This is a genomic window from Pseudomonadales bacterium (genome assembly GCA_024234165.1).
Taxonomy (GTDB): Bacteria; Pseudomonadota; Gammaproteobacteria; order Pseudomonadales; family UBA5518; genus UBA5518.
Map to the genome: position 1 here is coordinate 576,716 of JACKOP010000002.1, position 115,343 is coordinate 692,058.

Below are 115,343 nucleotides of genomic sequence, written 5' to 3' on the forward strand. Positions count from 1 at the left end.
GAAGAAATCGTCGATGCGATCCGACACCCCGACCGAGGCATCGGCAAACAGCGAATCGAGCTGTTCGCTGTAGGAATTGAAGACCTGTGCACGCCGGGAAACCGACGTATCGCCGCGCAACTGGCCGATCACGAACTGGTCCGCCAGCCGCGACACCGTCTCGATATCGACTCCGTTGCCGAACACCAGTCCGCTCAGCTCACGTCCCGGCAGCGTCGCAAACTCGGCACGCTGGCGGCTGAAACCGTCGACACCTGCGTTGGCGATGTTGTGTCCGGTGGTGTTCAGCGCACCCTGGTAGGCGAGCAGCCCGGAACTCGCAATGCGCAGCAGATCCGTCATGCCTCAGTGCGCCTCCGCGATCGCGTCGTCACCCAACAGATCCAGTACCTTGCGCGCGTAGTCGGGATCGGTGGCATAGCCGGCCTGCACGAGCGAGCGCATGAAGCGTGCGGGATCGTCGGCATTGGCCAGCGCAGCGGCATAACGCGGCTGCGAGCGCAACAGGCCCACATAATCCGCAAAGCTCTCCGCCAGCGTGGGGTAGGCGCGGAAACGCGCACGCTGCGGTTGCGGCAGGCCCTGCACGAATTCGAGCGTGGTCACACCCACCGACGGACCCTGCCAGTAACTGCCTGCCTTGATGTTGAACAGGTTGTTGCTGCTGCGCCCGGTGTGATCGGCAAGGATCGACTGCCCCCAGCCGGTTTCCAGCGCCGACTGCGCGATCAGCACACGATGATCCACGCCGAGCGCCTGCGCCGCACGGCGAGCCTCCGGCAGCAGGGCGCGCACGAAGCTCTCCTTGCCGGCAAACAGGCCTTCCGCCACGCGTGCCCGCACCCGGCGCGCGATCGGCTCCAGCACGCGCAGCGCATTGCCGACCATCACCGGCAACGTCGGCGTGCGCACCGGCGACGCAGCCTTGTCGATACGCCGGGCCTGCAACCACGCTTCGTCAGACGACGGCGGCAACCCCGGTGCCGGTGCCGGTGTGCCGTACTGACGCTGCAACTGCCGCGCCAGCAGATCCGCAAGGCCGATTCCCCGGCCCTGCGTCAGCGACACCGACAACTGGCGATCCAGCAGTTCCTGGCGGAACTGCATTTCGTTGCTGTGCATCGGGTTGTCTGCAGCCAGAACCTCGTTGGCAGCGCGCATTCCCTGCAGCATCTGCGAGATGAAAAAGGACTCGAACTGGCGTGCTGCCGCCTGGAACCCGGCCGCACGATCGCTGCGCCCGAGCGTGCCGATCGCCTGCAGACCACCAAGATCGGTCCATGCGCCAGGCGCTGCCATCGCTGCACTCATCGAAGGTGTGCTCCTGCGCCGCTACCGGTTCAGATCACGATCAGCTCGGCACGCAACGCGCCGGCCTGTTTCAGTGCCTCCAGTATAGCCATCAGGTCACCGGGTGCGGCACCCACGCGATTCACTGCGGCGACGAGTTCATCGATCGTGGTGACCGCTCCGAGCTTCCACATCGGCTTGCCCTCCTGCTTCACCTCGAGCGTGGACTGCGGCACCACCACCGTTTCGCCACGCCCTCCGAAGGCTCCGGGCTGGCTCACTACCGGGCGCTCCGATACCACCACCGTCATGCTGCCATGCGTGATCGCCACCGGTTCCACCGTCACGTGATTGCCGACGACGATCGTTCCGGTACGCGAATTGATCACCACCCGCGCCGGCGCCTCGCCGGGATCGACCTCGAGATTCTCCAGCATCGATGCGAAGGAGACCCGCTGCGCGGAATCCTGCGGCGAACGCACCTGCACCGACGCCGCATCGACGGCGCTGGCGACCTGCGGCCCGAGCATCTGGTTGATACGCTCCGCGACTCGCCGCGCCGTCGTGAAGTCGGGCCGGATCAGGTTGAACACCAGATCACCGCCCTGCGTGAACGAGGTCTCGACCGCACGCTCGATGGATGCACCACCGGCAATGCGGCCCACGTTCAGCACATTGACCGAGATCCGCGAGCCGTCACGTCCCTCGGCCCCGAAGCCGCCGACGACCAGATCGCCTTGCGCGAGCGCGTAGATCTGCCCGTCGATGCCCTTCAGCGGCGTCAGCAGCAGGGTGCCACCGCGCAAACTCTTCGCGTTCGCCAGCGAGGACACCGTGATATCGATCGTCTGACCCGGCTTGGCAAACGGTGGCAGTTCGGCGTGCACGGCGACCGCGGCGACGTTCTTCAACTGCAACCGCACGCCTTCGGGCAGCGCGATGCCGAACTGACGCAGCATGCTGGTGAACGACTGCGAGGTGAACGGCGCCTGCGTGGTCTGGTCACCGGTGCCGTCCAGACCGACCACGAGGCCGTAACCGATCAGGTGGTTGCTGCGTACACCGTCGAGCTTCGCAATGTCCTTGATGCGCTCTGCATGCGCCGGCGCCGCCATGAGCAGCAGCGTCAGCAGTGCACAGGATCCGCTCAACGATCTGAGCCACGCGCTCACTGTCTGATTCATAGCGGGAACCATCCACTGTTGAAGAAGCGTGTCAGCCAGCCCATGCGATTCGATGCCGCGAGTTCGCCGGTGCCGCTGTAGCCGATGCGCGCATCGGCAAGGCGCGTCGAGGCGACCGAGTTGTCGGGGCCAAGGTCCTCCTGGCGCACCAGCCCGGTGAGTCGCACGTATTCGCTGCCACGGTTGAGCTGCAGCCATTTTTCACCACGCACACGCAGCAGTCCGTTCGGCAGCACTTCGGTAACGCTGACTGCAATGCTGCCGCTCAGGCTGTTGCTCTGCGAACTTTCGGCGCCTCCCTTGAAGTCGCGCTCGCCACCGAGACTGCTGCCGAGCGACAGCGAACCCAGCTTCGCATCCTTGCCGAGCACGGTGCCGTCGCCGATCTCGACCGTGCTGTCTTTCTGGATCTGCGTGTCGGCGTCCTTGCGCGCTGCCGTGCGTTCGACCAGCCGCACCGTGATGATGTCACCGACCTGCATCGCTCGCCGGTCCGAAAACAGCGAGGTACCGAAGCGCGCCTGGCGGATCGCACCGGTGGTGTGGAATTCGGCGGCCGCTTCGTTGGCGACGACCGGAGCGTACGCGGGGTCGTTCGGCATCTCGGGCAGCGCAGTGCTCATGCAGCCGGCGAGCAACAGCGCGAGCCCTGCCGCCACGACGAAGGATCCACCGGTACGCGTTCTCATCGGTTGCTCCGTCACAGGTTCTGCGAAATGAACTGCAACATCTGGTCGCTGGCGGCGATCACCTTCGCGTTCATCTCGTAGGCGCGCTGGGTGGTGATCATGTTCACCAGCTCCTCGACCACGTCGACGTTCGAGTTCTCGAGGCTGCCCTGCTCGATGGTCCCGAGTCCGTCCAGCCCCGGCGTGCCGTTGGTCGGGCTGCCGGAGGCCGTCGTCTCCAGAAACAGGTTGCCGCCGATCGCCTCGAGTCCGGCCGGGTTGATGAAATCGGTCAGCGTCAGCGAACCGATCTGCTGCGCCTGCGGGTCACCGGCCAGCACCACCGACACCACGCCGTCCTTGCCGATGGTGACCGTGCGCGCACCTTCGGGGATCGTGATCGCGGGCTGGATCACCAGCCCGTCGGCGTTGACCAGCTCGCCGTCGCGACTGAGGTGAAACTCGCCGTTGCGCGTATAGGCGGTGGTGCCGTCGGGCATCAGCACCTCGAGGAAGCCGCGCCCGTTGATCGCGACATCGAGCGAATTGCCGGTCACCTGCAGACTGCCTTCGGTGAACTCCTTCTGCGTGCCGACGATGCGCACGCCGGTGCCAATCTGCAGCCCGGATGGCAACTGGTTGTTTTCCGACGACTGCGCACCCGGTTGGCGGCGGATCTGGTACAGCAGGTCCTCGAAGACCACGCGATCGCGCTTGAATCCGACCGTCGAGACGTTGGCCAGGTTGTGCGAGACCGTCGCCAGTTGCGTGTCCTGTGCGCTGAGTCCGGTCTTGCTGACCCACAGTGCATTCATCATGTCCTTTTCCCTCCGGACTTCGTGGCGACGGTCAGGAGACCTGCAGCAGCCGTGCTGCAGCCTCGCTGTTCTGGTCGACGGTATGCATCAGCTTCACCTGCACCTCGTACTGGCGCGCCAGTCCGAGCATCTCGGTCATCGCCTCGACCGCATTGACGTTGCTGCCCTCGAGGAAACCCGAAGCCAGGCGCACCGTCGGATCGGCGGCGACGCGCATGCCTTCGCGCACGCGGACCAGCCCGTCTTCGCCCTTGTAGAGATCCTGCGCCGGTGGATTCACCAGACGGATACGTTCGACCTGCGCGAGTGCATCCGAACCCTGACCGAGTGCCCGCACCGTGATCGTCCCGTCGGTGCCGATCTCGACCTTGCTCGCCTGCGGCAGTGCGATCGGCCCGCCGTTGCCGAGCACGGGCAGCCCACTGCCGGTCAGCAGTTGACCGAGTGCCGTGATCTGCAGGTTGCCGTCACGCGTGTAGGCCTCGGATCCGTCCGGCGCACGCACCGCGATCCACCCCGCACCGCGCAGCGCGATATCCAGATCTCGCCCGGTCTCGCGCAGGGTACCGATCGTGAAATCGGTCGCGGGGCGTTCGGTCAGCGCATGGGCACGCGTCGACAGGCCATCACCGAACCACACCCCCATGCTGCGCGCGGCAACGTAGTCGCGACGAAAGCCGTCGGTCGCGACGTTCGCCAGATTGTTCGCATGCACCGCCTGCGCGAAGGTGTTGTGCTTCGCACCGGTCATGCTGGTGTAGAGCGCGCGGTCCATACGGGTATCAGCGCCTCATCAACTGCGGATGTTGATCACGGTCTGCGTGATCGCGTTGTTGGTCTCGATAGTCTTCGCGTTGGCCTGGAAATTGCGCTGCGCGATGATCAGACTGACCAGCTCCTCGGAAATGTCGACGTTCGACTCCTCGAGCGCACCGGCCTGCAGACTGCCCAACACCCCACTGGTCGCCACTCCGCGCGCAGGTTGCCCCGAGTCGAAGGATTCGGCCCACTCGGTGTTGCCGATCGGTGTCAGACCCTGCACATTCTGGAAATCGGCGAGCAGGATCTGTCCGAGAATCTGTGACTGCCCGTTCGTGTAGCGCGCGAACAGCACACCATTTTCCGAGATGGTGGTTCCAACCAGTTGTCCGGGAGCGAATCCGTTCTGGTTGACCGAAGCGACGTTGAACTCGTCGCCGTACTGGGTCGAGCCGGTAATATCGATGAGGAAGTCCGAGGTTCCCTCGTCGACGGTCCCGTTGTATGTCGGCGTGGCGGCGCCACCGAGCGGTCCGAGTGGCTCCGCGTTCGAACCGAACTGACTCTGGATCTGGCGTGCTGGTACCCAGTCGTCGATCACGAAGCGGTTGGTCGCGGGATCGAGCTTGCCGTTTACATCGAAGCGCACCGTGAATGCGCTGTGATCGCCGTTGGGGTCGAGCGGTGAAGCGGTGCTGTTGGCAGGATTGCCGCCATTGATCAGCGCACCGTCGATCGCGATCCACATGAACCAGTCGTTGTTGACGCCGGTCTCGATCGCAGAATCCGGCTGATCCTTGCGAAAATACGTGGTCGCGACATGCGGCACACCCTCGGAGTCGTACACGGTAGCCGAGGAAGCGTAGTTGAAGGTGTTCTGGTCGGCCGGATCGAAGGTTGGAAACCGCGCGCCGTCCACCGCCTGCGACGAAGCGTCGAGATTGAACGCCATGCGCAAACGCGAAGTCTGGTTCGCCTGGAGCTGGAAGTTCTGGATGCGCAGATCCACCTCGTTGCCAAGGTCGACCTGCCCGCTTGGCGTTGCAGCGTAGCCGACCAGATGACCACCCGAGTTGCTGACCACGTAGCCGTCCTTGTCGACCCCGAAGATGCCGGAACGCGTGTACGCACGTTCGCCGTCATGGTTCAGGATGAAGAAACCACGCCCGTCGATTGCGACGTCGAAATCACGCTGGGTCAGCGTGATGTTGCCCTGCGTGAACTGCTGAGCCACCTGCTGCAGTCGCACACCGCCGCCGATATTGATGCTGCCGCCACCGCCGGTAAGGCTCGTTGCAAAGACATCACCGAACTCGGCGCGCGACTGCTTGAAGCCGGTGGTGCTGGCGTTCGCAATATTGTTGCCGGTCACGTTGAGGTCCGAGGTCGCCGCCCGCAGACCGCTCAATCCGGTATTGAATGACATCGCGTTGCTCCTGTTGTGTCGATGATCGTGCGACTGCTGTCGCGAACTTCAGAGAATCTCCTTGACGGCGGCGATCTTCAGCGGACCGATGCCGTCGACGTTCAGCGTCATTTCCCCGCCGGCGCCGATCGTCACGCTGTTCACGTTCGCGCTGAGCGTGGTCGGGAGCGCAACGGTCTCGCCTTCGCGCAGGCCCAGCGCCTCGAAACGGTAGATTCCGGCAGGCAGCGATGCGCCATCGGCATCGCGTCCGTCCCACGCGAAGCGCATGTCGCCGGCTTCGCGCGCGCCGATGAGCTCCTGGCGAACCAGCACGCCGGCCTGGTTGTAAATGTTCAGCAGCGTGTCCTCGACCGGTTTGTCGACGCTCACGCTGCCCATGATCTGCCCGCCCGTGGGGAGTCGCGCACTCGACGCATCGACCAGCACCGTATGTCCGACCAGTGCCGACGCCTGGATCGCCTGGCTCGACTTCAGGCTGCCGTTCATCGAGACGAAGTTGCTGTTCAGGTTCTCGATGCCCTGCAGCGTACTGAACTGGGCCAGTTGGGCCACGAAGGCCGTGTTGTCCTGCGGCGACAGCGGATTCTGGTTCTCGAGCTGGGTGATCAGCAGCGTCAGGAAGTCCGACTGCCCCAGTGCCTTGTTTTCCGCCTTCGGCGCTTCCTTGCGAAACGACAGGGCTTCATAGGCACTGGAGCTGACCTTGAAACCATTGATCTCGTTCATGCTCTCTTCTCCCTGTCGTCAGGCGCTCACTGCCCGAGCGCCAGCACGCGTTGCGCCAGCGTCTTTGCCGCGTCGACGAGTTGCACGTTGATCTGGAACGAACGCGACGCGGAGATCATGTCTGCCATCTCCTCGACCACGTTCACGTTCGGGTAGTAGACGTAGCCACGCGCATCCGCGAGCGGGTGATCGGGCTCGTAGCGCGGTTGCAGCGGCGCATCGCTCTCGACGATGCCGAGCACCTGCACACCGGCCTGCGCCTCGTTCGCCACGCTGCCGGTGAGCTCGCGGTACAGCGGTGCGAACACCGGGTGGCGGGCACGATAGGTCTGCCCGGTGCTGGAGCTTGCGGTCTGCGCGTTGGCCAGGTTGCTGGCAACCGTGTTGAGGCGGATGCTCTGTGCGCTCATCGCCGAGCCGGCCACATCGAAGATCGCGTTGATCGACATCGTCATTCGCCCTTGAGTGCCTTGCTGATCCCGCGGAACTTGGCCTGCAGGAAGGTCAGGCTGGCCTGGAAATCGAGCGCATTGCGCGCAAACTGCGCCATCTCGATTTCCGCATCGACGCTGTTGTCGTCGAGCGTCGGTTGCGTCGGCGTCCGGTACAGGAGCTGACCGTCACCACCGATACCACCCGCGCCGATATGGTGCTCGCGCGTGGTCCGCAATCCATTGCCACCCTGCCCGGCTGCCGCCTCGAGCAGCGTCCGGAAGTCGAGGTCACGCGCCTTGTAGTGCGGCGTATCGGCGTTCGCGAGGTTGGCGGCCAGCACGCCGGCACGCCGCTCGCGCAGCAGCAGTGCGCCTTCGTGCAAGCCCAGAGCGTGATCGAAGCCGATTGCCATGCCAGTCTTCCCCGTTCGTTCGCACTGGCGTGCAGCAATGCTCGTGCCATCAAGCACAAGTTCTTGTTTCAAAAGAAGACCTGACGGCAGGTGAAGGCACGAACGGCACGCTGCGGCAATCCGCTTCCGCCCATGTGCGGCGAACCCGGCGACGATGCGGCAAATTGCTGCCGCCCACGGTCCGTACCGCCCGTCACCAGGCGACTTGCAGAATCGGCGCGGAATTTGCCTCACCACTTTCCATGCAATACGACGCCATGATTCCGTCAGCACCGAAACCGCCACTCCGCCGTGCGCTGCAGCGCTTGCATACGGCCGGCCTGGTCTTGCGTGCGGCGGGCCTGGCGGGGGCATTGTGCGTGCTGTCAACGACTTCTCATGCGGGCGACAGCGGCGAAGCAGCGACGCAGGTGGACGCCCGGCAGATCACGCGCCTGGTCGAACACGCACTGCTCGCGCAGTTGCAGCGCCAGCCAGCGGCGGCCGACGCCAGCCGCGTCGAGGTCAATGCCGGAGCGCTCGACTCGCGTCTCGCATTCACGGGGTGCGCCGAACCGATCAGGGTTGCAGCCGATCTGGACCACCTGCAGGCACGCGTGAACGCGCGTGTCAGTTGCGCCGCCCCGTCACCGTGGGCGATCTACGTACCGGTGGAGTTGCGGGTGTTCAGGCCGGTGCCGGTTGCCGTACGCGAGCTGCAACGCGGCGAAACCCTCACCGACGCAGATATCGGTGAGCAGGAACGCAATGTGCTGGCCGCCGGTGCCGCGACGCTGGTGCGTCGCGGCGAGGCAGTGGGCCAGAAGGTACGACGCACGATCCCAGCCGGCAGCGTGCTGCTGGCGACGCTGCTGGAACAGCCGGTGCTGGTACGCCGTGGCGACCGCATCAACGTCGATACGGTGCCGGGAACGATTTCGGTACGGATCAGCGCGGAGGCCCTCGGAACCGCACGTCGCGGCGAACGGGTACGCGTGCGCAACCTGCAGTCGGGAAGGGTCATCGACGCGATAGTGACCGGCGACGGCAGCGCACAGGCACTCTGAGGTTCCGCGCACGGAGGTTCCGCGCACGGCTGGCAGGAAAAGAGGCTAAAGATTTAGAATCGTGGGCCGATATCGTGCATGACGGCCCACACGGGGTGGGCAATTCAGGCAAAACGGCTGTTCGACATGGTTTCCGACATCAAGGGTCTCGATCCACGCCAGGTTTCCCGCGCCCGCACGGGCGAAACGGGAACCGTGCGCGGCGAGGCGCATACCGGCGCTGCTGCCAGAACCGGGGCAGGCACGAGCGACGACACCGTGAAGTTGAGCGGTGTGGCCGAACTCGCGCGGGTTGTCGCCCGCCAACTGGCGAGCGGAGCCCCGGTAGACGAGGCCAGGGTGCAGGAAATCAGGCAAGCCATCGCCGACGGGAGCTACACGGTGGATCCCGCCAGAATCGCCCGCAAGCTGATCGACGCCGACGCACAACTCTGAAAGGAAGTGTCGGCTCACGACGAGGGCAATCCAGCATGCTGGCGGCAAGCGATGCGGGCGTCGTACGCGCCATTCTCGATACCGACATGAAAGCCGTGCATGAACTGCGCGCGCTGTTGCTGGAGGAACGTGCAGCGCTTGCTGCGCGCGAGCCCGATGCACTCGACCGCGTGGTGCAACGCAAGCTGGAATGCCTGCAATGCCTGCAGCGCAACGATCAGGCACGCCAGCGCATGCTGGCACGGTACCGCGGTATCGAATGGACCACGCTGCTGCATGCCATCGACCCCACGCTCACGGACTCCTGGCAGGCATTGCGGCAATTGCTCGAAGAGGTAGCCGACCTCGGGCGCACCAACGAGCGCATCGTGGCGCGCATGCAGCACGCCTCTTCCCGTCTGCTCGCCCTGCTGCGCGGCCAGAATGGAACGATCGGCGTCTACGACCGCAAGGGCCAGACGCACGCCTGCGATGATCCGCACCGCGTGACGCGCGCCTGAGACGAACTCCAGCCCGAACACGCTCGGCAAGCCCTTTGTGCTGGCCGAGTGCTGCCCGAGTCTCTAGAATGGCGCCCCTGCCGCAAGCGCCTGCGGCCCCATAGTTCAATGGATAGAACGGGGTCCTCCTAAGACTCAGATGCAGGTTCGATTCCTGCTGGGGCCACCATAAGCATCACGAACATCCCCGGCAGCAGAAATTGCGTTACCATGCCCCCATGATTCGCCGACTGTGCCTGCTGCTGATCGTCGCGGTGCTCTGCATGAGCGTCGACGCGGCGATCGATATCGTGCAGAGCGGGCATCCGCACGACGACGTCGCATCACAACGGGATGCACCGTTCGATCAATCCGGCGCACTCGCCAAGGCCAGGCAACACACCGGTGACCGCTCGGGCAGCGGGCATTGCGATCACTGCTGTCACGGTCATACGCCCGCAGTGGCGGATGGCTCACTCGAACTGCCGACCGGTTGCGCCACGGCGCATCCGTACACCTACGCACCAGTTTCCATCGCGAATTTCACCCAGGCACCGCCCACCCCTCCTCCGAACGCATAAGCCGGTCATTCCACTCTTCGACGACGTACTGCCTCGTGTGTGCTCCGTCGGTCCTTATCGTGTCCAGGAATACTGCTCATGCCCATACGACGCTTCGGGGCCGCCCTGCTGGCGGCAACCCTGACTCTCGCGACCGGACCCCTGCGGGCCGGTGATTCGCAGGCGCTCACCACGGATCGAGCCAACCCCGAACTGCAGCACTTCGTGCGCGCAGTCGTGGCGGCCAATCCGGAAGTACAGGCTGCACGCGCTGCACTCGATGCGAGTGCGGCGCTGCGCGACGCCGCTGCGCGACCGCTGTACAACCCCGAGCTCGACGCCGAGGTCGAGCGCTCCGCCGACGATGCACGCACGCTCGGGATCAGCCAGACGCTCGACTGGAGCGGCAAGCGTGCGGCGCGCACCGACGCCGCCGAACGCGAACGCCTGCTCGCTGCCGCCCGTTACGCGCTGTCCGTGTGGACCCTCGGCAACGAGCTGCTGACAGGGTTGTCGCGCCACCAGACCGCAGCGGCACGCCAGGAACTGGCGCTGCGCGGCGAACACGCGATGGCAGAGTTCGCAGAACTCGCCGAACGACGTTTCCGCGCGGGGGATCTGGATCAGGCCGAGCTGAGTCTTGCCAGACTCTCGCTGACCGATGCCCGCATCCAGCGCGCGACGCGAAGCGGCGAAGCGGCGGCAGCGCAGCAGGAGTTGCGTGCGCTGGCCGTCGATTCGCCGACCACGGAATGGCCAGCGCTGGATGGTCCGCCGTCACTCGCAAACCCGCTTTCCGTCGCCGATCGCACCACACTGCTGCAAGGGCTGCCCGAAATCATCGCGGCCGAACGACAGGTGGACCTGGCCGAGGCGAATATCACGCTGCGCCGCAAGGAACAGCGACCCGACCCCACGCTCAGCCTGCGCGGTGGCGAGCAGGCCAACGAGTCGGTGGTCGGACTCGGCGTCTCGATCCCGTTGTTCGTTCGCAACCGCTTCGACGGCGAGGTGCGCGCCGCACTGTCCGGTCGCGACGAAGCCCGCTTCAGTGCCGACGCTGCACGGCGACGTGCGCAGGCACGCCTGCAAAGCGCCTCGGAACGCTACGCGCTGCTCCATGCCGCCTGGGCAGAATGGGAGCGGACCGGGCAACCCAGCCTCGAGATGCAGGCCGAGCAGTTGCGGCGACTGTGGCAGGCCGGTGAGCTCGGGACGACGGAATACCTGTTCCAGATCCGGCAGACCTTCGAGGTGCAGGACAACGCGCTGCAGTTGCGGCTCGCACTCTGGGAGGGCTGGTTCGAATGGTTGCGGGCGTCCGGTCGCATCAACGGCTGGCTCGCGCTCGACACGGCCGCAAACGAACAAGGAGGAAACCGCTGATGAAGATATCGACCATCGTGAACGCAGGGATTCTTCTCGCGCTCGCACTCGCGTCCACGGCCTCGGCGAGCGAGCACGCCGAGGCCGCACACGAAGACGAAGGCAGCATCGTGATGAACGCCGCACAGCGCAGTGCGCAGGGAATCGACACGGCACGCGTTGCGAGCCGGGTGATCGCCGGCAGCATCACGGCACCAGGTGAAGTGCGGCTGAACGGCTATCTCACGGCGCAGGTGACGACGCGCATCCCGGCGCAGGTTGTCGCGCGCCACGTGCAGCTCGGCGAGCACGTGGCGGCAGGCGATGCGCTGCTGACGCTGTCCAGCGTCGAGATGGCAACCGCGCAGGGCGCACTGATCGAAGCGGACCGGGAGTGGAGCCGCGTGCACAAGCTCGGACGCGGCGTCATCGCGGATACCCGCTACGTGGCGGCCGAGGTCGCGCGTCAGCGCGCGTACGCCACGGTGCGTGCCTACGGGCTGACGGAGACGCAGATCCAGCGCCTGCTCGCGGGCGGTGACGCTTTGCGGGCAACCGGCGAGTTCGACCTGCTGAGCCCGCGCGACGGCACGGTGATCCGCGACCCGTTCGTCATCGGCGAACTGGTCGAACCCGGACGTGTCCTCTACGAAATCAGCGACGAGTCGCTGCCGTGGGTCGAGGCACAACTGCGTCCGGACCAGGCCGGCGAGGTCACGGTCGGCGCCACGGCGCGCATCAGCCGTGACGGCAACCACTGGCTCGAAGGCCGCGTGATCCAGTTCCGGCACGAGCTGGACGAGACCACCCGCACGCGCGGTGTACGCGTCGAAGTGCCGAATCCGGACCACGTACTGCACGCCGGTGACTACGTCGATGTGACGCTCGAAACCCGCGGCGCCGTGGCACGCGCTGCGGTTCCGGAGCGGGCCGTGCTGCTGATGGACGGCGTTCCCAGCGTATTCCGGGTCGAGGGTGATCGGATCCATCCGCAGGCAGTGGAGCCTGGCATGACGCGTGGTGGCTGGACCGAGATCGTCGCCGGCCTGGCGGAAGGCGACGAGGTCGTGACCCGGGGGGCATTCCTGCTGAAGTCACTGTCACTCAAGTCGCGCATGGGCGAAGGCCACGCACACTAGGAGCGCTGCGACATGTTGAATCGTCTGGTCGAAGCGTCGTTACGCTACAAATTCCTCGTCATCGTGGCCTTCCTGGTGATCGGCTTTCTCGGCCTGCGGGCCGTGCATACCGTGCCGATCGACGCATTCCCTGACGTCACGCCGGTACAGGTCAACATCTACACCGAATCGCCGGGGCTCGCGGCCGAAGACGTCGAGCAACTGCTTACCTTCCAGGTGGAATCCGGCATGGCGGGCCTGCCGGGGGTGGAGCAGATCCGCTCGGTTTCACTGTTCGGGCTGTCCTTCGTTTCGGTCTACTTCGACGACGCGATGGACGTCTACTTCGCGCGTCGCCTGGTGATGGAACGCCTGCAGGAAGTCGCCGACCGCATCCCGCAAGGCTACGGCACACCCGAGATGGGGCCGAATTCCTCGGGGCTCGGGCAGGTCTTCTGGTACACCGTCGAGCGCAACGACGAAGCGCTGGCCGCAGGGATCAGCGACATGGACCTGCGCACCGTGCAGGACTGGTCGGTACGACTGATCCTGCGTACCGCTGCGGGCGTGGACGACGTACTGTCATGGGGCGGCCAGGAACGCCAGTTCCAGGTCGTGATCGACCCGTTGCGGCTGATCAAGTACGGGATCGGCTTTCGCGACGTGATCGAGGTCATCGAGACCAACAACCGCCAGGTGGGCGGGCAGTACGTCGACCTCGGCCCGGAGCAGTACCTGGTGCGCGGCCTCGGCCTGGTACGCAACGAAGCCGATATCGGCAGCATCGTGCTCAAGGTGAGCGACGGCACACCGGTCTACCTGCGTGATGTCGCAGACATCCGCCAGGCCCCGGCACTGCGTTTCGGCGCCGTGACCCGTGACGGCAAGGAAGTGGTGCTGGGCATGGCACTGTCGCGCCTCGGCAGCAACGCAGCCGAAGTGGTCGAGGCAATCCGCCAGAAGGCCGCCATCGTCAGGGATGCCCTGCCCGACGGCATCACGCTCAAGCCGGTCTACGAGCGCACCGATCTGGTCGAAAAGGCAGTCGCCACCGTCGAACGTGCACTGGTCGAAGGGGCGATCCTGGTCGCCGTGGTGCTGTTCCTGTTCCTCGGCGAGCTGCGCTCCGGGGTGGTCGTGATCGCGGCACTGCCGCTGTCGATACTGATTGCGTTCATCTGCATGGAGCACGTCGGCATGTCGGCGAACCTGATGTCGCTCGCCGGACTGGCGATCGGCATCGGCATGATGGTCGACGGTGCCGTCGTGATGACCGAGAACGCGTTCCGGATCATGGCCGAACGCCGCAAACACGGGATGGCGGTCGATCGCAGCGCGGCCGTGCTTGCCGCCGCCCACGAGGTCGCGAACCCGATCACTTTCGCGATCCTGATCATCGTCGTCGTGTTCCTGCCGCTGTTTTCGCTCGAGGGACTCGAAGCCAAGCTGTTCAAGCCGATGGCGTTCAACATCACGTTCGCCATGGCGGGATCGCTGCTGCTCTCGCTGACGCTGATCCCGGTGCTGGCGGCGCTGATCCTGAAGCCCGGCATCGAGCGCGACACGTGGCTGATGCGATGGATCAAGCGCCACTACCTGCCGCTGCTCGCGTGGTCGCAGCAGAACAAGCGCACGGTCGTCGTTGCAGCCTGCGTGGCACTGTTGCTGAGCCTCCTGCTGTTCCCGTTTCTCGGCAGGGAGTTCATGCCGCAATTGCAGGAAGGCTCGATCATGTGGCGCGTCACCTCGATCCCTTCGACCTCGCTTGCCGAATCGATCGAAATATCGAAGCGCATCGAACGGGCGCTGGCCGAATATCCGGAAGTCGAAACGACGCTCGCGATGATCGGGCGTGCCGAACGAGGGGAAACAGCCGATGTGAACTACATGGAGATCTACACCGGCCTGAAGCCGGCGAGCGAGCGCAAGCGTTCAGTACAGGAGCTGACCGAGGCGATGCGTGAAACACTGGAGCAGACGGTGCCGACTGCGGTGATCGCGTTCACGCAGCCAATCCAGATGCGTGTCGAGGAAATGGTTTCGGGCGTGCAGGCAACACTGGCACTCAAGCTCTACGGCGAAGACCTCGGCGAACTCGATCGCCTCAGCGCGAAGATCAAGGACGTCATCGCGAAAGTGCCCGGTGTCGCCGAGCTGTCGCTTGAGGCCAACCTCGGCAAGCCGCAGATCCGGATCCGCGTGAACCGCGATGCGCTGGCCCGCTACGGCATGAACGCCGACGACGTGCTCACCGTGGTGCGTACGGGAATCGGCAACGAGCCGGTTTCGACACTGATCGACGGCGTGCGCCGCTTCGAGATCACGGCACGCCTCGACGACGGTTCGAAGCAATCCGTGCAGGCGATCCGCGACATTCCGCTGCAGACTGCAGGGGGTGCGATCGTTCCGCTGTCGCGCGTCGCCGACGTCAGCACTGCCGAAGGCTATTCCTTCGTGCGCCGCGAACAACTGCAGCGCTACGCCGTGATCCAGATGGACGTGCAGGGACGCGATGTGGACGGCTTCGTGCGCGAGGCCAACGCAGCAATCGCGGCAGGGATGAAACTGCCAGCCGGCTACTGGATCGAATGGGGCGGCACCTTCGAGAACCAGCAGCGTGCGCTCGCACGCCTGTCGCTGATCGTGCCGTTGACGATCTTCTTCATCTTCGTGCTGCTCTATACCGCATTCAACTCGATCCGGTACGCGGCGCTGATCATCGCCAACGTGCCTTTCGCAACGATCGGCGGCGTGGTCGCGCTGTGGATTTCCGGCCAGTACCTGTCGGTACCGTCCGCGATCGGCTTCATCGCCGTGTTCGGCGTCGCGATGCTGAACGGAATCGTGCTGGTGAGCTTCATCAACGAGCTGCGTGCCGAGGGGCTGAGCGTCGCGACAGCCGTGCGTCGGGGCTGCGAATTGAGACTGCGACCGGTGCTGATGACCGCATCGGTCGCAATCCTCGGCCTGGTGCCGATGCTGCTTTCACACGGTATCGGAGCCGAGACGCAACGCCCGCTCGCCACCGTGGTCGTGGGCGGGCTCATCACCTCGACGCTGCTGACGCTGGTGCTGTTGCCGATCGTGTATGAATGGCTCGAATCGCGTGCGGAGCATTGATGCGCACACGCCACGTGCAGGATAGCCCGGTATCAGACGGCTTCCTGCACGATCACATCGCCTGCGACCGGTTGCGGGTGCATCGGCACCCACACCGGTGCGCCGTGCGGCCAGACCACTCCGGAGCATGAGCCCGGGAGATCGAGCCGTCGGTAGAAGCTGCCGTTCAACTGCTGCGCCTGATCACGTAGTTGCGGAAACGCCGGAACAGCTCGGAATCGATGCTCATGTCCGGTGCATCGACCCAGAAACGCTCCAGGCTACCGGTATAGGTGAGCCCTGGCATGTCATGGATTGGACCACCCATGTGGATCAGTCCCACCCCGGTCTTGCTGCGGATGTTGCCGAGCGCATCGTAGCTGACCGTGGTGCTCTGCAGCTGCCCGTGTCAGCTGCCCGTTGCCGTGGGTCTCGTCGACGGCTATGCTCGACGCTCCCATCCCGCCGATGTCGACCCCATGGCCGTCACCGACAAAAACGGCAAGCGCGGACCGGCCCCACGGTTCCAGCAGCAGATCGAGCGCCTGAGCGCGCTCCCTCAGGCCCAGCAGCGCCTCGTGATGCAGATGCTCGATGGCGTCATCGCCCAGGCTGGACGATAGGAGTCTCGCCATGCATGCCCAGACGCCCAAGCAGGACGCCCTACACGCCATCGAGCGGCTCCCCGACGACGTGCCCCTCGATGAGATCGTTTACCAGCTCTACGTGCTCAGCAAGGTCCAGCAGGGCGTCAAGGACATCGACGCCGGCCGCACCATCTCCACCGACGAGCTCGCCCGCGAGATCGAAGCCTGGTGAGTGCGCCTCGCTGGTCGCAGCGGGCGCGGGCGGATTTGAAGGCGATCCACGACTACATCGCCGCGGACTCACCCGCCAACGCCAAGGCCGTCGTACGCGACATTCTCGCCCGCACCGCCGCCCTGCCCGACACTCCGCGCATCGGCCGGCGCGTGCCCGAACTCGATGACCCCGACATCCGCGAAGTCCCCGCGCACTCCTCCCAACTTCAGCACTTCAGATTGCAAAACGGCCATTTCGGCAGGGTGGCAGGCACTACAAATCAATCAGTTATGGGTGGATCTCCTCATTTTCCCAGGAGATCATGTAGTCACACGTGTTTTTGTTTCACCCATTGATTAATGGATACGATACGTATAACGTAGTTGCATGTTCACGCGCATCTCACGATCTGGCGGCCGAGCCTACCTGCAACTGGTCGAGTCCTACCGCAACGAGGAAGGCCAGCCACGTCAGCGTGTCATCGCCAATTTCGGGCGACTCGACAAACTCTCTTCCAAAGACCTCGACCCACTGATCGATGGGCTGCAACGCGCTCTCGGACGATTCACCTCCACGCCTCGGGTGGCCTTCGACACAGCCAGCCCAACTTCAGCACTTCAGATTGCAAAACGGCCATTTCGGCAGGGTGGCAGGCACTACAAGTCAATCAGTTATGGGTGGATTTCCTCATTTTCCTGTGAGATCATGTAGTCACACGTGTTTTTGTTTCACCCATTGATTAATGGATACGATACGTATAACGTAGTTGCATGTTCACGCGCATCTCACGATCTGGCGGCCGAGCCTACCTGCAACTGGTCGAGTCCTACCGCAACGAGGAAGGCCAGCCACGTCAGCGTGTCATCGCCAATTTCGGGCGACTCGACAAACTCTCTTCCAAAGACCTTGATCCGCTGATCGATGGGCTGCAACGCGCTCTCGGACGATCCACCTCCACGCCTCGGGTGGCCTTCGAAACAGCCAGGGCCTTTGGCGATCTGTTTGCCCTGCATGGCCTGTGGCAGGAACTGGGATTGGATCGCGCATTGCGTCGTGCGCTACGTTCCACGCGTCGCCGGTTCGACGCGCCCGCGCTGGTGCGCGCGATGGTCTTCAACCGCCTGTGCGAGCCCACCTCGAAGCTCGGCGTCCTGCGCTGGCTGGAGACGGTCAGCCTGCCCGATGCGCCGGAGACGGTCACGCACGACCAGCTGCTGCGGGCGATGGATGCGTTGATGGAGCATATCGATGCGGTCGAGGCCGTCGTTGCGGGAGCAGCTGCGCCCGCTGCTCGATCAATCGCTGTCGGTGGTGTTCTACGACCTCACCACGGTGCGCATCCAGGGGGACGGCACGGTGGCAGACGATGTGCGTGCCTTCGGGCTCAACAAGGACACCGGGGGCATTGCCCGCCAGTTCGTGCTCGGTGTGATCCAGACCGCCGAGGGGCTGCCGATCGCGCATGAAGTCCATGCGGGCAATGTCGGCGAAGTGTCCACGTTGCTGCCCGCCATCGAGAAGGCCATTGCGCGCTATCGGATCGAGCGGGTGGTGCTGGTGGCGGATCGTGGCCTGCTGAGCCTCGACAACCTGGACGCGGTAGAGGCGCTACGTACCGCGACTGGCGACTGGCCGTGCGGTGGAGTACATTCTCGCCGTGCCGGCACGGCGTTACGCGGACTTTGGCGAGTTGGCGACCAACATGCCACTCGATGCGGGTGTCGGCGAGTCCACGTGGCAGGGGCGGCGCCTGGTCGTCGCGCACGACTCCGGTCGCGCGGCGGAGCAAAGCGCCCGGCGCCGCGCCCTGATCGCGTCCATCGAGGCCGAAGGCGAGCGCATGGCGAGGCGCCTCGACGAGGCGGACGCAGGCCAGCCGCTGCGCGGGCGCAAGTCCACCGACCGCAGGGCGTATCTGCGTTTCTGCGAGGCAGTCAGCGAAGCAGGGCTCAGCCGTATCCTCAAGGCAGACCTGGCGGCGGAGCGCTTCAGTTTCCACCGCGACGAGGCCGCGCTGGCCAACGCCGAGCGCCTCGATGGCAAGCTGCTGCTGGTCACCAACACCGCACTCGCCGCCGATGAGGTCATCGCCCGCTACAAGGCACTGGCCGACATCGAACGTGGCTTTCGGGTACTCAAGAGCGACATCGAAATCGCTCCCGTACATCACCGCCTGCCCGAGCGTATCCGCGCCCATGCGCTGATCTGCTTCCTGGCCCTGGTGATTCATCGGATCATGCGGCAAAAGCTCAAGGCGGCGGGACATCCGCTTTCACCTCGCAGGTCCCTCGCCCTGCTGCGCCAGATCCAGCAACATCGCATCCAGATCGATGGCAAATCCGTCACAGGTATCGGGCGCCTGCAACCCCAGCAGATCGAACTGTTCGAAGCACTCAAGCTCCCACTGCCCGTCGCCGACAACGCCGTGTAGTGGCATTTTTGCCCCATTCGTATCAATACAATCAACAGCTTACAAATCCAACTGCGGAACTTGGGACTCCTGGCGCGTCATCTATCAGCTGCGTGGCAACACCGTGTTCATCGTCACGCTCGTCCATCGCCGCCGCGCCCCAGTGCCCGAGGATCTACGCGCCTGATCCCGCGCGCCCCCGTTGGGCCACAACGCTTAGCCGCAGGCCATCCTGCATCGCTCAGAGAACGACACCGATCGTGGTCAAGGCATCCCACCGAGTGAAGCAAGCAATCCTCTCAGGGATTTTTCCACAACGGCCCGTATGCGCTCGCGATAGTTCGCTGCTTCGACATCTTTCGCCTTCAAGGCATCCGCAGCCCAATGCTTCCGTTCGGGACCAATCGGAAGATCGTCGACTTCCGAGGCCACACCGATAAACGTATTCATAATGTCGTCGGCAACTCCCGGCAGCCGCGGGCGAAGTCGGGCTAGATCACGGCATGCAAGCAGCGGGTCGTAGCCGTCGCTGAGCACACGGCGAGCAATTTCCTTCGCGCGCTCCATCGGTGGTACGCCGTCCTCAAGGTCCCGCGTCATGGAACGATGCTCTTGAGTTCTACGACTTCGCCGGTCACGACGTTGCGGTAGGCATGCGTCTGCAGGTGTCCCGGAGCCGTGCTGGTCACCTTGGCCCAGTCGCCAGCCTTTCCGCCGTATTGGCTGACAAGCCTGCCGAGTTGCCGGCTTAGCCTCCCAACATTCGCCACATTCTGCACTCCCGCCCTTACGGCATTTGCTCAGGGAAGATCAAGCTGTCATGTTCCTTCGTCTTCTTTAGAAGTATTAACACCTACCGACCCCTTCACAGCATTTACTATCCGAACCACCCCGAATCCGATAGCCGCGCCCTTCACCCCATCGGCGAACTTCCCGCCCTGCGCTTTGGCGGTCATCCCGCCCAGGAACATGCTGATGCCCGCCTGTGATCCCAAGGAATCGCCGAACACCCGCGTCAGCCCGTCTCCGATCTGCCCCGCAATCAGCCCGATCGCAGCCCCCTGAAGGAGCTGCCCGATCGTGCCTCCGTTGGCCGCCGTGATCGCCGTACTCAATGCCAGCATTCCTTTCTGTATCGCCAGGCAAGCGGCCGGCATCATGGCGCACCCCATCGCTCCGATCGCCGCCGCCAGCCCGGGGACCTCCCCGAACACCCGCCCGATCTTCTGCAGCACCACCTTGATGGCATGGCCCACGCCGTCAAGTACCTTCCCGATCGCTCTGCCGATCCCCTTGACCAGTTTCTTCAGGAAGTACCCGCTCGGGTCGGTGTAGCTCAGCGGGTTGTTCTGCACGTAGCTGTAGCGGTTCAGGGCCTGCAGGTCCGCCATGTCCCCCACGAACGGATCGGCACTGAGGAAGCGCCCGATCTCCGCGTCATACACCCGCCCGCCCATGTGGATCAGCCCCACCCCGTCGAGCTGGCGGTGCCCGGTGAAGCCGCGTTCGGTGAGCACGCTGCTCAGCGCCAGCGCCGGGATCGTCAGGTTGCCCTTCTGGTAGGCGTTGAGCGTACCCCAGGCTCCCAGCATGCCCTCGAGCTGCGCCAGCGTCGGCGCCCGGCGCTTGCCCCACGCATCGAAGCTGAACGCCTCCACCTCGTCACCCACCTCGTCGGTGATCGCGGTGACGCTGCCCAGGTGATCCCGCAGCAGGTAGCGCGTCTTCACCGTCCCCGCTCCGCCCGCCGTGCGCCCGGTGTAGGTCACCAGGGTGTTGCCGCCCACCGTGTGGCGTTCTTCCACGGCCCCACCCGGCAGGGTGACCTTCTCGTACAGGCCACCGACGTACACCGTCTCGGTGACCTGGCCGTTGGCGTTGTCGCTTCTCGTCAGCAACTGGCGCTCCGGCCCGTAGCTCAGGGTGGCGCTGTGCGTGCCCTGGCTGACGCTCAGCGGCTTGTTGAACGCGCTCCAGGCAATGGTGCGGCCATCACCCGCCGTCATGTTGCCGTTGGCATCGTAGCCGTAGCTCGCGGTCTTCGTCCCGACGCTGTCCGCGCTGATCTGGCAGACCGCGTGCAGCCGGTTGCCCGCCCCGCACTGGCTGCCGTACTGGTAGGTGCCCACCCCGGTCTTGCTGCGGATGTTGCCGAGCGCATCGTAGCTGACCGTGGTGCTCTGCAGCTGCCCGTTGCCGAAGTTGGCGCTGGTGCCCGTCAGGCGGTTCAGGGTGTCGTAGCTGAAGGTCTCGCTGAAACCGCGCAGCGTGTCGCTGCGCGCGCTGAGGTTGCCCAGCTTGTCGAAGGTAAAGGCCAGGTGCTGGCGGTCGTTCTTCAGCGGACTGGCAACGGTGCCGGTGCGCAGCTCCGTCAGATAACCAGTGGCGGCCTGGTAGACCTTGATGGTGCTGAGCCCGTTGCCGTGGGTCTCGTCGACGGCGTTGCCGCGTGCGTCCTTCTGGTTGACCTGGTAGTACAGCGCGTTGCTCGCGTGGTTGCGCAGCGCGCTCAGATGCCCTTGGGCGTTGTAGACGTGCTTCACCGCCAGGCGGTTGCTCGGACCGGGGTAGGTCAGACTGGTCTTGCGGCCCAGCTCGCGCTGGTGCTGTTGCCAATCGTGTATGAATGGCTCGAATCGCGTGCGGAGCATTGATGCGCACACGCCACGTGCAGGACAGCCCGGTATCAGACGGCTTCCTGCACGATCACATCGCCTGCGACCGGTTGCGGGCGCATCGGCACCCGCACCGGTGCGCCGTGCGGCCAGACCACCCCGGAGCATGAACCCGGGAGATCGAGCCGCCGGTAGAAGCTGCCGTTCAACTGCGTGCGTCTGATCACGTAGTTGCGGAAACGCCGGAACAGCTCGAAATCGATGCGCATGTCCGGCGCATCGATCCAGAAACGCTCCAGGCTACCGGTATAGGTGAGCCCCGGCATGTCGTAGATTGCCGCACCGCATACCTTCAGCGGCGTACCGTGGAACAGCGCCGACATGCCGACCGTGCTGTTCACGAGCACGCAGCCACGGGCGTGGCGCAACAGCGTGGGCAGGTGCAGGTCGTGGACGTAGTGCAGTCGCCCCTCCAGACCGAAATCGCGTTCGTGCTGGCGGATCAATCGGCCATAGTCGTGATAGCCGCGATCCATCGGGTGGTGCTTGATCACGAGATGGGTGTCGGGGGGTGCAGCGGCTGCAAACGAACGCACCACGTGAGCGATGAACTTCTCGACCGAGTCGAAATCCGAATGCGCGTGAATCTGCGCGTCGTTGTGCACCTGCAACGGCACCAGAAAGAAGCGTCCCGACAGCTCTCCGGCAAAGCGCGGCTGCTTCCGGCGTTCGCGCCACGCACACCACCGTTTGCGCCAGGAACTGCGCAGCCATGGCAGCGCTTCGAGCAGACTCAGCCGACGATGGTGGCGATAACGCCTGAACCAAGGCCAGAGCAGGGCACTTGCCATGTAGTACAGCGTCGCCCATAGGGCGGCGTTCACGAACGTGCCATCCACCCGCTGCGACGGGGGAGGATCCCCGACGTCACGGTTGCGGTAAAACAATGGTGAGCGCGGCAGTTGCGAGTGTCCGTTGACGCCGAAGCGCTCGAACGTGATGTAATTCGGCCGGATGTAGCCTTCCTCGAATACCCCGATCTCGATGCCACGAACGCTGGCGAGCGCGCGCGCGACACGATGAATCGGTCGGCAATCACCGAACATCAGTACCACGTCGATCCTGCGTTCGTCGATCAGGCGATCAAGGAACCCGGACCATTCGCGCAGCTCACCGCGGAAGTTGACTGCCCCGGACGGGTAGAACAGCAGGTCACCGCCGTTGAAATTGACCTTGCAGACCTGCGCACCGGCCCAGTGCAAGTCCTGTGCCAGACGGCGGAAGAAGGGACCGACGGGAGACTGCAGCAGCAACACCCGCTTGCCACGCAGGGCATCCAATCCGCCTGCAATCATTGCGCCTCCTGTTCCTTGGCCTATCAGAGGCCTATGTCCCGGGTTCATGACACCCCGACACATCATCCAGAAGGCGCCGATTCTACTCGCGACCCACCCCGGAACCGCAAGCATTGACTGCGTGCACAACTCACAGTCCGAGCAGCCGGGCGCGCAGGCGCAGCAGCGGGCGCAACCAACCCACACGGGGTGCATGGTCAACGCGCTCACGCCACGCGATCAGCTCGTCCAGCGCCCGCTCGGCGGTCGTGAAACGCCCGCTGCGCCGGCTGACGTAGCTCGGATAGAGCAGCAACACTCCCGCCACCAGTTCGTCCAGAACGAGCCGGCGGCTACGGCGAGCCAGCGGGACCAGATCCTGCGTCAATCCCCATCCGGCATAGAACGGCTGTCCATGGCAGACCACCGGGCACCGGCGCAACAACGCCTCGAAACCTGCCAGCGAACTCAGCACGTGTACCTCGTCCACCGCCTCCAGCAACGCCGCGATCGCGCAGTCCACGACGATCTCGTTGCACAGCGGCAACAACTGCCTTGCCGCGGCCCCACCACCGCGCAACCCGGCCACCACGTCAGGGTGCGGCTTGTAGACGATCCAGGCATCGGGGCGCATCGTCCGTACCGCACGCAGCAGCTCGAGGTTGCTGCGAATTCCCGGGGCACCCAGCGCGACGGCTGCATCGGTCTCCACCTGCCCCGGCACCAGGACCACCTGCTTGCTGGCGGGTGGCCGCTGCCAGCCACCGCCACCGAGGTTGTACTTGCTGAGACGCGCGGCCACGATACGCTCGCGAAGCGCTGCGGCACGCGCACACAAGGCTGCGTCGAACTCACCGTGCTGCAGCAGTTTTTCCAGATCGCTGCTGCAGCCGGCGTCGTAGTAGAGCCCGCTGCGATCCATCACCCACGACAGCGGTGTGACCAGATCGGCACCGAGCCCGACCGAACGCAGGAACCCATCCTCGAGCCGCACGACCTCGCTGCCCGCCGCTGGCGCAGGATCGGCTCTACCCCAGACCAGCAGTTGCGCGCCCTGCGGTGCAGCGTCCGCGCTGCGCACGAAATGCAGTGCGGTCCCCTGGGCAAAACGTCGGACCAGCGGGCGCTTCCACGGCGAGAAGCCTGCCGCGTAGGCCTGCGGTGCAAAGCGTGCACGCATGCGTCGCTGCAGTCCGAGGTGCTCGAGCACCGTCTCGACTTCGCACGCCGCACCGCCTTCAGGGTCGCGATAGCGCGGATACGCAACCAGCGCTGCGTGTACCAGTTGCGCCAACGTCACCGGCTGGCGCCACGCCGGTGCCGGCAAGGCATCGCGGGTCAACCCACGCCCGGCGTAGAAGGGCATGCCGAAGGTGTGCACCGGTACGCCGTGCAGCAGTGCCTCGAAGCCGAGCTGCGAGCTGACCACGTAAACCGCCTCGGCACGCTCGAGCAACGCTGCAGGGTGCACGTCCTGCGCCAGCACCAGCACACGCGGGTCGAGCGCGGCCGTATCGATCCAGCCACGAGCCTTGCCGGCAAACACATCGGGATGGGTCTTCATCACGACCGTGCATTCCGGGTTTTCATCGAGCGCCGCCCGCAGCATGCGCGTGAAACTCTGCCGGTCGGCAAGCCCGCCAACGACCGAGGCATCACCATAGGTCTGGTCCACCGCGAGCACGAAACGCTCGGGCAACACGCCGTCTTCCGGGTCGCGCTGGTGGTTGTATTTCGAGACGCGTTCGCGCCGCCACGTCGCAACGAGCTCCAGTGCACGTTCCACCTGTCCGGCATCCAGCGTGACCGCAAGCAGACGATCCAGCCGCGACGGATTTCGTGCGTCGTAATGGATCCCTTCATCGTCGATCAGCAACGACAGTGGCGGATCGTCACGCCCCAGCCCGAGCGAGCGCAGGAAGCCGTCTTCCAGTGCGACGAACGGCAGCCCATGACGCTTTGCAAATGCACGCGAGCGTCGTGTGGAACGCCGTTGCCCCCAGCCCAGCACCGCACTGGCACGGCGCGGCGCGCGCAGTCCGGTGCAGAACTCCAGATCGGCGCCCAGCAGTTCGTGCAGCCATGGGATACGCCAAATGCCCGGCGAGAGCACCGCGTAGCAGGCATGGTACTGCATCATGAAAATCCGGAATCCGGTTTGGTGCGGCGCGTGGCAAGCTCGAGTGCCACATCACGGTGCGGCGTGACGCCGGAGCCTGCCATCACAATGCAGGGAACACACCACGCTCGTGGCGACACGCATGCAGTGCGCGCGTGTGCACGGCACGACACTCCTGCGGATCGTACAGCGCACGAACGATAATCTGCACCCAGTCCTGCTGCCGGTTCGGGCACAGCCAACCGGTTTCGCCGTTGCGGATCCGCCGCGCGTACGGTTCGGTATCGGAATAGATGCCGGCCGCACCGAACCGCGTGATGTCGAACAGTTTCACGTGTGAACGCGCCCGGTTGAACGGCGTGTCGAGGCATGGAGCGAGACCGAGCTGGTGACGAACCGTCGAAGAATAAGCGAGATATTCCGGCCACGTCATCGGCGCGCGTACGCTCACGCGCGGGATGTCACGGTACAGGCGGCGCACACGCCGGTCGCCGAAGAGTTCAAAGCGGGCCTCGGGACACGCAGCCTGTACCTCACGCACCACCGGCAGCAACCATTCGATCTCGCGCCGGTGGGCACGCGTACCGTGGTAGCAGTAGCTGGCCGCTGCCGGACGCTCCGTTTCGCTGCCTTGCATTTCCAGCGGCGCCGCTACGTCGCACGGCTCGCACAGTTCCGGCCGCGAGTCCGCATAGCGACGCGCCAGCTCGGGCGTCGACACCCAGACCGAATCACACAATTCTGCAAGCAGCTTCCTGCCCCGCAGGTAACGCCACCAGGTACGCAGGCGGTAGCCGAGCGGCAGCTCCGACGCGTGCAATACCGCCGGAATATCGTCGTCGAGCAGATACACCACACGCCCGCAACGCGCGCGCTCGGCCCGCAGCCAGCGCAACCACGCGAGCGGCGCGTAACGCACGATGAATACTGCCGCAGCCTGCGCCGGGAACGTGCGACCCGGGTCACTGCAGCGCGTATCCACCACCTGCAGTTCCCGCTGTGGGTACCGCACCGCAAGATTCTGCGTGAGATAGAAATCGGTCGTCGGTATCCGCCCCGGCGACAGCACCACCAGCGGCCCGGCACCAAGAGCTGGCAGCGCCTGAAGCCTCATGGGTGACGGCGGCAGCAAGGATTCAGCCCGGTGGCGATACATCGGCGTCGTCTGGCCCGGCCGGATCGAGCGCAGCAAGCCCGAGCCAACGCCGCCACCACGGGCGATCACGCTCGCACCGAAGGTCGTATTCCAACTCCTGGCAGCGTTTATCCAGCCGGTGCACGGCCTCGAGCGCCGCAGCTGCCAGCCGATCCACACTCTGCGGCACCGGTGGCTGCACCTGCCACGGGAATCGCTGGCGTTCCACCACCTGCGCGGCATCCCACCACGCAGGATTCGCCCGCATCCGTTCTTGCTGAACCGGGTCGAGCTGTTCGAGCAATTGCCGATTTCCGTCACGGCACGTATCGATCACGTCTTCGATCACGTCCGCCGGCATTACCCACGGCGTCCCCGCGTTCGGCAGTTCGATGTGACGCCCTATCGCAAACTCGATACCCGAATCGTGAGGGCCTGGACGCAGGCTCCGATGCCGCTGGAACACCCGCAGCACCGCGCCGGGCAGGCCGCGATTGACGATCACGTTGCCGGGCGAACCGACACCCAGTACGTCGCAGAAGTCGGTGACGATGGCCGGTGGCAACAACCGCACATGCACCTCGCGCACGCCCGGCACGCTGCGCCATGCATCAACCACACGATTCCACTGGATGCGCTCGCGCTGGATTTCGATCCAGGCCGGCAGATCGAGGCCGGTCCACGCGCCCCACTGCCACCAGGCGGCATTGCACCACTCGACCTGCGGTCGCACGTAGATCAGTACCGAACAGTCGAGGCCGAGGCGTTCAAGGAAGCGTCCCGCACGGAACTCCTCGTGCTCGTGAACCCAGCCCTCGTTCGACAGGATCAACCTGCCACCGTCGCGGCGCGCCGAGGAAAGCTCGCGGCGCAGCAACGCAACGCGTGCCAGACCCATCTTCGCCATGTCACTGGCACGCGCCGAGAGCGCATACCCGCTGGGAGCCCGCTGTGCGTAGGCAGTAATGCGCGCACCGGTCGCCAGTGTGCCGTTCTTCTGCAGCACCACGTAGCGCACCGGCGCCGCAGATGCACTGCGTCCGAGCTCGGGATTGAATGACAGCACGGCCTGCAGCGCGCTGCTGCCGCACTTCGACATGCCGACGTGAAGCACCGTATTTCCAGCCAACGCAGCAGTTTCTGCCGGCAGGCCAGCGCCTGGCGCTGTGCTCATCAGGCGGTCTCCAACCAGTGCAGCAAGCGAGGCAACAGGCTCGGATCGTCATTCGGCACGCTCACGGCGTCCCACTCCGCATCCAGTACCGGCTCCGGCTCCAGGAACAGGCGACCGTCGTCTCGCTGCAGGAATTCGTGTGCGATCCATGCATAGTCCGCGCGGTTCTCCTCCAGCAGTTCACAGCGCAGCGCCGGCGGCAGAATCCGGGTGTCGGCAGCAGGGATCGCGGTATCCACCAACCGGCGCCGCAGGCGCCGCTGCGTGCGCGCGTCCAGTCCGGCACGCTGCACGATCTCGAGCAGCGCGAGCGTACCGGCATCGAGCGAAACGTTGACACGATCGACCGCCGTGCTCGCCTGCACTGCCAGCTCAGGCACTCCGATCGTCTGCAGGAAGTCCGCCACCACGCCGTCGGGGTTCTGCATCGGCTCGTACGGTCGCACGACGATGTTTTCCCTGCCGAAAACGCTGCACCAGCGTTCGAGCAGCGGTCGGTAGCGCCGCTGACCGGGGTGGCGTTCCTGCGACCACGCAATGTATGCCTCCGGACCCATGCCCCAGGGAGGATGCGCCACCGTCTTCAATGCCTGGCCGTACGCCGACGCCCACCAATGGTCATGACGGCGCAGGTAGACGACGATCCGGCAGTCGAATGCGGCAAGGAACTCGCGCACCGGCCGCGGATCGAGCGGACGCACGAACTGCTCCGAGCTGAGCACGACCCGTGCTGCCGGACGGCGGCGAGCCTCGGTCTCGAGCCGTACGCGCAAGCGTTCAATCGTGCGGGCAGAAGCGATTTCGGCAACGTCGTGACTCTTCTCCGCAGGGCCGAAACCGAGCACACGACTCAGCAGATAATGCGCGTTTTCGTGCCGGCCGGCACGCGGATACAGCACGCCATGGCGGAGCAACATGCGGGCGTTTTCCGCCAGAAAACGCTGGATCGCGCTGGAACCCGTCTTGTTGATTCCGATGTGCAGGAACAGTAACGGCGCAGCGCGGCTCACATCAACCTCATCGCTTCGAGCGTGCGCCAGCCGGCCCGGAACTCGAGAAAGCGTGCGTTGATCGTGCCCGGGTCGTCCTGCAGCACCAGCGGCATCAGATTGTCGCCGCGCCCCACGTCGCGCAGCCGACGCGCGATCGCGCCGATATCGAAGGCAAACACCGGGTACCCGGTTTCGAGTGCAAGCGACAGCGTATAGCTGTACGTTTCAGGCCATATCGAGGGCAGCCAGACCGCGTGCGGCTCCAGTGCGGCAAGTTTCTGTGCCGCCTCGGACTCGAGGTAGCGGCCGCTCAGCGCCACGCCTGCATTCATCAGCGGCGTGTCGTTCATGCTGTACCCGAGCACACTGAAGCTGAGCGGCAGTCGCCGCCTGGCAGCGTCGCGCGCACAGGCGAGCAGCACCTCGTAACCCTTGATCTTGCCGAGCGCACCGATCACGACGATACGCAGCGGTGCATTGACTCCCTCGAATGGCGTCAATGGGCGCAACGGTGCAATGTCCAGTGCTTCGTGCGGATCGACCGAGAACCCGACTCCGGGGAAGTACCGTTGCAGACGCTCCGCGACGTCCGAATCCGGCACCCAGACGGCATCCGCGGCACGCACCAGTTGCTCCCGCCCGGCGCGCCATCCCACGATGTCGCGCGCGCCGAAATCGTTGGCGACACCGGCCAGACACGTGTTGCACCCCTCGACTCCCGGCTCCCCGCAATAACGCCCGCTGCCGTTGACGAGGTTGATCCGCGGACAGATCAGCTCGTAATCGTGCACGTCGACCTCGATCCGTGCCCCGATGGCCTGAGCGAGTTCGAGCAGCCGTTGCGGCATATCGACAGGGAAATCCACCGTCCCGTGATCGTGGATCACGTCTATCCGCAACTCGCGCAACACCGCGGCGAGTTCGGCCGTATCGGCGAGTGCGAAATCACCCAGGTTCGGCAACTGCATCCCCGCGGGTGCCGCGAGGTGCACGTGCCCCGGCGCCGCCGGTACCGGGCGCAGGTAGAACACCCCACGTCCCTCCTTGCGCAGGCGGACGGCCTCCTCGACCACATGGCGCTCGGCGCCACCCCCTCGGGCATGGCAGACGATCAGCGCACTGCTCGCGCCGGCACGCGCGATCATGCGCGCCCGGTCCAGGGCGCGGCGCGCCGGCCGCAGCGGATCCGCATCGATGAAGCGGCGTACGCTGGGCTGGTAGTCCGGATGACGCGCATCCATCACGCGCATCGCCTCGTCGACACGCCGCGCACGCTCACCCTTGAAGGACACGCTGCCGAGATGGTGCACAAAAACATCGGCAGCGATCACGTTGCGCCAACCACGGGCCAGCGCTCGCTGGCACAGATCGTTTTCCTCACCGTAGCCACGCCCGAAGGCCTCTTCATCGAACAGCCCGGTGTCAGCCAGACAGTCGCGGCGCAGGTACATGCAGAAACCGACCCCGGTAGGTGCCTCGACCTCCACGCCCGCATTGGCCTGCGCGGCCAGGCAATCGAGCGTCTCGTAACCGATCTCGAGCGGATAGGGGTTATCGCGCAACGTGAGTGGATAGCTCGCGATCGTCGCGTTGTTCGACAGTGGCGTCACCGTTCCGGTGCGCGGATGCCGCAACGCGGCAGTACGCAGACGATCGAGCCAGTCACCGAAGACCTCGGTGTCCGCGTTCAGGAGCAGCACGTCGCGCTCGGGGTGCAACTGCAGGCCGCGGTTCGCCGAGCGCACGAAGCCACGATTCGACTCGTTGCGCAGCAGCGTGAACAATCCCCGCTCTGCGTGGCGCGTCAGGGCACTCGCAAGTTCGACATCGGGACTGGCATCGTCGATCACGATCAGCTCGAAGCGGGTCGTCACCGGCGCCAGCAGTACGCTGCGCAGGCAGTGCAGGGTTTCGTTGCGACCGCTGTATACGGGCACGACGATATCCACACACGGTCCGTCACCCGGCACCATCAGCGGAATATCGCTCCAGTCATCAGGCGGTGGCGGACGTGGCACGCCGGGCTGTCCCTGTACCTCGTCCTCGGCAAGAGTCGCAAGCACCGCACGGCCTTCGATGCGACCGGTTTCGAGGTAGTGCAGCAACGGGTTCGTGCCAGCCAACGCCACGTCCGGGTTGCTTCGCAGGTAGTAATCGGCATCGAACTGCCGGCACGGAGAACGCCCGCTGGCACCTCCTTCACGCAGGTAGTGACGCAGCGGCTCCTCGCCCGAGCGTGCCACGTCCCGGTTCTGCTTCAGATAGTACGCAACGTCGAACCACACGCTCGGCGAAATGCGCCGGAAGCGACCGAGGTATACATAGTGCAGCAGCGCATTCACGCGCAGCGGTCGTTTGCCGGCGTGCGAGCGGTAGAACTGCGGGTCGAACAGCGCCATCGGCTGGCGCCCTTCACGGTCACCATGGCGCACGTAGTGGTCCAGGGGGTCGATGCCGGAACGCAACACGTCCTGGTTCCGGCGCAGGTACCAGTCGGCGTCGAACAGGCCGCTCGCACGCACCAGTGCGTGCAGATGGCGCCGATGCAGCCGTCTCAGCCCCAGCACGCGTGCCAGCCAGGTTTCCACGCCGAGCAGCCACACGCGCAGCCAGCCTGCAACGATGCGTGCGCGTCGCGTGAACGCGCGCGGCATCACATGCGCACCACCACGCGGGCGCTGACTGCGATCTGGTACAGGATCTGGGTCATGTCCTTCCAGATCTGGCGCGACTTCACATCGATCTTCGGCAACACCAGAATCTCGTCACCCGCCACCACATCGACAGGCTTTTCGCGCGCAAACAGCTTCTTGCGGTTCGTGTATTCGTCGAAACTGCCGTCGCGGTGCGCAATCACGATCCGCGTCGCATCGGCATTCTGCGTATAACCGCCAGCCTGCTGCACGTAATCAGCCAGACCGAGCGCCGTGTCGTACGCGATCGCGTTCGGAAACAACACCTCGCCGCTGACCAGAACCAGCCCGTCTCGTGTGGGCACACGCAGCACGTCACCGTTCTCCAGCAGCAGCGCATCGCGCTGCTCGGCACCCGCGATCAGCACCTGACCGAGCGGCATCACCTTGCGCGCACGCTCCACCCAGGTGAGCAGCAGTTCGGCTTCTTCCTTGCGCAACCGTGCCTCGTCGCTGGTACCGGAGCGCGCCGTCAGCGCGGCTGCCTCGAGGCTCTTCAAGGAGGTATCCAGCATTTCCTTCTGCCTTGCACGCACGCTTTCACGGAACAGTTGCAGGCTGGCTGCGTCGGAGCGTTCCGAGAATTCGATGCGCGGCAGCAGATCACCGAGCCGCGCGCCGTACGGCAACACGTACTCCTGCGCGCTCTGGTGTTCGCCCTCGACCCGCACCGTGATCGTGCCCGGCTTCTTGTCCGCGGTGAACACGAGTTCATCGCCATTGCCCAACGGGACTTCAGCTCCCTCTGCGAGCGGGTAGTACTCGACGTTGCGGATGTTGCCGGTGTTGCGCACCACGCGCACGTGCGTCGCCTGCGCCAGCGGCTTGGCGAAACGCATCAGCCCGGCGACCGTGAGCGTGCCCTCCCGAAACTCGAAACGCTTCGCGTTCTGCACCAGCCCGCTCACCATCACGGTGCTGTAACGCGGCGGCACGAAGATCACGTCGCCGTCGGCGAGCTGCACCAGCGGCATGCGGCCATCGAGCAGAAAATCGTAGAGGTTCACCTGCGCGCGCACCGTATCGCCGCGCTTGACCTGCACGTCGAGGAAGCTGCCACGCTCGGCATCGATACCACCGGCCTGATCCAGGTAATGCAGCAGGCTGTCCATGCTGGTGCCGTTGTAAAGCCCCGGCCGGTTCACGTTGCCACCGACGAACACGCGCACCGGTTGTGCCGCCGCCAGCGTCGCGTAGCTGTAGACGTTGGCCCGGAACACCCGCGCCACGGCCGACTCGACGATCCGCTGCAGGTCCTCGTTACGCACACCGAGCACCGGCACCGGCCCCACGTGTGGCAGGAACAGGTTGCCCTTCGGGTCGACTTCGAGCAGTGCGTCGTACTCGAAACCGCCCCAGAAACGCACCTGGATACGATCACCCACCGCAACCGCATAATCCGGGTTGAAGCGGGTCGCACCGGCACGCGCAAAGCTGCCGGTGAACAATTGCGCACCGAACACATTGCTCTTCAGGTTCACCGAATAGTCGAAGGACGGTGCCTGGTTAGAAAGCGCTTCAGCCGCAGCCGGAAGCGCAGCCTCGGGAATTTCCAGCTTCTTGCGCGGTACCGCCTCGGCGCTCTTGACACCCAGCGTCGCGGCGATATCGGTGAACGGGTCGTTTGCAGCATGCAGCGGCGCCAGCGACAGCGCACAAAGCAACAGGAGGATCAGACGCGCCATGTAATCAGTCCCTGTGATCGCGGATGATGACGACGATAAGCTTGATGACGCCGGCGAGGACCAGACTCAGCAACAGAAAGACGATGCTGTTGTAGATCCGTTGTGGCTGCAGCGGGGACTGCGGCCGGGTCGGAGACTGCAGGACCGAGACCTTCTTCAGCGCCCGCGTCGCCTCGATGCGCCCCTTTTCCAGTGCGACCAGCGCGGTCTTGTAGACGTCCTGCGTGAAGTGGGCCAGCATTTCGAGGCGCTGGAATTCCTCGACCGTCCGGTTCAGCGTATCGCCGTCGGGTGCGGCGATACGGCTCTGTTCGCGTTCGATCTGTTGACGCGTCGCAGCGATCTGCAGATCGAGCTCGACCACGTCAGGACTCTTGGGCATCAGGTAGCCCAGCATCGCATTGCGTCGCGTCTGCAGTTCGGTAAGCTGCGCCTCCAGCTTGCCGATGATTGCCTCCAGCGCCTCTGCCGCTCCCTGCGGTGAAGCCAACCCCTTTTCGTTCTGGAAGGCGATCACCGCCTGGCGTGCCGCCATGGCTCGTTCGTTCATCTGCTCCACCTGCCGCTCCAGGAACTCGACCTGGCCACGCGCGAGCTCGTGCGCAATCGCGTTCATGTGTCGCTCGCCCTCCGTGACGAGCATCGTGACGATCGCATACGCCGTATCCGGGTCATAGGCCTGCGCCTTGATCACCAGCACACCGGTGTATTCGTCGAACTCCACGCTCACCCGCTTCAACCAGTACTCGTGGAACTCTTCCAGTGGTTCATCGCCCGACCACATCCGGGACAACGGATCGCGGTGCCAGTCGCTGTAGTGCTCACGCAGCCCGAGCTTCGCATCGAGCGCGAGCAGCATGTCGGTGGAAAGCAGGTGGTCACGCAGCAGCAACTGGTCCGATGCCACGCCTCCGACGTTGCCGAGCAGGCCCGAGAAATCCACCGTCTGACCGCCGCTCATATCGGTACGCTGGATGATCACATGCGCCACCGACACGTAGCGGTCCGAAGCAATCAGCAGCCAGTACACCGCCGCCAGCAGCGACAACAGCAGGGCCGCAGGAAAGACACTCTGCCGCACCCGATCGAGCGTCAGCCACCCACGCACCGGAACTACGTATCTCGCAACGGCATTCGACAGACGTGTTCTCTGCAGATTCCGGTACACGTTCATGCCTGCAAGCTTTCCTTGTACGCTGCGAGAGCGTCTCCGATACGATCGAACCACTGCGCGTGTCCGCCGTGAAGCAGGATGCCTGCCGTGCAGAACTGCTTCAGCATCTCCTCACCGTGCGCCACCATGATCAGGCCGGCCCTGCCGACCAGGTCGGCGAATGCCTTCTGGGCCTTGCCCCGAAACGCGGCATCGCCCGCTGCAGTCACCTCGTCCGAGATGTACACATCGAACTCGACTGCCAGCGACAACGCGAACTGCAAGCGCGATCTCATGCCCGAGGAGTAGGTCTTGACCGGTTCATCGAACATCTTGCCCAGATCCGCAAATTCGCGGATCTGCTCGATTTTCTCGTGCAGATCATGATCATGCCCGTGTACACGACACACGAACTTGGCGTTCTGGCGCCCCGTGAGCATGTTCTGCAGGCCACCGCTGCTACCCATCGGCCATGATACCCGACAATGGCGTTCGACCTGTCCACGGTTCGGACGGTCGATGCCGCCGATCAGTTGCAGCAAGGTCGTCTTTCCGGCGCCATTGCGCCCGACCAGCCCCACATTGGTCCGTGGCGGAATCACCAGGTTGATTCCCTGCAACACCCACGGGCCGGGACCATGATCGGTCTGATAGCGCTTGTACACGTCGCGCACAATGATCACTGGGCAACGATCCTGCGCGCCAGCGCCACATGCAATATCAACCCGAGCAGCAGGAACACGATCGCACACTCGTAGAGATAGGCAATGCTGAGACCGGAAACTTCGTGATAGTACGGAGCGAAGCCGAGACGCACGGCATCAAGCCCGTGCACCAGCGGGTTCACCGCCAGCCAGTCACGGTACGGCAGCGGAACCGCTGCGATAGGGAACATCACTCCCGAGATCATATACAGCGGTCGCATCATCATCAGCCACAGTTTGCCGCCTTCCGGTGACAGCTCCGCAACCACCGACGAGCACAGTCCAAGGCCCAGTCCGAACAGCCACAAACCCAGCATCGCTGTCAGCACCAGTAACGGATCCGCAGGCAACACCTGTAGTCCGAGCAAGCCCCCACCGGCCAGCATCGCCAGCGACACCACCACCATCAGAGTACCCTCGAGCGCAACACGCACCAGTACCGCATCTACCGGCAATACCTGCCTGTAAACGAACAGCGCCCGGTTGAACTGGATCGCCATCATTCCCTGACGCTGTGCGTGTTCGAACATGAAGTACGCCAGCAGACCCAGCATCAACCACAACGGCGTGGCGATCCCGCCCACATGCCGGATCCGGATCACGGTAAAGAGCAGCATCAGGTAGGCGACATGAAAGATCGGCTCGAACAGCAGCCAGAACCAGGCGGCGCGCCGGCCGAACAGACGCGACAGGGCTTCACGCAGCAGCAGCGCGTTCCATACGGCAAACGTGACCGTCAGCGGGTTACGCGGGGGTCGTCCTGACATGAAAATTCACGCTGTTCCGCAATGGCGAGGATCTCTCTGGACTCCCGGCATCCGACCAGCCATCCCGATATGCAACACGAGCCGCCGGCGGTCGGAGCCAAGGCGGCCCATAGTACTCAGGAGGAGGGTTGGATGAAACATCCTATGCCACAAAATGCCGACACTGACACATGCGAAATATGAACACGGCTCGCTGAATGAAGCCTCTATGAATATTCTGCCTGGCCGTCACATCCTTCGTGGCAAAAGGCGCGACGAGACAGATCAAGCGTTCGCCCGTCCGGAGTCGGCCAGCTTTACAAGATAGGAATCCGGAACGAGTCCATTGCTCCGCAGGAACTCCACATAGTCTCGCGCTCGCGCACGGCGGTTGGCATCAAAGGCATCCGGGTCAAAGTCGAACAGTGTCGTAAGGTCGTCTCTCGTCATTCCCTGCAAGACCTGGGACGCCATGACAAACGGAACCTTCATCGTTTCGCAAAGCTCTCTGGTTCTGGAATCATGAGCCACACACAGGCCCGGAATTCCTGATTGCAACCCGAGCATCACCCCGTGAATCCGGGTTCCTACAACAAAATCAAAGCGCCGCAGGTATTCCATCCACGCTGCAGCTGAAAAGAAGGCTTGCGCATGTGAGGTTGCCCATGCCCTGAATTCATGCAGCGACATCTGGGGTGCGATATACGCTCGCAATGCTGCTTCAGTTCCCTCATCCAGTCCATCGAAGTCGCCACGCCCGAGCGTCACCATTTCGAGCGGGCTCTGGGTCACATAGGCTCCGCCGGATGCCATTGCAATCGCCGCGAGTGAAGCTTCGATCCGCTGCAAGTGATGCCACCGTTGATGACCGGCCGAGACCGCAACGCACCCGGTCCCGGTCGCAACGAACCGCGATGCAATCAATCCCCCGAGGTTCACGTCGGGATTGATAAACAATGTGGGGCATCCCGTTACCAGTGCGCGCTTCCCGAGCCCGTAGTGCTCCAGCACCGACAGGGAATAGTCTCCCCGTACACCGATGTTCGGCGCGCCGTGCAACGACCTGTCCTGTATCGCCCTGATCCAGTCAAGGGTGCCTTTCGGAACCTCCGGAACAACATCTGCGCTTCCAGCCTGAGCCCCCAACCCGATTCCAACCAGAGGCGACTGAATCGCACGAAATCCTTTCACGAGATAGGAATAATCGACATGCGCACCCAGTTGGTTGGCGAGCGTGATGACCCCGATACCTGCCTGCGCATCGATTACCGAGGCCGGCGTATGCCACAGGAAACTCGACAACCCCCCGCCAAGCTGCCTGTCGATCGCGTAACAGAACGCAAGATTCCCGGTGTTCTCTCCGACGGAACGAAACGCACCATCAGTCGACATGAACGGGCTCGAGTCGATGCACGGTGCAAATCCGAGCAAAAATGGCTTCATGGTGTCTGGAACTCTCTTGCTGCAAGCTCAATTCCCTGAAAAGGCGTCAAATTGCCCTCGCCTATCATGCCTTCCAGCCGGTCAAGCACATCCGCAACGTTCCGAGGATCCAGGGCCCGGACACCCATGATGTTGTAGCGCCACCATTCGAGCCGCAGGAGACGGTCGATCACCTCATTCGAAAAGCGAAATCGCTTGATTACGCCCGGCACCCCGGCCACGATGGCATACGGCGGGACGTCACGAACCACCACCGCGCCCGCCGCGACGATTGCTCCATTTCCGATCTTCACGCCCGATTTCACGATCGCATTCTTGCCAATCCAGACATCGTTCGCAATTTCGACCGGTGAGTTCGAGTTGAACGATACAACCGGTTCACAATAAGCCTCTCCTTGCGCCAACAGCCAGTCTCCCCACCCATGCACATTGGAAACGTACTGAATCATCGAAGTGGAGAACCAATCAGTCGGATGCTGGTCAGACGCGATGTCGACACCGGGGGCGATAGAACAGTACCGACCAATCGAGCAGTGACCGAGCCTGCCACCGTATATACCGGTAAACGCACCCACAGTGATCCGGTTCATCGGTGCCAGATCCGCCTGGATGACGCAAGGTAGTTCGAACCTGCTGGCGGGGTCCAGACGCGGAGGATTCCGGGCCAGAATAAGTCCCTTCTCTCTCAAACGGGCCAAGACATCCATCGCAGCATTCACAATGAATCCATTGAAGTCAGAGTTTCCCCATAGAGACGCAGATGTCGCTCTGTGACATCACCGATCCCGGAGTACTCCGGCAAGGTACCACGCAATCGCTCGAACAGATCCGGTTCCTCCACTACGCGCTGGATCACTCCCGCCAGCGACACACCGTCGCGCGCGCGGTAGTTGAGCCCGCCACAGCCGGGTCTGACCTTTTCTGCCATGCCGCCGATATCCGGCGTGATGATCGGCCGACCGTACTTGAATGCCTCCTGGATGACCAGCGGCGAGTTCTCCCACCAGATCGACCCCATCACCACCCAGTCGACCTCTTCCATCAAACGCGGCATTTCCTCGGGTTCGTAGGGACCGTGCAGGCGAACCGTGTCCTTGCACTCGCGAAGCAACGTATCGATCTTCTCCTGGAAAGGTGGAGGCTGATTGCCCAGCCCCGAGCCGAAGATATCCAGTGTGACCTGTTTGCGAATCCGTTTCGGCAGGCGTGAAAATGCCTCCAGGACCACATCGACGCCCTTGTACGGATTGATCTGGCCGAAGTAGCCGAAGCGGCCGCGCACTTCTCCTGAACGCAGCGAACGCAGTTCGATTCTTTCCCCCTCCGGCAGGCCATTCTCGATGACGACGATGCGCTCCGGAGCGATACCCCACGCCACATAACGGTCGCGCAGGAATTCGCTCGGCGAAATGAAAGTATCGACCAGCCGGAAGAAACTCTTGATGTACTGTTCGCGCAGAAAGAAATCCTCTGGCGAAACATGCGGAAAACACAGATGGCACTCGCGTGGACTGTAGCGATGACACAGCTTGCCATCGGTCTTTACCATCTGACCGTTGTTCATGCAGATCGCGATGTATTCATGCAGCGTCATGAATATCCGCGCACGCGGGCAGGCCTGCCTGACGACACGAATCATCTCGATGCCCAGATGCACATAGTGGTGGAAATGCACCACATCGGGCTGGATGCTCTTCAGCAACTCGGCGATATCGCTATCGGGATCGAGCGGCGTGGTTGCCACCAGCTCCGGAATTCCGGCATTGCCGGCAACCAGGTAGTCACGCTCTCCGATTGCCGCCAGCGTCGTGAACTTGTGCATGATTTCCGGCTGACCACGTCCGATGAACCACGCCTGATGTTCCGGATGTGAATCCAGACCCTGCCACAGATAGTAGGCCGCCAGTTCTCCACCGCCCTTGCTGAATACGGGATGCGCATGGCTGAATACAACGATTTTCATCCCGCAAGCTCCACGCCTCGAGGATCGGTCAATACACCCTTCCGGATTTTTTGCTGGTAGCGCCAGCCATTGAACAAGGTGATCAACTGCCGCTGACCGACTACATTGCCCAGATTCTGGGATTGCCGCTCCAGATGCCAGAGCCGCACCTCCGGCACCATCCACAGCCGCTTTCCGCGCTTGCGCAGCGCGAGGCAGAGGTCGGAATCCTCGAAATCACCGACCAGGTACCCCTCGTCGAAACCGCCGACCTCGTCGTAATCCTGCTTGCGCATTGCGATACATGCTGCGGTCAGCATCGGTGCTTCAAACGGCTGCGTATCGCCGTTCCACACGAATCCCATGCCTCTGTGGGTATTCAGGAGAAAGCCCGGGAGTGCCGCATCCATGCGAGGATACATGCCGGCGTGCTGTACGGATCCATCACCGAACAGCAACAGCGGCGCCACGATTCCCGCATCCGGGAGCGTGCGCAGCGCGTTCGTCAATGTGGAGATCCAGCCTGGCGCCTGCGGAATCACATCCGAATTCAGCAACACCACCGTCTCGCCGATCGCATGACGCACGCCGATATTGTTGGCGCCGGCAAAGCCCCGGTTCTCGCCATAGGAAAGAATCCGGAACGGTATCCCGAACAACGCCTGGTATCGCGCAGCCAATGCGATCGTTTCACTGACTATATTTGGATCATCGACGACATAGATCAGATCGACGCGTTTGAAATCGCTGTCATCGGCGAACTGCGCAAGCTGGTGACGGAGAAAATCAAAACGACCATACAGGGGCACGATGACGGATATATCCGCTGTCTCGTTGAATGCACCGAACTGACAGGTATCGACCGTGCCAGCAAAGACAGGCCGACCACGATTCACCGTATCCAGGGCAACGCCCAATCCATTTTCGAAGAGACGATGCAGTATGTGGCGCGATTGATCCACGGCAGGGATCATTCCAAGCATCTCTCGCATCAACTCGACTCCGTCGATATCACGCTTGCCGGTTGGAATCTTCAGATCGACACTACCCGTCGGCCCGAAATCGAATCGAAGAATACGTGCCTCACCCACGCTGGTCGGCATGGTCGCGTGGCACACAAAACCGCACCAGGCATCCATCCGCGGGTATTTGCTGCGGTACGCCTCGGCAACGTCCTTGCGCAAGGTATCGACAAATCGGTGACCAACCTCCACGGATCTCCCACTGCCATCGACCACCGAAACGGAAACCGGCTTGTCCCAAGGCACGATTCGCCAGCCGTACATCAGAAGCCCGTCATCACCGAGCGCGTAGGCGCGATCGACGTAAGCCTCAACCAGATCCGGCCGTTCGATTGCCGCCGACTGCGACTTGCGGTCGTCCGTCATACCAGCAAGCACTTGTGCCAGTGTGCTTTCCTTTCCAAGCTTGCTCTCCAGCAGGTGGAGCAATGCAGCACCGGAATGAGCCCAACAGCGATGCAGCATCGATTTCATTTCTTCGGGACTCCCGGACAACACGAGCGGCAGGCGGACGTAACGGCCATCCGACAATGCGAACGCAAGCTGATCATTCGGATTCACCGCACGCACGACGAGCACAAACCCGAAGTTGTCCTCTTGCACAGACAGTGCTTGGGCGACATCGGCACGCGGCACTCGTGCAACTGCACATGGATCACCATTCGGATCGAGAAGCGCCGCCGAGTATCTGTCCTTCTTGAGCAGACCGCCATCTTCCTTTCTGAGCAGCGCGAATCCCTTCACCTGCCGCTCCGGATCGGTGTACCACCCGATCACCGCCAGGCCGCCATCATCGGAAAGACACGCGAAATCGGCATGCCCTCTCAGCGGCGCGGCATCGGCCATCCGGATGATCTGACTTGAGGCGGCGGCTGCGCTGAAAGCCTGGGCCTCATGAGACGCTGTACGATCTTCTGCCACCCGCAGTTCTCCCTGTGCCTCGTGCAACGCCCTGGAAAACGCCCTGCTGCGCGGCGGCATGATGCCATCGTTGCAGCGCATTTTCAGCACATTTCATCGCGATCCCGGAGTCCCGGATCCGCGCTCCAGCCATGAACCGGTGCCTCGGAGCCATCGCAAACGGATGCCGCTGCCTGCGCATGCAAGCACGAACTGGACAAGACCTCTGCTCGGGTTCAGAGTAAAAAAAGTCGGACCACATGCAGATCCATCCACCAATCCATCTACCAATCTACCCACCAATACCTCAAGACTACCGAGGTCAACCCATGAACGGACGTCGCCTGGTCTACTGCCTCGTGATGCTGTGTTGTTGCCTCAGCGGTTACGCATCAGGAAATTCGCCCGCAGAAACATCCCATCGACCCGGACACCATGCGAGCTCCGAAATATCCGGGCCCGATACATCACCCGTGAATGCAAGTACACGGCATTCACCGGTGCTGCTGGCTTCTCGTGCATCGATACCCTTGCCGCCAGCGCCGAAAGCCGGGTTTCCGACCGTGCGTCCCATGGGCGTAAACCTTCCCAACCTGCTTCTGGGCTACCTGGGTTTGGCGCCTGGCGGTGCGCAAGCGATGCGCAAGTCCATGGATAGCGCGCGAGCGGCCGGCTTCACGCATGCTCGCTTCATCGCCAGCGGATACTGGCCCATGGACATGACCACCGGCAGCAGTTTCGTGAACAATCCGGGCGCATACATGGCTGCATTCGACGAACTGGTAATGGACGCAGAGGCACGGGGGCTTCGACTCGTTCCCAGCCTGTTATGGAATATCCACCTGTGGCCGGACATCAGCGGGGAACCCCTTTCTGCCCTTTTCACGCCAGGCTCCGAAACCCGTAGCCGAGCCGAGGCTTATGTTTCGACGGTCGTCCAGCGCTATGCAGGAAGGAACGTCATCCTCGCCTGGGAGATGGGCAACGAGTTCAACCTGGCCGCCGATATGGACGTCTCGCGTTGCAGCGTGTGTCCCGAAGATGGCGCGGCGAACGCATGCGGCAATCTGTCGCCGAACCGTGGTACGCCGTGCCGCAGAACAGCAGCAGACAACATTTTTTCCTGCAACGGTTGCCGAGGCGTCAATACGGTCGTGCAAGACCTCGGCACATTCACTGCATCCATGGCGGCACTGGTTCACACGCTGGACCCCGGAAAGCCGTTTTCATCCGGCAACGCACACCCCCGGCCTGCTGCGTGGCACCTCTCACGCCACCCGTGCCCTCATTGCGACATGACACCGGATTCACCGGCTCAATATGCAGAGGCCCTGATGCAGCTTCATCCTTCGGGAGTGGACTGGATCAGTGTGCACCATTACCCGGGAAAAGGCCGGTTTGGTGACACCGATACGACGGGTGAGCCGCTTCTCCATGTGGCACAGGCAGCGGCGCAGAAGGCGGGTCGCAAGCTCTTCGTAGGCGAATACGGTGAAGCACGTGCCGGAAGCGTAAGTTGCATCCAAAATGCCCCGTGCAACGGCGACCCCGCTTCGGTTTTCACGCGTCACGTCGTGACCACCATCGTCGACGAAAACGTACCATTCAGCGCTGTCTGGGCATGGGATTTTTTCCAGGCCTGCCCCGACGTTCCTACTTGCATGACCATCCTCCCGTCCGACCCTGTCGCCGACTGGCTGCAGCTATATCAGACTGCGGCCGGGTCGTGTGAGAACGCGGCGGAAGGCGCAGCGTGTCCGGTCGGACGTTGCCGTTCCGGACGCTGCAAATCCGTACCAGTTCTGGAAACATCCTTTGCCACGGGGATTCCCGACGGCTGGCGTCATTGGAGCGATTGCTCTGGGTGCACCCCGTCCACATTCTCTGCAGCACTGGCTGACGGAACTCAGGCGATGACCCTGGCCACACAAGACCTTCCCTGCAGCAGTGCTTCCGGCTGCGAACATCCAGGGGCTTATGTGATGTCTCCCGCGGCACCTGCAATGCCAGGCCGACTGATGGTGTACGGCGCCTTCCTTTCCACCACGCAGTCAACTGTCGATGTACTTGCACTCAACACCTCGGGCGTCGAGATCGCGGCACTGGCGGTGGAGATTCCTGTCTCCTCCAAGTGGACCACGCGCGGCGGCGTGGTAACGCTCCCTTCGGAAACCGTACAAATACGTCTACGACTGAAGCTTGCCGCGCCGCATGCCACGGTCACCCTGAATAGGCTGCGAGCAGACTGGAGACCATGAGTGCATGGCTTCCAACTGCACCCTGCACAATGATCACATGGAGCAGATGCCTGCCATTACAGTCTGAGTATGTTGGATTTTTCGATATCCCTTACCAGAAACTCCTTGGCGTTCTCTGCAACGAAATCCTCTTCGTCAGCGCTGAGCAGGTTTACCCTTTCTTTGTTCAGCTGCTCCGACCTGGCAATGACTGCATTGGCCCTCTCCCATCCGTCGGCATCGAGCACCAATCCCAGCGTCGAAAAAATCACGTTCAGTCTGTCATGGTTCAAGAATACACTTTCATAATCCACACATTTTATATTGTATCCCTTCCTGATGGCCTCTCTGGTCAAAAACAAGGAACGGTTCCACTCCATCACCGCAGCACGGAAGTTCTTGTCGGCCGGCCAATTATTCCTTTCAGTAACGCGTCCCTGATACGAAGAAGCAACTTCCCGGATATTCCGATATATGAAAAAAACAACCGCATCACGAAATATCTGAAAAATCTCGTCATAACACTCATACAACTCCGGCCTTTTATCACCAATGTAAATGCATGAATCGAATTTCTCCCTTATTTTCCTGTCATGGCGGTGGAATTCATCGAAATTCCCGTAGAACGTATCGCCATCCCGGACATCGAAAAATCTTTCCTTTTCAAAATGTTCCGGTGTCAAAGAAAAACTGCCCTTGCTTTCCAGGTGACCGAACCTTTCCATCCCCATGACGATGTCATCGCTCGCGGAGAGAAGCTGCGCCAGCGCACCGGTTCCCGATCTGGCGCAGCCGGCCACAAAAATGAATTTTTTCATGTATCGATAATCCCGATGATCAGTTTTTTGCAAACCCGAATCACATCGATCCATGCAATCGGTCGATGGCTCGCCTGACTCCTGTCATGCCGCTGGAATCTTCCGCAACGCGTCCAGTATCGGTTTTACCGCGGCCAGCGGCACGTGCACTTCATGGCTGTTGACCGGCTTGCCGTCGACGCCGAGCCGCATGAACTGCAGCCGCGCCACGCCATTGTGAATCGCGATGGCACTGACGCCGTCGACCAGAAAAGTGGGTTGCGCTCCCTGCATGATCAATTACCTCGCATATGCATATGAATCTGGTGGCCCACCCTGATCAGCGGCAGGCCAGCGTCCGATTGTCGGTGGTGGTGAATATCTCTGCTTCCTGCAGCGCCGCCTGCATGTCCGCGACGCCGCTCTTCATGTCGTAGTGTTGCGCTGCGAAACGATGGGCGCGCTGCGACATCGCCGCCCAGGCCGATGCGTCCTCGTGCAGGCGTCGGATCGCATCCACCCAGTCGGCAGGCGTACGCGCGACCACGGCCTCGACTCCGTCACCAAACGCGATCCCTTCCGCCGCCACCGGTGACAACACGCAAGGCACGCCCTGTGCCAGCGCACCGATCACCTTGCCCTTGATGCCCGCTCCGCTCTGCAGCGGTGCGATGAAGACACGACAGGTGGAATAGACCTCCGCGACGTCCGCAACCCAACCCTCGAGGACCACGTCGTCGTGCTCGGCGCTCAGCGTGCGCAGCGCCTTCGGGGCGTTGCTGCCGTAGAGCCGCAGCCGCACGCCCGGCAAGGCCGCGCGCAAGGCCGGCATCACTTCGCGCACGAACCATTCGACTGCCTCGAGGTTTGGCGCGTGGTTGTAGCCGCCAAGGAAAGCCACGTCGCGACGCGACGGAAAAGGCGCCACTGCCGCAACGGTTTCACACACCCAGGGACATTTCGCAACTTTCGTGGAGTCGAGGTTGTGCGACAGGATCACTGCCTTCTCGACATCGGTATACGACAGCACCAGATCGACCTTGCGCATCGTTTCAAGTTCGGAATCACGTGTTTCGACCGCACGTGCGATGGCTTCCGGGTTGCCGCTGTTCAGTGCGGCCCGGAGTTCACGCAGGAAATGCAGGTCTGCATTCATCAGCACGATCCGGGCATCGGGTGCGTGCCGGCGGATATGGTCGACGCATTCGCGGGCGACGTAATAGCGCGTGATATAGATGAGGTCGAACTCCGCTCCGCGGCGCTCGATGAGCTCGTTGACGCTGACGGCGAACGGCGCGTAGACAGTCTCGATACCCATGCGCTGCAGATCGTCCGTATAGCGCCCCATGTACGCCATGTTCTGGGCGACGAAGGTGCACTTGAAGCCCAACGCCTGCAGCATGCGCATTTCCTGGATCGCCGCATAGCTGCCGGCGTTCTGGTCGGGCATCGGTGTCTCGGCATCGATCACCAGCGCACGGAACTCGACGTTGCGGTCCTTGTGCAACTCGAGGTCCACACCCTCCTTGCCGTTGTTGCGGCACGCAGCGATCCAGCGGCTCTTGAACTTCGGCCGGTTGATTTCCTGGAAGCGCTTCATGCCGGAAGTCACGCTGGTTCCGCTGCTGACACCCTCGAAATGGATGATCTGCGCGTAAGGCACGTACACCGTCTTGTAACCGCGTTCACGCACCTGGAATGCGAGATCGGTATCCTCGAAATACGCGGGGACGTACGTCTCGCTGAAACCACCGATCTCGTTCCATAACGAGATCGGAAGCATCACGCACGCGCCCGACAGATAATCCGTCTGACGCGCATAGCAGAAGCGTGGATCGTGTGGATTGGCACGACGACCGTAGTTCCACGGGTTGCCGCTGCTCCAGACGATGCCTCCCGCTTCCTGCAGCGTGCCATCGGGGTACAGGAGTTTCGCTCCCGTCATGCCCACGCCGTCGAAGTGCTCGAAGGCCCACAACAGCTCGTCGAGCCAACCCGGCGTCACCTCGGTGTCGTTGTTCAACATCACGATATATTCGCCGCGCGCCTGCGATCCACCGCGGTTGCACGCGCGCACGAAGCCGACGGCATCCTCGTTGCGCAGGTACTGCACGCCCTGCACCAGTTCGGGAATGCGCGTGGTGTCGTCGCTCGATCCGTCATCGACGAGGATCAGCTCGAAACTCGCCTCGTTGGGCGCCACCAGCAGCGACAGCAGGCAGTGGTAGGTGACGTGAAACTTGTTGTGCATCGGGATCACGATCGAAACCCGTGGAGCCGCCTCGGGCGGAAACACCAGGGGATCGAAGTCACGGTCGGTTTCGCTGAAACCGCGTACCAGTTTTGCGTGCGCACGCTGCAGCTGCGCGATACGCAAACCGAGCTCGGCCTGGTCTGCGACGCGTGCAGGCAGCACCTCCAGCGAGCGGGTCAGCGCCTGGTAGCGAAAGCCGGCGGCCATCGCCAGCGTCGGCTTCATGCCCTCGCGCGCGTAACGCAGCAACGCCTCTTCCGGTGTCGCCTGGTACGGCATGATCAGCGCCGCCGTCCCCAGCGCGACCGGCTCGCCGACGAGCCGCACCAGGAACCCGTGCGGACGTCCATCGAAGACGCTGGCCGGAAGAGGCACATGGAAACGCACCCGACCTGCCTCGGCGCTGTCGTACCAGCCGGTACCGGTGGCCAGCGACTTGCCGTCCTCGAACACTTCCACGGTCGACACGTCGGTCGTCGCGTCGTCCAGCCTGGCGTAGCCGACCAGTGCCGTGCCGTCGAGCACAATCTCGCCACGCACCGCACGTACACCCTCGAACGTCACCGGTGAGCCGATCAACTGGTAACCCGTGTGGAGTTCCCGCACCTCGACCGATCGCGACTTGCCATCGAGCATCACTTCGGGAATCAGGATGCTGAAACTGTGCTTGCCGTCACCTATGCCTGCGTCGAGCAGATCCTTGCGAAACCGTTCGGCTACACCGCGTGCTGCCTGCACGCCATCGGCCAGCACTTCGAATTCGATGCGCGCCGCAGGGTTGTTGCGATCACACAGCCAGCCCGTGATCATCCGTGGTCCGCAACTGTCCAGAGCACCGCTGAACTGCGCCGCTGCGCCCTCGGCGGCATGGTCCTGCTCCTGGCCAGGTGCGTCGTGCCCTGCAGACGCCTTCACTGCAACCGGATCTGCCGGCTTCACGCTGGCACCAAGATTCACGGTCAAGACTTCTGGTTCGTTCATGGGCTCCCTGCACCTGCTGGCGTACTCATCACGAAGGGCCGCAAATGTCCTTTATTTATACGCGCTGCGTCAACCGTACCTCACGGCATGGCTCACGACCCTGCCATAACACCATTCCGGGCCGCCCGACTCATCCAGGACTATAATGCCGCCCGTCGCGGCAACCGGAGGCGCAACCCGCTCACGCCACATGAACGAAGCAGTCAAGGACGGCACCCTCGAGGTGCTCGATGGCAAGCCCGTGATCTTCTACGACGGGTACTGGATCCGCTACTACGCCCCACCCGAGAACTCGCTGCCCGAGAAGAAACGCCTGATCGACCAGATGACCAAGCGTGCCTTCCACCACACCGAAGACGGCATCAACACCCCCGGTCGCAAGCTGGCACGCGCGCGCGCCGCGTGGGAGACCGAAACCGACCCGACGCGCAAGCGCGTCAACGCAGCGATGCTGGCCGGTGCGCTGTTCAACCGCGCTACCGACGTGTTCACGACGATCGTCGAGCTCGCCGAGATGGGCGTGGAAATCAGCGTCGAGAACGAATTGATGAAGCAGTGCGGCGACTGCTTCAAGGAAGCGCTCGAACTCGGCCGCTTCGTGAAGCACTACAGCGGCGAAGAAGGCATCGACGAGCTGTGGGGAGAGCCGTTCAAGGCCTTTACGCTGCCGCTCGCGACCGTGTACGAAAGTCGCTACATGAAGATCGCACGCGCCATGCGCGACATCGACGGGCTTGCCGACAGGATGGAGCAGGTGTTCGCGCCGTTACCCGGTTTCGATGGCTTTGCGGAGCGCATCCACGAACTCGCCGCCGCTGCCAAGCTGGAGGCGGAGACGATGAAGAGCGATCCGGTGATCTTCCGCGTCTGGCCGCGCTTCGTCGCCGCGTGCGAGGCGGTGCTCGACTTCCGCCCGCAATTGCCCGCGCAGCCGACCGAACGCGATCTGCGCGATGCGGACGAAGCGGTACGCATCATCTGCGAAGGCAAGCAGGTGATCGAATACCTGGCCGGTGCGCGCGTGCCGATGCCGAAGACCACCGCGGCTTACCATCGCCGCTGCGAGGAGTTTCGCGACCGCATGCTCGGCTACGACAGCGACCCTGCGACTTGATGCTCATCCTCGCCTTCCATCGCTCGCTCTCATCCTCTCTTGCCAACTGGCTCCATCACGCCGGCCTGGACATGGGGCATTACCTGATGCCGCCGGCCGTCTCCAATCCCGAAGGCCACCATGAAGACATGCTGCTGGTCGACCTGCACGACCGGCTGCTGCGCATGAACGGTACCGACTGGCGCTTTCACGATTCTGCTCCGTTTGACCCAGCGATCCGGCAGGATCTGCTGCAACGCTACGTGGAACATCGCACCGCCACGACAGCCGGCCCGTGGGGCATGAAGGATCCGCGCACCTGCCTGTTCCTGCCCGCCTGGCGACAGGTTCTCGGTACGCAGGGACGCTACCTGGTGCTGCTGCGGCACTGGAGTGGCAGCGTGCAATCGCTTTACCGTCGCCATAGCCAGGCACTGGCAGTCGGGAGTGGCAACACCATGCTGCACGCCAGCTTCTGGCAGCAACCCGAGCAGGCCGCGCGGATGTGGCTTGCCTGCCAGCGCCGCGTGTTGGCGTTACTGGAACACGCCCGTGAGCAATGTCTCGTCGTGACCCAGCAGGCACTGCTCGCCGGGCTGCCGGTCATCGACAGCATCAACACACGATTCGGCCTGGCACTGAACCCGCAAACACCGTCCCCGATTCGCCACTCGCTGGCACACGACCGCATGGAAGAGAGCATCCGCGAACGGCTGTCGCCCGCATTGCTCGATCAGCTCGAAGCGCTGTGGCAACGGTTGCTGCAAGCCGCCGATCATCGCGCCGGGAACGAATCGCCCTGCTGGGTTCCAGACCGGAGCGAATCAGCGCAGGAACTCCTGCAGGTGGCCAGCACGCAATCCGCCACTGCGGCCCCGACGCTTCTCACGGGCAACCTGCAACGACGACTCAAGACGCTTGCCGATGATCCCGCACTGCCGCTCGACACCGCCCACTGGCAGCAGCGGATCGAGCATGAAGCACGCTTCGTCCCGGAATGCTGGGAGCTTCTCGGCCGTGCACAGCTCAGCCGTGGCGACGCATTGGGCGCCGAACGGCATCTGACCCGGGTGCTGCTCTGTGGCCGGTCGCCGGCCTATCTTTTCCACCTGCTCGGCACCTGTCGCGAAGCAGAACTGGATCACGAAGGAGCGGAACACTTCCATCGTCAGGCGATTGCACGCAACGACGGGAATCCTGCTTTCCATGTGCACCTGTGCCGGTTGTGGCTCACCGAAGGGCGCTACGAAGAGGCCGAACATCATTTGATCGAAGCGCTGCTGCGCCATCCTGGCAAACCGCCTCTGCTGCACGCACTCGCCACCTGCCTTGACCAACAGGGCCAGACATCGCGGGCAATCGCATTGCTGGAGCAGCAGCCGGCACTGCCCCTGTTGCTGAACCGCCAACTGCTCGCTCTGCGCATGAAACAGGATCCCGTGCGTGCCGAGGCGCTGCAGGCGCCGCTGGATCGGGCGTCCGCCGCCACTGCCGAAACACAGCGCGCCGTGATACAGGCGCTGGCGAGCATCGATGACACGGTCGCACGTCATGACCTGGCGCGACGCATCGCCCTCGTATGGAAGAGCCTCGACGTTGCCATGGACCCGTCTGCGACTCGGGGCTGCGGCGCACCGGCAAGCAGCGAGAATGATTGATTTTCCCGCGATATCCGGCCACACCGTCGCGTAAAATGCGCCCCCCTTTCCCTGCGAGGCCACCCATGAGCCAACCCAAAGTCGGATTCGTCAGCCTCGGCTGCCCGAAGGCACTGGTCGATTCCGAACGCATCCTCACCCAGTTGCGCCTCGATGGTTACGGCGTGGTGCCGACCTACGAGGACGCCGACATCGTCGTGGTCAATACTTGCGGCTTCATCGACAGCGCGAAGCAGGAGTCGCTGGACGCGATCGGCGAGGCGATCCGCGAGAACGGACGTGTGATCGTGACCGGCTGCATGGGCGCGATCGCCGAGGAAATCACGCGCGTGCACCCGCAGGTGCTGAGCGTCAGCGGGCCGCAGGCCTACGAGGTCGTGGTCAGCGCAGTGCACCAGCACGTGCCGGCGCCAGCGCGCGAGCACGACCCTTTCGTCGACCTGGTTCCGCCGCAGGGCGTGAAACTCACGCCGCGGCATTACGCGTACCTGAAGATCTCCGAAGGCTGCAACCATCGCTGCAGCTTCTGCATCATTCCGCAACTGCGCGGTGATCTGGTGAGCCGGCCGATCGGCGAGGTCATGGAGGAAGCCGAGCGGCTGGTCAAGGCGGGCGTGCGCGAGCTGCTGATCATCTCGCAGGACACCAGTGCCTACGGCGTGGACCTGAAATACCGCACCGGCTTCTGGCAGGGGCGGCCACTGAAGACGCGGATGCTGGAGCTGTGTCGCGCACTCAGTGAGCTCGGCGTCTGGGTACGCCTGCACTACGTCTACCCGTATCCGCACGTCGACGACATCGTGCCGCTGATGGCCGAAGGCAAGATCCTGCCGTACCTCGACATCCCGTTCCAGCACGCCAATCCGCGCATCCTGAAGCGGATGAAGCGCCCCGGAACCGCCGAAGGCATGCTGGAGCGCATCGCCGGGTGGCGTGCGATCTGCCCCGACCTGACGCTGCGCAGCACCTTCATCGTCGGCTTCCCGGGCGAGACCGAGGCCGAATTCGAGGAATTGCTGGATTTTCTCGACGACGCGGAGCTCGATCGCGTCGGCTGTTTCCGTTACTCGCCGGTCGACGGAGCGGCGGCGAACGCGCTTCCCGACCCGGTGCCCGAGGAAGTGAAGGAGGATCGCTGGCAGCGCCTGATGGAGCTGCAGGCCGAGATCAGTGCTGACCGGTTGCAGGCGAAGGTCGGCCGCGAAATCGACGTGATCGTCGACACCGTCGAGGATGACGGTGCCTGCGCACGTTCGAGTGCCGACGCTCCCGAAATCGACGGCATCGTGCACCTGCGCGAAGCCGACGGACTGAACGCCGGCGATATCGTGCGCGTGCGCATCGAAAGCGCCGACAACTACGACCTGTGGGCGGTGCCGGTGGCACGATGAACCTGCTGCTGCTCGCGCCCGATGAGCTGCGCGAGCCGGAGCTGGCGGCAGTTGCGCTGGCGCGCTACCCGCAACGCGCTGGCCTGTGGCCGCCTGCGCCAGGGAGGCGTCTGCGGGTCGGTCTGCGCAACGGTGCGCTCGGCGAGGGCGTGGTCGAGGCACTCGAAGAGGCTCGTGCACTGATCCGATTCCGACTCGACACCCCACCGCCGGCACCGTTGCCGCTGACGCTGGTACTGGCGCTGCCGCGTCCGAAGATGTTGCGCCGCGTGCTGCGCAGCGCCGCCGAGCTCGGCATCAAGCACATCTGGCTGGTCAACGCGTGGCGGGTCGACAAGAGCTACTGGCAGAGTCCGCTGCTGGCGCCGGCCGCCATCGACGGCTGGCTGCGCGACGGGCTCGAACAGGCGATCGACACCGTCGTGCCCGAAGTCGCGCTGCGCTCGCGGTTGAAGCCCTTCGTCGAGGACGAACTCCCGGCGATTGCCGCGAACACACGCGGCGTGATCGCGCATCCGGCGGCGGCCGCGCAGCTTGCTCCTGCGGGCAGCGAACCGGTGACGCTCGCCATCGGCCCTGAAGGCGGTTTCAGCGATTATGAGCTGCGTCTGTTCGATGGCGCGGGTTTCACATCCGCGTCGCTGGGATCGCGCGTGCTGCGGGTGGAAACCGCGCTGCCGGTGCTGGTCGCGAATCTGTTTCCCGCCTGTCGGTGATGCCAGCGCCCGTAGGTCGCCATTCATGGCGACGGGATTACCGTCGCCGTTCCTGTCGGGTTGAAATCCTGTCGGGTTGAAACCCGACCTACGTCATGTCGGGTTGAAACCCGACCCACAGCCTGCATTCGTAGGTCGCCATTCATGGCGACGGGAATGCCGTCGCCGTTCCTGTCGGGTTGAAATCCTGTCGGGTTGAAACCCGACCCACGTCATGTCGGGTTGAAACCCGACCTACGTCAGGCGGCGGAAGCCCGACCCACGTCTGGTGTTAGGATCTGCTTCGGGAAATGGACGGGGTAAACGGATGGTGAGCAACGACGACACGCGCCGCGTCTACAGCGTCTCGGAGCTGAACCGGCACAGCCGCGAACTGCTGGAAGCCGCGTTTCCATCGGTGTGGGTCGAGGGCGAGATCTCGAACTTCTCCGCTCCGAGTTCCGGCCACTGGTACTTCACGCTGAAGGACGAACAGGGGCAACTGCGCTGCGCGATGTTCCGCAACCGCAACGCGCGCACACGCCTGCGTCCGCGCCACGGCGAACGGGTGCTCGTGCGCGGCACGGTCAGTCTGTACACCGCACGCGGCGAGTACCAGATGATCGTCCAGGAAATCGAGGCTGCCGGCGCCGGCGCTCTGCAGCGTGCGCTCGAGGCACTGCGCGCGCGCCTGGCCGCCGAGGGCCTGTTCGCACTGGAGCGCAAGCGTGCGCTGCCGCGTTTTCCGACGCACCTCGGCGTGATCACCTCTGCAACCGGCGCCGCGCTGCACGATATCCTGACCGTGCTGCGCCGCCGCTACCCCTCACTGCTCGTCAGTGTGTTGCCGGTTGCGGTGCAGGGCGAAGGCGCCGGCGCGCAGATCGCCGCCGCGATTCTCAGCGCGAACCGCTGGGCAGCCACACTGGATCCACCACTCGACGTGCTGATCGTTGGCCGTGGCGGGGGGTCGCTCGAGGATCTGTGGGCGTTCAACGAGGAGATCGTCGCCCGCGCGATCCACGCCAGCGCGCTCCCCGTGATCAGCGCGGTCGGACATGAAACGGACTTCACGATAGCGGATCTGGTCGCCGACGTACGCGCGCCTACCCCGTCGGCCGCAGCCGAGCTGCTGGCGCCCGATCGGGCCCAGTTGCTGCGCACACTCACCGCCACCCGTCAGCGCCTGCTGCAACTGGCGCGGCGCGAACTCACTGCTCACACGCAACGACTCGAGTGGCTGAGCCGCCGCCTGCGTCACCCGGGCAGCCGGTTGCGCGAGCAGGCGCAACGGCTGGACGAACTGGAGCTGCGCCTGCGCACTGCGATCGGTCACCGGCTGGCACACGCGCAGGCACGGCTTGCACAGGTGCAGACCACCCTCACCGCACAGTCACCCGAACGCCGTCTCGATGTGCGCGAGCGCAGCGTCGAACACCTCGGCAGGCGCCTCAAGACCGGCATTCGCCACCAGCTCGCGGCACGCGAAGCACGTTTTGCCAGCCTCGCACACCTGCTCGCCTCGCTCAGCCCGCTGGCCACCCTCGCACGCGGCTACGCGATCGTCAGCGACAGCGCCGGCCACGTGTTGTGCGAGGCGCATGAGGTCACGGTGGGGCAGCGCGTACGGGCGCGCCTGGCACACGCGACGCTCGACTGCACGGTCGACGCGATCGAAACACAGGCCACAGGCCTGAGTGCCGCCACGAATGGCGACCTACGAATGCAGACCGTAGGTCAGGCTTCAGGCACCTGACGTAGGTCGGGCTTCAGCCCGACATAACGTAGGTCGGGTTTCAACCCGACAGGATTTCACCCCGACAGGAACGGGCGACGACATTCCCGTCGCCATGAATGGCGACCTACGAATACAGACCGTAGGGCGGGTTTCAGGCACCTGACGTAGGTCGGGCTTCAGCCCGACATGATGTAGGTCGGGTTTCAACCCGACAGGATTTCAACCCGACAGGAACGGGCGACGGCATTCCCGTCGCCATGAATGGCGACCTACGAATGCAGGCTGTGGGTCGGGTTTCAACCCGACATGACGTAGGTCGGGTTTCAACCCGACAGGATTTCAGCCCGACAGGAACGGCGACGGCAATCCCGTCGCCATGAATGGCGACCTACGAATACAGAGGTCGGCACGCAGCAGCCGCGTCGGCGTCGACGACAAACCAGAAGCGCCGATGCCGGATGCGCCAGCACTCGGGTGCGGCGAAGTGCCCGTCGCGCTCGACGCGCAGACGCACTGCGCCGTGCACGGACGTCTGCAACACGCGCGTGCCCGCGTCGCGGTAGCGCGCGAGCACCTGCGGATGCGGATGACCGAAGCGGTTGCCGTGACCGGCGGAGACCAGCGCGATGCCCGGACCAACCGCCGCGAGGAACGCCGCGCTGGAAGAACTGCGGCTGCCGTGGTGCGGCACCAGCAGCACATCGGCCTGAAGCAGTGCGGGGTCGTGCGTCAGCAACGACGATTCGGCTCGCGCCTCGATGTCGCCCGCGAGCAGGAACACATGACCGGATGTTTCGATGCGCAGCACGCAGGAGCCGTCGTTGTCGCTGGCGGCAAATCCCGACGGCGGATGCAGTACGCGAAATTCCACCCCGTCCCACGACCACGCTTCGCCACGCTCGCACGCACGGGCCTGCACGGACGCAGACAGCGGCGCACCGAGTACATCCGATGCCGGGTACGTCGCCAGCAAGCCGCTGGCACCACCGGCATGGTCGGTGTCGGCGTGGCTGAGCACCAGACGGTCGAGCGTGCGCACCCCGGCGGCGCGCAGCGCACCCGCGACGATCGCGCTGCCGGCATCGAAACGTTCGCTGAAGCGTGGCCCGGCGTCGTAGACCAGCGTATGCGCCGCAGTACGCACCAGCACCGAGGTACCCTGGCCGACGTCGAGCATCGTCAGTTCGAGTGCCGACGCGTTCTGACGCGCAGGCGCCAGCAAGGGCAGCAGCAGCGCCACTGCCGCAATACGGCCCGGAAAGCCGCGCGGCAGCACCAGCCATGCGCAGCCGAGCGCGGCCAGCGTCAGCCGCCAGCCATCGGTTGCCAGTGGGATGGCTGGCAGCGAACTTCCTGCGCGTGCGGCGAAGCGCAGCAGGACATCCAGCAGGTCCAGCCCGAGCAGCGCCAGTTTCAGTGGCAGCCACGCGACGGCATCACCCGCTGGCAGCACCAGGCAACCGAGCAGCGCGCTCGGCACGATCAGCAGGTCGGTGAGCGGGATCGCGACCGCATTCACCAGCGGTGCCAGCGGCGCCTGCGGCAGACCGAGGAACAGCAACGGGCACAGCAGCGCGAACGCGACCACCAGTTGCGGACGCCACAGCAACTCGATCCGCGAAGGCGCCGCGACGCGCCCGCCGTAGGCAAGCAGCAGCGCACCCACCGTGATGAAACTGAGCCAGAAGCCACTCTGCAGCGCCGCCAGCGGCTGCACCAGGAGCACCGCCAGCAGCGCGCTGGTGTAGGCGAGCCACGGCTGCAGCGTACGCTCGCGCAGCGCGTACAGGAATGCGATCGTGACCATCAGCAGCGCGCGCTGTACCGATACACCCATGCCGGCGAGCAGCGCATAGGCCAGCGTCGCCGGCAGCGCCGCCAGCACACCCCAACTGCGTGCGGGAAGGTACAGCAACAGCCTGGGGATGCGCCGCACCAGGCTGGTCGCAAGCGCGATCACCAGCATCGCGACCAGCGTGATATGCATCCCGCTGATCACCATCAGGTGCGTGGTGCCGGTGCGCGCGAACAGATCCCAGTCGGCGGGCGTGAAACGCGAGGCGTCGCCCAGCGTGACCGCCAGCAGCCGACCGAGTTGCGGCTCCTCACCGAAATGCCGTTCGAGCCGGGTGCGCAGGCCGTGCCGCCAACGGTCGGCTGCCACTTTGCAGTCGGTGTCGGCAAGCCGCCGGGGGGGCACCTTGGCGACGGCGTAGCCGGTGGCATCCACGCCCTGCCCCAGCAGCCACACCTGGTAATCGAGTCCGCCAGGGTTCACGAAGCCGCGCGGTGAACGCAGACGCAGGCGCATCGACCACACCTCGCCAGGGGCGAACTCGCCAACGCCGTACCAACTGAACTCGACACGGCGTCCCTGCCAGCGTGCAAATGGCCCTTGCGCCTGCGGCAACGGATCGAGAATGCGTGCGCGCAGCCGCCACTGCTCCCCACGCTCGCCGAGGCGCCGCTGCGGCAGGCCCTCGATGCACACCCGCACCGCCAGCTCGCTGCCGTCGAGCATCGGTGGCAGCGCGCGCGCCAGCGCCTCGTGCCCGCGCAGGCAGCCCCAGACCAGTCCGAGTCCCGCACAGCCGGCAATCCGCAGCCAGCGCTGCGGCGCACAGACCAGTGCGACGCTGCACGCCAGAACCGCCACCAGCACCCCGGCCTCCGGCAGTACGGGCAAACGGCTGACCACGACGATACCGGCCGCGCCGGCAAGCATCCCTGCGATCACGCGAGGTTCCCCTGTCCCTGGAGAAGTCGGCCGATCCACGCTCGCAAGCACCACCCCTACGGGCAGCGCAAGCGCGACTAACGGCAACGATGCCAGCGCCTGAGGGTCGCGCGATATGCGATGATTCGTCTCATGCCACGCCCTTTCATCCGCCGACTGTCGCCAGGACCGCCCGCAATCCCGATGCAGATGCCGATCGGCAGTGCGGGATTTGCGCTCGTCTGCAGCACGCCGGCCTGGGCGCTGGTGCGTGCACTGTGGTGTATCGGCGTGCAGCTCGAGTGGCAAGCGCGTCTGGCGTCACGGCGCCAGCCGTCGCAGCCCTCGCGGCAGGGCTGAGCAACACATGCCACGCCGGATGTTGCGTCGCATCCTGCCGCAGCCGCAGCACCTGGTCGCGCGACGCAGTCTGCGCCCGCTCGCCGCACTGCTGGATGACCCGGGGCTGTTCCATCTCAGCCGCCGCCCGGTTTCGCTGGCCATAGCCGTCGGCGTGTTTGTCGGGCTGCAACCGCTGCCGATGCACATGCTGATCGCGGCAGCGGCAGCACTGCGCCTGCGCTGCAACCTCACGCTGGCCGTGCTCACGGTGTGGATCTCCAACCCGCTGACGCTACCGCCGATCCTGTATGTCGAATACCTGCTGGGAACGAAGCTGCTCGGCCAGCCGGTTGGCCTGACGCTGGCGCATTTCGACGCGGATACGATTGCAGCCGAACTGTCTGCGATCTGGCAACCGCTGCTGCTCGGCAGCGTCATCAGCGGCATCACGCTCGCCACGGCGTGCTGGGCGCTGACCCGGCTCGCATGGCGCATCACGGTGCAGGCGCAATGGCGCGCGCGCCAACGCCGTCGCGCTCACTCGTAGCGCAACACCTCGGCAGGCTGCATACGCGCGGCGCGCCACGAGGGATAGAGTGTGGCGACGAAACTCATCGCGAGCGCCACACCGCAGACCTGGGCCACGTCCCGCCACGCCAGCGCAGACGGCAGATAGCTCACCGGATAGACCTCGGCCTTCAGGAACTGCACGCCAAGCACGCGCTCGAGCAACGCAACCGCATCGGTGACCCCGAGCGAGAGCAGCACACCGGCGAACCCACCGATCACGGCACCAGTCAGGCCGATCAAGGTGCCCTGGACGACGAACACCCCCATGATCGCGGCCGGACTCGCGCCGAGCGTGCGCAGGATCGCGATGTCGCCTTCCTTGTCCTTCACGATCAGGAACAGCGTCGAGACGACGTTGAACACCGCGACTGCGATGATCAGGAACAACAGGATGCCGACCATGTTGCGCGACAGGCGGATCGCCTCGTAGAGGTTGCCGTGGGTGCGCGTCCAGTCGAGTGCGTACACCTCGATGCCCAGCCCCTGCACCACCTCGTGCTGCACGCGCGGCGCGGCGAACAGATCCCGCACCTGGAAGCGGATGCCCTGTACCGTCTCCGGCGTACCGCGCAGGCGCATCGCCGTGTGCAGTCCGGTCAGCGCCAGCAGGTTGTCGACCTCGGTACCGGTGCGATAGATCCCGGCCAGCAGGACCCGACTGGTACGCGGCACCACCTGTCCCTGCGCATTCGTATCCGGCACCAGCAGCAGCAGGCTGTCGCCCACGGCGATCCCGAGCCGTTGCGCCTGCGATTCACTGACGATCACCCGGTCGGTCGAACCATCCAGCGCTTGCAGACTGCCCGACTGCAAATACGAACCGATCGTCGAGATACGCGCCTCCGCGCCCGGATCGGCGCCGTGCAGCAGCACCGGCATCACACGTCCGCGGTACATCAGCAGCGCCTGCAGATCGACGTACGGAGCCGCTGCGACCACGTCCGGATGGGCCTCGACCGCCGCAGCCAGGCCCTGCCAGTCGGTCAGTGGTGTCAGCGGCTGCAGCGACACGTGCGGCACCAGCGACAGGATGCGCTCGCGCAGCTCGCGATCGAAACCGTTCATCACCGACAGCACCACGATCAGCAAGGCCACGCCGAGCACCAGTCCGGTCGTGGAGACGCGGGAAATGAACGCGACCAGCGCACCGCGGTGCGAACTGCCCGCATAGCGCAGACCGATCCGCAACGCCAAACGCCACGCGGCACCCATTCAACGCCCCTCGTGCAGGCGGCCTTGCGCCAGCGTCAGCACGCGGTCCATGCGCCCCGCAAGCTGTGGGTCGTGCGTCACGATCACGAAGCTGGTACCCAGATCGCGGTTGAGTTCGTCCATCAGCGCGTGGATCTCGCCCGCGGTCGCCTGGTCGAGGTTACCGGTCGGTTCATCCATCAGTACGCAGCGCGGCGTGGTCACCAGCGCGCGTGCGATCGCGACGCGCTGGCGCTCGCCACCCGACAATTCGCCCGGCTTGTGCTGCAGGCGTTCCGCCAGCCCGACGCGCGCGAGCAGCTCGCCCGCCAGTGCGGCGGCCTTCACCGGTGCGTCGCCGCGGATCAGCAACGGCATTGCCACGTTCTCGAGCGCGTCGAACTCGCCGAGCAGGTGGTGGAACTGGTAGACGAAGCCTAGCGCCCGGTTGCGCAGCGTTCCCCGCTCACGCTCGCTGAGCGCGCTGATCACGCGCCCGTCGACCCGCACCTCGCCCGCATCCGGCAGGTCGAGCCCGCCGAGCATGTTCAGCAGCGTGCTCTTGCCAGAACCCGACTGCCCGACGATCGCAACCCGCTCGCCACGGCGCACCAGCAGATCGACACCATCCAGCACGCGCAGCAGACGCGGGCCCTCACGGTAGGATTTGCCGAGCCCCCGGCATTCGAGCACCGACGGACTGTTCTCGGCATCATTCATAACGCAGCGCCTCTGCAGGACCGATCCGCGCTGCACGGCGCGCCGGGTAGAGCGTGGCAAGTACCGCGAGGCACAGGCCACATGCCGTGATCAGCAGCACATCACCGGCCTGTACGTGCGAAGGGATGTAGCTGATGAAGTAGACGGTCGGGTCGAACAGACGAAAGCCGAACAATTGCTCGATCGCTGCCGTGACGGAACCGATGTACCAGGCAAGCGGCACACCCACGGCGAGCCCTGCGACCAGACCCGCCACGCCGATCAACGAGCCCTGCACACCGAACACCGCCATCACCTGCCCTGGCGAGGCACCCATCGTGCGCAGCACCGCGATCGCAGCGCGCTTCTCGGCCACGACCATTGTGAGGATCGACACGATATTGAATGCGGCGACCGCGACGATGACCATCAGCAGCAGCGTCACCATGCGCTTCTCCATGCGCACGGCGCTGAACAGGCTGCCTTGCGAAACGCTCCAGTCCTGCACGTCGAAGTCCGGACCAAGCCGGGCGGCGATGCGCTGGCGCACCTCGGGCGCACGTTCGGGATCGACCAGCGCAAGGCGGATACCCTGTACTCCACCGCCGGTGCGATAAAGACGTGCCGCATCGTCGAGATGGATCAGCGCGCTGGAAGCATCGACCTGGGCGCCTGCCGCGAAGATACCGACCACCTCGAAGCGGCGCATGCGCGGATACGCACCGGCCGGTGTCACGTTGAGTTCGGGCAGCAGCACCGTCAGGCTGTCACCGGTGCGCACCCCGAGCGAGCGCGCCAACAGATTGCCGATCACGATGCCGAAGCGCCCCGGACGCAGTGCCGCCAGCTCCCCCTCGCGCATGTAGCGCCCGACCGGCGAGACCTTCGCATCGCGTTCTGGCCGGATTCCGCTCAGCTCCACGCCGCGCACCACGCCCGGCGTGCTCAGCATCGCGGTACCACCGATGAACGGCGCGGCGGCGCTGACATCGGGGTCGTCTTCGAGCGTGCGGGCAAGTTGCTCCCAGTCCTGCAACGGCTGCGTCGCGTGCACCAGCACGTGCGGCACCAGCGAGAGGATGCGCAGGTGCAGCTCGCGGTCGAAGCCGTTCATCACCGACAGCACGACGACCAGCGCCATCACGCCGAGCGCAAAGCCACCGAGTGCCACCGCCGAGACCACGGAGATGAAGCGCGTGCGTCGCCGCGCGCGCACGTAGCGCAAGCCGATAAAGAGCGGGAGGGGACGAAACATCGCGGCATTTAAGCACAGATGCGCTGTCGGCATGAATGCCACGCCGACCTGCGAACATCCGTCGGCATGAATGCCGACCTACGTGTGGGTCGGGTTTCAATCCGGCATCCCCGTCGATGTGGGTCGGATTTCAATCCGGCATCCCCGTCGATGTGGGTCGGATTTCAATCCGACATCCCCGTCGATGTAGGTCGGATTTCAATCCGACATCCCCATCGATGTAGGTCGGATTTCAATCCGACATCCCCGTCGATGCAGGTCGGATTTCAATCCGGCATCCCCGTCGATGCAGGTCGGATTTCAATCCGACATCCCCGTCGATGCAGGTCGGATTTCAATCCGACCTTCCTGTCGGCATGAATGCCGACCTACACGGCTGGTGGCACGACGCCGTATACTGCGCCGGTCACGTTCTCGTCGAGGCGATGCAGCAACCGCCGTCATGCACAGCTCCACGAGCAACCAGCGCGATTTCTACCGCATCGACTGCCCGGTCGTGATCAGCCAGCACGCCGTCGGCGCACGTGTACCGCTGGGGCTGTCCGCAGACAGCCACTTCCCCGACAGTGAAGTGTTCGGCTTGCTGCGTGAGCTGCGGCGGCTGGATCATGAATCCAGCCATATGCTGCACGCAATCGGCGAAAAGGATCGCAACGTCGAGGCCTACCTCGGGCACCTGAACCGCAAGCTCGACCTGCTCGCGCGCCACCTGGTCTCGCTGACGCCGGGCGTCGCCGGCGGCAGCGAACAGACGGTCTCGCTCAGCGAGGGCGGCATCCTGTTCCATGCCGACCCGCCTCCTCCGCCCGGAACCGTACTGGCGATCCGCCTCACGCTGCTGCCGAACCGTGTCGGGCTCGCGGTCTACGGCAGCGTGGTGGCGGTCGGCAACGAGGAGCGCAACGTATCGGTACGCTTCGAGAGCCTGCAGGACGCCGACCGCCAGATCCTCGCGCGCCACGTGATGCAGGTACAGATGTCGCAGAAGCGTCGCAGTCGCGGCGGCTCGGTGGACCCGCAGGGTCGGGAGCGCTTTCCATGACCGCGAAGGTGCGGCTTCTGCCGCTGTTGCTGGCGCTGTGCGCATTCGGCGCGCATGCAGACGAACTGCGGATCCCGATCGGCAGCCAGGGGCATATCGAAGCATCCACGCTGCCGCCGCGCGGCACGTCGATGGAGCGGGTACGCACCGACTGGGGTGAACCGGAACTCCGGCACGACCCGGTTGGCCAGCCACCGATCACGCGCTGGGACTACCACGATTTCGCCGTCTATTTCGAATACCAGCACGTGGTCCGTGCGGTCGTGTTCCAGCGCCGCCAGGATCCACCGCAGACCACTCCGCCCGGGAACCCCTGAGATGTTGCTGATCCTGCACCCGAATATCGATGAATCCGGCGAGGAATACCGCAAGACGCACGAATACCTGCGCGCGCTGCCGAACATCGAGGTGCGCACGCACGTCGTGCAGGGGCAGCAGCAGCGCCTGACCGAAGTCTATCTGCTCGGCGATACCGTCGCACTCGACCGTGACGAGATCGCGGCCCTGCCGGCGGTCGAACGCGTGCTGCGCATTTCGGAGGAGTACCGGGTGCTCGGGCGCCACAAGGACGAAAGGCGTCTGGCCGGCTTCGATTACAACGGCGTGACCTTCTCCCAGGACAACCTGAACGTGATGGCCGGGCTGTGCGCGGTCGACAACCCCGCCAACGTGGAGACGATGCTGCGCGCACTGCGTGACCGCGGGCAGGTGTGCACGCGCATGGGAGCCTACAAGCCGCGCACGAACCCGTACTCGTTCCAGGGTCACGGTGCCGCCTGCCTGCCGTGGGTGTTCGAACTCGCGGGCAAGTACGGCATCCGCGTGATCGCGATGGAAGTCACGCACGAGAGCCATATCGAGGAAATCGACAACACCCTCGAGAGGCTCGGACGACCAACCGGCGTGATGCTGCAGATTGGCACCCGCAATACCCAGAACTTCGAGCTGCTGAAAGCGATCGGACGCCAGCACACCTACCCGGCGCTGCTGAAGCGCGGCTTCGGCATCTCGCTGAACGAATCGCTGAACGCGGCGGAATACCTGGCGACCGAAGGCAACACCCGGGTGATCTTCTGCCTGCGCGGCATGAAGACCGAAGCCGGGGCACCGCATCGCAACATGGTCGATTTCGCCCACGTCCCGGTGGTGAAGCGGCTGACGCGCATGCCGGTCTGCATCGACCCCTCGCACTCGGTCGGCTCGCGCGAGGCAGCGCCGGACCACATCCTCGACGTGGTGCACGCCACCGCGCAGGGCGTGGTCGCGGGAGCCAACCTGGTGCTGGTCGATTTCCACCCGCAGCCGCACCAGGCGCTGGTCGACGGTCCGCAGGCCCTGTTGCTCGAGGAACTGCCGCGTTTCCTCGACGACGTGGCGTTGTGCCGTGAAACCTACCTGCGCCGCCAGCGGCTCTGGGCAGCGCCTGCATGCTGATCTACGGCCACCGCGGCGCACGCGGTGAAGCCCCGGAGAACACCCTGGCGGGCTTCCGGCGCGCGATCGATGTCGGCGTCACCCGCGTGGAACTCGATCTGCGCCTGTCGCGCGACGGTGAACTGGTGGTGATCCACGACGAGAGTCTGAGCCGCACGACCGGCGCACGCGGGCTCGTCGAACACCTGTCGGTCGCGGAATTGATGCGCCTCGATGCGCGTCACGGCGGACCCGACTGGCCGGACCCGCAACCGGTGCCGACCATCGCTCGCGTGCTGGAGGAATTCCCGGAACTCGAACACCTGCAGCTCGAGATCAAGCCGGTTGCAGCGCCCGAGCGTACCCGGATGGTGGACCGCCTGGTCGCGCTGTTTCGCGACTTCGACCTCCAGCAGCGCGCCACCGTGACCTCCTTCGACCGCGAGTTGCTGCTTGCCCTGCGTGACAACGCACCGCAAGTCCCGATCGGGCTGGTCAGCGACCGCAGCCGACCCGAACCGCTCGGGCTGGCGCAGGCGCTGGGCGCCGGGCTGCTGGTCCTGCACTGGAAACTCTGCGTGGAAAAACGCCTGCGTGCGGCGCACGCACTCGGCATGCAGGTGTCGGCGTGGACGGTCAACGACGAAGCGCGTGTGCGCCAGTTGTACCAGCTCGGCGTGGACAGCGTCGTGACCGACTACCCGGCACGGATCGCCGCGTTCGTGCGTGCCTTGACGGAAGCGTCGGTTCAGCGCTCTTCGTGAGTCGCGTCGTAATACGCCGCAGCCGGCCCGGAGCGCCTGCCCTCCTCCTTGCTGCTGTCCTTGCTGTCGCATTTGCTGCTGTCGCCACCGCAAACAGGACAGTCGGCCCCGCTCATCGCACCGATGCCACCGCAACTGCCCTTGATCGGCTTGCGTCCAGCCATCACGCCGATCGCCATCGCCAGTGCCATCAGCAGGAAGAATCCGACCGAGAACAGGATCGTGCTCATCTGCGCTCTCCGGCATCGTGATCGACATAGGCCTCGAACGCCGTGCTGTGCCGCGCCGTGAAGCCACCGTTCGAGCGTACCACGAGGTACACGGCCAGGTGCTGCCGTTCGGCCAGCGCCAGCCCCTTGTCCGGACCGAGCACGTCGATGGCCGTCGCGAACGCATCGGCACTCATGCAGTCGTTCGCGATCACCGTCACCGACGCCAGTCCGTGCGTGATCGGCCGTGCCGTCGCCGGGTCGATGGTATGCGAGTAGCGCTTGCCGTCGATCTCGAAATAGTTGCGGTAGTCACCCGAGGTCGCCACCGACCCGTTTCGCAGCGCCACTGCCGCGATCGGCGCACCATGCTCCAGCGCCGGCGTCTCGATGCCTATGCGCCACGCCTGGCCTTGCGGGTTATGGCCCGCCGTGCGCACCTCGCCGCCCACCTCGACCAGGTAGTCCGTGACGCCTTGCCCCTGCAGCCACAGCGCCGCACGATCGACCCCATAGCCCTTCGCGATTGCAGACAGATCGATGCGGCGTTCGGCGTACTTGATCAGCGCCGGCTCGTCGAGTCGGACGCCGAGCTCCTTCGAGCCGATGTTGCGGGCAGCAGTCGCGAGTTCCTCGTCGCTCGGCACGCGCAGCTCTCCCCGGGAACCGGCGCCGAACCCCCACAAGTCGACCAACGGTCCGACCGTGACGTCGAAGGCCCCGTCGCTCAGCGCATGCACCTCGAGCGCCTTCGCAACCACTTCGGCGGTTGCGCCCGACACCGGCACCCACTCCCCGGGTGGCGCGCGGTTGAAGCGCGACAGTTCCGAATCGGCCCGGTAGGTCGACATCTGGCGGTCGACTTCGCCAAGTGCAGCCGCAACCCCGTCGGCCACTGCATGGCGATCGAGCGGGGCGGGCGGGGCCACGACGGTTACATGGAAGGTGGTCCCCATGACCGGACCTTCGAAGCGCCACACCTCGGGATCGGGGGTACAGGCGTGCAGCAGAAAAATGAACGGGAGCAGCCAGGCTGCTCCCGTTCGATACGATCGACGCCGGCGGCGCTCAGCCGCCGAAATCGTCCAGCAGGATGTTGTCGCGCTCGACACCGAGATCCTCCAGCATCCTGATCACGGCCGCGTTCATCATCGGCGGCCCGCACATGTAGTACTCGCAATCCTCCGGCGCCGGGTGATCCTTCAGGTACTCGTCGTAGAGCACCTGGTGGATGAAGCCCTTCAGCCCGGTCCAGTCGTCCTCGGGTTGCGGATCGGACAGCGCGACGTGCCAGCTGAAGTTCGGATTGCTCGCGGCGAGCCCGTCGAAATCCTCGACATAGAACATCTCGCGCAGGCTGCGCGCGCCGTACCAGAAGGAGATCTTGCGCTTGCTGTGCAGACGCTTCATCTGGTCGAAGATGTGCGAACGCATCGGCGCCATGCCGGCACCTCCGCCGATGAACACCATCTCGGCCTGCGTGTCCTTCGCGAAGAATTCGCCGAACGGACCGAACACGCGCATCCTGTCACCGGGCTTCAGGTTGAACACGTACGACGACATCTTGCCGGGGGCAATTCCCTTCGAGCCCGGGGGTGGCGTGGCGATGCGGATGTTGAACTTGAGCAGACCCTTCTCGTCCGGGTAGTTCGCCATCGAATAGGCACGGACCACGGTTTCCTCTACCGTCGAGCTCAGGTCGAAGAACTTGAAGCGCTCCCAGTCGCCACGGTATTCCGGGGCAATCGCGAAGTCCCGGTAGTGCGCCGTGTGCGCAGGCGCCTCGAGCTGCACATAACCACCGGCGCGGAAATCGACGCTCTCGCCTTCCGGCAGCTTCAGCACCAGCTCCTTGATGAACGTCGCGACGTTGTCGTTCGATACCACCTCGCAGTCCCACTGCTTCACGCCGAAGAATTCGGGCTCGACGTGGATCTTCAGGTTCTGCCTGACCGCGACCTGGCAGGCCAGACGCCAGCTGTCGCGCAACTGCCCGCGCGTGAGGTGATCGGCCTCGACCGGCAGGAAGCTTCCTCCCCCATCGACCACCTGGCAACGGCACTGGCCACAGGTTCCGCCGCCGCCGCAGGCCGAAGACAGGAAGATCCCGGAGTTGGCGAGCGTCTGCAGCAGCTTGCCGCCGGCCTCGACGGTCACTGCGCGCGAGGGATCGTCGTTGATTTCGATCGTGATGTCGTCGGTGCTCACCAGCTTCGAGCGTGCCAGCAGGATGAGCACGGCCAGTGCCATCACGATGGCCGTGAACATTCCCACGCCCCACAGAATCGTTCCCATGTCTACCATCATCGATGTTCCCGGTTTGCTGGCTTCAGAGCGAAATACCGCCGAACGACATGAACCCGAGCGACATCAGGCCCACCGTGATGAACGTGATGCCGAGCCCCTGGAGTCCTTCTGGCACGTCGCTGTACTTCAGCTTCTCACGCACTCCCGCCAGCGCGGTGATCGCCAGCGCCCAGCCGAGCCCCGAACCGAAACCGTAGACCACACTTTCGCCGAACATGTAATCGCGCTCGACCATGAACAGCGAGCCGGCCATGATCACGCAGTTCACCGTGATCAGCGGCAGGAACACCCCGAGTGCCTGGTACAGCGCGGGCATGTAGCGGTCGAGGAACATCTCGAGGATCTGCACGATCGCCGCGATCACGCCGATGTAGCTCAGGAACCCGAGAAAGCTCAGATCCAGTTCCGGGAAGCCTGCCCATGCCAGCGCGCCTTCACGCAGCAGGTAATGGAAGATCAGGTTGTTCGCCGGCACGGTGATCGCCTGCACCACCACCACCGCGACGCCGAGCTGGAACGCGGTTTCGACCTTCTTCGAGATTGCGATGAAGCTGCACATGCCGAGGAAGAACGCGAGTGCCATGTTCTCGATGAACACGGAGCGGATCAGCAAGGCCAGATAGTGTTCCATCACGCAATCTCCTGTGCCCGGGTCTGCGGGGCGATACGGTACGCGGGCGCCTCGACCTGGTGCCTCTTCCAGGTACGCAACAGCCAGATGAACATGCCGATGATGAAGAACGCACTCGGCGGCAGCAGCAGCAGACCGTTGGCCTGGTACCAGCCGCCGTTGTTGACCGTCTGCAGCACCGGAACCCCGAACAGCGACCCGCTGCCGAGCAACTCGCGCACCGTGCCCACTGCCATCAGCATCGCGCTGTAGCCAAGGCCATTACCGATGCCGTCGACGAAGCTCGGGATCGGCGGATTCTGCATCGCGAACGCTTCGGCACGCCCCATCACGATACAGTTGGTGATGATCAGGCCGACGAATACCGACAACTGCTTCGAGATCGAGTAGGCCACTGCCTGCAGGATCTGGTCGACCACGATCACCAGCGAGGAAATCACGATCATCTGCACGATCATGCGGATGCTCGACGGCGTGTGGTTGCGCAGCAACGAGATCAGCAGGTTGGAGAACGCAGTGACCAGCGTCAGCGCGATCGACATCACGAATGCCGTCTTCAGGCTGGAAGTCACCGCGAGCGCCGAGCAGATCCCGAGGATCTGCACCGCGATCGGGTTGTTGTTGAAGACCGGCGTTACCAGAATTTCCTTCAGCTTCGACATCAGGCCTGCCCTCCGCGAATCCTGCCCAGATACGGACCGAAACCGTGCTCACCGAGCCAGAAATGCAGCATGTTCTGCACGCCCTGGCTGGTCAGCGTGGCGCCCGAGAGACCATCGACCTTGTGCAGCGCGTCGGGAGCAGAGGTATCGACCGTGCCCTTGACCACCGAGATATCGACCTGCCCGTTCCCGTCGTAGACCTGCTTGCCCGGCCACAGCGCCTTCCATTTCGGGTTGTCCACCTCGCCGCCGAGGCCCGGGGTTTCCTTCTGATCGTAATAGCCGAGCCCGACCACCGTGCTCGCATCGCCCTCGAGCACCAGGAAGCCGTACAGCGTGCTCCACAGGCCGTAGCCGCGGATCGGCAACACGATCTTCTTCAGTTGCCCGTCCTCCTCGAGCAGGTAGACCTGGGCGAAATTCTCGCGGCGCTTGATGCTCGCGATGTCCTCGTCGGCCGGCAGCGCCTCGGAGAGCTTCGTGTCCTTGGCGGCTTTGATCTGGTCGTAGCGCTGCGGGTCGAGCTCGGGGCGTGCGGCGATCTCCTGCTCGTCGAGGTACTTGCCGCTGTCGAGATCGACCATGCGCACCTGGAAACGCTCGAACAGCGCATCGATCTCCGCAGCGCCGGCAACGCCGGCGGGCAGCATGCCCGCCGCCGACAGGATGTTCTTCTTGCGGTCGAGCTGCTTGTTTGCCGTCTGCACCGGCTTCAGCGAGACCGCAGAACCCGCGACGATCACCGAACAGATGATGCACAGCACGAAAGCGACCAGCAGGGTTCCGCCGATGGTTTCCTTCTTAGCCGTTGACATGGCGTGCCAGCCTCCGCTTGATGTTCGCGCGCATCACGATGTTGTCGATCAGCGGTGCAAAGATGTTGGCGAACAGGATCGCGAGCATCATCCCTTCCGGGTAGGCGGGGTTCACCACGCGGATCAGCATGACCATCACACCGATCAGGATGCCGAATGCAAGCTTGCCGGTATCGGTCATCGCGGCCGAGACCGGGTCGGTTGCCATGAACACGGTACCGAAGGCCCAGCCGCCGAGCACGAAGTGCCAGTAGAACGGAACGCTGAACATCGGGTTGGTGTCCGACCCGACCGCGTTGAAGAGCAACGCGAGCGCAACCGTGCCGACGGTGACGCCGAGCATGATCCGCCACGAGGCGATCCCGGTCCACAACAGGATCACGGCGCCGATCAGGATCGCCAGCGTCGAGACTTCGCCGATACTGCCGGCCTTCTGGCCGATGAAGGCCTGCAGCCACGTCATGTGTGCGGTGATCGCCTCGACGCCACCGGCTGCTCCCAGCGAGAGCGCCGTGGCTCCGCTGAAGCCGTCGACCGCAAGCGTGGTGGCACCGCTGGCAACCTCGACCGCGGACCAGTCGAACGCGGTCCACACGCTGTCGCCGGACATCTGCGCCGGGTAGGCAAAGAACAGGAATGCGCGTCCGGCCAGCGCAGGGTTCAGGAAGTTCTTGCCGGTACCGCCGAACACCTCCTTGCCGATCACGACGCCGAAGCTGATCCCGAGTGCAACCTGCCACAGCGGAATATCCGGTGGCAGGATCAGCGCGAACAGGATCGAGGTCACGAAGAAGCCCTCGTTGACCTCATGACCACGCACCGACGCAAACAGGATTTCCCACGCGATCCCGACGACGAAGGTCACGGCATAGATCGGCAGGAAATAGCAGGCCCCCTGCCACAGGCAGTCCCAGATGCTGTTCGGATCGTAACCGGCGGCCAGCCCGATCAGCCAACCGTGCCAGCCGGCCTTGTGTGCGATCCCCATGGCCTCCATTGCCATGTTGGCCTGGTAGCCGACGTTGTACATCCCGTAGAACATCGCCGGGAACGCGGCCAGCCAGACCGTGATCATGACCCGCTTGAGATCGATTCCGTCGCGCACGTGTGCATGCGCGCGCGTGACGCTGCCCGGCGAGAACAGGAAGGTGTCGATCGCTTCGTACAGCGGATAGAACGCGTGATAGCGCCCGTCCTCGCGGAAATACGGTTCGATGGAGTCGAGCATTCGTCGCAGCGCTTTCATTTCAGGCCTCCGCTTCGATGCGCGTCAGATTGTCCCGCAGGATGGGACCGAATTCGTACTTGCCCGGACACACGTAGCTGCACAGCGCAAGATCCTCCTCGTCGAGCTCGAGCGCGCCGAGCTTCGCCGAAGTTTCGACATCGCCGATCACCAGCGACTTCAGCAACGGCGTGGCCAGGATGTCGAGCGGCATGACCTTCTCGTAGGCTCCGATCGGCACGATCGCGCGCGGACTGCCGTTGGTCGAGGTGTCCATCGCGAAACGCCTGGAGCCGAACAGCCGCGACAGATAGATCCCCATCACCGAGTGCCGGTCGGTGCCGGGCGACAGCCAACCCATGAAACGGCGTTCGCGTCCTTCGGGAAGCACACTGACCTGGGTGTGGTAGCGGCCCAGGAAGGCCAGCGCCCCGCTGGCACGGCGCCCGCCGAGCACGCTGCCGCTGACGATACGCTGCTCGCCCGGCAACAATTGGCCTGCACACAGCTCGTCGGCGCTGGCCCCGAGCACGGTGCGCAGCAGTCGCGGCTGCTGCACTCCCGGTCCGGCGAGCGCGACCACCCGTTCGCTGCTCAGTCGACCCGTGGTGAACAGGCGCCCGATTGCTGCGACGTCCTGGCAGCCGATCGTCCATACCGTCTTCTGCTCGTGCACCGGATCGAGGAAATGGATGTGCGTGCCCGCAAGCCCAGCGGGATGTGGCCCGGCAAACTCCTCGTGCACCACGCGCGGCCCCTCTGCGCGCGGCGTGGCAGCTCCTGCACGGCCGACCACATAGACCTTGCCGTCGGTCAACGCCCCCAGCACCTGCACGCCGTAACCGAAGTCCTGCGCCTGCCCGCCAAGCGCCACCAGCGGATCGGCCGCCAGGGGATGCGTGTCGATCACGCTGACGAAGATCGCGTGCGGCACACTGGCCGGCGCGGGCACCTTGCTGTACGGGCGAGTTCGCAGCGCGGTCCATAGCCCGCTTGCGGTGAGGTTGTCACGCACCTGCTCGCGGCTCAGCGCACCGAGCCGCGCAGCCTCGTAACGGGTGAACTCGCGCTCCGCATCGCCGTCGACGTCGATCACCACCGACAGCAGCACGCGCTTCACGCCGCGGTTGATCGCCGTTACCGTCCCGGCCACCGGGGCCGTGAAGTGCACACCTTCGGTCTTGCGATCCGAGAACAGCACCTGCCCCTTGGCGACGCGATCACCGACCTGTACCGCCATGGTCGGCTTCAGCCCGTGGTAATCGGGACCGAGCAGCGCAACACTGCGCACCCGCGGCCCGTCGTGCACGCGCTGTTCCGGTTGCCCGCTGATAGGCAAATCGAGTCCTCGACGAATCGATATCATGCTTTTCCCGCCAGATCGTGATCAGGAAACAGCCCCCGCATCCCGGCGAGGGCGGAAGGGTCGGATCTCAGTCGTTGCGCGGCCAGTGCCACGCGACGCTCGCAGTCTCCGGATAGCTCGCGTAATGCACGCCGGCAACCTGCTCGAGTACCCGGTACACCTGGCAGGCGTAACCGAACTCGTTGTCGTACCACAGATACAGGATCGCGCTGTTGCCGTGCACGATCGTCGCCTCGGCGTCATGGATGCACGCGGCACGCGAGCCGACGAAGTCCGAGGAAACCACTTCGGGCGATGCCGTGAAGTCGATCTGGCGGCTCAGCGGTGAATGGAGCGACGCCCAGCGCATGAACTCGTTGACTTCCTCGACCGTGGTCGGGCGCGCCAGCGTGAGATGCAGGATCGCCATCGAGACGTTCGGCACCGGCACGCGGATCGCGTTGCCGGTGAGCTTGCCCGCCATCGACGGCAACACCTTTGCGACCGCGCTCGCGGCACCGGTTTCGGTGAGCACCATGTTCAGTGCGGCGCTGCGCCCGCGACGGTTCTTCTTGTGGAAGTTGTCGATCAGGTTCTGGTCGTTGGTGTACGCGTGGACGGTCTCCACGTGCCCGGAGACGACGCCGAACTGCTCGTCCATCGCCTTCAGCGCCGGCACGATCGCATTCGTCGTGCACGATGCAGCCGTGATGATGCGGTCTTCCGGGCTGATCTGGTCGTGGTTCACGCCGTAGACGATGTTCTTCAGCGCACCCTTGCCCGGCGCGGTCAGGATCACCTTCGCCACGCCCTTGGCCTGCAGATGACGTGACAGCGCCTCTTCGTCGCGCCACTTGCCGGTGTTGTCGATCACGATCGCGTCGTTGATGCCGTACGCGGTGTAATCCACGTTCTCCGGCGCGTCGGCGTAGATCAGCTTGATCTCGTTGCCGTTGGCAATGAACGAATTGCGGTCCTCATCGACGCGAATCGTCCCCTTGAACGAACCGTGGACCGAATCGCGCCGCAGCAGCGCCGCCCGCTTGACCAGATCGTCGTCGCTCGAACGGCGCACCACGACCGCGCGCAGGCGCAATACGTCGCCACCACCGGTCTTCTCGATCAGCAACCGTGCCATCAGGCGCCCGATGCGCCCGAAGCCATACAGCACGACGTCGCGCGGGCTATCGAGCGGCTTCACGGTACTGCCGATCAGCCCGTACAGTTCCTTGCGCAGGAACGCTTCGGCCGTGACTCCGGTCTCGCGCGGACCGGCCATGTACGCCATCGTGAGATGACCGACATCGACCTGGCCGGCGCCGAGTTTCAGCCTGCCGAGCGCTTCGATCAGCGGCCAGGTCTCGAACTCGGACAACTCGTTCTGCTCCACCTGGCGCGCGAAGCGGTGGATCTTCATGATCTCCAGCACCGACTTCGAAACCAGCGAACGTCCGTAGATGAAGACCTTGAGGCTGCGTTCGCGATAGAGCCTGCCGACGATCGGGATCATCGCTTCGGCGAGCGCCTCGCGTTGTTTCCAGTCGCTGAAATAATCTGCTGGTTTGGGTCGCTTGCGCGTGGTCATGCGAAGGCCTCGCTCTGTACAAACAAAAGACGGGGCCCCGACCTGTTGCCGGCCTTCTATACCCCTTTGATGACGGCGTATTATGGGCGGCCCTCGCAGGTGTCGCAACCGCAATGCCCGCGCCACCTTCTGTTTGATTGTCGCAGATCATCATGTCGTCATCGTTGCCGCTTCCCGCACTGCCCCGCACCGGCGAACGCCTGCGCTGGGGCGGACTCGTCCCCGGTGCGGACGCGCTCGCCCTGGGCGCACTCGCTCGCGCCCACAGCGGTACCGTGGTGGTGGTCAGCGCGAGCGGTGCCGCAGCCGAGCGGATTGCAGACGAGACTGGCTTCTTCCTCGGCGCGCACGCCCGTGAGGTGCTGCGCCTGCCCGACTGGGAAACCCTGCCCTACGACCGATTCTCACCGCATCAGGACCTGGTTTCGGACCGGTTGCGGACACTGTCACGCCTGGCGCGCGGTGAGCCGGTGCTGCTGATCGTGCCGGTGGCAACGTTGCTGCAGCGCATTGCACCGGTAGCGCACGTCAGCGCCGCGACGCTGGCGCTGGTGCCAGGTCAGCGCATGCTTATCGGGGCGCTGCGCGAGACGCTGCTCGCCGCCGGTTACAACCTGCGGGACAACGTGTACGAGCACGGCGAATTCGCCGTCCGCGGAGCGATCGTCGATCTGTTCCCGATGGGACAGGATGACCCGGTGCGGATCGAGTTCTTCGACGACGAGATCGAGACGCTGCGCAGCTTCGACCCCGACTCGCAACGCTCACTGGCTCCCTTGGAGCGCCTTGCGCTGCTGCCGGGGCGCGAGCACCCGTTCGATGCCGTCGCAATCGAGGATTTTCGCCGCCGCTGGCACACGCGCTTCGACAACGATCATCGCAACTGCCCCGATTACCAGGACGTGATACGCGGCGTCGCTCCCGGTGGCATCGAGTATTTTCTGCCCCTGTTCTTCGACGCCTGTGCAACGCTGTTCGACTACCTGCCGGCAGCCAGCCTGGTGTGTGTCGAGGAAGGCGTGCGCGAGGAGATCGAGCGTACCTGGCAGGCGATCGAGGAGCGCTACCACAGCCTGGCCGGCGATGTGACGCGCCCCCTGCTCGCACCGGCAGAGATCTGCCTGCGCCCGGACGAGGTGTTCGCCGGGTTGAAACCCTTCGCACGCATCGATTTCGGGCCTGCACCGCCACCCGAGCGCGCCGGGGCCCACGACTTCGGCACGCGCGAGCCACCGCCAGCCGACGAGCGGCGCGAGCGCGACGCCATCGCACGCATCGCGGCGCTCACGGCCACGGCGGGATATCGGAGACGGCTGTTCTGCGCCGAATCCGCCGGACGACGTGAAGTGCTGGGCGAACTGCTGACGCGCGCCGGAATCAAGGCGCCCGTCGTGTCCGGCTGGGACGAGTTTGCCGCCGACGAGATGCCGCTCGCGCTGACGATCGCGCCGCTTGCCGACAGCTTCGGGCTCGCGGAGCCGCCCTGGCTGCTGATTGCCGAATCGGCGCTGTTCGGCAGGCGCGTGATGCAACGACGCCGGCGCAATCGCAGCACCGAAGGCTGGGACAGCGCCATTCGCGATCTCTCCGAACTGGCACCCGGAGCGTCGGTGGTGCACCTCGAACACGGCGTCGGGCGCTACCTCGGGCTGCAGACGCTGGAGGTGGCAGGCGAGCGCGGCGAGTTCCTCTGCATCGAGTACGCCGAGCAGGCGAAGCTGTTCGTGCCGGTGACCTCTCTCGGGCTGGTAAGCCGCTACACGGGGATCGACAGCGAGACGGTACCGCTGCACCGTCTCGGCAGCGATCAGTGGGCTCGTGCACGCCGCAAGGCACAGGAAAGGATCCGCGACGTGGCCGCCGAGCTGCTCGAGATCCATGCACGGCGCGAGGCCCGTCCCGGCCACGCATTCCCGCATCCCGCAGCGGCTTACGAGGCGTTCGCCGCCACATTTCCGTTCGAGGAGACGCCCGACCAGCAGGCCGCGATCGAGGCAGTCATCGCCGACCTGTGCGCACCACGCGCGATGGATCGCCTGGTGTGCGGCGACGTCGGTTTCGGCAAGACGGAAGTCGCCATGCGCGCGGCCTTCGTCGCCGTGCACGCCGGTCGCCAGGTCGCGGTGCTGGTGCCGACCACCCTTCTCGCCCAGCAGCACTTCGATACTTTCAGCGACCGCTTCGCAGACATCCCGGTGACCATCGAATCGCTGTCGCGCTTTCGCTCGGCCAAGGAGCAGAAGGAGGTGCTTGCACGCGTCGCCGCAGGTCGCGTCGACATCCTGATCGGCACCCACACGCTGCTCGGCACCGACCTGCGCTACCACGACCTCGGGCTGCTGGTGATCGACGAGGAGCACCGCTTCGGCGTGCGCCAGAAGGACCAACTGAAGGCCCTGCGCGCCAGCGTCGACATCCTCACGCTGACCGCCACGCCGATCCCGCGCACACTGAACATGGCGATGGCCGGGCTGCGCGACCTCTCGATCATCGGCACGCCGCCGGCACGCCGGCTCGCCGTGAAGACCTTCGTGCAGCGCCACGACGATTCGCTGGTTCGCGATGCGCTGGAGCGCGAGCTGCGCCGCGGCGGCCAGGTATTCCTGTTGCACAACGACGTCAAGACGATCGAGCGGCGCGCCGGAGAAATCGCCCGGCTGATCCCCGGTGCCCGCGTCGCGGTCGCCCACGGACAGATGCGTGAACGCGACCTCGAACGCGTGATGTCGGATTTCTATCACAAGCGCTTCGATGTGCTGTGCTGCACCACGATCATCGAGACCGGCATCGATATCCCGAGCGCGAACACGATCGTGATCGAGCGGGCCGACCGCTTCGGACTCGCGCAGTTGCACCAGTTGCGCGGACGCGTGGGGCGCTCGCACCACCAGGCCTACGCATTCCTGCTCACGCCGGAGGAACGCGCGATGACCGCGGATGCGCTGAAGCGACTCGATGCGATCGCGGCCACCGATTCGCTCGGCGCCGGGTTCCAGCTCGCCACGCACGACCTCGAGATCCGCGGGGCCGGAGAACTGCTCGGCGAGGAGCAAAGCGGCCAGATCCAGGCGATCGGCTACTCGCTGTACATGGATTTGCTGGAGCGCGCCGTCGCGGCGATGCGCGCTGGGCGCGACGTGGAGCCGGAGCTCGCCGCGCGTCCTGCGCTCGAGATCAACCTGCGCGTGCCTGCATTGATTCCCGACGACTACCTTCCCGACGTGCACAATCGCCTGATCCTGTACAAGCGCATCGGATCGGCGACCGCCGAGGAAGAGCTGCACCGCCTGGAAGTCGAGATGATCGACCGCTTCGGCCTGATTCCTCCGCAGACGCGCACCTTGCTGCGCATCGCGCGTCTGCGCGTGATGGCCGAGCCGCTCGGCATCGCGCGCATCGAGGCCACCGCGAGCGGCGGGCTGCTCGAGTTCGGAAGCAGCACACGGGTCGATCCGTTGACGATCGTCGATCTGGTGCAGCACGATCCACGCCGGTACCGCCTCGACGGCGGCACGCGGCTGCGCTTCAACGAGCAGACCACCGACGCCGAGGCGCGCATCGTCTGCGTCGAACGACTGGTGGCGCGCCTCGCCAGCCCTGCCCCGCACGCGCCGGTGCAGGCTGCACAGGCCGCCAGGCATGCAAGGAGACCGACCCGGTGATAGCTCGACGAGTCCTGACACTGCTCGGCGCCCTGCTGCTCGCGACACTCGCCCCGACAGCAGGCGCGCAACCGCCTGCACCCGCCCCGGATATCACATCGTCGGCACCGGCACACAGCGAAGCCGTCGCGCTGCCCGCATGGATGCAGATCGAGGTGCTCGTCTTCCGCCAGCTCGACACCAGCAGCGCCGGCAACGAACGCTGGGCGGACGATCCCGCGCTTTCCTACCCTGAACCATTGCGCCGGCTGGACGACCCGGCAACGGCAACGCAACCCGGACTGCAACCGGTCGACCCATCGGCAGGCAGTGAACCGGTTGCGTTCCGCCAGCTCGATGCCTCGCAGCAGGTGCTGGCCGACGCGGCAGCACGCATCGCGGCCTCGGCGCAGTACCGCCTGCTGGCCCATCTGGCATGGCGCCAACCGGCAGCCGACGGATCAACCACGCACCTGCTCGTCACCGCAGGTGCGGTGCATGGCGATCATCACGAGCTCGAAGGCAGCATGACGATCAGGAATGCCGATGTGCCGGACGTATCGTTCAACCTGTGGCTGAACGATTTCACGACAGCGGCAACCGGCACGACGGCGGCGCATACCGGAGTCGCACTGCCCTCGATTCCGCAGACCATCCCCAGCGAAGAACCATCCGCCGAAGAAGCAACGCTACTGCCCGCAGAGCCGGAGCAGGAATCGGAACCGGAGCCGGAGCCGGAGCCGGAGCCGGAGCCCGAACCGGAGATCACGGTGGAGCCTGTGCGAGCCGCACGCAGCGTGGTGCTGCAGGCGACTCGCCGGCTCGTGCCGGAGCAACTGCACTACATCGACCATCCGTTGTTCGGCGTACTGATCACCGCCGTCCCGTTCGACCCTGCTGCCCCAGCAGCCACACCGGCGGAGCCCTCCGTTTCAGCAGGCGACGCCCAGTAGCGCGAGTTGCGCGAGCACGCGCATTGCCTGCTCCAGGCACAGCGCAGACTGTTCGCGCACACGCTCCATCGTGATCGGCTCGTCAGAGCATCCCGCCGCACGGTTCACCACCATCGCGAGCATCGCATAACCGAGTCCCAGCTCGCGGGCAAGCACGGCCTCGGGCATGGCGGTCATCCCGACCAGATCACAACCGTCGCGTCGCAGGCGTTCGATCTCCGCCGCCGTTTCCAGGCGAGGCCCCTGCGTACAGCCATAGACACCGCCCGGCTGCATGCACACGCCGGCTGCGCTGCCTGCTGCAAGCAGCAACTCGCGCATGGCGACATCGAACGGTTCACTGCACTCGACATGATCCAGCGGCAGCAGCACACCGTCGTGGAAGCTGCCTTCGCGACCCCAGGTGTAGTCGATGATCTGCTGCGGAATCCACAGCGTGCCGGGCCTGGCGGCAGCGGCAATTCCGCCGACCGTGTTCAGCGCGACCACATGCGTTGCACCCAGATCGGCGAGCGCACGCAGGTTCGCCCGATAGTTGATCCGGTGCGGTGCGATCGTGTGCGGTTCGCCGTGACGCGCGAGATACAGCGCCGGCATCCCGTGCAGTGCGCCGGCGTGTACAGGTGCCGACGGTTCACCCCACGGCGTATGCTGCATCCGCGACTCGCACACGGCGAAACCGTCGGGCAACGTGGCAGCACTGCCGCCGATGAATGCGACGCAGCGAATGCGGTGCATGTACGACCGTCCTCCTGCGCGCCACGAGGCACGCCTTTGCGAGGCTGGACAGCATAGTCGAAAGTGGTATGTTGGGCCTGCACGCAGACAACAACGAAGAGGCCTCTCATGAAGACGATAAAACCGGTCGTCGGCAACTGGTACCAGGATACCGGACAAGGCAGCATCTTCGAGGTCGTCGCGTACGACGAGGACGAACAGACCGTCGAGATCCAGCACCTCGACGGCGAAATCGAGGAATACGACCTCGACACCTGGGCTGAACTGACGATCACTGCAATCGCTCCGCCCGAGGACTGGCGCAGCGGTTTCGAACTGGCACAGGAAGACGCCGAGGATCCGGACGAACCCATGCATCCGGAGGACTGGTCCGGCGCGCTGAACCAGATCGAACCGGACGAAATCGGAGTCGAGGACGACTGGGTCGAATGATTGCCGGCGCAATGCCGTAGCGCCCGCTCGCAGATGAAGGTCGCCGACATGAAGGTCGCTTGCGGTTGCAGCCACCCGCACACTGTGCTTACATACAGTGAATTCATGCAGCCAGGACGCGACCATGCCCCAGTTGACCGATCGTCAACGCCAGGTCCTCGAGTTGATACGACGCTACATCGACGCTACGGGCTACCCGCCGACGCGTGCCGACATTGCACGCGAGCTTGGTTTCCGTTCAGCCAATGCCGCCGAGGAGCATCTGCGCGCGCTGGCACGCAAGGGTGCGATCGAAATGACGGCCGGCGCTTCGCGCGGCATTCGCCTCAGCGGGGAGAGCGGCATTCCGGTGGTCGGTCGCGTCGCGGCCGGCAGCCCGTTGCTGGCCGCCGAGCATATCGAACGCCATCTGCAGATTCCGCCTCGCACCTTTTCTCCGCCAGCCGACTACTTCCTGCGCGTCTGCGGCATGAGCATGCGTGATGCGGGAATCCTCGACGGCGACCTGCTCGCCGTTCACCGCAGCGCCGAGGCGCGCGACGGGCAGATCGTCGTTGCGCGCATCGACGACGAGGTCACCGTGAAACGACTGCGACGCACACGCGACCGCCATGTGGTGGAGCTGCTGCCGGAGAACCCCGACTTCGAACCGATTCGCGTCGATCTGAGCAATCGCGAATTCGCACTCGAAGGCATCGCTGTCGGCGTCCTGCGCGTATAGCCCGGTTTTCAGATGCCGTCGCAACAGTCCTTCGGGCATTGACATGACCGGCGCGTGACAACGCCTTCGCATCGGGGGGCTTGTGCCGCAGAGACCTCAATGCAGGATTCGGGCGGAGTCGTCGCGCGGCCCCACGAACTCGAAATCCGATTCGTCTCCGGAGAGTTCCGCTGCGGCACGCATGCCGGCCTCGACCATCGCCTTCGCAACGTGCAGGCCGGCTCCGCCCAGATACGCAGCCGATTCTGCAGAGAACCGGATATGCACCAACGGTTCTCCATCGCCGCCCGGTTGCCTGAGCACGAACTCGCCCTGCGCGACTTCGACGAACTCCAGAACGGCTGTCAACGGCATTCCCCGCACCCGCATTCCAGGTGACAGTCTAGCGCATCAATCATCCTTGCTGACGACCCATTTGCCGTCACGATGGTACGCGCGCCAGCCGGTCGGCTTGCCGTCGACCTCGCTCGTCACGTACTGGCGACGCATCTTGCGGCTGTAACGCACCTGCACCGGATTGCCCGCATCGTCGCGCGCCGGCGCATCGAGCAGGTAGGCGTGTTTCGGGTCGATCTGATCGCGCACCGAACGCAGCTCCTCGACCAGCGGCGCGCGTGTCTCGCGGTTCTTCGGAAAGCGGCTCGCTGCCAGGAACAGTCCCGAAGCACCGTCACGCAACACGTAGAAATCGTCGACCTTCGCGCACCTCAGGTGCGGCATCGGGACCGGCGGCATCCTCGGCGGTGCCGCCTGGCCGTTGCGCAGCAGCTTGCGCGTGTTGTTGCAGCCGCTCGCGGTGCAGCCGAAGTACTTGCCGAAGCGTCCCGTCTTCAACTGCATGTCCGCTCCGCACTTGTCGCACGGAATCACCGGGCCCTCGTAGCCCTTCAGCTTGAAACGCCCGCTCTCGATCTCGTAGCCCGGGCAGTCCGGATTGTTGCCGCACACGTGCAGCTTGCGCGTGGCATCGACGAGGTAACTGTCCATCGCCGTGCCGCAGCGCGCGCAGCGATGCCGCGTACGCAGTACGCGCGATTCGGCCTCCTCATCCTCATCCCCCTCGTCGTGGACCACTTCGTCGCCGTGCACCAGGTTGATCGTTTCCTTGCAACGCTCGGCAGGAGGCAGCGCATAGCCCGAACAGCCGAGAAACACCCCGGTGCTGCCGGTGCGGATCTGCATCGGACGACCGCATGCCGGGCAGGCAATCGAAGTCCCGACCGGCTCGTTGCCACGCATGCCACCAGCAGCGCCCTTGGCGGCTTCGATGCGAGTGGAAAAATCCGCGTAGAAATCGTCGAGCACCTTGATCCAGTCGCGTTCGCCCGAGGCAATCTGGTCGAGGAACTCTTCCATGTTGGCAGTGAAGCCGTAGTCCATCAGGTTGGTGAACTTCTCCGCCAGGCGGTCGGTGACGATGTCGCCGAGCTTCTCCGCGTAGAAGCGCCGGCTCTCGACCCGAGCGTATCCCCTCTCCTGGATCGTCGAGATGATCGACGCGTAGGTCGAAGGCCTGCCGATTCCGCGCTTCTCGAGTTCGCGTACCAGCGTGGCCTCCGTATAGCGCGCTGGCGCCTTCGTGAAGTGCTGGCTCGGCAACAGTTGCAGAAGACGCAGTTCTTCATCGACCTTGACGTCGGGCAGCTCCACGTCCTCGTCCTTGCGCCCCGCGAGCGGCAGCACGCGCAGGAAACCATCGAAGCGCAGGATCCGTCCGCGCGCACGCAGTTCGAAATCGCCTGCTGCCACATCGAGCGTGGTCCCCAGGAACTCTGCTGGCACCATCTGGCAGGCGACGAACTGTCGCCACACCAGCTCGTAGAGCCGCACCGCATCGCGCTCCATACCGCTCAGCGCATCCGGTTCGAGCCGTACGTCCGAAGGGCGGATTGCCTCGTGAGCCTCCTGCGCGCCGGATTTGCTCGCGTACACGTTCGGGCGCTCCGGCAGATAGCGCGGACCGTGTTCACCGACGATGAAATCACGGCACGCGGCGACTGCCTCGGCACTGAGGTTCGTCGAATCGGTACGCATGTACGTGATGAAGCCGGCTTCATAGAGCCGCTGCGCCAGCGTCATCGTCTTCTTCACGCTGAACCCGAGACGGGTGCTTGCGGCCTGCTGCAGCGTCGACGTGATGAATGGTGGCGAGGAGCGTGTGCGCGCCGGCTTGTCCTCGCGCGCCTTGACCACGTAGCGGGCCTGCTGCAATGCCGCAATCGCCCGCTCGGCCTGCGCACGATTGCCTGGACGGAAATTGTGCTCACCTTCGCGCCGCACCTCGAGACGCAGCGAGGCACCGGCAGCGGTGCTCGTCTCGGCGTGAACCTCCCAGTATTCCTCGGGCACGAAGGCACGGATCTCGCGCTCGCGATCGACCAGCAGGCGTACCGCCACCGATTGCACCCGTCCGGCCGACAGTCCGCGCGCGACCTTTTCCCACAGCAGCGGCGACAGCATGTAGCCGACGACCCGGTCCAGGAAGCGTCGTGCCTGCTGGGCATTCACACGATCGATGTCGATCTGCGCAGGACGCTCGAAGGCTTCCCGGATCGCAGAGCGCGTGATTTCGTTGAATACCACGCGGCGATACTTCTGCGGGTCGCCGCCGATCGCTTCGCGCAGATGCCACGCGATTGCTTCCCCCTCCCGGTCGAGGTCGGTAGCAAGGTAGATCGCGTCTGCGGCACTCGCAGCCTTGCGCAGCTCGGCAACGACCTTCTCCTTGCCGGGCAGGATCTGGTAATCGGCACGCCATCCCCCTGCAGGATCGACGCCCATGCGCTTCACGAGTTGCTCACGCGCCTTGTCTGCGCGGTGCTGCAGCTTTTCCTTCTCGGACATCTTGCGCGTGGCCGCGGCGCTGCGCGCACGCTGCGCGGCGTCGGCAGCAGACGCGGAACCGCTGACCGGCAAGTCGCGGATATGCCCGATGCTCGACTTCACGACGAAGTCGCGTCCCAGGTACTTGTTGATGGTCTTCGCCTTCGCAGGCGACTCCACGATGACCAGCGCCTTGCCCATGATCGTGTCGGATTTCCAGGGTATCTGATAGAGGGGGGTATCGAACGAGGCGCCATATATACGGGCTGCCCCCCGGCAGGGTCAAGCACCACCACGCCGGGGCGCTCAGGCTTCAGCCCTGCGTGCCAAGCGCCTCGCGCAGCCCTCGCAACGCGGTCCCGATACGCTCGACGTCGGCCTCGCAGCCCTTTTCGTCCCAGCGAACGAGCAGTCCATCCGCCCCGCTGCGCAAGGCGAAGGCACCTGCCGGCAAATCGTGCGGCAGGTGCCTTGCGAGCTCCTGCACACGGCAATCCACGGCCCCCCCGTGCCACCCGGCGCCTGCCGCTCGCTCCAGCACGAAGCTTCGCATGCGCACTTCACGCGCCTCGTCGAGGCGCCACGGCAACACATAGTCCGCATGACCCGCGCGCGCGCCGGCTGCATCCACCTGCACCCGCAAGCCCAGCGCCGTCGCACGCGCGCGCAATCGCGCCAGTTGCGCCTGTCTTGGCGATGGGCGCATCGCAACCACCGGTGCGATTGCGACCAGCAGGGTCAGGACGAGGATCGGCACGAAAAGCTTCACATGCATACACCCTGTGCAACGGCGTCGACGCCATTTGCGGCGCCGGCAAATTTTGGGCTATGGTAAATCAGGCTGTCCTGACCCGACCAATACCGGAGGATGAACGAGCGATGGGCGCGTACCGACACCTTCTTCTGGGGCTGGATCTCAGCAGTGAATCACACCAGGTCGTCGCACGTGCGGTGGCGATGCGTGATGCCTTCGGCTGCGAGCTCAGCGTGGTGCATGTCATCGAACCGCTCAGTTTTGCCTACGGCGGTGATATTCCGATGGACTTCTCCGGAATCCAGGAAGAGATCCACAAGCAGGCCCGCGTGCATCTCGCCCAGATCTGTGACCCGCTGAACATCCCGGAACGCAACCGTCACCTGGTGGTCGGGCGCGCAGAAACCGAAATCCATCACATCGCGGAAGAAGCCGGAGTCGACCTGATCGTGGTCGGCAGCCACGGTCGTCGCGGCCTCGCGCTGCTGATGGGTTCGACCGCCAACGGCGTGCTGCATGGTGCGAAGTGCGACGTGCTCGCGGTGCGTGTGAAGCCGACCGGGCGCTGACCTTGCAGCATCGATCGCGCGCAGTGGCAGTTCGCGCGATACGGCTCATCAGCTGGCTTCTCGCCGGTCTGTTGCTCGCGTCGACGTGGCGTGCAAGCGCCGCCGGGGAGACTTCGCTCGAGCGCCAGCGCGTCCTGTATCGCGACTCGCTGGCGGCGCTGCGTGCGGGCAATCGTCAGCCGTTCCTGCGCGCACGCCCCGACCTGCTCGATTACCCGCTTTACCCGTACCTCGAACTCGAGGATCTGCGCCGGCGCATTGCCTCATCGCCCACCACCGAAGTCGAAGCATTCCTGCAACGATACGCCGGCGAACTGCCTGCGCTGCGCCTGCGCGACGCCTGGTTGAGTGCGCTGGAGAGGCGCGGCGACTGGAACGGATTCCTGCGTCATTACGACGCCGGCAGTGCCGATCTGCCGCGGCGCTGCAACCACGCACTGGCGCTGCTGCGGACCGGGAACAGCGCTGCAGCCGACCAGGCTGCCGCCGCCTTGTGGGTAGCCCCACGATCACTGCCGGCCAACTGCGATCCCGTCTTTGCCGCGTGGATGCAGCGGGGCAACCCGCAGCCGGAACTGGCGTGGCAGCGCTTCGAGGCAGCAATGGCAGCCGGACAGATCCCGCTTGCACGCTACCTGCAGCGTTTTCTGCCGCCGTCTGCCCGCGCAGACGCAGAGCTTTTCCTGCAAGCTGCAGACAACCCTGCGCTTGCCACCGATGCGCGACGCTGGCGCCCACGCGAGACACGCCATGCGCAGATACTCGATTTCGCACTGACACGTCTCGCATCGCGCGACGTACGCACGGCACGCAGCACCCTGCAACAGGTGCTGCGCACCGACGGCGTCGACGCCACGCAGTTGCAGGGCGCTGCGAGCCGGGTCGCCAACGCACTGGCGGCAATCTCCGGGACCGAGGCACTGCACTGGATCATGGGACTGGACGCCGCTGCCCGCAGCGAGCGGCTGAGCGAGGATGCGGTGCGCTACGCGCTGCGCAGCGATGGCTGGGATTCGGTACTGGGCGCTCTCGATCTGCTGCCGGCCACGCTCGCGACGACGGAGCGCTGGCGGTACTGGGCAGCCCGCGCAGGCAGTGCACGCGGCGTGCAGACAGCACAGGCCGCGTGGCCGGCGCTGGCACAGACCCGCAGCTGGTACGGCTTTCTCGCCGCCGATCACCTCGGTCGCCCCTACGCGATGCAGCACCGCAGAGACGCCACCGATCAGACCCTGCTCGACGCCGTGCGCGCGCTTCCTGGCATCATGCGCGCACGGGAACTCTCGTACATCGGCGCCGGACTGGAATCACGCCGTGAATGGCTGCACACCACGCGCCGGCTCGACGCCCGGCAGCAGGTTGCCGCGGCGCACCTGGCTGCGCAGTGGGGCTGGCATCAGCTCGCCATCATGACGCTGGCAGCAGCACAGGAATGGAACGCGCTCGACCTGCGCTTTCCGATCGTGCACCGCAGCGATTTCGACGCTGCGGCGCGGCGCGAAAAGGTCGACGCAAGCTGGCTTTATGCGATCGCACGCCAGGAGAGTGCCCTCGACCCCGGTGTACGCTCGCCGGCGGGGGCGCTCGGCCTGATGCAGGTGATGCCTGCAACCGCGCAACTGACGGCACGGCAGGCGGGCATTCCCTATCGGGGCAGCAGCGATCTGCTCGACCCGGCACGCAATGTGCTGATCGGCAGCAGCTATATGCGCATGATGCTCGACCGCTTCGGACAGAACCGGGTCCTCGCTGCAGCCGCGTACAACGCCGGCCCGGGGCGGATCGGGCAATGGCTGCAGCGCCACCCCGCCGACGTCGAATACGATCGCTTCGTCGAAACCATTCCGTTTCGGGAAACGCGCCAGTACGTACAGAACGTGCTGAGCTTCGCCGTGATCTACGCGTACCTCGAAAATCGCCAGATACCGCTGGTACAGGCGCACGAGCGAGTGATCCACAACCCCTACGCCGGCGTCCGGCACTGAGCGTGCGCCAAACCGGCACGCGCAGCATGACTTCGTGCATGGAAATCGTACGTGAAGCATCGTGATAAGGCGCAACGCGAAGGCTACAATCACGCATCACCTACGGACCACAGTCGTGGAGACCACCCTTCATGGAGGCCAAGCCAATCCTGCTTGCCAGGCAGCCAATCTACGACGCCTCGCTGGAAGTGGTTGCCTTCGAATTGCTGTACCGCTCCACCTCACCGGATGCAGCCGCCGTCGAGGACGGTGACGAAGCATCCTCTCGCGTACTACTGACCACTTTCGGTGGCGAAAGCATCCTGGAAATCACCGACGGCAAACCGGTATTCATCAATTTCACCGGCCACCTGATCGTCAACCCGCCCCCGGTAGATCCACGGCATCTGGTCGTCGAAGTGCTCGAGGATGTCAGCGTGACTACCGAACTGCTGCAGGGCGTACGGCGTCTGCGCGAGCGCGGCTACCGCATTGCGCTCGACGATTTCCAGCATCACCCGAGCCTGACGCCGCTGGTGGAGCTGGCCGACATCGTGAAGCTCGACGTGCTGGAACTCGGTGATGTCAAGCTGCGTGCGGAGGTTCGCCAGTTGCGCAACTACCCGCTGCGACTGCTGGCGGAGAAGATCGAATCGTGGGAGATGTTCAACCACTGCGTCGATCTGGGGTTCAGCTACTTCCAGGGCTTCTTCCTCGCGCGTCCGCAACTCCTGCACGGGAAGCGCATGACACCCGCACGAGCCGCCGTGATCACGCTGATGGCACGCATCGCACAGCCCGATATCAGCGTCGGAGAACTCGCTGCAACGATCCAGACCGACCCCGTACTCAGCTTCAACCTGATCAAGCTGGTCAACTCGCCGATCCATCGCCGCGCCGTGGCAGTCGAATCGCTGCGCGATGCGATCTTCACGCTGGGCGTGGATCGCGTGCGCGGCTGGTGTCATCTGCTGGTCCTGTCGCGCCTCGACGGCAAGCCGAGCGAACTCACGCGCATTGCAATGAACCGCGCCCGCTTCTGCGAACTGCTCGGCAGCCAGATCGACCGATCCATGTCAGGGCGCTGTTTCACGCTGGGCATATTGTCCACGCTGGACGCGTTCCTGGACGAAACGCTCGACAGCATCATCACGACGATGGGACTCAGCGTGGAGCTCAACGACGCCCTGCTGGCACGCTGCGGCACGCTGGGCCTGATCCTCACGACCGTGCTCGCGTTCGAGACGGCTGCGTGGATGCAGGTGCCATGGCCACAACTCGCCGCGCTGGGCGTGAACCAGCAGCTCGCCGAGGAAGCCTATCTCGAGAGCCTGCGCTGGGTCAGCGAGGCGCTTGGTCGCGACGGTTCGAAGATGTTCGGCTGAGCGCCTCGAGCAGTTGCAGCACCGCCGCAGCGTCGAACGGCCAGCCGATCTCGGCTGCGTGTTCACCGCTGCTGCGCAGCACCGGGATCCGTATTCCGTAACGCTCCAGCAGATACTCGCTGTCGGCAATATCGACGCGAGCGAGGCGCATCCCGGCGGCCAGCACCAGTGGCGCAATCAGTGCATCGGCCAGCTCGCAGAGATGGCATCCCGCCGTGTGGTAGAGAACGAGTTCCGCCGGGAGCGTCCCGCGCTCCGGAAGATCGGTGCTCAAGACCCTGTCGCCCGCCAGTGCACGAAAAACTCTGCCGGATCGAGCGCGACCGGCTCGCGCGGCGGCACTTGCGGGGTTCCCAGATACAGGAATCCGGCGACCCGATCGCCCGCCTCCAGCCCGAGGTGTGTGGCCAGCGGATCGACGTAAGTCACGTCCCCGGTGCGCCAGATGCTGCCAAACCCCAGCGCGTATGCCGCAAGCTGCATGTTCTGCACGGCACAGGCAAGCGACAGCATCTGCTCGATTCGAGGCACCTTCGGGTGCTCGACCGTGCGCGCAACCAGCACGATCACCAGCGGAGCGCGCAGTGGCGCCGCAGCCAGTTTCTCCAGCACCTGCGCGTCCGCCTGCGGGCGCGCAGCGCGCAGCGCTGCCACCAGTGCCGCGCCGAGCCGGTGACGTGCATCACCTTCGACGACCAGGAATCGCCACGGTCGCAGATGCCCGTGGTCCGGCGCACGCAGTGCAGCACCAAAGATCTGTTCACGCTCGGCACCCTGCGGTGACGGATCGATCAGACGCTGACAGGAAACACGGTTCAGCAGCGCATCCAGTGCGTCCATGACTCAGCCCTCGTGCATGTCCGGATACGGGGACGGCATGTCCAGATCCACCGCCAGCGCATAGCCCGGTACGCGCAGACCTCCCGACTCCCAGGCCAGGTCATCACCGTGCAGCACACCGTGGTCGAAGTGGTAGATCGGCGGCGCCTCGCCTCGGCTCGCACGCTCGTCGTGGTCACGGCTGCGTTCGAGCACCGACTCGTTCAGTCGCTGCCATTGCAGCCAGCGCTCGCGCCCGTGACGCTTGGCGAGCATGCGCGCGGCGATGTGCGGTGCCAGCACGGTCGCGCTGGCGTTGTTGCCCCCGAAACCCTTGGCGTTGATCAGCGCCACGTCGAGCTCCCGGGCCGCACGCGCCTCGTGCCGACGCAGGATCGCCAGCCGTTCGCAATGCACATCGTCCGCCGTGCGATCGGCGGTGAGTATTCCCGGTAGCAGCCCGTACGCCCAGGACCCCAGCGTCATCACCAGCTGGTCTCCTGCTGCCGCTCCGATCGAATGACCCAGATACGCCTTCAGCGCGCAGACCGGCCAGTCGCGAATGCCGAACACGCGAGCGGTTTCATCGAGGATGTGCGACTCGGTGACACGATTCTGCGGTGTACCCGTGCCGTGTGCCTGCACGAAGGATCGCCTGCGCAGTGCCTCCTCGCCGACAATGGTGCGCGCCAGCGCGGCCGCGCGCGCCATCGTCAGATAGTTGCCGACGCCCGGTGAGGAAATGGACTTCTTGTAGCCATCCGCGTTCACGAACACATCGGCTACCGCCGCGTGGACGCTCGCACCGAGCTCGAGCGCAAGCTCGTCGTCCATCAGCACCACGAACTGGGCCGACTCGGCGATCGTGAAGCCGCAGTTTGCCGCGAACGGCCGGCACGCCCTGGTGTAATCCGGCGCCACACCGGCAGGCAGCCCATCGAGCGCACACAAGTCCTCGTCGGTGGCGAGCGCACCCATCGCCGCGTAACCCTCGATCACCTCCGGAGTGATCGGCGCCTCGGCATTACCCACGATCACCACCCTGGCACGACCCGAACGGATGTCGCTCACCGCATGGCCCAGGTTGTAAAGGAAGGATGCGCACGCACCCATGCTGGTTCCGGTGTTGCCGAGGCTGCCGAGGATGTACGCATTGATGAAATCGGCCGGCATTTCGGCAAAGCCGAACGGGCACTGTTTCGACGTCACGCGCCGGCCCATCGCCCGCGACGCCATCATGCCGCCGTTGCCGTGCCCATCGAGCTGGCTCATGCCGCTGCCGGCGTAGACGCTGATCTGCTCCGGAGGCACCCGTTCACGCACCAGAGCCCAGTCGATACCGAGCGACTGCAACGCATCGGAGGCGCCGAAGACGGTCATCTGCAGGCCGCGCGGATGACTGCGCGCAGGGTAGAGCGCGCGCGGATCGAAGCCGGTGGGCAATTGCCCGGCCGCATTGACCTCGGAGCGACGTTCCGCCGGCAACAACAGTTCGAACCCCTCCGTGACCAGGACTTCGACGCTGCGCCCCTCGTCACCGAGCACGTTCCAGTGCGCAGGCAAGGGATCGGGAAGTTGGGCTGCGGGGATCCGGAAACGCATCCCTTCCGCTGGCGGCGTCCACTGCATGCGCCGGTTCCACACGATACGTTCGCTGTCGAAATGTTCGGCCTCGATACGACGCACCAGCGTGTGCCTGCGCATCTGCGCTCGTGCCGCCTCGCTGTGCGGATCGGCAACCCCCATCAGGGCGGCCAAGGCTGCGCCAGGTCGCATCGGCCTGCGCTGCCGGCAGCGCGTCGATCACGAGACGGCGAAAACCATGGTGTGCCGAACTGCGACCGGCCGGCGAAACACCGCCGAAACCTGTGGATCACGGGAGCCCTCGACATGGGGTTCTCTACCTCGGCAGCGAATGGCAGGGAGGCACCCAGCGCACTGGAACGCAACGCCTCCAGTCTATTGATCCACCGTCAGGCACACTTGCATTTTTCAGCCACGTTACGTTATTTTTTCGGCCATATATTCCGGGAATTTTCCAAACCACGATGCCCCAGGTCGTCGCACTGACAATCGAAGGCGCTTGGCCTCGAGTCTGGCGCTGCCGCTGGAGATGCTGCGCGCAGGAGCGCAGCACGCCGTGGCTCACATGCGCAGCCTGTCGGTGCTGGCCGTATGCATGGCCGGTACCGACTGCAATACAGCCACACTATCGGGTGGAATCCGCGTGCAGCCCGACTGTCCGCTCGAGGCGGTGACAGGCGCGGACCTGGTGCTGATGCCTTCCTGTGGCGCAACCCGCTGCCACCGTTGCTCGCCATACCGCTGTTGCGGGCTGGCTGCGCCGCGTCGCCCGTACCGGTGCGCGGATCTGCAGCGTGGGCACCGGCAGTGCTTTCCCTGCAGGGCCTTCGATGGCTGCGAAGCGACCACACTGGTCCTTCTTCGCGATTTGCGTCGCCACCCGCGCGTGCTGTTGCAGCGACGCCAGCTCGTGACGCGTGCAGGCGCGTTCTACTGTGCAGCAAGTCAACTCGGCAGCCGACCTGACCCTGCATTTCGTCAGCGAGTTCTTCGGCGCTGCGGCTGCACGCCAGTCGAGGGCCAGTTCTCGCCGGAAATACGCCGCCCGCTTCGCGCCATCGGGTTTCGGTCGCCAGGTGCTGGTGCGCATCCGGATGAAACGATCCGCATGGCACAGGACTGGATGCTCGGTTAACCCCGGCAGCGCTGCAGTGCCGGAGCTCGCCGCACGCTGCGGGCTCGCCACACGCACCTTCAACCGGCGATTCCGCGTCGCGACAGAACGACCCGCTCGCGTTCATGCGCCAGGCGAGGCTGAACCTTGCCCGTGACCTGCTGCGCCAGAGCAACCTCGCGATCGGGGAGATCGCGCACCGTTGGTTACCCTGACGCGGCGTACTTCAGTCGCAGCTTCACTGCAGCCACCGGCAGCACGCCGCAGCAGTACCGGACACGCACCCGTGGCAGCTGTTCCAGGCGGAAGCGCAACGCGGGACCTGAAGCGGTATCGCAAACGGCTCGACGACAGCGGGACCTGCGCGACATCCCGCAGCGTCCTGTGAGCGATCACGGGATATGGCCAAATGCGCCCCATCAACGCCGCACGAAGCGAGCCGCGCCGCCATCCAGCACTCAGGAGAACAAGACCATGAACGACAATACGAGTAGTCATCACGGGTGCGGCACGCACCGCGATGGCAGGCCGAACGGCGCACTCGCAGGCGTGAGGCGCGGTGCAGCTCGGCACCGAGGCGATACGCGCAGCGATAGCCCCAGCAGGATTCGCTCCCGGCGACATCGACGAAGTGATCATGGGCTGCGTGCTGCCGGCAGGGCTGCGTCGTGGTCCGGCCCGCCAGGCCGCACTCGGCGCGGGCGTTCCGGCGAGCGTCGGCTGCACCACGGTCAACAAGCTGTGCGGCTCGGGCATGCAGGCGGTGATCTTTGCGCATGACCAGTTGCGCGCCGGCACCTGCAGCGTCATGGTCGCAGGCGGTATGGAAAGCATGAGCAACGCACCGCATATGCTGCTCGGCGCACGCCGGGGATCCGCCTCGGACATGCCGAGCTGAAGGATCATATGTTCCACGACGGTCTCAGGAACGCGTATACCGGGCGTGCGATGGGTTCGTTCGCACAGGAAACGGCGAACGAACATGGACTTACGCGCGAGGGATGGACGCCTTCGCGGTACGCTCGCCTGACCCTCGCACGCAGCGCGATCGAGTCCGGTGCCTTGCAGCCGAGATCTGCCGGTGACGGTCAAGGGTCGCAAGAGAAGCGATCGTCGACACCGACGAACAGCTCTGACCGCGAACTGGAGAAAATCCTGCAACTGCGTGCTGCATTCGCGCGCGACGGTACGATCACGGCAGCAAACTCAGGCTCCATTTCCGACGGAGCGTCGGCACTGGTGCTGACCACCGCCGCCGAAGCGACGCGTCGTGGCGATTGAAGCCGCTGGCGCGGATCGTCGCTCACACCCGTCACTCGCACGAACCTGCCCTGTTCACCACCGCACCCACTGGCGATCGCGAAGCTGCTGCCAAAGGCCGGCTGGAGCAAGGACGAGGTGGACCTGTTCGAGATCAACGAGGCGTTCGCGATGGTCACGATGCTCGCGATACGCGAACTCGGACTCGACGCAGACAGGAGTCAACGTGCACGGCGGGCCTGCGCCATGGGTCACCCGATTGGTTCCAGTGGCAGCCGCATCATCGTCAGCCTGATGCATGCACTGGCTCGCTACGGCAAGCGGCGCGGTGGCCAGCCTCTGTATCGGTGGCGGCGAGGCAACGGCGGTGGCGATCGAACTCATCGGCTAGGCGTTTCGGTCGCCTCCGTTTCACGGCAATGCGCCCCCGATCCAACGGACACAGGAGCGATATCCTCATGGCGGCAGGCGGTAACTGGGATCACGAGGTCGACGTACTGGTCGTCGGTTCGGGCAATGGCGGGATGACCGCGGCACTGTGCGCGCACGACATGGGTGCGGGCGACGTACTCCTGATCGAGAAGAGCGACAAGTACGGCGGCGGCAGTTCGATCTCCGGTGGCGGGCTGTGGATCCCCTGCAACCGCTATGCACAGGAAAGCGGCGCCGACGACTCGATCGAGGATGCGCTGGCCTATCTCGACGCGACCGTCCCTGAGGAATTGACACCGCGCTCGATGCTGCGCACCTATGTGGAAAACGGCCCGCGCATGATCGACTTCATGCACGAGCGCACGCGCATGCGCTACATCAACCTGCCGCAGTACCCCGACTATTACACGACGCTGCCCGGCGCGCGTACCGGCAACCGCTCACTGGAGCCGGAGCCGTTGATGAAATCGGACCTCGGCGACGAAGCGGAACATCTGCTCGACACCCATCACATGATGTGGATGTTCGGCAGGTTCGCGATCACGCAGACCGAGGCGCACGATTTCACCGCACAGCTGCCCGGGTGGTGGAAGCGCGCCATGATGCTGATACTGAAATCGGTGATCGACCTGCCGTGGATGCTGAAATGGGGTCGTTCACGGCGCATCGCCTGCGGCTGCGCCGGTGTGGCACGACTGCGCCTGTCGATGATGGATCGCGCCATGCCGCTGTGGCTGAACACGCGCCTGGTCGATCTCATCGAAGACGGTGCCGGGCGCATCGTCGGCGTATCGGTCGAGCGCGACGGCAAGTCGCTGCGGGTCCATGCACGCAAGGGGGTGATCCTTGCTGCCGGCGGATTCGAACACAACCAGCAGATGCGCGAGCAGTATCTGCCGAAACCCACCGACGAACACTGGAGCGGCGGCTCACCATCGAACACCGGCGACGCGATCCGCATCGGTGAAAAGCACGGCGCACAGCTTCGTCTGATGGACTGCGCCTGGTTCTGCTCGACGAACACGGTACCGGGCGAACCCGCTCCGCGCATGAGCATCATGGAAAAGTCCTACCCGGGATCGTGCGTGGTCAACCAGGCCGGCAAGCGCTTCACGAACGAATCGCAGAACTACCTGAACTACCAGCGGCAGCTCTACGCGGTGCACTCGGAAGAAAATCCGTGCGTACCGAGCTACCACATCTTCGATGCACGTTTCCGACGCACCTACATCGTCGGGCCGCTGTACACCAGCCAGATGCGCCCGGACTGGGCGCTGCCGAAGCGCTGGTTCGACGAGGGCTACGTCTACAAGGCCGATACCGTTGCCGAGCTGGCTCGCCAGGCCGACATCGACCCGGCAGGCCTGGAAGAAACGATCCGGCGCATGAACGAATTCGCCCGCAACGGCAAGGATCTCGACTTCGGCCGCGGCGACTCCGACTACGACCGCTACTACGGCGATGCGCGCGTGAGCCCGAACCCGTGTCTGGCACCCATCAATGAACCGCCGTATTACGCGATGAAGATCGATCCGGGCGATTTCGGCACCTGCGGCGGGCTGGCGACCAACGCTCATGCACAGGTACTGCGTGCAGACGGAGCTGCGATCGATGGTCTGTACGCGATCGGCAACTGTTCTGCTGCAGTGCTGCCGACCTATCCGGGACCGGGATCGACACTTGGCCCTGCCATGACCTTTGGCTACCTGGCTGCGAAGCACATCACCGGCTACTGATCTCATGGGCCGCTAGGCAGAGGGAAACTCATGGGCAGGCTCGATGGTCGGGTCGCGATCGTGACCGGTGCGGGCGCCGGCATCGGCAAGGGCATCGCGCGCCGCCTTGCAGCCGAGGGAGCTGCAGTCACGATCGCCGAATTCAACGCAGAATCAGGGAAGGCAGCGGCAACCGCCATCGAACACGACTTCGGCACGCGCGCACTCGCGCTGCAGGTGGATGTGTGCGACAAGGTACAGGTCGAGCGGATGGTGCACGCCACGATCGAAGCATTCGGCAGCGCCGACATCACAGTCAACAACGCATGGTCACGTCGTCGCGGCAGCGCGGCCTATGCACCTGTCGACGCCAAGATCGACGCCGACTTCGACCACGCGTTCCGTGTCGGCTACATGGCGGCGCTGTGGGCGATGCAGGCGGTGTTCCACTGATGCGCGAACGCAACTGGGGCCGCATCATCAACATCGCCTCGCTGAATGGGGTCAACGCGCATCCGTACACGGTGGATTACAACGCATCGAAGGAAGCGCTGCGTGCACTGACGCGCACGGCTGCACGCGAGTGGGCCCGTCACCAGATCTGCTGCAATGTGATCTGTCCGGCAGCCGCGACCGAGGCATACCAGGCCTTTGCGAGCGCACAGCCGGACAACGCAGCCCAACTCCTGAAGCTGAACCCGATGGGCCGCATGGGGGATCCGGAAGCCGACATCGGCAGCGTCGCACTGTTTCTCGCCAGCGACGACTGTCGCTACCTGACCGGCAACACCCTGTTCGTCGACGGTGGCAGCCACATCAACGGGGTACCCTGGCTGTCCGGCGGCGCCTGAGCCCCCCCTTTGCACGCAGTTGTGCGAAACGGGGTCAACGCACCTCGGCACGCACCGGAAAGCGCTCGAAATAGAACGCGAAGCGCTCGCGCAACGCAGCAGGTTCGACGCCGAAATCACGTGCGAAGTGATACACGACCTTGCCTTCCTTGCCACGCGGGTGCTCGGCGATGTAGCGATCCAGGTGCGCACGCGCTGTCGGCGTGAGCTCCAGTGCGGCCTTTTCGTAGACACGGATCGTCATGCCGATTTCGTCGGCCATGAACTCGTGGAACGGTGAATCGAGGCTGCGCGCGGCGGGCACCAGTGCACGGTCGCGCACGCATGCACGCAGCAGATGCTCGATGCGGTCGGTCCAGTAGTCGAGCAGTTCACGCATCGCGACCCGACGACGGTTGATGCGCTGGCTGTACGCCTGCATCGTGACCGTCGACTGGATCACCGCAACCGGATCGCGGTGCGTCACGATCACGGTGGCGTCGGGGAATACGCGGTTCAGCACCGGCAACTGCTCCAGATGCTGCGGGCACTTCAGCACCCAGCGCTTGTCGCCCTGCCCGGCCTGACGCCTGCGCCACTGCAGCAACTTCAGCACGTTCTTCATGTATTCATAGTGCGGCGTCTGGTCGGTGGCGTAGTAGTGATCGCGCCAACGCGGCGACATCGCCAGCCACTCGAAATTGTAGGACGCGAAATCCGGCCCCATCAGCTCGAGTTCTTCGTGAATATGGTCTGGCTCCATCGGATGCATCGCGGCAGGAACGGCGTCGTGCGCTGCATGCCCTCCCATGCCTCTGCGCATCGCCGGTAACGCGGATCGGTTCCATCGGCAGCATCGCCTCGCCGGGGCATGGCACCGGCTCGTACGATTCCACAGCGGCAGGGAATGCAGACGATCATCCGCGCCAGCAGATTCACGAGGTGCGTGGTACCGGAGCGCGGCAGACCGACGACGATCAACGGACGCTCGATGCGCTCTGCAAGAATTTCCGGATGGCGCTTCAGCGTGTCGTGGATCAGCAGGCGGTTCGCCGCGTAACGTACCAGATAACGGCGCAACGTCAGGCGTGCAAGTGCAGTCACCTCCGGGTCGCGGTCCCACTCTTCGCGCAGCACGCCGAGCCGCAGCCGGAAATCGTCGGCGCCGAAGTCCGACAACCCCGTCAGGCTGTGCGCATCATCGAGGATCGAACGTTCGTCGAAATCGACCTCGACCGTCTCGGCCCACGCCAGCGCCTGCCGTTGCGCTGCGTTCAACACCGGCTCGGCCAGATCGTCGATATGGATCTCGTTACCCATCATATTTCTCCTGTTCGAGCGTGAAGCCACCGACATCGTGCCACGACGACACCCCGTCGCCGGTGTGTCGTCGCGGACTCGGTGCAACCATCGATACTCCGGCGGCGATCACACCTACTGGCGAACACCCTCCACCGACAGGATCAGTTCGGCCTCCTGCGACGCGGGACCAAGATCCATCGCCATCGCGAAGTCCTTCAGGCGAACCTTCGTCGAACCTTCGAAACCGGCACGGTAACCACCCCATGGATCAGCACCTTCGCCCATCAGCTTCGCAGCGATCGTGACCGGACGCGTGACGCCATTGAGCGTGAGGTTGCCTGTAATGTCGAAAGTCCCGGCACCGGTAGCCTTGACGGCAGTAGACTCGAAGCGCGCTTCCGGATACTTGCTGGTGTTCAGGAAATCCTTGTCACGCAGGTGCTTGTCACGCATCGCCTGGTTCGTATCCACGCTGGCGGTGCGGATCTTCACCTGCACCGAGCTCGCCTCGGGCTGTGCCGCGTCGAAACTGAAGCGGCCGTCAAAATCCCGGAAGGTGCCATATACCCAGCTGTAGCCCAGGTGCCCGATCCGGAAATTGATGAAGGCGTGCTGGCCTTCCTTGTCGATCACGTAGTCGGCCGCACTTGCCGAGGCTGCCGATACGGCCAGCCCGATAACCAATGCACCAATCGTCTTGCGCAACATCATGCTCACGTCTCCCTGGTTGATGGATCGAAAACCTTGCGTGTGCCGCCGAGCATGCGGACCAGGCTGGCATCACGGTCGATGATATGGTGTTTCAACGCGGCCAGCGCGTGCAGCAACGCCAACGCGATCATGCCCCAGGCCAGCCACGCATGCACCTCTCCAGCCACGTCTTCCTGATCGTCAATCAGGGCAGGCAGCGCCGGCACCTCGAACAGGCCGAATACCGCGATCGGTCGGCCATCGGCGGTGGCGATCAGATAGCCCGATACCACCAGTGCAAACAGCAGCAGGTACAGCAACAGGTGCACAAGCGCCGCCGCACGCCGCTCCAGCGCGGTATGCGTCTGCAGCGCACGCGGCATCGAACCGCCCAGGCGCCACACGACGCGCAGCAACAACAGCGCAAACAGCGTCAGCCCGACGCTCTGGTGCAGAGCCGGCGCACGCTGATACCACGCATCGTAGTAGCCCAGATCGACCATCCACAACCCAAGCCCGAACAGGCCGAATGCCGCCAGCGCCACCACCCAGTGCAGCACGATGTTCACCAGCCCGTAGCTGTCCGCCGTATTACGCCATCGCATGCCCGCACTCCTCGTTCATTGCAGCCACCTCCGTTGCAAAGCATGTCATGAAGCTGCGCCCAAAGCATGCCCGCGCCCTGAATCCCCGAGCAGTGTGCCACTGCGATACGCATCGATCGCCTCGCGGATCTGTTCATCGGTATTCATCACGAACGGCCCGTGTTGCGCGATCGGCTCGGCGAGCGGCGTGCCCGCGAGCACCAGCACGTGGACACCGCGCTCTCCGGCACGCACGGCAAGCTCCTCGCCCTCGTCGAAGATCGCGGTATGACCTGCCTCGACGCCCTCGCGCAGCGAGTCCGCGATCACGGAAACCAGCGCCGTATCCTCTGCTGCCGTGTGCAGTCGGCATTCGTGCTGCGACGGCAGCACGAGTTCGAGCACGCGCGCGCCGCCGCTGCGAGGCGCCGCAGCGGACTTTGCACGATCCGGCCCTCGAGCTCCCATGCGCCGGCAAATACCCGCGCGCGCACGCCATCGCTCAGCTCCTGCCACGGTAACTCGGCGGCGTCGGCCTGCGCGTATTCGGGGTCCTTCATCTTGTCGCGTGCCGGCAGGTTGATCCAGATCTGGAAGCCGTGCAGACCGTCATCCGAGCGCAGCGGCATTTCGGAGTGGATCACGCCACGGCCGGTCGACATCCACTGCGCACCGCCATCGCGCAGTTGTGCCCGGTTGCCCAGATGATCGCGATGTTCGAATCCACCCTTGAACATCAGTGTCAGCGTTTCGATACCGCGATGCGGGTGCGGTGGAAAGCCGCCGATGAACTCTGCCTCGTCGTCGGAACGGATCTCGTCGATCATCAGGAACGGGTCCAGATCATGGCGATGCACTCCGAGCGTACGCCGGATATGCACCCCGGCACCGTCCAGCGTCGGCCGGGCTGTCAGCACGGCACGGATTTCGCGAATGCCCATGTCTTCGTTCTCCCCGCATATGAGCCTCAGACTACATTGATTTTTTTGTTTATAAATAGCGAAAATCCGACCAATCGCATCGATGACTTCGATAGATATGAACACTCTCGAACAGTGGCGGCTTCTCGCCGCAGTCATCGACCGGGGTGGGTTTGCACAGGCGGCCGAACACCTGTGCAAGAGCCAGTCGACCATCAGCCACGGCGTGAAGCAGTTGCAGCGCGCGCTTGGCGTACGCCTGATCGAACTGCAGGGGCGGCGCGCAGTACTGACACCAGCCGGAGAGACGCTGCTGCGGCGTGCGCGCCTGCTGCTGGCCGATGCGACTGCGCTGCAACGGCTGGCGGGCACGCTCGCGCACGGCTGGGAGGCACGCATCACGCTGGCCGTGGACGTCATGTTTCCGCAGAACGTCTTGTTCGCCGCACTCGAAGGCTTCGGCAACGAAAACCCGGAAACCCGCGTCGAACTGCAGGAAACGGTGCTCTCGGGCAGCAGCGAAGCCTTGCTGCTGCGGCGCGCGGACCTCGTGATCACACCGCAGGTTCCGCCGGGATTTCTCGGTGAAGCACTGTTGCGGCTCGATTTCATTGCCGTCGCACACCCGAGGCACCCGCTGCACGCGCTCGAAACCGCACTCACACTGCACGAGCTGCGCCAGCATCAACAGATCGTAGTGCGCGATTCCGGCATCAGCCTGCGCCAGGACGCCGGCTGGCTGGGCGCCGAACGCCGGCTCACGGTTTCACACCCGTCCACCTCGATCGGGGCGCTGTGTCGCGGTCTCGGCTTTGCGTGGCTGCCGCGGACGAGCATCGCTGCCGAACTCGCAAGCGGAACACTGAAGCCGTTGCCGCTTGCGACAGGCGCCCTGCGCCACGTCGACCTCTACCTGGTGATCGCCGAAGCGGAAGCACCCGGACCGGCGGTCATGCGCCTCACCGAGCACCTGCACCGCTCGGTCGCCTCGCTCGGCTCACTCGCGAACGGCAGTGAGACGGGCCAACCGCCGCCGGGCTGAGCACGCGTGCACTCAGGGTTCCAGCAGGGCGTGGATCACGCGCTGCATCGCACGCGCGGTTGCCGCCCGATCCAGGCCCGGGTTGCGCACCGCCCGCAGCATCAGCCCTCCGAACAATGCCCCGAGCACTTCGAGACGCCCGTCGAGGTCACTCAATTCGCCGCGACCGCTGGTCGCCGCCACCAGTGTCTCGCCGATGCGCCGCCGCACTTCCGCATCGGCCTCACGCACCTTGGCAGCAATCGACGGGTTGCGCGCCGCCTCCGCCAGGATTTCGAGAAGCAAGGGGCCATCGCCTCCATCCAGCGCCCGGTCCAGACCGCGCGGTGCATGATCGACGAGTGCACGCGCCGGGTCGGGATGGCTGCGGATGCCGGAGTCAATCGCGAGGATCTCCTGCTGGTCGCGTTCGACGATGGCGGCGATGATCGCCTCCTTGCCGCTGAAATAGTGGTAGATATGTCCGACACTCATGCCCGCCTCGCGCGAGATCCCGGCCATGCTCGCCGCGTGGAAACCGTGGCGCCTGAAGCACGCGGCAGCCGCGTCCAGCACCTGCTCGCGCCGCAGTCGCGCGCGTTCCGTGTCTCCGTCGACCATTCCCACCACTTCCTCCACGTATCCGGGCGGCATTGATACCGGTCCCGGTGATTGACCCACAGTATACGTAAAAATAGAATGAACGTTCATTCCATGTCCTCGATCGACCTGCCTGCCTGTTGCCGGAGTTAGCGATGTACCCGTCCCGCCGTCTTGTCCGCTGCTCGCTGATCGCCGCACTGGGGCTGCTCGGCGGCTGCGGCGATCCGGGACCGGCGACTCAGCCGGCCATGCCACCACTCGAGGTCGGCACGATTACCGTCTCCACACGCGAACTCACGCTGCAGGCCGAGCTGCCGGGGCGCACGATCGCCTCGCTGGTTGCCGAAGTACGACCGCAGATCAACGGCATCGTGCGCGAGCGCCTGTTCGAGGAAGGCGTTACGGTGAAAGCCGGCCAGCCGCTGTACCAGATCGATCCCGACAGCTATGAAGCGGCCGTGGCCAGCGCAGAGGCAGCGCTCATCCGCGCCGAGGCGGCTGCGACGACCGCGAAGCTGCGCGCCGAGCGCCTTGCGGCTCTCGCCGGCCGCCAGCTCGTGAGCCGTCAGGATCTCGACGACGCCGAAGCCGCACAACGCCAGAGCGGGGCGGCAGTCGCCGAGCAGCGCGCCCAGCTGCAGGGTGCGCGCATCGATCTGCGTCGCACGCGCATTGCAGCACCAATCACGGGGCGCATCGGCAGATCCGAGATGACTGCCGGTGCACTGGTCTCTGCGGGCCAGGCGCAGGCACTGGCGACGGTGCAGCAGCTCGACCCGATGTTCGTCGACATCCCGCGTTCCAGCCAGGAACTGCTGCAACTGCGCGAACAGCTCGCCAGCGGCCGCCTGCAACGCGCCACGGACGATTCTGCCCGGGTCACGCTGCTGCTCGAGGACGGCAGTCGTTACGAGTTGCCGGGGAAGCTCGCCTTCACCGATGTGACCATCGATCCCGGAACCGCGAGCGTCATGCTGCGTGCGGTGTTCCCAAACCCGGAACAACGTCTGCTGCCCGGCATGTACGTGCGTGCCGTGCTGTCCGAGGGTGAACGCCATGACGCGATCGTGCTGCCACAGTCGGTAGTCCAGCGCGACCACACCGGTGCGGCATCGGTATTCGTGGTCGGCAGCGACAGGACCGCCACGGTGCGCGCGGTCACCATCGGGCGCAGTATCGATGGCAACTGGCTGATCGAATCCGGATTGCAGCCCGGAGAGCGCGTGATTGCGGACAACCTGCAGAAGATCCGTGCCGGCTCGCGCGTGAATGCCGTCGTGCGTGCAGAAGCGTCGAGCGCAGCCACCACCGGAGCAGCGCACTGATGTCACGCTTCTTCATCGATCGCCCGATATTCGCCTGGGTCCTCGCGATCATCGTGATGCTCGCCGGAATACTGTCGATCCGCGAATTGCCCGTGATGCAGTACCCGGACATCGCACCACCGGTGATCGGCATCTACGCGAACTATCCGGGAGCGTCTGCCACGACGCTGGAAAATACCGTCACGCAGGTCATCGAACAGAACATGAAGGCGCTCGACGGGCTGCTCTACATGAGTTCGAGCAGCGATTCCGCGGGCCAGGTCGGTCTCAACATCACTTTCGAACCAGGCACCAACCCCGATATCGCCCAGGTGCAGGTACAGAACAAACTGCAACTCGCGATGCCGAAGCTGCCACAGGAAGTGCAGCAACAGGGGATACGCGTCACCAAGGCAACCTCGACGCTGCTGATGGTTGCGTCGTTCTTCTCAGCCGACGGCAGCATGAGCGAGCTCGATGTCGCCGACTACATGGCGTCGAACATCGTCGACAGCATCAGCCGCATCGACGGGGTCGGCGACACCCGCCTGCTTGGCGGCGCACAGGCGGCGATGCGCATCTGGCTCGACCCGGACAAGCTCTACAGCTTTGCACTGACGCCCGCCGACGTGCGCGCAGCGCTGCTCGCGCAGAATGCACAGATCTCGGCCGGCGAGATCGGCGGCACGCCGGCGGCAGCAGGACAATCCATTGCCGCAACGGTCAGCGCCCAGTCACGCCTGCAGACGGTAGAGCAGTTCGCGTCGATCCTGCTGCGTGTCGAGTCCGATGGCTCGACGGTGCGACTGCGCGATGTGGCGCGCGTCGAAATGGGCAGCGAGAGCTACGCGGTGCGTTCACGCTTCAACGGCAAGCCTGCGGCCGGCCTGGGGATCATGCTGCGCACCGGAGCGAACGCGCTGGAGACCGCCGAGGCCGTGCGTGCCCAGCTCGACGAGCTCAAGGCCTTCTTCCCGCCGGGACTGCAGTATGCAGTTCCGCACGACACCACACCGTTCGTGCAGAAGTCGATCGAAAGCGTGGTCACCACGCTGGCCGAGGCAATCGTGCTGGTGTTCCTCGTGATCCTGCTGTTCCTGCAGAAGCTGCGCATGACACTGATCCCGACGCTGGCGATCCCGGTCGTGCTGCTCGGAACGTTCGCCGTGCTGAATGCGTTCGGCTTCAGCATCAACACGCTGACGATGTTCGCGATGGTCCTCGCTATCGGCTTGCTGGTCGACGATGCGATCGTCGTGGTCGAGAACGTCGAGCGCGTGATGCGGGAAGAAGGACTGCCGCCACGCGAAGCGACGCGCAAGGCGATGGGGGAAATCGGCAACGCACTGATTGCGATCGCGCTGGTACTGTCGGCGGTATTCGTTCCGATGGCATTTTTCGGCGGCTCGACCGGACTGATCTACCGCCAGTTCTCGATCACGATCGTCTCTGCAATGGCGCTCTCGGTCCTGGTCGCACTGATCTTCACGCCCGCGCTGTGCGCAACCCTGCTGCGCGAACACAGCCCCGACGAGCGGGAGCCGGGATTCTTCGCTTTCTTCAATCGCGCCCTGGCCGCAGCCACCGCGCGCTACCAGGCTGCGATCAGTCACATATGGCGTCGCAGCCTGCGCTACCTGCTGATCTACGGCGCACTGCTGCTGGCATTGGCGCTGTTGTTCATCCGACTGCCCACCTCGTTCCTGCCCGAGGAAGACGGCGGTTTCATCTTCACGATCGTGCAACTCCCTCCCGGAGCAAGCCAGGAGCGGACCTTGAATACGATGGCCGAAGTGGCGCGCTATTTCCGCGAGGAGGAAGCGGGTCTGGTTACCATGGTCTTCACTGCGACCGGCTTCAGCTACGCAGGGTCGGGGCAGAACGCGGGACAGGCATTCATCGAGATGCGGCCGTGGGACGAGCGCAAGAAGCCCGGCGAGAGCGCACAGGCTCTGATCGAACGAGCCCGCAAGGCCTTCGGCGCCTTGCCCGATGCGATCGCGCTGCCGATGCTGCCGCCACCGATACGCGAACTCGGCGAAGCCACCGGTTTCGTGCTGTATCTGCAGGACCGCGTCGGGCTCGGACACGATGCGCTCATGGACGCCCGCAACCGTCTGCTCGACGCCGCAGCCCGTGATCCATTGCTGCGCGGCGTACGCCCCAACAGCCTCGAAGACACGTCGCAGTTGCAGCTCGACATCGACCAGCAGAAGGCCAGTGCCCTGGGATTGTCGATTGCGGACGTCAATGACGTGCTGTCGACGGCGTGGGGCGGGCGTTACGTCAACGACTTCATCGACCGTGGGCGCGTAAAGAAGGTCTACGTGCAGGGCGATATCGCTGCGCGCATGCAACCCGAGGATATCGGCAAGTGGCATGCACGCAACGCGCGCGGGCAGATGGTGCCGTTCAGCGCCTTCGCTTCGGCGCACTGGACGAGCGGATCGCCACGGCTGACGCGCTACAACGGCGTACCCGCGGTGGAAATCCAGGGGCAGGCGGCACCCGGAGTCAGCACCGGCCAGGCGATGGACGCAATCACAAAACTCATCGCAGAACTGCCGGAGGGAATCGGTTTCGAGTGGACCGGTGTGTCGCTGCAGCAGCAGCAGTCCGGTGCGCAGGCGCCACGACTCTACGCGCTGTCGCTGCTGGTGGTATTTCTCTGCCTGGCGGCACTCTACGAAAGCTGGTCGATTCCGGCCTCGGTCATGCTGGTGGTCCCGCTCGGCGTCGTCGGAGCACTGCTTGCCGCGACCCTGACGGGGCACGACAACGACGTCTACTTCCAGGTCGGCCTGCTGACCACGATCGGCTTGTCGGCAAAGAACGCGATCCTGATCGTGCAGTTCGCGATCGAGCGCCAGCAACAGGGTGTGGATCTGCTGACAGCCACGCTGGAGGCCTGTCGCATCCGCCTGCGCCCGATCCTGATGACCTCGCTCGCCTTCATGTTCGGCGTACTGCCGCTCGCGATCGCCACCGGTGCCGGCTCGGGGGCACAGAACGCGATCGGCACCGGAGTGATCGGCGGCATGCTGGCAGCGACGGTATTCGCGATCTTCTTCGTACCGCTGTTCTACGCGATCGTGTGCATGCGTACGCTGAAGTTCGTGCGGTAAGGAATCAGAAAAATTGCAGCGCCTTGCGACGCTCTCCTCAGCTCACGAAACGCACGCTGTCCTCGAGTGCGGCCCGCCCGAGCCGGCACTCGTTGGCCGGTGCGGCCGTGTCTTCGTAGCCGAATGAAACGCCGAACAACAGCTTCCACGAGGGATCGATTCCCGCCTCGCTGCGAACCTCGTCGCAGAGGAAACTGAGCGCCGTCTGCGGGCAACTGCCGATCCCGTGTGCCGCCAGCCCCAGCATCAGCGTCTGCGCATACATGCCGGCGTCTGCGGCCTCGCGCAGTCCTGCCCAGTCAGGGATGAACACGAATGCGACGTGCGGGGCATCGTAGAAAACGAAGTTGCGCATGAACGCAGATCCACGTGCGGCCTTGTCGCTGCGCGCAATGCCCATCGCCGTGTAGAGCCTTGCCGCGGCATCGTACTGCCGCTCCTGGTACACACCCTGGTACTGGCCGGCGTACGGAAAATCCATCGACACCTTGCCGCTGGCAAAGCCGGTCGTGAAGGCGCGGCGCAGGCGCTCGCAGGCCGCACCACTGAACACCACACTGAACCACGGCTGCGTATTGCAGTTCGACGGCGCGCGATTGGCGAGTTCGAAGATATGCGCCAGCAACGGTTGCGGCACCGGATCCGGGCGGAATCCACGTACCGAGCGTCGTGCACGCACGGCCTCGTCGAAACCCAGCGACCTTTCCACGCAGCCAGCGACTTCGATCTGTGTCATGTACCTTTGCTCCGATTTCTTCCCGATCGATCCATTTCCGTGTCTTGCGGCATCAGCGCCCCTTGAATTGCGCCGCACGCCTCTCCTTGAATGCACGCATGCCTTCACGCGCATCCTCGGTCGCGAACACCGGCCAGCCGAGCGCATCCGAACGCTGCATCGCCTCCGCTTCAGGCAGACACTCTTCGTGCTCGCGCAGCGACTGCATGACCGCCCTGACGGCAACCGGGCCGTTTGCGGCGATCTGCGCTGCGATCGCCAGCGCTTCCTCGAGCGCCTTGCCCTTGGGGGCGATGCGGTTGATCAAACCCCAGTCAAGCGCTTCGCGCGCCGTCACGTGACGACCGGTCAGCAGGATCTCGGCAGCGATGCAGTACGGAATCTGGCGTCGCAGACGTATCGTCGAGCCCGCCATCGGGTACAGGCCGCGCGCCACCTCGGTGACGCCGAATACCGCATCTTCGGCGGCCACGCGAATGTCCGTGCCCTGCAGGATTTCGGTACCACCGGCGAGCGCATAACCCTCGACCGCCAGCAGCAACGGCTTGGCAGGGCGATCGTCACGCAGCAACGCCTGCCAGTGGAGGTTCGGAATCTCCCGCATCAGTGCCTGGATCTCGGCTGCATCCTCGCCGCCTTCGGGTCCGGCCTTCAGGTCCATGCCGGCACAGAAGGTATCGCCGCGTGCCGTCAGCACTGCCGAGTGCAGCGTATCGTCGCTCGCCAGCAGCCGCCATGCGCGATACATGCCGACCAGCATCGGCGGATTGAAGGCATTCTTCGCCTCCGGACGATTCAGTGTGACGACCAGCGTGTGCGCGTCGCGCTCGACGATGCAACTGCCAGTGCTGATGCTGAGCTGTTCCATGCGGACTTCCCGTATCGGTGATCTGACGATGGCAGGATCAGGTTTCTCAGGGAGCGCGGTGCGCTCCCGCAAGCGCGATCTCACGCGCCCGTACATAGTTCGGCTTGCCGCTCGGCTGGCGCGGTATTTCGGCAATGATGTGCAGGTCGCGCGGCAACTTGTAACCGGCGATATGCACACGCGCTGCGTTCTGCAGTTCCTCCAGCGTCGGCCAGCGACCATCGCGCACCGACACCACCGCGGTGGCCTTCTGGCCCCAGCGTTCGTCCGGCGTGCCAACCACCAGCGCGTCGAACACGTCGGGATGGTTCTTCAGCGCCTGCTCGACTTCCTCGGGGAAGATCTTCTCGCCCCCGCTGTTGATGCAGTTCGACCCGCGACCGAAAACGGTGATCGAGCCGTCGGGCTCCAGGCGCGCGGCATCCCCGGTGAGCAACCAGCGTCTGCCCTCGACCTCGACAAAGGTCCTGGCGGTTTTTTCCGCGTCGTTGTAGTACCCGATCGGAATATGCCCGCTGCGCGCAAAGATTCCGGATTCTCCGGGGCGTGCGTGCCGACGCTGCTCCTCGACGATCACGTCCATGTACGGCGTGCGACTCACGTTGCCGAGCCCGTTTTCGGCATCGCTGCGCCGCTGGCCGTTGTCCATGCCCATCTGGCCACCCTCGGAAGAACCAAAGGAATTCGTGATCAGCACGTTCGGGAAATGCTCACGGAAACGCGCCTGCTTCGACTCGGAGAATACCGCGCCTCCGGAACCCACGTTGAATATGCAGCCCAGATCCCAGCGCCCGGGGTTGCGTTCGAGCGCATCGAGCAACGGGATTGCCATCGCGTCACCGACGATGGAGATCGCGTTCACGCGTTCACGTTCGACCAGGTCCCACACATCCTCGGCGATCAGCGAGTGCGCGGGGTTCAGCACTACCTTGCTGCCGGCCAGCAACTGGATGCACGCATACCACCAGCATGCACCGTGCATCAGTGGTGCGAGCGGCAGGCCGATCACGACGAAACCTTCCTGCGCACGCACCGCGATCTCTGCGGGTGCCGTGATCGGGCCAGCGGGATGGAAGTGGCCACCGCCTCCCATCGCAGCGAAGAACACGGCCTTGTGTGGCCACATCACGCCCTTCGGCATGCCGGTGGTGCCGCCGGTATAAAGCAGGAACAGATCATCATCGGAACGTTCGGCGAAGCCCCGTGTCTCGGCCCCGCTCGCAACGGCATTCTCGTAGGAGGCCGCACCGATGGAATCCGGGTCGAAACCGGTATCGTCGTCGACGCTGACAAGTACGCGCAGGCGCGGTACGGCACCACGCACCGCCGCGATATGCGGCACGAACTCGCGATGGTGGATGCAGCCGACCATGTCCGAGTTGCCGAAGACGTGTACGAGTTCTTCGTCGACGTAGCGGAAGTTCACGTTCACCGGCACGGCACAAATCTTGAAACAGGCGAGCATGCCTTCCAGGTATTCGTTGCAGTTGTGCAGGTAAAGTCCCACCTTGTCACCGGCACCGATACCCTGCGCCTCCAGATAATGCGCCAGCCGGTTCGCACGCCGGTCGAGGTCCGCGTAACTCAGGCGCGCAGCCCCACATACCAGCGCCTCGCGCCCGGGGACGGCGTCGGCGACGATCTCGAACAGGTCGGCGATGTTGAAATGCCTGGCGGGCATGGAACGACTCCGGACGGATGGCTCTGCGCCGAAGCATAAGCGACGCAGAAGAACCGTCGCAAATGACAAAGCCGTCAGAGACCGTTGTCACTCGCACCGTCGCGGCCCACAGCCAGGTTCAGCGCCGGCTCTTCCTGACGTGCTGCATGAGACGCTTGCGCTTGTATTCCTGGCGTGGCGTCAGCGTGTTGCGTCGACCGGCGAACGGATTGGTGCCGGTGACGAACTCGATTCGCAACGGTGTGCCAACCAGCGCCAGTTCGCGGCGATAGACGTTCTCGAGGTAGCGGCGATAGTGTTCCGGAACGTCTGCTGTCTGGTTGCCGTGGATCACGATCAGCGGCGGATTGCTGCCACCGGGATGCGCCATGCGCAACTTGATCCGGCGTCCGTGCACCAGCGGCGGTGCATGCGCGGCCACTGCAGACTCGAGAATCGCCGTCAGCCGGTTGGTTGGCAACTTGCGCTGTGCCGAGACCCACGCACGGTCGATCGCCGCATAGAGCTGCCCGACGTTCGAACCGTGCAGCGCCGAGATGAAATGCACTTCGGCGAAGTCTGCAAACGCAAGCCGTCGTTCGAGTTCGTTCTTCAGCGCTGCCCTGCGATCCGCCGGCAGGCCATCCCACTTGTTGCACACGATGATCAGCGCGCGGCCACTGTCGATCACGTGCCCGAGCAGGTGCACGTCCTGCTCGACCAGTCCTTCCTGCGCATCGATCAGCACCAGCACCACGTTGGCATCGGCGATCGCCTGCAGGGTCTTCACGATGGAAAACTTCTCGACCGTTTCGTGCACGCTGCGCCGGCGTCGCAACCCCGCCGTATCGATCAGGGTGTAGCGTGTATCGCCACGCTCGAAATCGATGTAGACGCTGTCGCGCGTGGTGCCCGGCTGATCAAAGACCACCACGCGCTCCTCGCCGAGGATACGATTGACCAGCGTGGACTTGCCTACATTCGGTCGTCCGACCACCGCGACGCGCACGCGTGCGCCCGCCCCCGGCTCTGCCTCTTCTCCCGGCGCCTCGGTCGGTGGAATGGCCGCGAGCAATGCCCGCTCGAGCCGACCCATGTTGCGTCCGTGGGCTGCGCTGACGGCGATCAGCTCCGGCGCGCCAAGCTCGTGGAATTCGGCACTCGCGAGCAGCTCGTCGGTGCCGTCGATCTTGTTCACCACCAACAGGAACGGCTTGCCGCTCGCTCGCAGCAACGCGAGGATCCGCTGGTCTGCCGGGGTCACGCCGGCGCGTGCGTCGACCAGCACCAGCGCAAGATCGCATTCCGCGATCGCCGCCAGCGACTGGCGTGCCATTTCGCTGTCGATCCCCTCTTCCTGTCCACTCAAGCCACCGGTGTCGACGACGATGAAACGCCGTCCGTCGACGTGGAACTCACCGTACTGGCGATCGCGCGTGAGTCCGGGAATGTCGGCGACCAGTGCATCGCGACTGCGCGTGAGACGATTGAACAGCGTCGATTTGCCGACGTTCGGCCGCCCGACCAGCGCAATCACCGGAACCATGTGCGGGTGGACTCAGCGCGAACCGACGCGAAACGCCGTCAGGTCGCCGCTGTTGCCGTAGACATACAGCATGTCGCCAGCGGCCACCATATCGGCACGCACGCCGGCGGAGTCGGCGCGCACGCGTCCCGCGACATGCCCGTCGACCTGCGACAGCAGGTGCACGTAGCCGTCGAAATCGGCCACGGCCACGTAGCTGCCAACCGCCACCGGGGTACCCGGCAAGCGGCGCGCAAACTGGTCGTTCTGCCAGCGCAGTGCACCACCACCCACTTCGTAGGCACTCACGGTGCCGCTGGTTTCCGATACGTAGATGTTGCCGAAACCAGCACCCACGCCGCTGAAGCTGGAGGCGTCGCGAGCCCACAACGGGCGTCCGTTTGCAGTATCGAGTCCACCCACCTTTCCCTGGTAGGTCACGGCGTAGATCCCCTTCCCGACCAGCGCCAGCCGTCCATCGATGTCGATCGCACGCTCGATTTCGGACTGTCCCTGCGGCGTCGCGACACGCGCCTCCCACAACACTGTTCCGACATCGGCCTTGATGGCGATGATGCGCCCGCTCGCGAGTCCCACGTAGGCCACGCCGTCATCGAGCACGGGTGCCGAGGTGCCGCGCAATGTCAGCAACGGCATGCTGGTATCGTGCGTCCAGCGCCGCGCCCCGGTGCGCGCGTCGAATCCGTTTATGTTGCCGTCGAGCGTATGCACCACGACCACGTCCCAGTCCGCTGCCGGTGCTGCCAGCACTTCGCTGCTGACACGCGTGCGCCACAACTCGTGCCCGCTCGCGCTTTCGAGCGCGATCACGTTGCCTGCGGTATCGCCTGCGAGCACCAGATCACCACCCACGCCGACACCACCGGACAGACCGGCATCGACGTCGATCTTCCAGCGCCGCTTGCCGGTCGCGGCATCGAATGCGGCAACGGTACCATCGGCGGACGCGGCAAAGATCGTCGTGCCGTCCAGCGCCACCTGCAGACGGTTGTACTCCTTGCCCTGACCGTCGCCGACACCGGCACTCCATACCTTGTCCAGCTCGGTTTCAGCCGAGAAATCCGCCAAAGGCGCCGGCTTCAGTGCTTCCTTTTCTTCCTCGCTGCTGCCGCTGCCCATGCCCTTCACCCAGTCGACGACCGAACACGCTTGCAACAACCCGCCAAGCATGAACAACAGCGCGGTGCGCGCGACTATGCTGCCGGAGCCGGCCGCGATACGGGTCATCATGGGTGCGCTCCCTTGTCTTCAGGTGCCGTCTCGGTGGTGATGGCCGCTTCCGTCGTCACGGGCGCTGCAGTCTGTACTGCCTCACCGGGTGCGGGTTCGGGTTCGAGTTCGAGTTCGCGCAGCTTCATTTGCAACAGTGGCGGCACACGCACATCCGCTGCTGCCGATGCTGCCTGGTACGCCTGCAGCGCAGCCGCACGATCACCGCGCTGGCGCAGGATGTCGCCGCGCAATTCGTGTCGCTGCCAGAGGAAATCGTCGGTGCCGGCCGCCTCGAGCGTGGCGAGCGCCTTGTCCGCACTGCCGGCAGCGAACTGCACGCGAGCCAGCCGCACCCGTGCCAGTGCGCCGAGTTCCGGATCGGGTGCGCGCCCGAACAATCCGTAGATGCGTGTGGCGAGTGCCCCACGTACGACATCGGGGTTACGATCGAGCACCGCTTCCAGGTGTTGTGCAGCCTCCGCGAGATCGTCCTTTTCCACCGCGATGCGCGCCAGCATCAGTTGTGTCTGGTCGCCAAGACGCGAAGCCGCCGCGATCTTCAGCAACTCACCGCCCAGATGGCGGGCATTCGCACGCTGTACCTCGTCCTCGGCCGAGTTCTCCACTGCCTGCAGCAACTGCTGGTACAGCATCGCGGCCTGTTCCCCTCCGGACTGATGACGCTGCTGCCACCACTGCCAGCCAAACACGATCACCAGCGCAAGGCCGATACCGGCCAGGGTCGACGTGCCGTTATGCTCCCACCACTGCTTCAGCGCCCTGATCTGGTCTTCTTCGGTTCTGTAAGGATCCACACACTCTCCCCGTCGCGTTCAATGCGCTGCGTCCACCCCGGACGCGTTCAACTGTGCTGCCAGAAATGTCGCCAGGTGCCCGACCTCGACCCCCGTCTGCGGCACTCCACCCTCGCGCAGTGCACGCACGCTGACCTGCGCTGCGGTCAGTTCGTCACCACCGACGATCAATGCCAACTCCGCACCACTGCGGTCCGCCTTCTTCATCTGGCTGCGCAGGCTGCCTTCACCGCACGGCATCTGCATGCGCAGCCATGGCAGCCGATCGCGCAGACCCTCGGCGACCACGAACGCAAAGCGTCGGGCCGCATCGTCTGCAACCACCCAGCACACGTGTGGCCTGGCACGGTCCTGTACCGTCACGCCGGCCGCAGCAAGCAGCAATACCAGACGTTCGACGCCCATCGCAAAGCCGACCCCGGGCGTTGCCGAACCGCCGAGTTGAGCAACCAGTGCGTCGTAGCGACCACCGGCGCACACCGTGCCCTGTGCACCCAGGCTGTCGGTGACCCACTCGTAGACGGTCTTGCCGTAGTAATCGAGCCCACGCACCAGTGCCGGATTGACCCGGTACGCCACGCCCGCAGCGTCGAGCAGTTCGCACAGCCCCTCCATGTGCGCACGCGACTCCTCGTCGAGGTACGTGGCCAGGGACGGTGCCCCCGCCAGCACCGCACGCGTACCCACATCCTTGCTGTCGAGGATACGCAGCGGATTCGTTCCCAGGCGACGGCGGCTGTCTTCGTCGAGCGCATCGACGTGCATACCGAGATACGCGACCAGCGCCTCACGGTAGGCGGCACGCGCCAGCGCGCTGCCAAGCGAATTGATCTCGAGCCGGACCAGGTGTGCCACGCCGAGGCGTTGCCACAACCGGCTCAGCAGCAGCAGATGTTCGGCTTCTATGTCCGACCCGGACAGCCCGAAGGTCTCGACACCGATCTGGTGAAACTGGCGCTGGCGCCCCATTTGCGGGCGCTCGTGACGGAACATCGGACCCGTGTACCACAGGCGCAGCGGCAAGGTCTGCAGCAGCCCGTTCTGCAGCACCGCACGCACACAGCCGGCCGTGCCCTCTGGACGCAACGTGAGGCTGTCGCCGTTGCGATCGGCGAACGTGTACATTTCTTTTTCGACGATGTCGGTGACCTCGCCGATCGAGCGGCCGAACAGTTCGGTCGGCTCGAGCAGCGGCAGGCGGATCTCGTGGTAGGCAAACGCATGCAGCAGCGCGGCAACTTCACGCTCGATGTGCTGCCACAGCGCACTCTGTGCGGGCAGGATGTCGGGCATGCCGCGGACGGCCCTCAACTGCTGCAATGCTCTGGTCTCCGAATCTGACGGACAAACCGCCACCACGGGCGGGACGCCGGACAAAAAAACATGCGCACGGTATAGCCTGCATCAACCTTTGGCAATCAACGCATCGTCGCCGGCGTCCGGTGCCGCAGCCTTGTCCGCGAGTGCCGCGCGGATCGTCCGCTCGATGTCATCGACCAGCGATGTCGAATCGGTCTTGTGGTGCGGCTCGCCACCGACGAACACCAGGCTGTGCGGTGCGCTTCCCGTGACGCCGACGTCCGCTGCACGCGACTCGCCGGGACCGTTCACGTAACAGCCGATGATCGCCACGTCGAGCGGCTCGCGTACATCCTCGAGACGCCGCTCGAGTTCGTTCACGGTCGCGATCACGTCGAAGTTCTGCCGCGAACAGCTCGGACAGGCGACGAAGTTGATGCCTTTCGCGCGCAGACGCAGGCTCTTCAGCACGTCCCAGCCGACCCGGATCTCCTCGACCGGGTCAGCCGCCAGCGAGATGCGGATCGTGTCCCCGATGCCGTCCATCAGCAGCATCCCGAGACCGATCGCCGACTTGACCGTGCCGCTGCGCAGGCCGCCGGCTTCGGTGATCCCGAGGTGCAGCGGCTGCTCGATCTGACCGGCGATCTTGCGATACGCCTCGACGGTCATGAACACGTCAGAGGCCTTCAGGCTCACCTTGAAGTCCTGGAAGTCGTGGCGATCGAGGATATCGATGTGCCGCAGCGCCGACTCGACCATCGCATCAGCGCACGGTTCCCGGTACTTGCGCTGCAGCTCCTTTTCCAGCGAACCGGCATTGACGCCGATGCGGATCGGAATGCCGTGATCGCGTGCGGCATCGATCACTGCGCGCACGCGATCCTCGCGGCCGATATTGCCCGGATTGATGCGCAGGCAATCGACCCCGTTCTTCGCCACCGCGAGTGCGATCCGGTAATCGAAATGAATATCCGCGACCAGCGGCACGGCGACCTGGCTGCGGATCGCCGCGAAGGCTGCTGCCGCCTCCATGCTCGGCACCGATACACGCACGATATCGGCTCCCGCCGCCACCAGCGTCCCGATCTGCGCCACCGTCGCCGCGACATCGCAGGTTTCGGTATTCGTCATGCTCTGCACCGAAATCGGCGCATCGCCGCCAACCGGCACCGAGCCGACCATGATGCGACGCGAACGCCGCCGGACGATCGGGGAGGCATGCAACATCTCAGCGGGTATCCGTTGGCGGCTCGTGCTCCGGCACCGTCAGCGGCACGACCTGCGCACCGGCACCGGTTTCGACCGTGACCACGGCATCGACCACGGCATGGCTTGCCGCGGACGGAGCACGATTGTGAAAAAGGTAGAGTGCACTCGCTGCGAGCAGCGCCACCACCACGCCGATACGCCCCGCACCCGAGGTAGCGCGCGCTCGCTGCCGCTTCGCGGCACCGGGGCGTGCAGCCGAACCGGCGTGCGCACGCGCCTGCAGGTAGTCATCGACGATCTCCTGCGGATCGAGTCCGAGCAGCCGCGCGTAGTTGCGCAGGTAGCCGCGCACAAAGGTATCGCCACGGATGCGTTCATGGCTGTTCTGCTCGAGCGCGCGCACGAAGGACTGCAGCAGCTGCAGCTCCTCGGCAACCTCGCTGACACTCAGGCCTGCAGCCTCGCGCGCGGCCCGCAGTCGCTCGCCCGGCCCGCCTTCCGTGCTGGAATCACTCACGCGTGTCATGACAAATCAGTTTCCGGAAAGCGTGCTGGTGTATTCACGGTATTCCGCCGACCCGGGATACATGTTGCGCAACTGCAGCGCGTAGCTCGCCTCGGCATCACGATCGCCCGTCGAGCGTGCAAGGCGGATGCCGAGCAGCAGACTGCGTGGCGACTGGCGTGGTGCCGCAGCACGGAACTGGTCGTAGTAACGCATCGCCGTGGCAGCGTTGCCGCGATCGTGCTCGATGAGCGCCAGCTCCAGCATTGCCGGCCACTGGCGAGCGTCCATCCGGAGTGCGCGCTGCAACATTTCCTCCGCGCGTGCCGTTTCGCCGACCTTGTTGTAGGCCCGGCCGAGGTTCGCGAACGCGGTCGCACGCGATTCGTAGAGCGTATCGGCCACTACGTGCTCGAGTTCGCGGATCGCACCGCGCGTGTCGCCTCGCTCGTAGAGAAATGCCGCGTAATTGTTGCGCGCGCGCGAGAACTTCGGGTCGGCCGCGATCGCGCGCCGGAAATGCTCGGTAGCCAGTTCGTATTCACCGGTGCGCCAGAACACCTGTGCCAGCGTGTCATGCACCGGCGCCGAGTGCGGGTCGAGTTCGAGCGCACGCCGCAGGTGCACTATCGCCTGTTCCGTATTGCCCTTCTCGAGATACGCCGTCGCGGCTTCGACACGACGCTGGATCTCCGCCTCCTTGTCGGCCTTGAACGTGGAGCCGGTGATCGTGGTCGTCGCGCACCCACAGAGCAGCACGAGCCCTGCAAGCAGCATCGAGATACCCGAGCGTCGCCATACGGCAGCAATCATGCGTGAACCTCGTACGAACTCGCTGGCACCGTGGCGCGGTGGCGTGCCGAGCGCTTTGTGCGGTCACGCACACGTCCGACCAACTGGCCACAGGCAGCGTCGATGTCGTCACCGCGCGTGGTACGCACGGTCACGCGGTGACCGGCATCGTTCAGCACGTTCCAGAAGCGGCTGACCGCGTTGCGGCTCGGCCTTTCATAGGCCGACTGCGGGAACGGATTGAACGGAATCAGATTGATCTTGCACGGAAAGTCGTGCAGCAACTCGGCCAGCTCCCGAGCCAGCTCGACACTGTCGTTGACGCCCTTGATCAGGGTGTACTCGACGGTCACGACGCGCTTTGCATCGGGTTGTGCATCCATGTAGCGGCGTGCCGAATCGAGCAACATGCGGATCGGATAGCGGCGATTCACCGGCACCAGGCGGTCGCGCAACGCATCGTTCGGTGCGTGCAGCGAAATTGCCAGCGACGCTTCACTGAGCGACGCCAGCCGATCCAGCGCAGGGACCACGCCGGCGGTACTCAGGGTCACCCGCCGCTTGGATATCCCGTACGCGAAGTCATCCATCATCAGATCCATCGCCGCGACGACGTTGTCGAAGTTCAGCAGGGGCTCGCCCATGCCCATCAGGACCACGTTGGTGATGCAGCGCTGCCCGCCACGCTTCGGCAGACCGAATGTCCTGGCCGCGATCCACACCTGGCCGATGATCTCCGCCGCACTGAGGTCGCGCTGGAACCCCTGCTTGCCGGTGGAGCAGAAACTGCAGTCCAGCGCACAACCCACCTGCGAGGATACGCACAGAGTGCCACGCCCCTGCTCGGGGATGAACACCGTCTCGACGGAACCGCCGCCATCGACGCGGATAAGCCACTTGCGTGTGCCGTCCGCCGAAACATGCTCCTCGGCCACCTGTGGTGCCCGCACCTCGGCGCAGGCAGCGAGCCGTTCGCGCAATGCACGGCTGATATCGGTCATGTGCGTGAAATCATCGACGCCCTGGTGGTAGATCCACTTGAACAACTGTTGCGCGCGCCACGGCTTCTCGCCGAGCGAGACCATGAACTCCTCCATCCGCGCGCGTGG

99 protein-coding genes, 1 tRNA gene and 5 pseudogenes (2 of these 105 running past the window's edge) are annotated in these 115,343 nt (G+C 64.6%); 39 read left to right on the forward strand and 66 right to left on the reverse strand.

Annotated elements, in window-relative coordinates; genetic code table 11:
* The 9 genes from flgK to flgB form a co-directional block, all read right to left on the reverse strand.
* Positions 1–342: the 5' portion of a flagellar hook-associated protein FlgK gene (gene flgK / locus H7A12_08285; GenBank protein ID MCP5320808.1), read on the reverse strand. The gene continues 1,662 nt to the left of window position 1, outside the view; only the first 342 of its 2,004 coding nucleotides appear in the window; it begins with the start codon at positions 340–342; its stop codon lies beyond the left edge, outside the window.
* 3 nt (positions 343–345) lie between these two features.
* Positions 346–1,311, reverse strand: coding sequence for a flagellar assembly peptidoglycan hydrolase FlgJ (gene flgJ / locus H7A12_08290; GenBank protein MCP5320809.1), 966 nt, complete (start codon positions 1,309–1,311; stop codon positions 346–348).
* A gap of 29 nt (positions 1,312–1,340) precedes the next feature.
* The gene (locus tag H7A12_08295; protein ID MCP5320810.1) at positions 1,341–2,672 is read right to left on the reverse strand and encodes a flagellar basal body P-ring protein FlgI; all 1,332 of its coding nucleotides are present in this window, start codon (positions 2,670–2,672) and stop codon (positions 1,341–1,343) included.
* Between the two features lie 502 nt (positions 2,673–3,174).
* Positions 3,175–3,960 carry a flagellar basal-body rod protein FlgG gene (gene flgG / locus H7A12_08300; GenBank protein MCP5320811.1) on the reverse strand — a complete coding sequence of 262 codons (786 nt, stop codon included), beginning with the start codon at positions 3,958–3,960 and terminating at the stop codon, positions 3,175–3,177.
* A gap of 31 nt (positions 3,961–3,991) precedes the next feature.
* Entirely contained in the window at positions 3,992–4,735 is a 744-nt protein-coding gene (locus H7A12_08305) for a flagellar basal body rod protein FlgF (protein ID MCP5320812.1), read from the reverse strand.
* Between the two features lie 18 nt (positions 4,736–4,753).
* Positions 4,754–6,145, reverse strand: a complete 1,392-nt coding sequence (gene flgE / locus H7A12_08310) for a flagellar hook protein FlgE (protein MCP5320813.1) — start codon at positions 6,143–6,145, stop codon at positions 4,754–4,756.
* Positions 6,146–6,193: 48 nt separating this feature from the next.
* Entirely contained in the window at positions 6,194–6,874 is a 681-nt protein-coding gene (locus tag H7A12_08315) for a flagellar hook assembly protein FlgD (GenBank protein ID MCP5320814.1), read from the reverse strand.
* A gap of 26 nt (positions 6,875–6,900) precedes the next feature.
* Entirely contained in the window at positions 6,901–7,323 is a 423-nt protein-coding gene (gene flgC, locus H7A12_08320; protein ID MCP5320815.1) for a flagellar basal body rod protein FlgC, read from the reverse strand.
* A 2-nt stretch (positions 7,324–7,325) separates the two neighbouring features.
* On the reverse strand, positions 7,326–7,721 hold the full coding sequence (gene flgB, locus H7A12_08325; GenBank protein MCP5320816.1) for a flagellar basal body rod protein FlgB: 396 nt from the start codon (positions 7,719–7,721) through the stop codon (positions 7,326–7,328).
* A gap of 257 nt (positions 7,722–7,978) precedes the next feature.
* Here flgB and flgA point away from each other — a divergent pair, with 257 nt between their 5' ends.
* The 8 genes from flgA (at position 7,979) to H7A12_08365 (ending at position 15,844) form a co-directional block, all read left to right on the forward strand.
* On the forward strand, positions 7,979–8,767 hold the full coding sequence (gene flgA / locus H7A12_08330) for a flagellar basal body P-ring formation protein FlgA (GenBank protein MCP5320817.1): 789 nt from the start codon (positions 7,979–7,981) through the stop codon (positions 8,765–8,767).
* Between the two features lie 126 nt (positions 8,768–8,893).
* Complete coding sequence (gene flgM, locus H7A12_08335) at positions 8,894–9,202, forward strand: flagellar biosynthesis anti-sigma factor FlgM (GenBank protein MCP5320818.1); 309 nt, start codon at positions 8,894–8,896, stop codon at positions 9,200–9,202.
* A gap of 35 nt (positions 9,203–9,237) precedes the next feature.
* A complete protein-coding gene (locus tag H7A12_08340) occupies positions 9,238–9,702 on the forward strand; it encodes a flagellar protein FlgN (protein MCP5320819.1) in 465 nt (154 codons plus the stop codon).
* A 94-nt stretch (positions 9,703–9,796) separates the two neighbouring features.
* A tRNA-Arg gene (locus H7A12_08345) sits at positions 9,797–9,871 on the forward strand.
* A 49-nt stretch (positions 9,872–9,920) separates the two neighbouring features.
* Complete coding sequence (locus tag H7A12_08350) at positions 9,921–10,262, forward strand: hypothetical protein (GenBank protein ID MCP5320820.1); 342 nt, start codon at positions 9,921–9,923, stop codon at positions 10,260–10,262.
* 78 nt (positions 10,263–10,340) lie between these two features.
* Positions 10,341–11,627 (forward strand): TolC family protein, encoded by a 1,287-nt coding sequence (locus H7A12_08355; GenBank protein ID MCP5320821.1) that lies wholly within the window; start codon positions 10,341–10,343, stop codon positions 11,625–11,627.
* Positions 11,627–12,745, forward strand: coding sequence for an efflux RND transporter periplasmic adaptor subunit (locus H7A12_08360; GenBank protein MCP5320822.1), 1,119 nt, complete (start codon positions 11,627–11,629; stop codon positions 12,743–12,745). Before H7A12_08355 ends, H7A12_08360 begins: the two co-directional genes overlap by 1 nt.
* Before the next feature lie 12 nt (positions 12,746–12,757).
* On the forward strand, positions 12,758–15,844 hold the full coding sequence (locus tag H7A12_08365) for an efflux RND transporter permease subunit (GenBank protein MCP5320823.1): 3,087 nt from the start codon (positions 12,758–12,760) through the stop codon (positions 15,842–15,844).
* Positions 15,845–16,010: 166 nt separating this feature from the next.
* Here H7A12_08365 and H7A12_08370 read toward each other — a convergent pair whose 3' ends face one another.
* The gene (locus H7A12_08370) at positions 16,011–16,151 is read right to left on the reverse strand and encodes a hypothetical protein (GenBank protein MCP5320824.1); all 141 of its coding nucleotides are present in this window, start codon (positions 16,149–16,151) and stop codon (positions 16,011–16,013) included.
* A 151-nt stretch (positions 16,152–16,302) separates the two neighbouring features.
* Here H7A12_08370 and H7A12_08375 point away from each other — a divergent pair, with 151 nt between their 5' ends.
* The 5 genes and pseudogenes from H7A12_08375 to H7A12_08395 all read left to right on the forward strand — a co-directional run bounded on the left by H7A12_08375 (position 16,303) and on the right by H7A12_08395 (position 19,055).
* Complete coding sequence (locus tag H7A12_08375) at positions 16,303–16,446, forward strand: hypothetical protein (GenBank protein ID MCP5320825.1); 144 nt, start codon at positions 16,303–16,305, stop codon at positions 16,444–16,446.
* A 10-nt stretch (positions 16,447–16,456) separates the two neighbouring features.
* Positions 16,457–16,642, forward strand: coding sequence for a hypothetical protein (locus tag H7A12_08380; GenBank protein ID MCP5320826.1), 186 nt, complete (start codon positions 16,457–16,459; stop codon positions 16,640–16,642).
* Entirely contained in the window at positions 16,639–16,980 is a 342-nt protein-coding gene (locus H7A12_08385) for a type II toxin-antitoxin system RelE/ParE family toxin (protein ID MCP5320827.1), read from the forward strand. Before H7A12_08380 ends, H7A12_08385 begins: the two co-directional genes overlap by 4 nt.
* A 31-nt stretch (positions 16,981–17,011) precedes the next feature.
* Complete coding sequence (locus tag H7A12_08390; protein MCP5320828.1) at positions 17,012–17,335, forward strand: hypothetical protein; 324 nt, start codon at positions 17,012–17,014, stop codon at positions 17,333–17,335.
* Between the two features lie 59 nt (positions 17,336–17,394).
* Positions 17,395–19,055 (forward strand): annotated as a pseudogene (locus tag H7A12_08395) (IS1634 family transposase).
* 243 nt (positions 19,056–19,298) lie between these two features.
* On the opposite strand, the gene H7A12_08400 reads toward H7A12_08395, so the two are convergent.
* The 16 genes from H7A12_08400 to H7A12_08475 all read right to left on the reverse strand — a co-directional run bounded on the left by H7A12_08400 (position 19,299) and on the right by H7A12_08475 (position 40,712).
* A complete protein-coding gene (locus tag H7A12_08400) occupies positions 19,299–19,601 on the reverse strand; it encodes a hypothetical protein (protein ID MCP5320829.1) in 303 nt (100 codons plus the stop codon).
* Between the two features lie 251 nt (positions 19,602–19,852).
* Positions 19,853–21,685, reverse strand: a complete 1,833-nt coding sequence (locus tag H7A12_08405) for an RHS repeat-associated core domain-containing protein (GenBank protein ID MCP5320830.1) — start codon at positions 21,683–21,685, stop codon at positions 19,853–19,855.
* Positions 21,686–21,720: 35 nt separating this feature from the next.
* Positions 21,721–23,004 carry a capsular biosynthesis protein gene (locus H7A12_08410; GenBank protein ID MCP5320831.1) on the reverse strand — a complete coding sequence of 428 codons (1,284 nt, stop codon included), beginning with the start codon at positions 23,002–23,004 and terminating at the stop codon, positions 21,721–21,723.
* A 130-nt stretch (positions 23,005–23,134) separates the two neighbouring features.
* On the reverse strand, positions 23,135–25,123 hold the full coding sequence (locus H7A12_08415) for a capsular polysaccharide biosynthesis protein (GenBank protein ID MCP5320832.1): 1,989 nt from the start codon (positions 25,121–25,123) through the stop codon (positions 23,135–23,137).
* Between the two features lie 82 nt (positions 25,124–25,205).
* Positions 25,206–26,216, reverse strand: a complete 1,011-nt coding sequence (locus tag H7A12_08420; protein ID MCP5320833.1) for a hypothetical protein — start codon at positions 26,214–26,216, stop codon at positions 25,206–25,208.
* Between the two features lie 22 nt (positions 26,217–26,238).
* Positions 26,239–27,411 carry a hypothetical protein gene (locus tag H7A12_08425; protein ID MCP5320834.1) on the reverse strand — a complete coding sequence of 391 codons (1,173 nt, stop codon included), beginning with the start codon at positions 27,409–27,411 and terminating at the stop codon, positions 26,239–26,241.
* Positions 27,411–28,421: a hypothetical protein gene (locus tag H7A12_08430; protein MCP5320835.1), complete on the reverse strand. Its 1,011-nt coding sequence runs from the start codon at positions 28,419–28,421 to the stop codon at positions 27,411–27,413. Before H7A12_08430 ends, H7A12_08425 begins: the two co-directional genes overlap by 1 nt.
* Positions 28,418–31,057 carry a glycosyltransferase gene (locus H7A12_08435; protein MCP5320836.1) on the reverse strand — a complete coding sequence of 880 codons (2,640 nt, stop codon included), beginning with the start codon at positions 31,055–31,057 and terminating at the stop codon, positions 28,418–28,420. The genes H7A12_08430 and H7A12_08435 overlap by 4 nt, the downstream gene beginning before the upstream one ends.
* Positions 31,057–32,781, reverse strand: coding sequence for an SLBB domain-containing protein (locus H7A12_08440; protein ID MCP5320837.1), 1,725 nt, complete (start codon positions 32,779–32,781; stop codon positions 31,057–31,059). Before H7A12_08440 ends, H7A12_08435 begins: the two co-directional genes overlap by 1 nt.
* Before the next feature lie 4 nt (positions 32,782–32,785).
* The gene (locus tag H7A12_08445; GenBank protein MCP5320838.1) at positions 32,786–33,889 is read right to left on the reverse strand and encodes a chain-length determining protein; all 1,104 of its coding nucleotides are present in this window, start codon (positions 33,887–33,889) and stop codon (positions 32,786–32,788) included.
* 62 nt (positions 33,890–33,951) lie between these two features.
* A complete protein-coding gene (locus H7A12_08450) occupies positions 33,952–34,617 on the reverse strand; it encodes an ABC transporter ATP-binding protein (GenBank protein ID MCP5320839.1) in 666 nt (221 codons plus the stop codon).
* Positions 34,614–35,405, reverse strand: a complete 792-nt coding sequence (locus H7A12_08455) for an ABC transporter permease (protein MCP5320840.1) — start codon at positions 35,403–35,405, stop codon at positions 34,614–34,616. The genes H7A12_08450 and H7A12_08455 overlap by 4 nt, the downstream gene beginning before the upstream one ends.
* A gap of 264 nt (positions 35,406–35,669) precedes the next feature.
* The gene (locus tag H7A12_08460; GenBank protein MCP5320841.1) at positions 35,670–36,827 is read right to left on the reverse strand and encodes a polysaccharide pyruvyl transferase family protein; all 1,158 of its coding nucleotides are present in this window, start codon (positions 36,825–36,827) and stop codon (positions 35,670–35,672) included.
* Complete coding sequence (locus tag H7A12_08465; GenBank protein MCP5320842.1) at positions 36,824–37,534, reverse strand: CatB-related O-acetyltransferase; 711 nt, start codon at positions 37,532–37,534, stop codon at positions 36,824–36,826. The genes H7A12_08460 and H7A12_08465 overlap by 4 nt, the downstream gene beginning before the upstream one ends.
* An 8-nt stretch (positions 37,535–37,542) precedes the next feature.
* The gene (locus H7A12_08470; GenBank protein ID MCP5320843.1) at positions 37,543–38,790 is read right to left on the reverse strand and encodes a glycosyltransferase family 4 protein; all 1,248 of its coding nucleotides are present in this window, start codon (positions 38,788–38,790) and stop codon (positions 37,543–37,545) included.
* Positions 38,787–40,712 (reverse strand): glycosyltransferase family 2 protein, encoded by a 1,926-nt coding sequence (locus tag H7A12_08475; GenBank protein ID MCP5320844.1) that lies wholly within the window; start codon positions 40,710–40,712, stop codon positions 38,787–38,789. Before H7A12_08475 ends, H7A12_08470 begins: the two co-directional genes overlap by 4 nt.
* A gap of 479 nt (positions 40,713–41,191) precedes the next feature.
* Between H7A12_08475 and H7A12_08480 the strand changes: the two genes are divergently transcribed.
* Positions 41,192–42,949, forward strand: coding sequence for a hypothetical protein (locus H7A12_08480; GenBank protein MCP5320845.1), 1,758 nt, complete (start codon positions 41,192–41,194; stop codon positions 42,947–42,949).
* 56 nt (positions 42,950–43,005) lie between these two features.
* Here H7A12_08480 and H7A12_08485 read toward each other — a convergent pair whose 3' ends face one another.
* The 3 genes from H7A12_08485 to H7A12_08495 all read right to left on the reverse strand — a co-directional run bounded on the left by H7A12_08485 (position 43,006) and on the right by H7A12_08495 (position 46,960).
* A complete protein-coding gene (locus H7A12_08485; GenBank protein MCP5320846.1) occupies positions 43,006–43,746 on the reverse strand; it encodes a sulfotransferase in 741 nt (246 codons plus the stop codon).
* Positions 43,747–43,830: 84 nt separating this feature from the next.
* Positions 43,831–44,019, reverse strand: a complete 189-nt coding sequence (locus H7A12_08490) for a hypothetical protein (GenBank protein ID MCP5320847.1) — start codon at positions 44,017–44,019, stop codon at positions 43,831–43,833.
* A 46-nt stretch (positions 44,020–44,065) separates the two neighbouring features.
* Entirely contained in the window at positions 44,066–46,960 is a 2,895-nt protein-coding gene (locus tag H7A12_08495) for a glycosyltransferase (GenBank protein ID MCP5320848.1), read from the reverse strand.
* 190 nt (positions 46,961–47,150) lie between these two features.
* Between H7A12_08495 and H7A12_08500 the strand changes: the two genes are divergently transcribed.
* The 5 genes from H7A12_08500 to H7A12_08520 all read left to right on the forward strand — a co-directional run bounded on the left by H7A12_08500 (position 47,151) and on the right by H7A12_08520 (position 53,553).
* Entirely contained in the window at positions 47,151–48,074 is a 924-nt protein-coding gene (locus H7A12_08500; GenBank protein ID MCP5320849.1) for a hypothetical protein, read from the forward strand.
* Positions 48,074–49,711, forward strand: coding sequence for a tetratricopeptide repeat protein (locus tag H7A12_08505; GenBank protein ID MCP5320850.1), 1,638 nt, complete (start codon positions 48,074–48,076; stop codon positions 49,709–49,711). The genes H7A12_08500 and H7A12_08505 overlap by 1 nt, the downstream gene beginning before the upstream one ends.
* Before the next feature lie 65 nt (positions 49,712–49,776).
* Positions 49,777–51,102 carry a 30S ribosomal protein S12 methylthiotransferase RimO gene (gene rimO, locus H7A12_08510; protein MCP5320851.1) on the forward strand — a complete coding sequence of 442 codons (1,326 nt, stop codon included), beginning with the start codon at positions 49,777–49,779 and terminating at the stop codon, positions 51,100–51,102.
* Entirely contained in the window at positions 51,099–51,818 is a 720-nt protein-coding gene (locus tag H7A12_08515) for a 16S rRNA (uracil(1498)-N(3))-methyltransferase (protein MCP5320852.1), read from the forward strand. The genes rimO and H7A12_08515 overlap by 4 nt, the downstream gene beginning before the upstream one ends.
* A 307-nt stretch (positions 51,819–52,125) precedes the next feature.
* A complete protein-coding gene (locus tag H7A12_08520; protein ID MCP5320853.1) occupies positions 52,126–53,553 on the forward strand; it encodes an exodeoxyribonuclease VII large subunit in 1,428 nt (475 codons plus the stop codon).
* 370 nt (positions 53,554–53,923) lie between these two features.
* Here the strand turns inward: H7A12_08520 and H7A12_08525 are convergent, their stop codons facing one another.
* Positions 53,924–56,272: a DNA internalization-related competence protein ComEC/Rec2 gene (locus H7A12_08525; protein ID MCP5320854.1), complete on the reverse strand. Its 2,349-nt coding sequence runs from the start codon at positions 56,270–56,272 to the stop codon at positions 53,924–53,926.
* Positions 56,273–56,404: 132 nt separating this feature from the next.
* On the opposite strand from H7A12_08525, the gene H7A12_08530 reads away from it, so the two are divergent.
* Positions 56,405–56,611: a hypothetical protein gene (locus H7A12_08530; GenBank protein ID MCP5320855.1), complete on the forward strand. Its 207-nt coding sequence runs from the start codon at positions 56,405–56,407 to the stop codon at positions 56,609–56,611.
* 7 nt (positions 56,612–56,618) lie between these two features.
* The gene (locus tag H7A12_08535) at positions 56,619–57,140 is read left to right on the forward strand and encodes a DUF2062 domain-containing protein (protein MCP5320856.1); all 522 of its coding nucleotides are present in this window, start codon (positions 56,619–56,621) and stop codon (positions 57,138–57,140) included.
* On the opposite strand, the gene H7A12_08540 is transcribed toward H7A12_08535, so the two are convergent.
* From H7A12_08540 to H7A12_08550, 3 genes are read right to left on the reverse strand one after another with little or no spacing between them, the layout of a single operon-like run.
* A complete protein-coding gene (locus H7A12_08540) occupies positions 57,131–58,375 on the reverse strand; it encodes a lipoprotein-releasing ABC transporter permease subunit (GenBank protein MCP5320857.1) in 1,245 nt (414 codons plus the stop codon). The two genes, H7A12_08535 and H7A12_08540, sit on opposite strands and share 10 nt — an antisense overlap.
* Positions 58,376–59,074: a lipoprotein-releasing ABC transporter ATP-binding protein LolD gene (lolD, locus tag H7A12_08545; protein ID MCP5320858.1), complete on the reverse strand. Its 699-nt coding sequence runs from the start codon at positions 59,072–59,074 to the stop codon at positions 58,376–58,378.
* Positions 59,067–60,308: a lipoprotein-releasing ABC transporter permease subunit gene (locus H7A12_08550; GenBank protein ID MCP5320859.1), complete on the reverse strand. Its 1,242-nt coding sequence runs from the start codon at positions 60,306–60,308 to the stop codon at positions 59,067–59,069. The genes lolD and H7A12_08550 overlap by 8 nt, the downstream gene beginning before the upstream one ends.
* A gap of 442 nt (positions 60,309–60,750) precedes the next feature.
* Between H7A12_08550 and H7A12_08555 the strand changes: the two genes are divergently transcribed.
* The 4 genes from H7A12_08555 to H7A12_08570 are packed head-to-tail and all read left to right on the forward strand — an operon-like array spanning position 60,751 to position 63,527.
* Positions 60,751–61,350 (forward strand): PilZ domain-containing protein, encoded by a 600-nt coding sequence (locus H7A12_08555; GenBank protein MCP5320860.1) that lies wholly within the window; start codon positions 60,751–60,753, stop codon positions 61,348–61,350.
* Positions 61,347–61,667: a phosphodiesterase gene (locus H7A12_08560; protein ID MCP5320861.1), complete on the forward strand. Its 321-nt coding sequence runs from the start codon at positions 61,347–61,349 to the stop codon at positions 61,665–61,667. Before H7A12_08555 ends, H7A12_08560 begins: the two co-directional genes overlap by 4 nt.
* Position 61,668: 1 nt before the next feature.
* The gene (locus H7A12_08565; protein MCP5320862.1) at positions 61,669–62,784 is read left to right on the forward strand and encodes a 3-deoxy-7-phosphoheptulonate synthase; all 1,116 of its coding nucleotides are present in this window, start codon (positions 61,669–61,671) and stop codon (positions 62,782–62,784) included.
* On the forward strand, positions 62,778–63,527 hold the full coding sequence (locus H7A12_08570; GenBank protein MCP5320863.1) for a glycerophosphodiester phosphodiesterase: 750 nt from the start codon (positions 62,778–62,780) through the stop codon (positions 63,525–63,527). Before H7A12_08565 ends, H7A12_08570 begins: the two co-directional genes overlap by 7 nt.
* On the opposite strand, the gene nqrM is transcribed toward H7A12_08570, so the two are convergent.
* The 9 genes from nqrM to H7A12_08615 all read right to left on the reverse strand — a co-directional run bounded on the left by nqrM (position 63,512) and on the right by H7A12_08615 (position 72,306).
* Entirely contained in the window at positions 63,512–63,757 is a 246-nt protein-coding gene (nqrM, locus tag H7A12_08575) for a (Na+)-NQR maturation NqrM (GenBank protein MCP5320864.1), read from the reverse strand. The two genes, H7A12_08570 and nqrM, sit on opposite strands and share 16 nt — an antisense overlap.
* Positions 63,754–64,818: an FAD:protein FMN transferase gene (locus H7A12_08580; GenBank protein MCP5320865.1), complete on the reverse strand. Its 1,065-nt coding sequence runs from the start codon at positions 64,816–64,818 to the stop codon at positions 63,754–63,756. The genes nqrM and H7A12_08580 overlap by 4 nt, the downstream gene beginning before the upstream one ends.
* Positions 64,805–66,040, reverse strand: coding sequence for an NADH:ubiquinone reductase (Na(+)-transporting) subunit F (gene nqrF / locus H7A12_08585; GenBank protein MCP5320866.1), 1,236 nt, complete (start codon positions 66,038–66,040; stop codon positions 64,805–64,807). Before nqrF ends, H7A12_08580 begins: the two co-directional genes overlap by 14 nt.
* 25 nt (positions 66,041–66,065) lie before the next feature.
* The gene (gene nqrE, locus H7A12_08590) at positions 66,066–66,674 is read right to left on the reverse strand and encodes an NADH:ubiquinone reductase (Na(+)-transporting) subunit E (GenBank protein MCP5320867.1); all 609 of its coding nucleotides are present in this window, start codon (positions 66,672–66,674) and stop codon (positions 66,066–66,068) included.
* Positions 66,674–67,336 carry an NADH:ubiquinone reductase (Na(+)-transporting) subunit D gene (locus tag H7A12_08595; GenBank protein ID MCP5320868.1) on the reverse strand — a complete coding sequence of 221 codons (663 nt, stop codon included), beginning with the start codon at positions 67,334–67,336 and terminating at the stop codon, positions 66,674–66,676. Before H7A12_08595 ends, nqrE begins: the two co-directional genes overlap by 1 nt.
* Positions 67,336–68,151 carry a Na(+)-translocating NADH-quinone reductase subunit C gene (locus H7A12_08600; protein MCP5320869.1) on the reverse strand — a complete coding sequence of 272 codons (816 nt, stop codon included), beginning with the start codon at positions 68,149–68,151 and terminating at the stop codon, positions 67,336–67,338. Before H7A12_08600 ends, H7A12_08595 begins: the two co-directional genes overlap by 1 nt.
* Positions 68,138–69,397 carry an NADH:ubiquinone reductase (Na(+)-transporting) subunit B gene (locus tag H7A12_08605; protein MCP5320870.1) on the reverse strand — a complete coding sequence of 420 codons (1,260 nt, stop codon included), beginning with the start codon at positions 69,395–69,397 and terminating at the stop codon, positions 68,138–68,140. Before H7A12_08605 ends, H7A12_08600 begins: the two co-directional genes overlap by 14 nt.
* A gap of 1 nt (position 69,398) precedes the next feature.
* Entirely contained in the window at positions 69,399–70,742 is a 1,344-nt protein-coding gene (locus tag H7A12_08610; protein MCP5320871.1) for a Na(+)-translocating NADH-quinone reductase subunit A, read from the reverse strand.
* A 67-nt stretch (positions 70,743–70,809) separates the two neighbouring features.
* Entirely contained in the window at positions 70,810–72,306 is a 1,497-nt protein-coding gene (locus H7A12_08615) for a glyceraldehyde-3-phosphate dehydrogenase (protein ID MCP5320872.1), read from the reverse strand.
* 152 nt (positions 72,307–72,458) lie between these two features.
* On the opposite strand from H7A12_08615, the gene mfd reads away from it, so the two are divergent.
* Together mfd and H7A12_08625 are read left to right on the forward strand one after the other, a co-directional pair.
* On the forward strand, positions 72,459–75,968 hold the full coding sequence (gene mfd, locus H7A12_08620) for a transcription-repair coupling factor (protein ID MCP5320873.1): 3,510 nt from the start codon (positions 72,459–72,461) through the stop codon (positions 75,966–75,968).
* Complete coding sequence (locus H7A12_08625) at positions 75,965–76,900, forward strand: hypothetical protein (GenBank protein ID MCP5320874.1); 936 nt, start codon at positions 75,965–75,967, stop codon at positions 76,898–76,900. The genes mfd and H7A12_08625 overlap by 4 nt, the downstream gene beginning before the upstream one ends.
* Here H7A12_08625 and H7A12_08630 read toward each other — a convergent pair.
* On the reverse strand, positions 76,880–77,638 hold the full coding sequence (locus tag H7A12_08630) for an S-methyl-5'-thioinosine phosphorylase (protein MCP5320875.1): 759 nt from the start codon (positions 77,636–77,638) through the stop codon (positions 76,880–76,882). The two genes, H7A12_08625 and H7A12_08630, sit on opposite strands and share 21 nt — an antisense overlap.
* Before the next feature lie 108 nt (positions 77,639–77,746).
* Between H7A12_08630 and H7A12_08635 the strand changes: the two genes are divergently transcribed.
* The gene (locus H7A12_08635) at positions 77,747–78,070 is read left to right on the forward strand and encodes a hypothetical protein (GenBank protein MCP5320876.1); all 324 of its coding nucleotides are present in this window, start codon (positions 77,747–77,749) and stop codon (positions 78,068–78,070) included.
* 124 nt (positions 78,071–78,194) lie between these two features.
* Positions 78,195–78,791: a transcriptional repressor LexA gene (gene lexA / locus H7A12_08640; GenBank protein ID MCP5320877.1), complete on the forward strand. Its 597-nt coding sequence runs from the start codon at positions 78,195–78,197 to the stop codon at positions 78,789–78,791.
* A 96-nt stretch (positions 78,792–78,887) separates the two neighbouring features.
* Here the strand turns inward: lexA and H7A12_08645 are convergent, their stop codons facing one another.
* From H7A12_08645 to H7A12_08655, 3 genes are all read right to left on the reverse strand, one after another.
* Positions 78,888–79,139 (reverse strand): hypothetical protein, encoded by a 252-nt coding sequence (locus H7A12_08645; GenBank protein ID MCP5320878.1) that lies wholly within the window; start codon positions 79,137–79,139, stop codon positions 78,888–78,890.
* Positions 79,140–79,181: 42 nt separating this feature from the next.
* A complete protein-coding gene (gene topA, locus H7A12_08650) occupies positions 79,182–81,815 on the reverse strand; it encodes a type I DNA topoisomerase (GenBank protein ID MCP5320879.1) in 2,634 nt (877 codons plus the stop codon).
* Positions 81,816–81,927: 112 nt separating this feature from the next.
* The gene (locus tag H7A12_08655; GenBank protein MCP5320880.1) at positions 81,928–82,371 is read right to left on the reverse strand and encodes a hypothetical protein; all 444 of its coding nucleotides are present in this window, start codon (positions 82,369–82,371) and stop codon (positions 81,928–81,930) included.
* 122 nt (positions 82,372–82,493) lie between these two features.
* Here H7A12_08655 and H7A12_08660 point away from each other — a divergent pair, with 122 nt between their 5' ends.
* From H7A12_08660 to H7A12_08670, 3 genes are all read left to right on the forward strand, one after another.
* Positions 82,494–82,937, forward strand: a complete 444-nt coding sequence (locus H7A12_08660) for a universal stress protein (GenBank protein MCP5320881.1) — start codon at positions 82,494–82,496, stop codon at positions 82,935–82,937.
* 23 nt (positions 82,938–82,960) lie between these two features.
* Complete coding sequence (locus H7A12_08665) at positions 82,961–84,922, forward strand: transglycosylase SLT domain-containing protein (protein MCP5320882.1); 1,962 nt, start codon at positions 82,961–82,963, stop codon at positions 84,920–84,922.
* 131 nt (positions 84,923–85,053) lie between these two features.
* A complete protein-coding gene (locus H7A12_08670) occupies positions 85,054–86,286 on the forward strand; it encodes an HDOD domain-containing protein (GenBank protein ID MCP5320883.1) in 1,233 nt (410 codons plus the stop codon).
* Here the strand turns inward: H7A12_08670 and H7A12_08675 are convergent.
* The 3 genes and pseudogenes from H7A12_08675 to H7A12_08685 all read right to left on the reverse strand — a co-directional run bounded on the left by H7A12_08675 (position 86,243) and on the right by H7A12_08685 (position 88,912).
* The gene (locus tag H7A12_08675) at positions 86,243–86,560 is read right to left on the reverse strand and encodes a glutaredoxin family protein (protein MCP5320884.1); all 318 of its coding nucleotides are present in this window, start codon (positions 86,558–86,560) and stop codon (positions 86,243–86,245) included. The two genes, H7A12_08670 and H7A12_08675, sit on opposite strands and share 44 nt — an antisense overlap.
* A complete protein-coding gene (locus H7A12_08680) occupies positions 86,557–87,126 on the reverse strand; it encodes an NAD(P)H nitroreductase (protein ID MCP5320885.1) in 570 nt (189 codons plus the stop codon). Before H7A12_08680 ends, H7A12_08675 begins: the two co-directional genes overlap by 4 nt.
* Before the next feature lie 3 nt (positions 87,127–87,129).
* Positions 87,130–88,912, reverse strand: a pseudogene (locus tag H7A12_08685) (beta-ketoacyl synthase).
* Positions 88,913–89,188: 276 nt separating this feature from the next.
* Here H7A12_08685 and H7A12_08690 point away from each other — a divergent pair.
* From H7A12_08690 to H7A12_08705, 4 genes and pseudogenes are all read left to right on the forward strand, one after another.
* Positions 89,189–89,824: a hypothetical protein gene (locus H7A12_08690; GenBank protein ID MCP5320886.1), complete on the forward strand. Its 636-nt coding sequence runs from the start codon at positions 89,189–89,191 to the stop codon at positions 89,822–89,824.
* A 616-nt stretch (positions 89,825–90,440) separates the two neighbouring features.
* Positions 90,441–91,454 (forward strand): annotated as a pseudogene (locus tag H7A12_08695) (acetyl-CoA C-acyltransferase).
* 67 nt (positions 91,455–91,521) lie between these two features.
* A complete protein-coding gene (locus H7A12_08700) occupies positions 91,522–93,231 on the forward strand; it encodes an FAD-binding protein (GenBank protein MCP5320887.1) in 1,710 nt (569 codons plus the stop codon).
* A gap of 30 nt (positions 93,232–93,261) precedes the next feature.
* A pseudogene (locus tag H7A12_08705) lies at positions 93,262–94,061 on the forward strand (glucose 1-dehydrogenase).
* A gap of 34 nt (positions 94,062–94,095) precedes the next feature.
* Here the strand turns inward: H7A12_08705 and H7A12_08710 are convergent.
* The 5 genes and pseudogenes from H7A12_08710 to H7A12_08730 all read right to left on the reverse strand — a co-directional run bounded on the left by H7A12_08710 (position 94,096) and on the right by H7A12_08730 (position 97,557).
* A pseudogene (locus H7A12_08710) lies at positions 94,096–95,360 on the reverse strand (sulfotransferase).
* 114 nt (positions 95,361–95,474) lie between these two features.
* Positions 95,475–96,050, reverse strand: coding sequence for a YceI family protein (locus H7A12_08715; GenBank protein ID MCP5320888.1), 576 nt, complete (start codon positions 96,048–96,050; stop codon positions 95,475–95,477).
* Between the two features lie 5 nt (positions 96,051–96,055).
* Positions 96,056–96,637 carry a cytochrome b gene (locus H7A12_08720; GenBank protein MCP5320889.1) on the reverse strand — a complete coding sequence of 194 codons (582 nt, stop codon included), beginning with the start codon at positions 96,635–96,637 and terminating at the stop codon, positions 96,056–96,058.
* A 45-nt stretch (positions 96,638–96,682) separates the two neighbouring features.
* Positions 96,683–97,021 carry a hypothetical protein gene (locus H7A12_08725; protein MCP5320890.1) on the reverse strand — a complete coding sequence of 113 codons (339 nt, stop codon included), beginning with the start codon at positions 97,019–97,021 and terminating at the stop codon, positions 96,683–96,685.
* On the reverse strand, positions 96,943–97,557 hold the full coding sequence (locus H7A12_08730) for a pirin family protein (protein MCP5320891.1): 615 nt from the start codon (positions 97,555–97,557) through the stop codon (positions 96,943–96,945). The genes H7A12_08725 and H7A12_08730 overlap by 79 nt, the downstream gene beginning before the upstream one ends.
* An 82-nt stretch (positions 97,558–97,639) precedes the next feature.
* Here H7A12_08730 and H7A12_08735 point away from each other — a divergent pair, with 82 nt between their 5' ends.
* On the forward strand, positions 97,640–98,578 hold the full coding sequence (locus H7A12_08735; protein MCP5320892.1) for a LysR family transcriptional regulator: 939 nt from the start codon (positions 97,640–97,642) through the stop codon (positions 98,576–98,578).
* 12 nt (positions 98,579–98,590) lie between these two features.
* On the opposite strand, the gene H7A12_08740 is transcribed toward H7A12_08735, so the two are convergent.
* Positions 98,591–99,178 (reverse strand): TetR/AcrR family transcriptional regulator, encoded by a 588-nt coding sequence (locus H7A12_08740; GenBank protein ID MCP5320893.1) that lies wholly within the window; start codon positions 99,176–99,178, stop codon positions 98,591–98,593.
* A 134-nt stretch (positions 99,179–99,312) separates the two neighbouring features.
* Between H7A12_08740 and H7A12_08745 the strand changes: the two genes are divergently transcribed.
* Together H7A12_08745 and H7A12_08750 are read left to right on the forward strand one after the other, a co-directional pair.
* Entirely contained in the window at positions 99,313–100,485 is a 1,173-nt protein-coding gene (locus H7A12_08745; GenBank protein MCP5320894.1) for an efflux RND transporter periplasmic adaptor subunit, read from the forward strand.
* On the forward strand, positions 100,485–103,589 hold the full coding sequence (locus H7A12_08750; protein ID MCP5320895.1) for an efflux RND transporter permease subunit: 3,105 nt from the start codon (positions 100,485–100,487) through the stop codon (positions 103,587–103,589). Before H7A12_08745 ends, H7A12_08750 begins: the two co-directional genes overlap by 1 nt.
* Positions 103,590–103,626: 37 nt before the next feature.
* On the opposite strand, the gene H7A12_08755 is transcribed toward H7A12_08750, so the two are convergent.
* The 11 genes from H7A12_08755 to rlmN all read right to left on the reverse strand — a co-directional run.
* A complete protein-coding gene (locus H7A12_08755) occupies positions 103,627–104,325 on the reverse strand; it encodes a nitroreductase (GenBank protein MCP5320896.1) in 699 nt (232 codons plus the stop codon).
* A 52-nt stretch (positions 104,326–104,377) separates the two neighbouring features.
* Positions 104,378–105,193 (reverse strand): crotonase/enoyl-CoA hydratase family protein, encoded by an 816-nt coding sequence (locus H7A12_08760; GenBank protein ID MCP5320897.1) that lies wholly within the window; start codon positions 105,191–105,193, stop codon positions 104,378–104,380.
* Between the two features lie 46 nt (positions 105,194–105,239).
* A complete protein-coding gene (locus H7A12_08765; protein MCP5320898.1) occupies positions 105,240–106,874 on the reverse strand; it encodes an acyl-CoA synthetase in 1,635 nt (544 codons plus the stop codon).
* A gap of 118 nt (positions 106,875–106,992) precedes the next feature.
* A complete protein-coding gene (gene der / locus H7A12_08770) occupies positions 106,993–108,399 on the reverse strand; it encodes a ribosome biogenesis GTPase Der (GenBank protein ID MCP5320899.1) in 1,407 nt (468 codons plus the stop codon).
* A 12-nt stretch (positions 108,400–108,411) separates the two neighbouring features.
* Entirely contained in the window at positions 108,412–109,629 is a 1,218-nt protein-coding gene (gene bamB / locus H7A12_08775) for an outer membrane protein assembly factor BamB (protein MCP5320900.1), read from the reverse strand.
* Positions 109,626–110,426 (reverse strand): tetratricopeptide repeat protein, encoded by an 801-nt coding sequence (locus H7A12_08780; protein ID MCP5320901.1) that lies wholly within the window; start codon positions 110,424–110,426, stop codon positions 109,626–109,628. The genes bamB and H7A12_08780 overlap by 4 nt, the downstream gene beginning before the upstream one ends.
* Before the next feature lie 18 nt (positions 110,427–110,444).
* Positions 110,445–111,746 (reverse strand): histidine--tRNA ligase, encoded by a 1,302-nt coding sequence (gene hisS / locus H7A12_08785; protein ID MCP5320902.1) that lies wholly within the window; start codon positions 111,744–111,746, stop codon positions 110,445–110,447.
* 84 nt (positions 111,747–111,830) lie between these two features.
* On the reverse strand, positions 111,831–112,955 hold the full coding sequence (gene ispG / locus H7A12_08790) for a flavodoxin-dependent (E)-4-hydroxy-3-methylbut-2-enyl-diphosphate synthase (GenBank protein ID MCP5320903.1): 1,125 nt from the start codon (positions 112,953–112,955) through the stop codon (positions 111,831–111,833).
* Between the two features lies 1 nt (position 112,956).
* Positions 112,957–113,463 carry a helix-turn-helix domain-containing protein gene (locus tag H7A12_08795; protein MCP5320904.1) on the reverse strand — a complete coding sequence of 169 codons (507 nt, stop codon included), beginning with the start codon at positions 113,461–113,463 and terminating at the stop codon, positions 112,957–112,959.
* Between the two features lie 6 nt (positions 113,464–113,469).
* Complete coding sequence (gene pilW, locus H7A12_08800) at positions 113,470–114,255, reverse strand: type IV pilus biogenesis/stability protein PilW (protein MCP5320905.1); 786 nt, start codon at positions 114,253–114,255, stop codon at positions 113,470–113,472.
* Positions 114,252–115,343, reverse strand: the 3' portion of a protein-coding gene (gene rlmN, locus H7A12_08805) for a 23S rRNA (adenine(2503)-C(2))-methyltransferase RlmN (protein ID MCP5320906.1). It continues 66 nt past the right edge of the window; 1,092 of the gene's 1,158 nt are visible here — the last part of the coding sequence; its start codon lies beyond the right edge, outside the window; the stop codon is at positions 114,252–114,254. Before rlmN ends, pilW begins: the two co-directional genes overlap by 4 nt.

What these genes read in the sequence shown, in the direction of transcription:
- H7A12_08460 (MCP5320841.1), bottom strand. Translation starts at nt 36,827, where the DNA reads ATGAAGCCATTTTTGCTCGGATTTGCACCGTGCATCGACTCGAGCCCG.
- H7A12_08355 (MCP5320821.1), top strand. Translation starts at nt 10,341, where the DNA reads ATGCCCATACGACGCTTCGGGGCCGCCCTGCTGGCGGCAACCCTGACT.
- H7A12_08390 (MCP5320828.1), top strand. Translation starts at nt 17,012, where the DNA reads ATGTTCACGCGCATCTCACGATCTGGCGGCCGAGCCTACCTGCAACTG.
- H7A12_08295 (MCP5320810.1), bottom strand. Translation starts at nt 2,672, where the DNA reads ATGGCTGCAGCTCAACCGTGGCAGCGAATACGTGCGACTCACCGGGCT.
- H7A12_08530 (MCP5320855.1), top strand. Translation starts at nt 56,405, where the DNA reads ATGCCACGCCCTTTCATCCGCCGACTGTCGCCAGGACCGCCCGCAATC.
- H7A12_08485 (MCP5320846.1), bottom strand. Translation starts at nt 43,746, where the DNA reads ATGAAAAAATTCATTTTTGTGGCCGGCTGCGCCAGATCGGGAACCGGT.
- flgB (MCP5320816.1), bottom strand. Translation starts at nt 7,721, where the DNA reads ATGGCAATCGGCTTCGATCACGCTCTGGGCTTGCACGAAGGCGCACTG.
- H7A12_08535 (MCP5320856.1), top strand. Translation starts at nt 56,619, where the DNA reads ATGCCACGCCGGATGTTGCGTCGCATCCTGCCGCAGCCGCAGCACCTG.
- H7A12_08555 (MCP5320860.1), top strand. Translation starts at nt 60,751, where the DNA reads ATGCACAGCTCCACGAGCAACCAGCGCGATTTCTACCGCATCGACTGC.
- H7A12_08365 (MCP5320823.1), top strand. Translation starts at nt 12,758, where the DNA reads ATGTTGAATCGTCTGGTCGAAGCGTCGTTACGCTACAAATTCCTCGTC.
- H7A12_08730 (MCP5320891.1), bottom strand. Translation starts at nt 97,557, where the DNA reads ATGGGCATTCGCGAAATCCGTGCCGTGCTGACAGCCCGGCCGACGCTG.
- H7A12_08760 (MCP5320897.1), bottom strand. Translation starts at nt 105,193, where the DNA reads ATGGAACAGCTCAGCATCAGCACTGGCAGTTGCATCGTCGAGCGCGAC.
- mfd (MCP5320873.1), top strand. Translation starts at nt 72,459, where the DNA reads ATGTCGTCATCGTTGCCGCTTCCCGCACTGCCCCGCACCGGCGAACGC.
- H7A12_08315 (MCP5320814.1), bottom strand. Translation starts at nt 6,874, where the DNA reads ATGAACGAGATCAATGGTTTCAAGGTCAGCTCCAGTGCCTATGAAGCC.
- H7A12_08440 (MCP5320837.1), bottom strand. Translation starts at nt 32,781, where the DNA reads ATGGCGCGTCTGATCCTCCTGTTGCTTTGTGCGCTGTCGCTGGCGCCG.
- H7A12_08605 (MCP5320870.1), bottom strand. Translation starts at nt 69,397, where the DNA reads ATGAAAGCGCTGCGACGAATGCTCGACTCCATCGAACCGTATTTCCGC.
- H7A12_08490 (MCP5320847.1), bottom strand. Translation starts at nt 44,019, where the DNA reads ATGCAGGGAGCGCAACCCACTTTTCTGGTCGACGGCGTCAGTGCCATC.
- H7A12_08550 (MCP5320859.1), bottom strand. Translation starts at nt 60,308, where the DNA reads ATGTTTCGTCCCCTCCCGCTCTTTATCGGCTTGCGCTACGTGCGCGCG.
- lexA (MCP5320877.1), top strand. Translation starts at nt 78,195, where the DNA reads ATGCCCCAGTTGACCGATCGTCAACGCCAGGTCCTCGAGTTGATACGA.
- H7A12_08505 (MCP5320850.1), top strand. Translation starts at nt 48,074, where the DNA reads ATGCTCATCCTCGCCTTCCATCGCTCGCTCTCATCCTCTCTTGCCAAC.
- H7A12_08740 (MCP5320893.1), bottom strand. Translation starts at nt 99,178, where the DNA reads ATGGTCGACGGAGACACGGAACGCGCGCGACTGCGGCGCGAGCAGGTG.
- H7A12_08560 (MCP5320861.1), top strand. Translation starts at nt 61,347, where the DNA reads ATGACCGCGAAGGTGCGGCTTCTGCCGCTGTTGCTGGCGCTGTGCGCA.
- H7A12_08750 (MCP5320895.1), top strand. Translation starts at nt 100,485, where the DNA reads ATGTCACGCTTCTTCATCGATCGCCCGATATTCGCCTGGGTCCTCGCG.
- H7A12_08405 (MCP5320830.1), bottom strand. Translation starts at nt 21,685, where the DNA reads ATGCTCCGCACGCGATTCGAGCCATTCATACACGATTGGCAACAGCAC.
- H7A12_08410 (MCP5320831.1), bottom strand. Translation starts at nt 23,004, where the DNA reads ATGATTGCAGGCGGATTGGATGCCCTGCGTGGCAAGCGGGTGTTGCTG.
- H7A12_08795 (MCP5320904.1), bottom strand. Translation starts at nt 113,463, where the DNA reads ATGACACGCGTGAGTGATTCCAGCACGGAAGGCGGGCCGGGCGAGCGA.
- bamB (MCP5320900.1), bottom strand. Translation starts at nt 109,629, where the DNA reads ATGATGACCCGTATCGCGGCCGGCTCCGGCAGCATAGTCGCGCGCACC.
- H7A12_08745 (MCP5320894.1), top strand. Translation starts at nt 99,313, where the DNA reads ATGTACCCGTCCCGCCGTCTTGTCCGCTGCTCGCTGATCGCCGCACTG.
- rimO (MCP5320851.1), top strand. Translation starts at nt 49,777, where the DNA reads ATGAGCCAACCCAAAGTCGGATTCGTCAGCCTCGGCTGCCCGAAGGCA.
- H7A12_08755 (MCP5320896.1), bottom strand. Translation starts at nt 104,325, where the DNA reads ATGACACAGATCGAAGTCGCTGGCTGCGTGGAAAGGTCGCTGGGTTTC.
- lolD (MCP5320858.1), bottom strand. Translation starts at nt 59,074, where the DNA reads ATGAATGATGCCGAGAACAGTCCGTCGGTGCTCGAATGCCGGGGGCTC.
- flgG (MCP5320811.1), bottom strand. Translation starts at nt 3,960, where the DNA reads ATGATGAATGCACTGTGGGTCAGCAAGACCGGACTCAGCGCACAGGAC.
- flgJ (MCP5320809.1), bottom strand. Translation starts at nt 1,311, where the DNA reads ATGAGTGCAGCGATGGCAGCGCCTGGCGCATGGACCGATCTTGGTGGT.
- H7A12_08635 (MCP5320876.1), top strand. Translation starts at nt 77,747, where the DNA reads ATGAAGACGATAAAACCGGTCGTCGGCAACTGGTACCAGGATACCGGA.
- H7A12_08350 (MCP5320820.1), top strand. Translation starts at nt 9,921, where the DNA reads ATGATTCGCCGACTGTGCCTGCTGCTGATCGTCGCGGTGCTCTGCATG.
- nqrM (MCP5320864.1), bottom strand. Translation starts at nt 63,757, where the DNA reads ATGAGCACGATCCTGTTCTCGGTCGGATTCTTCCTGCTGATGGCACTG.
- topA (MCP5320879.1), bottom strand. Translation starts at nt 81,815, where the DNA reads ATGGGCAAGGCGCTGGTCATCGTGGAGTCGCCTGCGAAGGCGAAGACC.
- nqrF (MCP5320866.1), bottom strand. Translation starts at nt 66,040, where the DNA reads ATGGTAGACATGGGAACGATTCTGTGGGGCGTGGGAATGTTCACGGCC.
- H7A12_08720 (MCP5320889.1), bottom strand. Translation starts at nt 96,637, where the DNA reads ATGCGATGGCGTAATACGGCGGACAGCTACGGGCTGGTGAACATCGTG.
- H7A12_08420 (MCP5320833.1), bottom strand. Translation starts at nt 26,216, where the DNA reads ATGAGGCTTCAGGCGCTGCCAGCTCTTGGTGCCGGGCCGCTGGTGGTG.
- nqrE (MCP5320867.1), bottom strand. Translation starts at nt 66,674, where the DNA reads ATGGAACACTATCTGGCCTTGCTGATCCGCTCCGTGTTCATCGAGAAC.
- H7A12_08370 (MCP5320824.1), bottom strand. Translation starts at nt 16,151, where the DNA reads ATGGGTGGTCCAATCCATGACATGCCAGGGCTCACCTATACCGGTAGC.
- H7A12_08415 (MCP5320832.1), bottom strand. Translation starts at nt 25,123, where the DNA reads ATGATGCAGTACCATGCCTGCTACGCGGTGCTCTCGCCGGGCATTTGG.
- H7A12_08765 (MCP5320898.1), bottom strand. Translation starts at nt 106,874, where the DNA reads ATGCCCGCCAGGCATTTCAACATCGCCGACCTGTTCGAGATCGTCGCC.
- H7A12_08615 (MCP5320872.1), bottom strand. Translation starts at nt 72,306, where the DNA reads ATGACCACGCGCAAGCGACCCAAACCAGCAGATTATTTCAGCGACTGG.
- pilW (MCP5320905.1), bottom strand. Translation starts at nt 114,255, where the DNA reads ATGATTGCTGCCGTATGGCGACGCTCGGGTATCTCGATGCTGCTTGCA.
- H7A12_08375 (MCP5320825.1), top strand. Translation starts at nt 16,303, where the DNA reads ATGGCCGTCACCGACAAAAACGGCAAGCGCGGACCGGCCCCACGGTTC.
- flgC (MCP5320815.1), bottom strand. Translation starts at nt 7,323, where the DNA reads ATGTCGATCAACGCGATCTTCGATGTGGCCGGCTCGGCGATGAGCGCA.
- H7A12_08425 (MCP5320834.1), bottom strand. Translation starts at nt 27,411, where the DNA reads ATGAGCACAGCGCCAGGCGCTGGCCTGCCGGCAGAAACTGCTGCGTTG.
- H7A12_08630 (MCP5320875.1), bottom strand. Translation starts at nt 77,638, where the DNA reads ATGCACCGCATTCGCTGCGTCGCATTCATCGGCGGCAGTGCTGCCACG.
- H7A12_08565 (MCP5320862.1), top strand. Translation starts at nt 61,669, where the DNA reads ATGTTGCTGATCCTGCACCCGAATATCGATGAATCCGGCGAGGAATAC.
- H7A12_08495 (MCP5320848.1), bottom strand. Translation starts at nt 46,960, where the DNA reads ATGAACGAACCAGAAGTCTTGACCGTGAATCTTGGTGCCAGCGTGAAG.
- H7A12_08435 (MCP5320836.1), bottom strand. Translation starts at nt 31,057, where the DNA reads ATGCCGCGCGCGTTCACGCGACGCGCACGCATCGTTGCAGGCTGGCTG.
- H7A12_08520 (MCP5320853.1), top strand. Translation starts at nt 52,126, where the DNA reads ATGGTGAGCAACGACGACACGCGCCGCGTCTACAGCGTCTCGGAGCTG.
- H7A12_08715 (MCP5320888.1), bottom strand. Translation starts at nt 96,050, where the DNA reads ATGTTGCGCAAGACGATTGGTGCATTGGTTATCGGGCTGGCCGTATCG.
- H7A12_08660 (MCP5320881.1), top strand. Translation starts at nt 82,494, where the DNA reads ATGGGCGCGTACCGACACCTTCTTCTGGGGCTGGATCTCAGCAGTGAA.
- H7A12_08340 (MCP5320819.1), top strand. Translation starts at nt 9,238, where the DNA reads ATGCTGGCGGCAAGCGATGCGGGCGTCGTACGCGCCATTCTCGATACC.
- flgM (MCP5320818.1), top strand. Translation starts at nt 8,894, where the DNA reads ATGGTTTCCGACATCAAGGGTCTCGATCCACGCCAGGTTTCCCGCGCC.
- flgE (MCP5320813.1), bottom strand. Translation starts at nt 6,145, where the DNA reads ATGTCATTCAATACCGGATTGAGCGGTCTGCGGGCGGCGACCTCGGAC.
- H7A12_08500 (MCP5320849.1), top strand. Translation starts at nt 47,151, where the DNA reads ATGAACGAAGCAGTCAAGGACGGCACCCTCGAGGTGCTCGATGGCAAG.
- H7A12_08305 (MCP5320812.1), bottom strand. Translation starts at nt 4,735, where the DNA reads ATGGACCGCGCGCTCTACACCAGCATGACCGGTGCGAAGCACAACACC.
- H7A12_08735 (MCP5320892.1), top strand. Translation starts at nt 97,640, where the DNA reads ATGACTTCGATAGATATGAACACTCTCGAACAGTGGCGGCTTCTCGCC.
- flgA (MCP5320817.1), top strand. Translation starts at nt 7,979, where the DNA reads ATGATTCCGTCAGCACCGAAACCGCCACTCCGCCGTGCGCTGCAGCGC.
- H7A12_08595 (MCP5320868.1), bottom strand. Translation starts at nt 67,336, where the DNA reads ATGTCGAAGCTGAAGGAAATTCTGGTAACGCCGGTCTTCAACAACAAC.
- H7A12_08700 (MCP5320887.1), top strand. Translation starts at nt 91,522, where the DNA reads ATGGCGGCAGGCGGTAACTGGGATCACGAGGTCGACGTACTGGTCGTC.
- H7A12_08680 (MCP5320885.1), bottom strand. Translation starts at nt 87,126, where the DNA reads ATGGACGCACTGGATGCGCTGCTGAACCGTGTTTCCTGTCAGCGTCTG.
- H7A12_08540 (MCP5320857.1), bottom strand. Translation starts at nt 58,375, where the DNA reads ATGGGTGCCGCGTGGCGTTTGGCGTTGCGGATCGGTCTGCGCTATGCG.
- H7A12_08360 (MCP5320822.1), top strand. Translation starts at nt 11,627, where the DNA reads ATGAAGATATCGACCATCGTGAACGCAGGGATTCTTCTCGCGCTCGCA.
- H7A12_08455 (MCP5320840.1), bottom strand. Translation starts at nt 35,405, where the DNA reads ATGTCAGGACGACCCCCGCGTAACCCGCTGACGGTCACGTTTGCCGTA.
- H7A12_08465 (MCP5320842.1), bottom strand. Translation starts at nt 37,534, where the DNA reads ATGGATGTCTTGGCCCGTTTGAGAGAGAAGGGACTTATTCTGGCCCGG.
- ispG (MCP5320903.1), bottom strand. Translation starts at nt 112,955, where the DNA reads ATGTTGCATGCCTCCCCGATCGTCCGGCGGCGTTCGCGTCGCATCATG.
- H7A12_08515 (MCP5320852.1), top strand. Translation starts at nt 51,099, where the DNA reads ATGAACCTGCTGCTGCTCGCGCCCGATGAGCTGCGCGAGCCGGAGCTG.
- H7A12_08570 (MCP5320863.1), top strand. Translation starts at nt 62,778, where the DNA reads ATGCTGATCTACGGCCACCGCGGCGCACGCGGTGAAGCCCCGGAGAAC.
- H7A12_08380 (MCP5320826.1), top strand. Translation starts at nt 16,457, where the DNA reads ATGCATGCCCAGACGCCCAAGCAGGACGCCCTACACGCCATCGAGCGG.
- H7A12_08400 (MCP5320829.1), bottom strand. Translation starts at nt 19,601, where the DNA reads ATGGAGCGCGCGAAGGAAATTGCTCGCCGTGTGCTCAGCGACGGCTAC.
- H7A12_08470 (MCP5320843.1), bottom strand. Translation starts at nt 38,790, where the DNA reads ATGAAAATCGTTGTATTCAGCCATGCGCATCCCGTATTCAGCAAGGGC.
- der (MCP5320899.1), bottom strand. Translation starts at nt 108,399, where the DNA reads ATGGTTCCGGTGATTGCGCTGGTCGGGCGGCCGAACGTCGGCAAATCG.
- H7A12_08600 (MCP5320869.1), bottom strand. Translation starts at nt 68,151, where the DNA reads ATGTCAACGGCTAAGAAGGAAACCATCGGCGGAACCCTGCTGGTCGCT.
- H7A12_08670 (MCP5320883.1), top strand. Translation starts at nt 85,054, where the DNA reads ATGGAGGCCAAGCCAATCCTGCTTGCCAGGCAGCCAATCTACGACGCC.
- H7A12_08610 (MCP5320871.1), bottom strand. Translation starts at nt 70,742, where the DNA reads ATGATATCGATTCGTCGAGGACTCGATTTGCCTATCAGCGGGCAACCG.